At 39.2% G+C, this 115,343-nt stretch carries 108 protein-coding genes, 1 tRNA gene, 1 rRNA gene and 1 riboswitch (1 of these 111 running past the window's edge); of the genes, 55 read left to right on the top strand and 55 right to left on the bottom strand.

Going from position 1 to position 115,343, the window contains the following annotated elements:
• Nucleotides 1–100, top strand: a 5S ribosomal RNA gene (rrf, locus tag ACTJJH_RS08200); the annotation flags it as partial.
• Nucleotides 101–236: 136 nt separating this feature from the next.
• Nucleotides 237–767 carry an NMCC_0638 family (lipo)protein gene (locus ACTJJH_RS08205; RefSeq protein ID WP_017400291.1) on the top strand — a complete coding sequence of 177 codons (531 nt, stop codon included), beginning with the start codon at nucleotides 237–239 and terminating at the stop codon, nucleotides 765–767.
• Nucleotides 768–829: 62 nt separating this feature from the next.
• Here the strand turns inward: ACTJJH_RS08205 and ACTJJH_RS08210 are convergent, their stop codons facing one another.
• The gene (locus ACTJJH_RS08210) at nucleotides 830–2,203 is read right to left on the bottom strand and encodes a dihydrolipoyl dehydrogenase (protein WP_075383771.1); all 1,374 of its coding nucleotides are present in this window, start codon (nucleotides 2,201–2,203) and stop codon (nucleotides 830–832) included.
• A gap of 147 nt (nucleotides 2,204–2,350) precedes the next feature.
• Between ACTJJH_RS08210 and ACTJJH_RS08215 the strand changes: the two genes are divergently transcribed.
• Nucleotides 2,351–3,829, top strand: coding sequence for an Ig-like domain-containing protein (locus ACTJJH_RS08215; protein ID WP_075383770.1), 1,479 nt, complete (start codon nucleotides 2,351–2,353; stop codon nucleotides 3,827–3,829).
• A 290-nt stretch (nucleotides 3,830–4,119) separates the two neighbouring features.
• On the opposite strand, the gene ACTJJH_RS08220 is transcribed toward ACTJJH_RS08215, so the two are convergent.
• Nucleotides 4,120–4,455: a TIGR01244 family sulfur transferase gene (locus ACTJJH_RS08220; RefSeq protein ID WP_002116083.1), complete on the bottom strand. Its 336-nt coding sequence runs from the start codon at nucleotides 4,453–4,455 to the stop codon at nucleotides 4,120–4,122.
• A 192-nt stretch (nucleotides 4,456–4,647) separates the two neighbouring features.
• On the opposite strand from ACTJJH_RS08220, the gene ACTJJH_RS08225 reads away from it, so the two are divergent.
• Genes ACTJJH_RS08225 through ACTJJH_RS08235 form a run of 3 tightly spaced genes read left to right on the top strand, consistent with a single transcriptional unit; the run spans nucleotide 4,648 to nucleotide 6,400 of the window.
• Nucleotides 4,648–5,544, top strand: coding sequence for an alpha/beta hydrolase (locus tag ACTJJH_RS08225; protein WP_130120015.1), 897 nt, complete (start codon nucleotides 4,648–4,650; stop codon nucleotides 5,542–5,544).
• Nucleotides 5,545–5,982: a thioredoxin TrxC gene (trxC, locus tag ACTJJH_RS08230; RefSeq protein WP_005050212.1), complete on the top strand. Its 438-nt coding sequence runs from the start codon at nucleotides 5,545–5,547 to the stop codon at nucleotides 5,980–5,982.
• Between the two features lies 1 nt (nucleotide 5,983).
• On the top strand, nucleotides 5,984–6,400 hold the full coding sequence (locus ACTJJH_RS08235) for an acyl-CoA thioesterase (RefSeq protein WP_002116010.1): 417 nt from the start codon (nucleotides 5,984–5,986) through the stop codon (nucleotides 6,398–6,400).
• Nucleotides 6,401–6,470: 70 nt separating this feature from the next.
• Here ACTJJH_RS08235 and ACTJJH_RS08240 read toward each other — a convergent pair whose 3' ends face one another.
• From ACTJJH_RS08240 to ACTJJH_RS08250, 3 genes are all read right to left on the bottom strand, one after another.
• The gene (locus ACTJJH_RS08240) at nucleotides 6,471–6,977 is read right to left on the bottom strand and encodes a nuclear transport factor 2 family protein (protein ID WP_032056729.1); all 507 of its coding nucleotides are present in this window, start codon (nucleotides 6,975–6,977) and stop codon (nucleotides 6,471–6,473) included.
• Between the two features lie 76 nt (nucleotides 6,978–7,053).
• Entirely contained in the window at nucleotides 7,054–7,548 is a 495-nt protein-coding gene (locus tag ACTJJH_RS08245) for a DUF4442 domain-containing protein (protein ID WP_005804736.1), read from the bottom strand.
• A 34-nt stretch (nucleotides 7,549–7,582) separates the two neighbouring features.
• Nucleotides 7,583–8,071, bottom strand: coding sequence for a YajQ family cyclic di-GMP-binding protein (locus ACTJJH_RS08250; RefSeq protein WP_002051423.1), 489 nt, complete (start codon nucleotides 8,069–8,071; stop codon nucleotides 7,583–7,585).
• A gap of 91 nt (nucleotides 8,072–8,162) precedes the next feature.
• Here ACTJJH_RS08250 and ACTJJH_RS08255 point away from each other — a divergent pair, with 91 nt between their 5' ends.
• The gene (locus ACTJJH_RS08255) at nucleotides 8,163–8,477 is read left to right on the top strand and encodes a rhodanese-like domain-containing protein (RefSeq protein WP_002116171.1); all 315 of its coding nucleotides are present in this window, start codon (nucleotides 8,163–8,165) and stop codon (nucleotides 8,475–8,477) included.
• Between the two features lie 36 nt (nucleotides 8,478–8,513).
• Here the strand turns inward: ACTJJH_RS08255 and mnmC are convergent, their stop codons facing one another.
• Genes mnmC through ACTJJH_RS08275 form a run of 4 tightly spaced genes read right to left on the bottom strand, consistent with a single transcriptional unit; the run spans nucleotide 8,514 to nucleotide 11,850 of the window.
• Nucleotides 8,514–10,388: an FAD-dependent 5-carboxymethylaminomethyl-2-thiouridine(34) oxidoreductase MnmC gene (mnmC, locus tag ACTJJH_RS08260; protein ID WP_440600982.1), complete on the bottom strand. Its 1,875-nt coding sequence runs from the start codon at nucleotides 10,386–10,388 to the stop codon at nucleotides 8,514–8,516.
• 23 nt (nucleotides 10,389–10,411) lie between these two features.
• Complete coding sequence (locus tag ACTJJH_RS08265) at nucleotides 10,412–10,894, bottom strand: hypothetical protein (protein ID WP_002116073.1); 483 nt, start codon at nucleotides 10,892–10,894, stop codon at nucleotides 10,412–10,414.
• Nucleotides 10,895–10,898: 4 nt separating this feature from the next.
• A complete protein-coding gene (locus tag ACTJJH_RS08270; RefSeq protein ID WP_002116400.1) occupies nucleotides 10,899–11,201 on the bottom strand; it encodes a YciI family protein in 303 nt (100 codons plus the stop codon).
• Between the two features lie 34 nt (nucleotides 11,202–11,235).
• Entirely contained in the window at nucleotides 11,236–11,850 is a 615-nt protein-coding gene (locus tag ACTJJH_RS08275) for a septation protein IspZ (RefSeq protein ID WP_005064166.1), read from the bottom strand.
• Between the two features lie 44 nt (nucleotides 11,851–11,894).
• On the opposite strand from ACTJJH_RS08275, the gene ACTJJH_RS08280 reads away from it, so the two are divergent.
• Nucleotides 11,895–12,746 carry a PHP domain-containing protein gene (locus tag ACTJJH_RS08280; protein ID WP_206217036.1) on the top strand — a complete coding sequence of 284 codons (852 nt, stop codon included), beginning with the start codon at nucleotides 11,895–11,897 and terminating at the stop codon, nucleotides 12,744–12,746.
• 6 nt (nucleotides 12,747–12,752) lie between these two features.
• On the opposite strand, the gene ACTJJH_RS08285 is transcribed toward ACTJJH_RS08280, so the two are convergent.
• Both ACTJJH_RS08285 and radC read right to left on the bottom strand, forming a co-directional pair.
• Nucleotides 12,753–13,664, bottom strand: coding sequence for a bestrophin family protein (locus ACTJJH_RS08285; protein WP_005072669.1), 912 nt, complete (start codon nucleotides 13,662–13,664; stop codon nucleotides 12,753–12,755).
• 61 nt (nucleotides 13,665–13,725) lie between these two features.
• Nucleotides 13,726–14,445 (bottom strand): RadC family protein, encoded by a 720-nt coding sequence (radC, locus tag ACTJJH_RS08290; RefSeq protein ID WP_002116331.1) that lies wholly within the window; start codon nucleotides 14,443–14,445, stop codon nucleotides 13,726–13,728.
• Between the two features lie 99 nt (nucleotides 14,446–14,544).
• Between radC and coaBC the strand changes: the two genes are divergently transcribed.
• The gene (coaBC, locus tag ACTJJH_RS08295) at nucleotides 14,545–15,798 is read left to right on the top strand and encodes a bifunctional phosphopantothenoylcysteine decarboxylase/phosphopantothenate--cysteine ligase CoaBC (RefSeq protein ID WP_002116235.1); all 1,254 of its coding nucleotides are present in this window, start codon (nucleotides 14,545–14,547) and stop codon (nucleotides 15,796–15,798) included.
• Nucleotides 15,799–15,862: 64 nt separating this feature from the next.
• Here the strand turns inward: coaBC and secF are convergent, their stop codons facing one another.
• From secF to queA, 5 genes are all read right to left on the bottom strand, one after another.
• Entirely contained in the window at nucleotides 15,863–16,828 is a 966-nt protein-coding gene (gene secF, locus ACTJJH_RS08300) for a protein translocase subunit SecF (RefSeq protein WP_016802533.1), read from the bottom strand.
• 8 nt (nucleotides 16,829–16,836) lie between these two features.
• Nucleotides 16,837–18,738 carry a protein translocase subunit SecD gene (gene secD, locus ACTJJH_RS08305; protein ID WP_002116237.1) on the bottom strand — a complete coding sequence of 634 codons (1,902 nt, stop codon included), beginning with the start codon at nucleotides 18,736–18,738 and terminating at the stop codon, nucleotides 16,837–16,839.
• 51 nt (nucleotides 18,739–18,789) lie between these two features.
• Nucleotides 18,790–19,119 (bottom strand): preprotein translocase subunit YajC, encoded by a 330-nt coding sequence (gene yajC, locus ACTJJH_RS08310; protein ID WP_002116168.1) that lies wholly within the window; start codon nucleotides 19,117–19,119, stop codon nucleotides 18,790–18,792.
• A gap of 97 nt (nucleotides 19,120–19,216) precedes the next feature.
• Nucleotides 19,217–20,350, bottom strand: coding sequence for a tRNA guanosine(34) transglycosylase Tgt (tgt, locus tag ACTJJH_RS08315; RefSeq protein WP_002116306.1), 1,134 nt, complete (start codon nucleotides 20,348–20,350; stop codon nucleotides 19,217–19,219).
• A 294-nt stretch (nucleotides 20,351–20,644) separates the two neighbouring features.
• Nucleotides 20,645–21,682, bottom strand: a complete 1,038-nt coding sequence (queA, locus tag ACTJJH_RS08320; RefSeq protein WP_440600983.1) for a tRNA preQ1(34) S-adenosylmethionine ribosyltransferase-isomerase QueA — start codon at nucleotides 21,680–21,682, stop codon at nucleotides 20,645–20,647.
• A 182-nt stretch (nucleotides 21,683–21,864) separates the two neighbouring features.
• On the opposite strand from queA, the gene ACTJJH_RS08325 reads away from it, so the two are divergent.
• From ACTJJH_RS08325 to ACTJJH_RS08365, 9 genes are all read left to right on the top strand, one after another.
• Nucleotides 21,865–21,951: transfer RNA gene (locus tag ACTJJH_RS08325), tRNA-Leu, on the top strand.
• A 522-nt stretch (nucleotides 21,952–22,473) separates the two neighbouring features.
• A complete protein-coding gene (locus tag ACTJJH_RS08330) occupies nucleotides 22,474–23,745 on the top strand; it encodes a sensor histidine kinase (protein ID WP_440600984.1) in 1,272 nt (423 codons plus the stop codon).
• 67 nt (nucleotides 23,746–23,812) lie between these two features.
• Nucleotides 23,813–26,563 carry a bifunctional [glutamate--ammonia ligase]-adenylyl-L-tyrosine phosphorylase/[glutamate--ammonia-ligase] adenylyltransferase gene (glnE, locus tag ACTJJH_RS08335; RefSeq protein WP_440600985.1) on the top strand — a complete coding sequence of 917 codons (2,751 nt, stop codon included), beginning with the start codon at nucleotides 23,813–23,815 and terminating at the stop codon, nucleotides 26,561–26,563.
• 24 nt (nucleotides 26,564–26,587) lie between these two features.
• Nucleotides 26,588–27,514 carry a branched-chain amino acid transaminase gene (locus ACTJJH_RS08340; protein WP_004705670.1) on the top strand — a complete coding sequence of 309 codons (927 nt, stop codon included), beginning with the start codon at nucleotides 26,588–26,590 and terminating at the stop codon, nucleotides 27,512–27,514.
• Nucleotides 27,515–27,582: 68 nt separating this feature from the next.
• Nucleotides 27,583–28,473: a mitochondrial fission ELM1 family protein gene (locus tag ACTJJH_RS08345; protein WP_440600986.1), complete on the top strand. Its 891-nt coding sequence runs from the start codon at nucleotides 27,583–27,585 to the stop codon at nucleotides 28,471–28,473.
• A 21-nt stretch (nucleotides 28,474–28,494) separates the two neighbouring features.
• Entirely contained in the window at nucleotides 28,495–29,523 is a 1,029-nt protein-coding gene (locus ACTJJH_RS08350) for a glycosyltransferase family protein (protein ID WP_440600987.1), read from the top strand.
• Nucleotides 29,520–30,275: a polysaccharide deacetylase family protein gene (locus ACTJJH_RS08355; protein ID WP_199977989.1), complete on the top strand. Its 756-nt coding sequence runs from the start codon at nucleotides 29,520–29,522 to the stop codon at nucleotides 30,273–30,275. Before ACTJJH_RS08350 ends, ACTJJH_RS08355 begins: the two co-directional genes overlap by 4 nt.
• Nucleotides 30,272–31,036, top strand: a complete 765-nt coding sequence (locus ACTJJH_RS08360) for a glycosyltransferase family 2 protein (RefSeq protein WP_440600988.1) — start codon at nucleotides 30,272–30,274, stop codon at nucleotides 31,034–31,036. Before ACTJJH_RS08355 ends, ACTJJH_RS08360 begins: the two co-directional genes overlap by 4 nt.
• A gap of 11 nt (nucleotides 31,037–31,047) precedes the next feature.
• Nucleotides 31,048–32,082, top strand: a complete 1,035-nt coding sequence (locus tag ACTJJH_RS08365; protein WP_440600989.1) for a glycosyltransferase — start codon at nucleotides 31,048–31,050, stop codon at nucleotides 32,080–32,082.
• On the opposite strand, the gene ghy is transcribed toward ACTJJH_RS08365, so the two are convergent.
• Entirely contained in the window at nucleotides 32,079–32,972 is an 894-nt protein-coding gene (gene ghy, locus ACTJJH_RS08370; RefSeq protein WP_032037011.1) for a glycosyl hydrolase Ghy, read from the bottom strand. The two genes, ACTJJH_RS08365 and ghy, sit on opposite strands and share 4 nt — an antisense overlap.
• Nucleotides 32,973–32,983: 11 nt before the next feature.
• The gene (locus ACTJJH_RS08375) at nucleotides 32,984–33,808 is read right to left on the bottom strand and encodes a glycosyltransferase family 25 protein (RefSeq protein ID WP_320124233.1); all 825 of its coding nucleotides are present in this window, start codon (nucleotides 33,806–33,808) and stop codon (nucleotides 32,984–32,986) included.
• A gap of 218 nt (nucleotides 33,809–34,026) precedes the next feature.
• Here ACTJJH_RS08375 and ACTJJH_RS08380 point away from each other — a divergent pair, with 218 nt between their 5' ends.
• Complete coding sequence (locus ACTJJH_RS08380) at nucleotides 34,027–34,815, top strand: glycosyltransferase (protein ID WP_081405203.1); 789 nt, start codon at nucleotides 34,027–34,029, stop codon at nucleotides 34,813–34,815.
• A gap of 65 nt (nucleotides 34,816–34,880) precedes the next feature.
• Nucleotides 34,881–36,032: a glycosyltransferase family 4 protein gene (locus tag ACTJJH_RS08385; protein ID WP_410560380.1), complete on the top strand. Its 1,152-nt coding sequence runs from the start codon at nucleotides 34,881–34,883 to the stop codon at nucleotides 36,030–36,032.
• A 36-nt stretch (nucleotides 36,033–36,068) separates the two neighbouring features.
• Here ACTJJH_RS08385 and ACTJJH_RS08390 read toward each other — a convergent pair whose 3' ends face one another.
• The 3 genes from ACTJJH_RS08390 to ACTJJH_RS08400 form a co-directional block, all read right to left on the bottom strand.
• The gene (locus ACTJJH_RS08390) at nucleotides 36,069–36,287 is read right to left on the bottom strand and encodes a hypothetical protein (protein WP_032037003.1); all 219 of its coding nucleotides are present in this window, start codon (nucleotides 36,285–36,287) and stop codon (nucleotides 36,069–36,071) included.
• A 149-nt stretch (nucleotides 36,288–36,436) separates the two neighbouring features.
• Entirely contained in the window at nucleotides 36,437–38,221 is a 1,785-nt protein-coding gene (gene aspS, locus ACTJJH_RS08395; RefSeq protein WP_005064200.1) for an aspartate--tRNA ligase, read from the bottom strand.
• A 170-nt stretch (nucleotides 38,222–38,391) separates the two neighbouring features.
• Complete coding sequence (locus ACTJJH_RS08400) at nucleotides 38,392–39,156, bottom strand: DUF4184 family protein (RefSeq protein ID WP_075383752.1); 765 nt, start codon at nucleotides 39,154–39,156, stop codon at nucleotides 38,392–38,394.
• A gap of 136 nt (nucleotides 39,157–39,292) precedes the next feature.
• Here ACTJJH_RS08400 and znuD point away from each other — a divergent pair, with 136 nt between their 5' ends.
• Complete coding sequence (gene znuD / locus ACTJJH_RS08405) at nucleotides 39,293–41,344, top strand: zinc piracy TonB-dependent receptor ZnuD (RefSeq protein ID WP_440600990.1); 2,052 nt, start codon at nucleotides 39,293–39,295, stop codon at nucleotides 41,342–41,344.
• A 75-nt stretch (nucleotides 41,345–41,419) separates the two neighbouring features.
• Nucleotides 41,420–42,883 (top strand): phospholipase D family protein, encoded by a 1,464-nt coding sequence (locus ACTJJH_RS08410; protein ID WP_440600991.1) that lies wholly within the window; start codon nucleotides 41,420–41,422, stop codon nucleotides 42,881–42,883.
• A 194-nt stretch (nucleotides 42,884–43,077) separates the two neighbouring features.
• Here the strand turns inward: ACTJJH_RS08410 and ACTJJH_RS08415 are convergent, their stop codons facing one another.
• Nucleotides 43,078–43,524 (bottom strand): hypothetical protein, encoded by a 447-nt coding sequence (locus ACTJJH_RS08415; RefSeq protein WP_002116392.1) that lies wholly within the window; start codon nucleotides 43,522–43,524, stop codon nucleotides 43,078–43,080.
• 165 nt (nucleotides 43,525–43,689) lie between these two features.
• Between ACTJJH_RS08415 and ACTJJH_RS08420 the strand changes: the two genes are divergently transcribed.
• Nucleotides 43,690–44,073, top strand: a complete 384-nt coding sequence (locus tag ACTJJH_RS08420) for an RcnB family protein (RefSeq protein WP_440600992.1) — start codon at nucleotides 43,690–43,692, stop codon at nucleotides 44,071–44,073.
• A gap of 38 nt (nucleotides 44,074–44,111) precedes the next feature.
• Here the strand turns inward: ACTJJH_RS08420 and ACTJJH_RS08425 are convergent, their stop codons facing one another.
• Both ACTJJH_RS08425 and ACTJJH_RS08430 read right to left on the bottom strand, forming a co-directional pair.
• On the bottom strand, nucleotides 44,112–44,594 hold the full coding sequence (locus ACTJJH_RS08425) for a phosphate-starvation-inducible protein PsiE (RefSeq protein WP_002116490.1): 483 nt from the start codon (nucleotides 44,592–44,594) through the stop codon (nucleotides 44,112–44,114).
• Between the two features lie 161 nt (nucleotides 44,595–44,755).
• Entirely contained in the window at nucleotides 44,756–45,466 is a 711-nt protein-coding gene (locus ACTJJH_RS08430; RefSeq protein WP_440600993.1) for a glutathione S-transferase family protein, read from the bottom strand.
• Between the two features lie 123 nt (nucleotides 45,467–45,589).
• Between ACTJJH_RS08430 and ACTJJH_RS08435 the strand changes: the two genes are divergently transcribed.
• A complete protein-coding gene (locus ACTJJH_RS08435; RefSeq protein WP_078210307.1) occupies nucleotides 45,590–46,468 on the top strand; it encodes a LysR substrate-binding domain-containing protein in 879 nt (292 codons plus the stop codon).
• Nucleotides 46,469–46,540: 72 nt separating this feature from the next.
• Here the strand turns inward: ACTJJH_RS08435 and ACTJJH_RS08440 are convergent, their stop codons facing one another.
• The 3 genes from ACTJJH_RS08440 to ACTJJH_RS08450 all read right to left on the bottom strand — a co-directional run bounded on the left by ACTJJH_RS08440 (nucleotide 46,541) and on the right by ACTJJH_RS08450 (nucleotide 50,959).
• Nucleotides 46,541–48,322: an acyl-CoA dehydrogenase C-terminal domain-containing protein gene (locus ACTJJH_RS08440; protein WP_440600994.1), complete on the bottom strand. Its 1,782-nt coding sequence runs from the start codon at nucleotides 48,320–48,322 to the stop codon at nucleotides 46,541–46,543.
• 167 nt (nucleotides 48,323–48,489) lie between these two features.
• On the bottom strand, nucleotides 48,490–50,292 hold the full coding sequence (locus tag ACTJJH_RS08445; RefSeq protein WP_005804712.1) for an acyl-CoA dehydrogenase C-terminal domain-containing protein: 1,803 nt from the start codon (nucleotides 50,290–50,292) through the stop codon (nucleotides 48,490–48,492).
• 289 nt (nucleotides 50,293–50,581) lie between these two features.
• Nucleotides 50,582–50,959 (bottom strand): hypothetical protein, encoded by a 378-nt coding sequence (locus tag ACTJJH_RS08450; protein WP_032005543.1) that lies wholly within the window; start codon nucleotides 50,957–50,959, stop codon nucleotides 50,582–50,584.
• Between the two features lie 132 nt (nucleotides 50,960–51,091).
• On the opposite strand from ACTJJH_RS08450, the gene baeS reads away from it, so the two are divergent.
• Both baeS and ACTJJH_RS08460 read left to right on the top strand, forming a co-directional pair.
• Nucleotides 51,092–52,750, top strand: coding sequence for a sensor histidine kinase efflux regulator BaeS (gene baeS, locus ACTJJH_RS08455; protein WP_262448570.1), 1,659 nt, complete (start codon nucleotides 51,092–51,094; stop codon nucleotides 52,748–52,750).
• 21 nt (nucleotides 52,751–52,771) lie between these two features.
• Nucleotides 52,772–53,458, top strand: coding sequence for a response regulator (locus ACTJJH_RS08460; protein WP_002116101.1), 687 nt, complete (start codon nucleotides 52,772–52,774; stop codon nucleotides 53,456–53,458).
• 69 nt (nucleotides 53,459–53,527) lie between these two features.
• Here the strand turns inward: ACTJJH_RS08460 and ACTJJH_RS08465 are convergent, their stop codons facing one another.
• The 3 genes from ACTJJH_RS08465 to ACTJJH_RS08475 form a co-directional block, all read right to left on the bottom strand.
• Nucleotides 53,528–54,109: a L,D-transpeptidase family protein gene (locus tag ACTJJH_RS08465; RefSeq protein ID WP_276124953.1), complete on the bottom strand. Its 582-nt coding sequence runs from the start codon at nucleotides 54,107–54,109 to the stop codon at nucleotides 53,528–53,530.
• 73 nt (nucleotides 54,110–54,182) lie between these two features.
• On the bottom strand, nucleotides 54,183–55,625 hold the full coding sequence (locus ACTJJH_RS08470) for a protein adenylyltransferase SelO (protein ID WP_440600995.1): 1,443 nt from the start codon (nucleotides 55,623–55,625) through the stop codon (nucleotides 54,183–54,185).
• A 99-nt stretch (nucleotides 55,626–55,724) separates the two neighbouring features.
• Entirely contained in the window at nucleotides 55,725–56,897 is a 1,173-nt protein-coding gene (locus ACTJJH_RS08475; protein WP_002116208.1) for an acyl-CoA desaturase, read from the bottom strand.
• 208 nt (nucleotides 56,898–57,105) lie between these two features.
• On the opposite strand from ACTJJH_RS08475, the gene ACTJJH_RS08480 reads away from it, so the two are divergent.
• The gene (locus ACTJJH_RS08480) at nucleotides 57,106–57,639 is read left to right on the top strand and encodes an META domain-containing protein (protein WP_262728174.1); all 534 of its coding nucleotides are present in this window, start codon (nucleotides 57,106–57,108) and stop codon (nucleotides 57,637–57,639) included.
• A gap of 28 nt (nucleotides 57,640–57,667) precedes the next feature.
• On the opposite strand, the gene ACTJJH_RS08485 is transcribed toward ACTJJH_RS08480, so the two are convergent.
• From ACTJJH_RS08485 to ACTJJH_RS08495, 3 genes are all read right to left on the bottom strand, one after another.
• Entirely contained in the window at nucleotides 57,668–58,381 is a 714-nt protein-coding gene (locus ACTJJH_RS08485) for a glycerophosphodiester phosphodiesterase (RefSeq protein ID WP_440600996.1), read from the bottom strand.
• A 75-nt stretch (nucleotides 58,382–58,456) separates the two neighbouring features.
• Nucleotides 58,457–59,035, bottom strand: a complete 579-nt coding sequence (locus ACTJJH_RS08490; RefSeq protein WP_311081563.1) for a cob(I)yrinic acid a,c-diamide adenosyltransferase — start codon at nucleotides 59,033–59,035, stop codon at nucleotides 58,457–58,459.
• Nucleotides 59,036–59,130: 95 nt separating this feature from the next.
• Nucleotides 59,131–61,002, bottom strand: coding sequence for a TonB-dependent receptor plug domain-containing protein (locus ACTJJH_RS08495; RefSeq protein WP_086393585.1), 1,872 nt, complete (start codon nucleotides 61,000–61,002; stop codon nucleotides 59,131–59,133).
• 36 nt (nucleotides 61,003–61,038) lie between these two features.
• A riboswitch (cobalamin riboswitch) is annotated at nucleotides 61,039–61,245 on the bottom strand.
• Between the two features lie 126 nt (nucleotides 61,246–61,371).
• Between ACTJJH_RS08495 and ACTJJH_RS08500 the strand changes: the two genes are divergently transcribed.
• From ACTJJH_RS08500 to ACTJJH_RS08515, 4 genes are read left to right on the top strand one after another with little or no spacing between them, the layout of a single operon-like run.
• Nucleotides 61,372–62,040 carry a phosphoribosylanthranilate isomerase gene (locus tag ACTJJH_RS08500; protein WP_440600997.1) on the top strand — a complete coding sequence of 223 codons (669 nt, stop codon included), beginning with the start codon at nucleotides 61,372–61,374 and terminating at the stop codon, nucleotides 62,038–62,040.
• Nucleotides 62,015–63,244 carry a tryptophan synthase subunit beta gene (gene trpB, locus ACTJJH_RS08505; protein ID WP_017385619.1) on the top strand — a complete coding sequence of 410 codons (1,230 nt, stop codon included), beginning with the start codon at nucleotides 62,015–62,017 and terminating at the stop codon, nucleotides 63,242–63,244. Before ACTJJH_RS08500 ends, trpB begins: the two co-directional genes overlap by 26 nt.
• A 9-nt stretch (nucleotides 63,245–63,253) precedes the next feature.
• Nucleotides 63,254–63,766 (top strand): DUF1543 domain-containing protein, encoded by a 513-nt coding sequence (locus ACTJJH_RS08510; RefSeq protein WP_317808928.1) that lies wholly within the window; start codon nucleotides 63,254–63,256, stop codon nucleotides 63,764–63,766.
• Between the two features lie 37 nt (nucleotides 63,767–63,803).
• The gene (locus tag ACTJJH_RS08515; protein ID WP_005804702.1) at nucleotides 63,804–64,799 is read left to right on the top strand and encodes a DUF2804 domain-containing protein; all 996 of its coding nucleotides are present in this window, start codon (nucleotides 63,804–63,806) and stop codon (nucleotides 64,797–64,799) included.
• 8 nt (nucleotides 64,800–64,807) lie between these two features.
• Here the strand turns inward: ACTJJH_RS08515 and ACTJJH_RS08520 are convergent, their stop codons facing one another.
• Nucleotides 64,808–65,683, bottom strand: coding sequence for a metal-dependent hydrolase (locus tag ACTJJH_RS08520; RefSeq protein WP_440600998.1), 876 nt, complete (start codon nucleotides 65,681–65,683; stop codon nucleotides 64,808–64,810).
• 121 nt (nucleotides 65,684–65,804) lie between these two features.
• On the opposite strand from ACTJJH_RS08520, the gene ACTJJH_RS08525 reads away from it, so the two are divergent.
• From ACTJJH_RS08525 to ACTJJH_RS08545, 5 genes are all read left to right on the top strand, one after another.
• Nucleotides 65,805–66,854, top strand: coding sequence for an AraC family transcriptional regulator (locus tag ACTJJH_RS08525; protein ID WP_057085678.1), 1,050 nt, complete (start codon nucleotides 65,805–65,807; stop codon nucleotides 66,852–66,854).
• Nucleotides 66,855–67,100: 246 nt separating this feature from the next.
• Nucleotides 67,101–67,904 carry a tryptophan synthase subunit alpha gene (trpA, locus tag ACTJJH_RS08530; protein WP_002116163.1) on the top strand — a complete coding sequence of 268 codons (804 nt, stop codon included), beginning with the start codon at nucleotides 67,101–67,103 and terminating at the stop codon, nucleotides 67,902–67,904.
• The gene (accD, locus tag ACTJJH_RS08535; protein WP_086265215.1) at nucleotides 67,901–68,797 is read left to right on the top strand and encodes an acetyl-CoA carboxylase, carboxyltransferase subunit beta; all 897 of its coding nucleotides are present in this window, start codon (nucleotides 67,901–67,903) and stop codon (nucleotides 68,795–68,797) included. Before trpA ends, accD begins: the two co-directional genes overlap by 4 nt.
• Nucleotides 68,794–70,080 carry a bifunctional tetrahydrofolate synthase/dihydrofolate synthase gene (folC, locus tag ACTJJH_RS08540; protein ID WP_440600999.1) on the top strand — a complete coding sequence of 429 codons (1,287 nt, stop codon included), beginning with the start codon at nucleotides 68,794–68,796 and terminating at the stop codon, nucleotides 70,078–70,080. The genes accD and folC overlap by 4 nt, the downstream gene beginning before the upstream one ends.
• Nucleotides 70,071–71,129: an SPOR domain-containing protein gene (locus ACTJJH_RS08545; RefSeq protein ID WP_440601000.1), complete on the top strand. Its 1,059-nt coding sequence runs from the start codon at nucleotides 70,071–70,073 to the stop codon at nucleotides 71,127–71,129. The genes folC and ACTJJH_RS08545 overlap by 10 nt, the downstream gene beginning before the upstream one ends.
• A 29-nt stretch (nucleotides 71,130–71,158) precedes the next feature.
• On the opposite strand, the gene ACTJJH_RS08550 is transcribed toward ACTJJH_RS08545, so the two are convergent.
• The 3 genes from ACTJJH_RS08550 to ACTJJH_RS08560 all read right to left on the bottom strand — a co-directional run bounded on the left by ACTJJH_RS08550 (nucleotide 71,159) and on the right by ACTJJH_RS08560 (nucleotide 73,459).
• Nucleotides 71,159–71,737 (bottom strand): dual specificity protein phosphatase family protein, encoded by a 579-nt coding sequence (locus tag ACTJJH_RS08550; protein WP_063099579.1) that lies wholly within the window; start codon nucleotides 71,735–71,737, stop codon nucleotides 71,159–71,161.
• Entirely contained in the window at nucleotides 71,734–72,546 is an 813-nt protein-coding gene (locus ACTJJH_RS08555; RefSeq protein WP_440601048.1) for an MBL fold metallo-hydrolase, read from the bottom strand. Before ACTJJH_RS08555 ends, ACTJJH_RS08550 begins: the two co-directional genes overlap by 4 nt.
• Nucleotides 72,547–72,817: 271 nt before the next feature.
• A complete protein-coding gene (locus ACTJJH_RS08560) occupies nucleotides 72,818–73,459 on the bottom strand; it encodes a peroxiredoxin (RefSeq protein ID WP_002116558.1) in 642 nt (213 codons plus the stop codon).
• Between the two features lie 406 nt (nucleotides 73,460–73,865).
• On the opposite strand from ACTJJH_RS08560, the gene secA reads away from it, so the two are divergent.
• On the top strand, nucleotides 73,866–76,586 hold the full coding sequence (gene secA, locus ACTJJH_RS08565; RefSeq protein ID WP_440601001.1) for a preprotein translocase subunit SecA: 2,721 nt from the start codon (nucleotides 73,866–73,868) through the stop codon (nucleotides 76,584–76,586).
• Between the two features lie 131 nt (nucleotides 76,587–76,717).
• On the top strand, nucleotides 76,718–77,161 hold the full coding sequence (locus ACTJJH_RS08570) for a hypothetical protein (protein WP_002116535.1): 444 nt from the start codon (nucleotides 76,718–76,720) through the stop codon (nucleotides 77,159–77,161).
• A gap of 66 nt (nucleotides 77,162–77,227) precedes the next feature.
• On the opposite strand, the gene ACTJJH_RS08575 is transcribed toward ACTJJH_RS08570, so the two are convergent.
• Entirely contained in the window at nucleotides 77,228–78,538 is a 1,311-nt protein-coding gene (locus ACTJJH_RS08575) for an MFS transporter (RefSeq protein ID WP_016143091.1), read from the bottom strand.
• 132 nt (nucleotides 78,539–78,670) lie between these two features.
• On the bottom strand, nucleotides 78,671–79,312 hold the full coding sequence (gene trhA, locus ACTJJH_RS08580; protein WP_440601002.1) for a PAQR family membrane homeostasis protein TrhA: 642 nt from the start codon (nucleotides 79,310–79,312) through the stop codon (nucleotides 78,671–78,673).
• A gap of 128 nt (nucleotides 79,313–79,440) precedes the next feature.
• On the opposite strand from trhA, the gene ACTJJH_RS08585 reads away from it, so the two are divergent.
• Nucleotides 79,441–80,652 carry a class I SAM-dependent methyltransferase gene (locus tag ACTJJH_RS08585; protein ID WP_440601003.1) on the top strand — a complete coding sequence of 404 codons (1,212 nt, stop codon included), beginning with the start codon at nucleotides 79,441–79,443 and terminating at the stop codon, nucleotides 80,650–80,652.
• A 12-nt stretch (nucleotides 80,653–80,664) separates the two neighbouring features.
• Nucleotides 80,665–81,084, top strand: a complete 420-nt coding sequence (locus ACTJJH_RS08590; protein WP_440601004.1) for a GNAT family N-acetyltransferase — start codon at nucleotides 80,665–80,667, stop codon at nucleotides 81,082–81,084.
• Between the two features lie 29 nt (nucleotides 81,085–81,113).
• Here the strand turns inward: ACTJJH_RS08590 and ACTJJH_RS08595 are convergent, their stop codons facing one another.
• From ACTJJH_RS08595 to ACTJJH_RS08615, 5 genes are all read right to left on the bottom strand, one after another.
• The gene (locus tag ACTJJH_RS08595) at nucleotides 81,114–81,974 is read right to left on the bottom strand and encodes a patatin-like phospholipase family protein (protein ID WP_440601005.1); all 861 of its coding nucleotides are present in this window, start codon (nucleotides 81,972–81,974) and stop codon (nucleotides 81,114–81,116) included.
• A 15-nt stretch (nucleotides 81,975–81,989) separates the two neighbouring features.
• Nucleotides 81,990–82,247 (bottom strand): hypothetical protein, encoded by a 258-nt coding sequence (locus ACTJJH_RS08600; protein ID WP_001280981.1) that lies wholly within the window; start codon nucleotides 82,245–82,247, stop codon nucleotides 81,990–81,992.
• A 165-nt stretch (nucleotides 82,248–82,412) separates the two neighbouring features.
• Entirely contained in the window at nucleotides 82,413–84,548 is a 2,136-nt protein-coding gene (locus ACTJJH_RS08605; protein ID WP_440601006.1) for a 3-hydroxyacyl-CoA dehydrogenase NAD-binding domain-containing protein, read from the bottom strand.
• 18 nt (nucleotides 84,549–84,566) lie between these two features.
• Nucleotides 84,567–85,772 (bottom strand): acetyl-CoA C-acetyltransferase, encoded by a 1,206-nt coding sequence (locus ACTJJH_RS08610; RefSeq protein ID WP_440601007.1) that lies wholly within the window; start codon nucleotides 85,770–85,772, stop codon nucleotides 84,567–84,569.
• 169 nt (nucleotides 85,773–85,941) lie between these two features.
• Entirely contained in the window at nucleotides 85,942–86,952 is a 1,011-nt protein-coding gene (locus ACTJJH_RS08615) for an AraC family transcriptional regulator (protein WP_002116561.1), read from the bottom strand.
• A gap of 210 nt (nucleotides 86,953–87,162) precedes the next feature.
• Between ACTJJH_RS08615 and ACTJJH_RS08620 the strand changes: the two genes are divergently transcribed.
• The 6 genes from ACTJJH_RS08620 to ACTJJH_RS08645 all read left to right on the top strand — a co-directional run bounded on the left by ACTJJH_RS08620 (nucleotide 87,163) and on the right by ACTJJH_RS08645 (nucleotide 94,971).
• Nucleotides 87,163–88,281, top strand: a complete 1,119-nt coding sequence (locus tag ACTJJH_RS08620) for a CaiB/BaiF CoA transferase family protein (RefSeq protein WP_440601008.1) — start codon at nucleotides 87,163–87,165, stop codon at nucleotides 88,279–88,281.
• A 155-nt stretch (nucleotides 88,282–88,436) separates the two neighbouring features.
• A complete protein-coding gene (locus tag ACTJJH_RS08625) occupies nucleotides 88,437–89,669 on the top strand; it encodes a carbohydrate porin (RefSeq protein WP_080947650.1) in 1,233 nt (410 codons plus the stop codon).
• A 174-nt stretch (nucleotides 89,670–89,843) separates the two neighbouring features.
• Nucleotides 89,844–92,249 (top strand): glucose/quinate/shikimate family membrane-bound PQQ-dependent dehydrogenase, encoded by a 2,406-nt coding sequence (locus ACTJJH_RS08630; protein WP_167563068.1) that lies wholly within the window; start codon nucleotides 89,844–89,846, stop codon nucleotides 92,247–92,249.
• Between the two features lie 165 nt (nucleotides 92,250–92,414).
• Nucleotides 92,415–94,058 (top strand): nitrite/sulfite reductase, encoded by a 1,644-nt coding sequence (locus ACTJJH_RS08635; protein WP_004789205.1) that lies wholly within the window; start codon nucleotides 92,415–92,417, stop codon nucleotides 94,056–94,058.
• Nucleotides 94,051–94,536, top strand: a complete 486-nt coding sequence (locus tag ACTJJH_RS08640) for a DUF934 domain-containing protein (protein WP_068564985.1) — start codon at nucleotides 94,051–94,053, stop codon at nucleotides 94,534–94,536. The genes ACTJJH_RS08635 and ACTJJH_RS08640 overlap by 8 nt, the downstream gene beginning before the upstream one ends.
• An 81-nt stretch (nucleotides 94,537–94,617) precedes the next feature.
• Complete coding sequence (locus tag ACTJJH_RS08645; protein WP_005072757.1) at nucleotides 94,618–94,971, top strand: DMT family transporter; 354 nt, start codon at nucleotides 94,618–94,620, stop codon at nucleotides 94,969–94,971.
• A 51-nt stretch (nucleotides 94,972–95,022) separates the two neighbouring features.
• On the opposite strand, the gene ACTJJH_RS08650 is transcribed toward ACTJJH_RS08645, so the two are convergent.
• From ACTJJH_RS08650 to ACTJJH_RS08660, 3 genes are all read right to left on the bottom strand, one after another.
• Complete coding sequence (locus ACTJJH_RS08650; RefSeq protein WP_320124216.1) at nucleotides 95,023–95,466, bottom strand: VOC family protein; 444 nt, start codon at nucleotides 95,464–95,466, stop codon at nucleotides 95,023–95,025.
• A 129-nt stretch (nucleotides 95,467–95,595) separates the two neighbouring features.
• A complete protein-coding gene (locus ACTJJH_RS08655; RefSeq protein ID WP_320124215.1) occupies nucleotides 95,596–96,771 on the bottom strand; it encodes a thiolase family protein in 1,176 nt (391 codons plus the stop codon).
• A gap of 108 nt (nucleotides 96,772–96,879) precedes the next feature.
• Complete coding sequence (locus ACTJJH_RS08660; protein ID WP_320124214.1) at nucleotides 96,880–97,395, bottom strand: GspH/FimT family pseudopilin; 516 nt, start codon at nucleotides 97,393–97,395, stop codon at nucleotides 96,880–96,882.
• A 379-nt stretch (nucleotides 97,396–97,774) separates the two neighbouring features.
• On the opposite strand from ACTJJH_RS08660, the gene omp38 reads away from it, so the two are divergent.
• Nucleotides 97,775–98,833 (top strand): outer membrane protein Omp38, encoded by a 1,059-nt coding sequence (gene omp38, locus ACTJJH_RS08665; RefSeq protein ID WP_004789217.1) that lies wholly within the window; start codon nucleotides 97,775–97,777, stop codon nucleotides 98,831–98,833.
• Nucleotides 98,834–98,953: 120 nt separating this feature from the next.
• On the opposite strand, the gene ACTJJH_RS08670 is transcribed toward omp38, so the two are convergent.
• The 5 genes from ACTJJH_RS08670 to ACTJJH_RS08690 all read right to left on the bottom strand — a co-directional run bounded on the left by ACTJJH_RS08670 (nucleotide 98,954) and on the right by ACTJJH_RS08690 (nucleotide 104,506).
• Nucleotides 98,954–99,112 carry a hypothetical protein gene (locus ACTJJH_RS08670; protein WP_017402640.1) on the bottom strand — a complete coding sequence of 53 codons (159 nt, stop codon included), beginning with the start codon at nucleotides 99,110–99,112 and terminating at the stop codon, nucleotides 98,954–98,956.
• 3 nt (nucleotides 99,113–99,115) lie between these two features.
• Entirely contained in the window at nucleotides 99,116–100,321 is a 1,206-nt protein-coding gene (locus tag ACTJJH_RS08675; RefSeq protein WP_440601009.1) for an RtcB family protein, read from the bottom strand.
• 267 nt (nucleotides 100,322–100,588) lie between these two features.
• Nucleotides 100,589–102,049 (bottom strand): amino acid permease, encoded by a 1,461-nt coding sequence (locus ACTJJH_RS08680; RefSeq protein WP_014207587.1) that lies wholly within the window; start codon nucleotides 102,047–102,049, stop codon nucleotides 100,589–100,591.
• Nucleotides 102,050–102,070: 21 nt separating this feature from the next.
• The gene (locus ACTJJH_RS08685) at nucleotides 102,071–103,084 is read right to left on the bottom strand and encodes a methyltransferase (RefSeq protein WP_078224066.1); all 1,014 of its coding nucleotides are present in this window, start codon (nucleotides 103,082–103,084) and stop codon (nucleotides 102,071–102,073) included.
• 63 nt (nucleotides 103,085–103,147) lie between these two features.
• Nucleotides 103,148–104,506, bottom strand: a complete 1,359-nt coding sequence (locus ACTJJH_RS08690; protein WP_002116159.1) for a uracil-xanthine permease family protein — start codon at nucleotides 104,504–104,506, stop codon at nucleotides 103,148–103,150.
• A gap of 178 nt (nucleotides 104,507–104,684) precedes the next feature.
• Here ACTJJH_RS08690 and typA point away from each other — a divergent pair, with 178 nt between their 5' ends.
• The 4 genes from typA to ACTJJH_RS08710 all read left to right on the top strand — a co-directional run bounded on the left by typA (nucleotide 104,685) and on the right by ACTJJH_RS08710 (nucleotide 109,063).
• Nucleotides 104,685–106,520, top strand: coding sequence for a translational GTPase TypA (gene typA / locus ACTJJH_RS08695; RefSeq protein ID WP_002116501.1), 1,836 nt, complete (start codon nucleotides 104,685–104,687; stop codon nucleotides 106,518–106,520).
• A 256-nt stretch (nucleotides 106,521–106,776) separates the two neighbouring features.
• Nucleotides 106,777–107,208 (top strand): large conductance mechanosensitive channel protein MscL, encoded by a 432-nt coding sequence (gene mscL / locus ACTJJH_RS08700; protein ID WP_017385595.1) that lies wholly within the window; start codon nucleotides 106,777–106,779, stop codon nucleotides 107,206–107,208.
• 134 nt (nucleotides 107,209–107,342) lie between these two features.
• Nucleotides 107,343–107,684 carry a gamma-glutamylcyclotransferase family protein gene (locus ACTJJH_RS08705; protein ID WP_032036936.1) on the top strand — a complete coding sequence of 114 codons (342 nt, stop codon included), beginning with the start codon at nucleotides 107,343–107,345 and terminating at the stop codon, nucleotides 107,682–107,684.
• A gap of 197 nt (nucleotides 107,685–107,881) precedes the next feature.
• A complete protein-coding gene (locus tag ACTJJH_RS08710) occupies nucleotides 107,882–109,063 on the top strand; it encodes a maltoporin (RefSeq protein WP_130119498.1) in 1,182 nt (393 codons plus the stop codon).
• An 88-nt stretch (nucleotides 109,064–109,151) separates the two neighbouring features.
• Here ACTJJH_RS08710 and ACTJJH_RS08715 read toward each other — a convergent pair whose 3' ends face one another.
• Together ACTJJH_RS08715 and mutM are read right to left on the bottom strand one after the other, a co-directional pair.
• A complete protein-coding gene (locus ACTJJH_RS08715; protein ID WP_002051379.1) occupies nucleotides 109,152–109,442 on the bottom strand; it encodes a peptidylprolyl isomerase in 291 nt (96 codons plus the stop codon).
• Nucleotides 109,443–109,461: 19 nt separating this feature from the next.
• Nucleotides 109,462–110,286, bottom strand: a complete 825-nt coding sequence (gene mutM, locus ACTJJH_RS08720; protein WP_039762964.1) for a bifunctional DNA-formamidopyrimidine glycosylase/DNA-(apurinic or apyrimidinic site) lyase — start codon at nucleotides 110,284–110,286, stop codon at nucleotides 109,462–109,464.
• Nucleotides 110,287–110,361: 75 nt separating this feature from the next.
• Here mutM and ACTJJH_RS08725 point away from each other — a divergent pair, with 75 nt between their 5' ends.
• From ACTJJH_RS08725 to ACTJJH_RS08740, 4 genes are all read left to right on the top strand, one after another.
• Entirely contained in the window at nucleotides 110,362–110,928 is a 567-nt protein-coding gene (locus tag ACTJJH_RS08725) for a DNA-3-methyladenine glycosylase (RefSeq protein ID WP_320124211.1), read from the top strand.
• Nucleotides 110,929–111,062: 134 nt separating this feature from the next.
• Nucleotides 111,063–113,192, top strand: coding sequence for a TonB-dependent receptor family protein (locus ACTJJH_RS08730; RefSeq protein ID WP_440601010.1), 2,130 nt, complete (start codon nucleotides 111,063–111,065; stop codon nucleotides 113,190–113,192).
• A 9-nt stretch (nucleotides 113,193–113,201) separates the two neighbouring features.
• Nucleotides 113,202–114,311, top strand: coding sequence for an NADH:flavin oxidoreductase/NADH oxidase (locus ACTJJH_RS08735; RefSeq protein WP_238516747.1), 1,110 nt, complete (start codon nucleotides 113,202–113,204; stop codon nucleotides 114,309–114,311).
• A gap of 56 nt (nucleotides 114,312–114,367) precedes the next feature.
• Nucleotides 114,368–115,291, top strand: a complete 924-nt coding sequence (locus tag ACTJJH_RS08740) for an AEC family transporter (RefSeq protein ID WP_440601011.1) — start codon at nucleotides 114,368–114,370, stop codon at nucleotides 115,289–115,291.
• A 31-nt stretch (nucleotides 115,292–115,322) separates the two neighbouring features.
• Here the strand turns inward: ACTJJH_RS08740 and ACTJJH_RS08745 are convergent, their stop codons facing one another.
• Nucleotides 115,323–115,343: the 3' portion of a tetratricopeptide repeat protein gene (locus tag ACTJJH_RS08745; protein WP_440601012.1), read on the bottom strand. It continues 804 nt past the right edge of the window; the window shows 21 of its 825 coding nt (coding positions 805–825); its start codon lies off the right edge, out of view — the gene reads right to left on this strand; its stop codon occupies nucleotides 115,323–115,325.

Genomic DNA, 115,343 nt, shown 5'->3' on the forward strand with positions numbered 1-115,343 from the left:
AAGAGTGAACCACCTGATCCCTTCCCGAACTCAGAAGTGAAACCTCTTAGCGCTGATGGTAGTGTGGGGTTACCCATGTGAGAGTAAGTCATCGCCAGCTCATTATTCTAAACACCCCCGTTCGCAAGAGTGGGGGTGTTTCTTTATTGCGATAAAAAAATCTAAATCCCCGACTAACTTTAGAATGAATTATGATATAAATCACATTATTTAAAATGATAACAAGAGTATTAATAATGAAATTTTCAGAATTTAAAATATTTTCCTTTATATTGGCTATAACACTCAGTTGTAGTTCTATATATGCTAATGAAACTGTGAAAAGTTTGTATAGTACAAAAGCCTTTTTAAATATTTGTGTAAGTTCTAGAGGAAATCCTGAATTAATAAATAAACAAGCAAAAAATATGGGATTTATCCAAATGCCTAATGAATATGCTGCACATTTTTTAAAAGATTATAATGGTCATGCATGGATGATAAGTTCCTCTGAAGGAAAATTTGTTATTACTCAACTCGATAATGGCGTATGTTCATTATTTATAAATAAAGGAAATTCAACTGAAATTCAGAAGAATTTAGAAAGCTGGCTACCTCCAGAATCTACGGGCCTAACTTATAAAAAAGAAGTATATAAAGATAAGAATTTGACCACAACAAATTATATTATTTCTAAAAATGGGAAGGCTTTAGAAACATGGATATATACTAGTTCATCTGAAAAGAATGCTTCATTAGTTGCGGTTATTTCCCATCAAATGAATTAATTAAAGCAATGTGAAGTAGAGAAGAGCCAATTTTTATTAATAAAGAGCTCTTCTAAAATCGATTATTTCAGTTGTCTACGCGCATGCTTTAGAGCAGTGCGAAGACCTTCTTCTAAAGTCGGATGATAAAAGGGTTTCTCTAGAATATCATTTAGCGTTAATTCTTCACCGATTATCCAGCTTAATAAATGGGCCATATGTTCAGTTGCTTCTGTAAATAGCTCAGCACCTAGAAGCTTTTGGCTTTTTCGTTCTATATAAACTTCAATAGCACCTTTATTTTTTCCAAGAACTATAGCTCTTCCTTGTCGTTCATAAGAGGCTTCGCCTGTAATAAAATCTATACCTTCATCTTTTAATTGCTTATAACTTTGACCTACGATCGCCATTTCAGGATGACTAAAGACAATTCCTAATGGAGTAAGTGTCTTAACTGAGTTTACCTGCGGATAATTTAAGCAGTTATAAACAACTTTTTTACCTTCATGAGCTGCTTCATGTTGTAGTGGTGTTGAAGTGTAAGCGTCACCGACAACAAAAATTGGATATGTATCTAGCTGCTTAGTTTTAGCATTTACAGGTAATAACTTAATATCTTTGAATGAATTATCAATATTTTCTAGTTTTAAAGTATCAATTAAACTTGTACGGCCGGTTGCAGCTAAAACATATTCAACTTCGAGAGTTTTCTCTGTTTCATCAAATTGGTAAGTTAATACAGCGTTTTCCTGACTGCATTTAACTTCACTCGGTAAAGTCTCGAATAGAATTGTTAATTCTTTTCCTAGCTCTTTTTGAGCAAGCTGTTGAAGTCTAGAACTAGTTAGGATTCCAATTCGTTTACTGCGAGCGAAGATTGTTGTTTCTACACCTAGACGATGCATAGCTTGTGCGATCTCAAGAGCGATCACACCACTACCAATTACAGCAATAGATTTAGGAAGTGTTTTTAACTCAAATATTTGGTCTGTTGTTATAAGCCGGTTTCCTAATTCTTGCTTCCAAATTTGATCATAATTAGGAGTTGAACCAACAGCCAGAATAAAACTTTTTGATTTATACCGTTTTCCGTTAACTTCTACAGTTTGTGCATCAATAAAATATGCTTTGCCAGAAATTTTATGCTCAGTCGGCCATTGATCTACATCTTTTAAAGTTGCTTGTGTAAATCTGTTACGTAAAGTTTGTACATGCTGCATCACTTGATCAGTATTAATATTTGCAGATACATCTAAAGCAACCTCTTGAGCATTTTGAATGTCAAACATACGGTTTGCTGTAGAGATGAGAACTTTACTTGGCATACAGCCTACACGGGCACAAGTGGTATCCCATGGTCCATCATTTATAATTAAAATATTGTTGGTATGTTTAACGGCTTCTTGGTATGCGCTAATACCAGCAGTACCTGCGCCAATGATAATAATATCGAACATTATAAATTCCAATATCTATAAGTTTTTCACTTAATAAGTTACATAATAAAACACAATGTAATTTATGTTTACAGAGTATGGTGAATATGATTACACTAATAATATAAATAATTAAAAAATCTTATACCTTTAGGAAAGATTGGGGAAATGAAAAGTATGTATAAAAAACAACTTACCTTAAAGTTGTCGGCTATTGCTGTGTCAATTATGTTAGCAAGTTGTGGCGGGGGAGGCGGTGATGGCTATTACCAAAATGGTTCATCAAATAGTAACTCATCATCTGGAAGTAATAATAGCGGATCTCAGCAAGCGACTGCTACAGCTTTAAAGATAGAACTAGATAAATTATCAGTTGCTGCAACGAATGATACTTTAACTGTTACTGTTAGAGCTTTAGATAAGAATAAAGGCGGTGTTGCTGGTGCTAATGTCACTTTGGAATTAGATGATCCAACAAATAACGTATCTATAGACGGCGTATCTACTCAAACTACTGATGCGGCAGGTAATGCTATATACATTATAAAAACACCAAAAACATCAAGTTCGATAAATGAGTTGGTGAAAAATGGTTTTAAATTAAAAGTCTCTACGAATAATGGTACGCTTACTCAAGAACAGACAGTGACAGTAACAGGTAGCAACAGTACTGTCGAAGCTGATACTACGAGTATTGTATTGTTTGATGCTACAAAAACCTCTCTAAATGTTAGAGGTGATCAAACAACCGTCACATTAACAGCTGTAGATGCAAATGGTGCAACTTTAGCAAACCAAGCGATTACACTTAAAGTTAGAAATTCAGTTTTAAATGGTGTCAAATTTACTCCTAATGCGACACAAACTGATGCAAATGGTCAGATCACCTATACTTTATCTTTTAGTGAAAATCAAAGAACTTCATCATATAGTGCTGCTCAGTTCGTAACAGATGATCTTGTTTTAGAAGCAAACTTTGGCCAATCTACAAAAATTTATACTTATAAAATTGATGTGGTTAATTCTGATGTACCAGTAGCAGTAGGCGCTATTGCCGTAGCATATAATCCGACCACAATGGAAGATTCAAGTGATGGAGTCTACTACTATAAAAATATTTCAGTACAAGTGACTGATGTGGATGGTAAACCGATACCCAATCAAGATGTAGTCATGGGCGTTAATGCTCTTGCGTATTATAAGGGTCGATATGGGTTTGTTGATACTTCTAATCCAACTGATGGTAAACCAGATGAATATCTTCCTGTTATTAGAACAGCCTGTACATCACCAGTCCAAGCTGTAAATGTGAATGGGGACGTTATTAATCAATTAAAGCCGCTTAAAGAAAATTCTACAGTCCAAGTTGTATCGTATATCAACAGTGCAGGTACCGCTGCAACCAATAATAAATATACGACAGATGCAAATGGACGTTTTGATCTTAAAATTCAATATCCTAAAATTTATGCATCATGGTTAACTGTTCAGTTAACTGCTAAATCTACAGTTTCGGGAAGTTTAATTAAAGGATCTACATCTTTAACTTTAGGTTATTTATCGAAAGATGTTAATCTTACTGATCTTAATGGGCCAAATATAGAAAGCCCATATGGAATAGATCCAAATTGTTCAAATGGTAATTAATATAAAAAGAAGCAGCATTTAAGCTGCTTCTTTTTTAGAGTTGTGTTCCCATACTAACACCTACGGTAGGTCGGACCTGCATAGATGAACATGCATTAAGAATAAGACAACTGACCAATAAAAATATAAGTTTATTCATAAGAGAACTGAGAAATTTAATGTGATTTGAATACTTTAGCTGAAAATTATTTATATATCTGTTGAGTTGATACAGTTGTATATATTCTTTTTATTAATAAAAGCTCTACTTTTTAGGAAAAATAGAGCTTCTCGTTGGCTCATCCAATAATTTAATCGTCTAATAAATCCATTTGTTTTGCTAATTGATATAGATTATTTGAACGGTTTCCTGTACGGCAGAACATGAGTACAGGTTTTGGCAATTCATTATAATGATTAGCAAAAGTACGTACATCTAGCTCAGTAATCTGTCCAGCTACAACAGGTTGATAAACATAGTCTAAGCCTACTTGACGTGCTGCTTCTTCAATCTGAGCGCTTGTAGGTTGTTCTGGGCCGCCTTCCATATCTGGTCGGTTATTAATAATAGATTTAAATCCTTTTTCTACAACTTGGCCAACGTGTTCTGGACCAATTTGACCTGCGAAACCAACATTATCTGACATTTCGTCACTCCAAAATTTAACAAAACCTCTTATGCTGTATCATAGCATTAAGCTTAACCTGAGATACAAGACACTAAAACGTTGTTCCTACATAGATAAAACTTATGTCATAGAACAGCTCTAGATTTTTAAAAGGCGATCAGGATGTTTTTTGTAAATTTATTACTTCGACCATAATGCCACGGAGCACATATGCACGCTTATACGGTTGAGCCTTTATATGTTCCATGTGATCAGGAAATGATCGCAGCCGACTTTTATATTCCAAAAACAAATAATAAATCTGCGGTAATTATCATGGCGCATGGTTTTGCCGGATTGCGTCAATTTAAACTTATTCAGTATGCCCAGCGATTTGCTCAAGCAGGTTACGCTGTTATTTTATTTGATTACAGATGTTGGGGTGGCAGTACTGGCAAGCCTAGAGAAATGGTCTCCATCAATTCACAATTAGAAGATTGGAAGACGGTGATTCAGTACGCTTCGACTTGTAAATTTGTAGATAACCGAAGGATTGTGCTTTGGGGAACTTCTTTAAGTGGGGGATATGCACTAAGCTTAGCTTCTGAGTTAAAGAATATTCAAGCGGTTTTAGTACAAATTCCTTATGTAGATGGTGCTGAAACTGCCAAGCTCTATCCTTTGCAGCGCTATCCCCAAGCATTAAAGCTATCGAGTCAGGATTATATGGGATCAAAGATGGGGCTTAATCCAAAGAGATTACCTGTTGTTGATCAACATAACTTATGCTTTATGCCTACGGCTGATAGTTATTATGGCTATTTATCGATTGTAAATCCTGATTATTATTGGAGTGGGGAAGTTCCTGCTCGTGTCTTTTTTAATCTGATGCGATACCGTCCAATCCAAGTTGTGCGCCAGATTAATATTCCTGTTTTATTTATTGCTGCTCAAAAAGATTCGCTTATTCCTATTGAGTCAAGCCGTGAAGCTGCGACAAATATTGCGCCTTTTGTGAGTTATCATGAATGGGATATGAAACATTTTGATATCTATCACGGTTCATGGTTTGAAAAAGCAGTGACAACCCAATTAGAATTTTTACATCAGCATATAGGAGTGATGTAAATGATTATTGTATGTGCATCGTGTGGTGCTAAAAACCGAGTTCCTGAAGAAAAACTTCCAGAGCAACCAAGCTGTGGGCAATGTCATCAGCCATTACTACCGCTTGCACCAATTGAGCTAAATGAGCAAAATTTTAGTAACTACATCACCAATAGTGATCTACCTATTCTTATAGACTTATGGGCAGAATGGTGTGGACCTTGTAAAATGATGGCTCCACATTTTGCGCAGGTCGCAAAACAGAATCCAGGCGTTATCTTTGCCAAGATTAATACCGAAGAATCTCCTCGCTTGAGCCAAGCTTTTCATGTGAGAAGTATTCCGACACTTGTCTTAATGAATAAAACGACAGAGGTCGCGCGTATTAGCGGTGCATTACGTGCGCCTGAATTGCAACAGTGGCTCGATCAACAACTTCAAACGAATTTCGGGAGCTAAGGTGTCAGAAGCTTATACCAAACCAGAAGGAATTTTATCCTTACAAACGATTGCCATGCCAGCAGATACAAACTGGAGTGGTGATGTATTTGGTGGATGGATTGTGTCACAAATGGACTTGGCTGGAGCAATTCACGCAGAACGTTTCAGTCGTGGTCGCTGTGCTACGATTTCTATTAATCAAATGACCTTTTTGGTTCCGGTAAAAGTTGGCTTTGTCATTAGCTGCTATACCAAGATCTTAAAAGTTGGAAATACTTCTATTCAGATGCAAATTGAAGTTTGGGATAGTCATGATGACTCTCGTGAACCAATACGCATTACTGAAGGAGTCTTTACCTTTGTAGCAGTAGATGTAAAAGGTAATAAGCGTCAAATACCTGAAGAAGCGAAACAAAAGTTTTTGGAAACTCAATAAGAATCAGAAAGCCTGAATCTTAGTATTCAGGCTTTAATTTTTATTCAAAAGAAAAACTAGTTTTTAGAAATTAAAACATCGTATTTGTATTTTTGCTTTGCTCAGGAATATTTTGTATCACATCCCAATGCTCTACGATTTTTCCATTTTCAACACGGAATATATCAACAATTGCTCTTCCTCGATCTTTTTCATTTTCAGTCGAATGGACATGTAAAACGACAAGATTGCCTTCAGCAATCGCACGTTTAATCTCATTTTTAGCTTGCGGATTCTTTTGGAATTTTTCAGTGAAGAAATTAACGAAAGGTGCTTTCCCATCTGGAACATTAGGATTGTGCTGAATGTATTGTTGACCAATATAGCGGTCTGCATATTCTTTAACTTTATGTTTTAAAAAGACACCTTCATAAAAGTCGGTCACTATTCTTTTGTTTTGAGCACTTACTTTATCAATAGCTTCTGATTTAGCCGAAGTTACTTTACTGGTTTTAATGCTGGGTTCAGTCGCGTGAGCCGTTATTGTTGTAAATATTAAACTGGTAAATAAAGAGGAAAGAATTAATATTTTTTTCATTTTTAACCTCAAGATACAAAATATTAGTTTTATATCTTGAGGTAAATAACCGTCTAAAAATACTTTAGATTAGTTATTATTTCTTACGTTTAGGTAACCATGCCCAGAGCATTTGGCATTGAATTGGTTCATTGCCTGCATCATCAATCACAGTAACAGGAATCACAAGTTCACCTTTCTCATTATCTGCAATAAACTTTTGTTGTTCAGCAGACAATGTCGCTGTAGCAGTCAAACCGCCTTCAACCACTTTTAAATAATCGACATGTAATGATTTGATTAATAAAATACGATTATCAGGAATATGTAAACCAGTTAGAAAACCTGTTGCAGTTTCTGCTAAAAGAGCCATAGCCGCGGCATGCACTCCTTTAATATGATTTTGCATATTTTTTTGGTTATCTAAACGGACAGTAACGTGGTTTGAGTCTACTTCTAGATAGCGGATATTTGCTGTACCCACCATCGGCACGATACGACCAAACGCCTTGCTCCAAAGCGTGCTCCGAATGCCTTTAGGGAATTTTGAAGTTGCTTTTACCAGTTTTGATAGACGGTTGGATTGAGACATGGGATTACCTTAGCTTTAAATGGCCGACAAGATATTAATCTTTAAAGTTATTAAACTGTAATGGCACACCGAATTGTTGTTCACGTAAAAAAGTCATGACTTGTTGTAAGGTGTCACGCTTCTTATCTGTCACACGAATTTTGTCGCCTTGAATAGAAGATTGCACTTTAACGCCACTTTCTTTAATGGCTTTATTAATTTTTTTTGCAGTATCAGAGTCAAGACCATCTTTAAGTTTAATGACTTGTACAAAGTTTTTGCCAGAAGCCGCAGCTTTTTGTGGATCAAGTGCTTGAACATCAATTTTACGTTTATAAAAATGATTTTCTAACATGTTATAAACTTGTTCACACTGGAAATCACTTTCAGTACTGATTTTGATTTCTTTATTTTTTTCATTTAATTCGATAGAAACATCGTGACCACGGAAGTCAAAGCGTGTTGCAATCTCTTTTTGTGTGTTTTGTACAGCATGATTAACTTCAAATAACTCTAATTCAGAGACAATATCGAAAGAAGGCATAGTTTAGACCTTTACAAAGTGAAAGAATATTTGAGATGCTAAGAGGGTTTTCTTCATTTGCCAAGTGTTGTTTACATCAAAGGAGTGCACAATGATCCGTAAACAAGAAATTACAACATTTGAATTCCCAGAAAATGCTGTTATCTGGGATGTCCGTGATACTAATGCTTATGCAGAAGGGCATGTTAAAGGTGCGGTGAATCGCCCAATTAATGATTTGAATGCTGATATTTTGAACCAGGTCTCTGCGGGTCAGCCGATTTATATTTTATGTGGTGGTGGTAGCAAAGCTCCTCGTGCAGCTGAGAAACTAGAAGGATTGGATGCCTCGCGTGAATATGTCGTGCTGATGGGCGGGACACGTGCAGCTCGTGATGCTGGCTTGCCTCTAGAGCAGGGCGCATAAAAAAAGCACCTTCGGGTGCTTTTTTATTGAAATGAATTATTGCGGTTTAAAATAAGGCTTTTTAGGTTTCACTTTCTTTTGGAACCGTTGAGGATTCAATTTTTGTAATAAGCGGTCTGGTACTGGACAAGCTTCTCCTAATATTTGAGCAACTAAGATTTCACTGCACAGCGGGGCAAATAAGAAACCTTTAGAGCCAAGCCCAGCAAAAGTAGCAATTCGGCTATTCTCCTGCATTTTTCCAACCAGAGGAAAATAATCCAAGCTTTGTGCCCGTATAGATGCACGCCCTTGCCATGCCGAAAGTGATGGTAACTTTTCAGCATATTCAGGGAATACACTGTGGATTAATTCAAAGTTATGCACATGGTCTTCGGGAAGTACATCTTGATCTTCACGATTTGGGTAGAAAGACGCACCCAAAATCATCTGTGAGGCATCAAGTTGCATGCAATAGCCGCCATAGCTATACGCTTCATTTAAAGGTAAAGGGGCAAACGTATTATCAACCCAGCTCACTTGTCCACGTATTGGTTTTAACTGCGGATAGCTGTCAAATAAAGCAGCACTTTCTCGAGCACAGCACACAACGACATGATCTGCTTCTGCAATAACTTGATTATTGGTTTGCAATTGAACTTTATTTTCACAAGAAACAAGTGCTGTGACATGGGCAATTTTGAGATTGATACATGGATGCTGCAAAATTTCATCACGTAATTGATGTGGTGAAACGGAACCAGCCTCAGTTAGTAATATGCTTGAATAATCAGTTTCAAGTGAGTTCGCTGAGTGGGTAACAACTTGAGCTGGATACTGATTTACCAAATCGAGAAGTTCTTCTGCATTTTTCAATGCAATTTGTTGAATTTGAAGTGGACGGAATGCATTAAAATTTTTATAAAAATTTAAAGCATGTTGCCAACTTAAGGTCATGAGATGTTCATGACTTTGTTCAATTGGGCATAGTTTCGGATTAAGTAATGCCAAAGGGTTTCCAGAGGCACCCGATAATGCATTTGTTTGCTCGTATAAGGTCACTTGGTGGCCACGTGCTGCAAATGCCCACGCCGTGCTTAAACCTGCTACACCAGCCCCTATAATCGCAATATGCTGTTGCTCTGTAGCCAATGCATGAGTTTGCCCTAATTCTGTGGAACCTTCATCAGATTCAGGCAGATTCCAGACTGCTTTGAGCATTTCTCGTTTATGGCCAAAACCACGTGGACGAGAAATATCAATACCATGTGCTTTGAGTCCACGTTTTAGAATGCCAGCAACACTAAAAGAGGCAAAGGTAGTGCCATAACCTGAAAGACGGACAATATTATTTAAAACATTCTGTTCCCACATGTCTGGGTTGCAAGACGGTGCAAAGCCATCTAAAAACCAGGCATTCACAGCTTTAGTTTTAGCCATGCTTGGAAAAATTTCTTGCGCATCTCCAAGCCATAAATCGATGCTAAAACGTTCTTTAGGGAAAGTTAAACGATGACATCCGGCAATAGGCAGGGGATATTGTTCAATTAACTGCTCTGCAAGCGGTTTAAGTTCATCCCAGACATTTAAAGCGCGAATAAGATCAGCTTTACTTAATGGAAATTTTTCCACGCTAATTGCATGTAAATGGCTTTGATTATTAGGGCGAACTTGTTGCCAAAGTTGCCAGAGTGCAAGAATATTTAAACCTGTACCAAAACCGGTTTCTCCTACACTGAAATATTCAAAATCTTTTAGATTGGCTAATCGTTCTGATAAGTCGTTACCATTTAGAAAAACATGTCGTGTTTCAAATAGGCCATTATCTTTAGAAAAGTAGACATCACCAAATTGTTTAGAAATGGGAATCTCGATACCATCGACAAATTCCCAGTCCAGCTCTGCTGTTTGGATACGGTTTGATACGTTCATTGAATTTAATAGATCGCTTGGTATTACCACTGGCGTCGACGTTTTGTATGAATATAACTAGCAATAAAGAAACCTAGCAATACACCACCCGCTAAGGTAACAGCACCATATAAAAACATTTGCGCACTTCGTTCACTTTGTAAGACTTGAACCTGAACAGAGAGATTATCATTTTTTAGCTGTAACTCTTGGTTCTGAGCCAATGCTTCAAGGTTGGCATGTTCTAGCTGTTTTAAGCGAGATGCTTGATCTTGAACTAAGGCTTTGATTTTTGCATCTTGCTGTTGCTTGTTCTTTGCGAGCTGTTCTGCTGTAAGTGGTTGTGTTGCAGTTGGTGCTGTCGTCGCTGCTGTTTTGACTCCAGTTGCAGATGTTGGAGCTGGTTTAGCGGCTTGAGTTGAAGGCGCACTTGGGGAAGGAGTTGCTGGTGTCGCAGCAGGTTCAACTGCTCCAGCAGTTGAACATATCAAACACAAGCCAAGAAAGCTTTTGATTGCAAGCTGCATGCGATTACCCTTTTGGAAATGCTTTATTAAACGGTTTTACATCAACGTGAGCATAAATGCCTTCTTTAAGAAATGGTTCTTCTTTTAACCATTCATCTAATGCTTCGCGACTGTCGAATTCAACAATCATGGTGCTACCATAGAAGCCTGCTTGCGGATCATTAGGATCTTTTGGCATAGCACCCGCTGTAACAAGGCGGCCTTCATCATCGAGTTTTTGTAAGCGTTCGATATGCTGAGGGCGTACTGCCAAGCGTTTTTCTAAAGTTCCTTCGTTATCGGTACAGCTTAGAACAAAAAAAGGCATGTAATCGTATCTCTATAATCAATCTGGAAGCACTTTAAGCGTCTGGTGACTTAAAATGTTTGCGTAAAATAATGAACTGAATAATGATAAATGAAAACATCACGATCATGTCACCAAATGCAGTAAATTCGCCCCAATATTTTCCACCGTGAAATAAAAATGCGAAGAATACATGCAGACAAGACATCACAACAAACATCGCAGCCCAAGCAAAATTGAGGTTTTTCCAACCTTTTTCACTCAAATCTAAAATCGGGTCAAATAAGCGTTGAATGAGCGGTTTACGGTCTTTACCAAACCAAGGTGAAACCAAGAATGCGCCTGCGAAAACTAAATTTAAAATCGCAGCTTTGAGACGAATATAGAAATCGTCACTTAACATGAGGGTGATACCACCAAAAATGACAGTCATAAACAATACAAACCACTGTTGTTTATCAAGACGGAATTTTTGGAAAACGAATAAGGCACCATATACCACAAGCATTGAAATAATTAAGCCAGTCGTCGCTACAAGAATATTATTATTATCGGCACCACCAGCAGACCCGATCAGTTTCAGTAAAGGATGCTGGGTGTCAGTTGGATCAACTGTTTTATATAAATAGAAGAAAATAATTAATGGAACAAAGTCCAGAAGTGCTTTCATGTTAGAGTATCTGATCAGGTTTGGCGAATGGCATAGTATAAAAGATGCAAGGCATAGATTTACATACACATAGCAATATTTCTGATGGAACTTTGTCTCCAGAATTGCTGGTGCAAGCTGCTATAGATGTGAACTTGCATACGTTGGCTTTGACTGACCACGATACAATGGATGGGTTGCAGCGTGCAAAAAATGCTGCACAAGGTCATGATTTAAATATTATTTCTGGCGCAGAGATTTCTAGCCAGTGGTCGCGCCCAACCACTAAGAAGAGTTATGGTGTACATATTGTTGCTTTAAATATGCAAGATGAAGCACCAATTTTAGAAGCATTAGAACAACAAAAAAGAATTAGGGCGCAAAGAGCTAAAGTGATTTGTGAGCTATTAGAAAAATGTATTGGTTTTCAGATTTATGATGATGTTCTTGCCAAAGTAGAAAATCAGCCGGATAGGGTAACAAGAACTCACATTGCTAAAACATTGGTCGAGAAAAATGTCGTGACTCGTCCTCAACAAGCATTTGATCGTTTCTTAAAAGAAGGAAAACGTGCTTTTGTAAAGTTTGAAGGACTAGGCTTAAAAGAAACCATTGATGTGATTCATCAAAGTAAAGGTTTCGCAGTATTAGCACACCCGACCCGTTATGATTTATCTGCAACTAACGTTCGTTATTTAATTGAATTATTTGCGACATCAGGTGGAGACGCAATTGAGTTACCTCCACCAATGGAACCTCTATCTACTCGCCAGATGATTGATCGAATGATTGAACAATATCAGTTGGCAGTTTCAATTGGCAGTGATTTTCATGGTGAAAATATGCCATGGATTAAACTAGGAAATACGCCTAAACCCACTGATAATCAGCATGGGATTTGGGAACGTTTTCTTTAATCGAGCTCAGAGTAAGTTGTTATCTTGAGCCTGAATGGGCGGTGGGGTAGGTTTACCAAGAGTCCCTAATAGTTCAATCTCGATACTACGTACCATTGCATCTAGCGGTAAATCATTACTTTGAGTACCGAAAGGCTCTTCAATTTCAGAGCTTAGTGCATCTAGACCTAAAAATGTGTATGCCAAAATTCCGACGAGTAAAGGTGTTGCTAATCCAAGCAATGAACCCAGACTAAACGGCAACATAAAACAGAAAAAATAGACTGTACGGTTAAGCAAAACTGAATAGGCAAATGGAATGGGTGTATTGGCAATTCGGTCACAGCCAGTTTGTACGACGCTTAAATCTGAAACATTTTTATTCATTTGTGCATAAATGATGTCAGAAATTTCACCTTCTTTAAGAGCCTGCAACAATTCCCAGTGAATGAGACTGAGCGTGTACTGAGGGGCATTATTTTGTTGGTAGAGTTGAGTGAGTGCTTGCTGACTCATACCACTGGTTTGAATTAACTCAGTTGGGTTCGCCGTCTGACGACGTAAACGGTCACGCAATACATTAGCAAAAACAATCACATGTTGAATAACACGCTCACGGCGAGCTTGAGTTAAAATACGGCAGTCACGGTCAAAATGGCGTGAAGTTGCAATGAGAACGCCCCATAATTTTCGAGCTTCCCACCAACGGTCATAACACGCAGTATTTTTAAATCCTAGGAAGATTGAAAGTACGACACCAATGAGCGTAAAGCCAACCAAAGGAATCTCTGGAAAGCGATAAAGATTGATGTACTCCACTCCACCAATGATTGCCGAGATCAGCATCACAACGCCTAGGGATGGCAAAATTTTGGGTAAAATTGTGCCTCGCCAAGAGAATAATACTTTGAAAATACTAGGCTGTTCCCGAACAATCATTTTATTTTAAACGTCGCTATTTTTGTTTTGATCTTCTAGGCTTAGTAGTACTTTGTCAATATCATTGAACTGATATTGTTGCTAGGTTGAGCAGTTGTTGTTCAGCAAAGGAAAAGCTCCCTTCTGGTGAGATAATAAAGTGGTCAAGCAGACGAATTTCGACAAGCTGACAAGCCTGTTCAAGTTGCTGAGTTAAGGCAATATCTTCGGAAGACGGCTGCGCTGAACCAAAGGGATGATTGTGTGCAATCACGAGCTGGCAAGCATGTTGCTGTAAGGCGTAGCGTAGGGTTTGATTGACTGAGACTGCGCAATGCTGAACTGAACCAAAGAATAGCTTTTTAAAATGAAGCTTTCTTAATTCGGGATCTAGGCACAAAACAGCAAAGACTTCTTGTTTTTCACCTTTTAATTCATAGCGCAGATAATCCAAAACTAAATCTGATGAATGGAGGCTGAGATTATTTGTCTGGAAGTGATGATCGAGATAACGCCGTCCAAGTTCTTTGACTGCCAGTAATTGTGAATATTTCGTTGCCCCAATGCCATTAAATTGAGTTAACTCACTAAATGAGGCATCAAACACGGCATTAAGATTACCGAAGTGCTGAATGAGTAAACGAGATAACTCGACTGCTGAATATTGCCGTGAACCTGAGCGAAGAAAAATCGCGAGTAGCTCAGCATCTGATAAACTTTGTGGACCTTGTTGTAATAACCGTTCTCTTGGCCGTTCTTGTTCAGGCCAATTTTTAATAGAAGTATTCATATTCCCCAGCATTATTCGCTTAAAATTTTATTTTGTTTGCCCAATCAATCTTGGGTCTGCGCGTATTTAATGCTATTGTGAGCGCCACTGCAACAGAAAGGTATCCTGTTCGTGAGCTTTGATCTAAGCGTTATTCCTCATAAAAACATTGTTTTAGCTGTTACTGGCGGAATTGCTGCCTATAAAAGTGCCATCTTAGTCCGCCGCCTCAAAGATTATGGCTTTGACGTGCGAGTGGTGATGACACATGGTGCTCAGGCATTTATTACCCCACTAACTTTTCAGGCTCTTTCTGGTAATCCTGTTCATACTGAACTTCTAGACCCTGCGGCTGAAGCGGGTATGGGACATATTGAATTAGCACGTTGGGCTGATTTATTACTAGTCGCACCTGCAAGCTGTGACACATTGGCTAAATTTGCGAATGGTTTGGCAGATGATTTACTCAGTACAGTTTTTTTGGCAACAAAATCTCCTGTTTGGGTAGCTCCGGCGATGAATCAGCAAATGTGGGCGGCTAAAGCAACTCAACGTAATTTGCAAACCTTAGTCGAAGATGGCGTACATGTGATCATGCCGGATGCGGGTGAGCAGGCTTGTGGTGATGTTGGCTTAGGCCGTATGCCTGAGCCAGAAGAAATTGCTCGCCAAGTCGCTGGCTATTTCCATCAAGCTCAACGTGCCATCGCTGAGAAATTTGGACTGTTGGCAGGTAAGCGAGTAGTTATTACTGCTGGGCCGACACGTGAAGCGATTGACCCTGTTCGTTATATCTCAAACCATAGTACTGGCAAAATGGGCTTTGCTTTAGCCGCTGCTTGTTATGCTGCTGGTGCACAAGTGACTTTGATTGCTGGACCTGTAAGTTTAGATACGCCAAATGGTGTTCAACGTGTAAATGTTGCCTCAGCACGACAAATGCTTGACGTCAGTATGAGTTCACTAGAAACAGGCTGCGATATTTTTATTGCCACTGCCGCAGTTGCAGACTATCGCGTAGCAGAAGTTGCTGAGCATAAGATTAAGAAAGCAGGGGATGAGTTGAATGTTTCCCTTGTTAAAAATCCGGATATTGTGGCAACAATCGCAGGTCAGGAAAAACGTCCATTTATGGTGGGCTTTGCAGCCGAAACGCAAAATGTTGAAGAATATGCGGCAGGTAAACTTGTTGCTAAAAAATTAGACATGATTGCGTGTAACGATGTATCACGTGCTGATATTGGGTTTGCTTCTGATGAGAATGCGATGACAGTTTTCTTTGCTGAAAGCTATCACATGAAAAAGCGTGAGTTGGAGAAAGCATCTAAACAGGAAATTTCTCAACAATTGGTTGAAGCTATTTCGGATGCATTACGCCGTAAATAATTTTTGAATCAAATAAAAAACCGCGAATGAATCGCGGTTTTTTATTTGTCTTTTTTTAGACAGCTTAAGGAATTTCATCCTCAAATTCAGGTTTAACCTGAACGATGAAGTCTTGGCGGTTAAGACCACGCCACAATGCAAATGCAGTACCGATATAAATTGAAGAATAAGTACCAACAAATACACCAACAAACATTGCCACAGAGAACCAGTGTAGACCATCGCCACCTAAGAACATCATTGCTAGTACAACCAGCAATAACGTCATTGAGGTATGAATCGTACGACGTAAAGTCTCAGTTAACGCAATATCGACGATTTCACGAGGAGTCGCACCGCGAATCTTACGGAAATTTTCACGGATACGGTCTGACACTACAATGTTATCGTTAAGCGAGAAACCAATAACAGCAAGTACCGCAGCTAACACTGTAAGGTCAAATGGCCATTGGAATAATGCAAAAGCACCAATAATAATGATGATGTCATGGAATAAAGACATTACGGCACCCATCGCGAGTTTGAACTCAAAACGGATGGTTACGTAGATCAACATTAAGATAAGTGCAAGTGCAACGGCACCAGCAGAACGAATATATAACTCGTTACCAACTTGGCCACCTACAGAGTCCACTTTATGAACTTCGGCAGCATTATTTGGTAATTGTACAGCCTTAGTGATCGCGTTATTAAGATCTTCAACCTTAACTTCTTGTACTGGCATGCGCACAAGTAAGTCTTTATTACTGCCTAAGGTTTGTACTACAGCATCTTTAAAACCAGCTTTATCGAGTGCCTGAATAACTTCAGACTGATTGGCTGGTTGAGCATAGTTAAGCTCAGCTGAAACACCACCTGTAAAGTCCAAACCGAGGTTAAGACCTTTAGTCGCAATAAAGAAAATACTTGCCAAAGTAATAAGGATCGAGAAGATCGCTGCAGGTTTGGCAATCTTCATGAACGGGATGATTTTTGCATCATCCGGACGACCATATTGTTTTGAATCTTGTTGAGTCACTTTAGTCATCATCGATCTCCTTAAATGCTCAACTTTTTCAAATTACGACGTTTGCCATAAATGATTTGTACGATTGCACGAGTTACTGTAATTGCAGTAAACATCGAACAAATAATACCGATCATTAATGTCACGGCGAAACCTTTGATTGGGCCTGTACCAATTGCAAACAGAATGAATGCAACGAGGAACGTGGTTAAGTTCGAGTCAAAAATGGTGTTATAGGCTCGATCATAACCGGCCACAATGGCCTGTTTGGGTGAGGCCCCCCAGAGCATTTCTTCTCGGATACGCTCACATATTAATACGTTCGCATCGACCGCCATACCAATGGTAATAACGATACCGGCAATACCCGGTAAGGTGAGGGAAGCTCCAATCCATGACATCACGGTTAAAATCATTGCCAAGTTAAACACAAGAGCAAAGTTCGCAATTAAACCGAATACACGGAAGAAAACCACCATCCAGATTGCAACGAGCAAGAAGCCGATTTGAGTAGACAATACACCTTTATCAATGTTTTCTTGACCAAGGCTTGGACCTACTACACGTTCTTCAACAAAGTACATTGGCGCAGCCAAAGCACCAGCACGAAGCATTAATGCAAGTTCAGATGCTTCTTGAGGAGAACTTAAACCGGTAATACGGAAAGTCGAACCTAAAACAGCTTGAACTGTTGCAGCGTTAATGACTACAGACTCAGTGTATGGCGTACGAACTTCTGTTTGTGCCCCAGTTTTTGGATCTGTGACATAGTTAATTTTTTGCTTGTTCTCGATGAACAATACCGCCATGCGTTTACCAACAGCATTACGGGTTGCATCGGACATTAGCTTACCGCCAGCGCTGTCGAGCGTAATATTTACTTCGGCACCGCCAGAGTCCTGACTAAAGCCAGAGCTTGCATTTTGAACACGCTCACCAGTCAAGATTCGGTTACGTTGCAACAAGAGTTGACGACCGCTATCTAAAGACTCATAAGCAAAAACTTCTGTGCCCGGAGGTAAAGGTTGACCATTATATTTACCCGTATATGGATCGATATATTGATCATTTAAGTCAGAAACTAAACGGAATTCGAGGTTCGCAGTACGCCCTAAAACACGTTTAGCTTCAGCTGTATCTTGTACACCCGGTAATTCAACAACAATACGGTTGCTACCCTGACTTTGTACCAATGCTTCTGCAACACCAAGTTCGTTAATACGATTACGTAATGTTGTTAAGTTCTGATTTACCGCATATGACTGAATTTCTTGGCGACGTACATCGGTATAAGTAAGCTTTAAAGTAGAACCTGTAGAGCTTGCTAATGCCTGTTGGGTATATTCATTCCCATTACGACGTAAAAAATCCATTGCTGCATCACGGTCAGCATTGTCAGCAAATTGAACAGTGATCACATTATTTGTTAATGCAAGACTGTTAAATTTGATCTTGTTTTCACGGAACTGACGACGCAAATCGGTGGCAGAGGTTTCCATACGTTGGGCAACGGCTTTGTCCATATCTACTTCAAGCAAGAAGTGGACACCACCACGTAAGTCCAAACCAAGTTTCATTGGTTTTGCCCCAATCTTTTGCAGCCATTCCGGTGTGGTTGGTGCAAGGTTTAGGGCGACAACATATTCATCACCTAAGTCACGACGTAATACTTCTTTTGCCTTTAACTGTGCTTCAGATGAACTGACACGCAATAGGGCAGCATTATTTGTAAAAGTATTGTCATGGCTCGCAATATTTGCTGTTTTTAAAATTTGCTCTGCTTTTTTCACCACACTTTGATCAATTTGGGTACCAGCTTTGGCACCGGAAATTTGAACAGCGGGCTCATCCGGATATAGACTAGGCAGTGCGTATAATGTACTGATTACCAGAACAACCAGAATCAGTAAATATTTCCATGCAGGGTAACGCATTCGCTTTCTTCTTAAATGAAAAAGCCGTGCTAAAGCACGACTGTTTTATGATTAAAGGTTATTTAGAGTGCCTTCAGGTAATACTGAAATTACGCTGGCACGCTGAATTTTTACTTCTACACCACGGCTAAGTTCAACAACTGCATAGTCACCTTCAATTTTGGTTACTTTGCCCATTAAACCGCCAGCGAAAACAACTTCACTACCAACACCTAAGCTCTCGATCAAAGAACGGTGTTCTTTAGCACGTTTTGCTTGAGGGCGCCAAATTAAGAAATAAAAGATTGCAACGAATACGACAATCATCAAGATGTTTGGCAAAATACCATTAGTTGGGCCAGCTGCCGGTGCTGCATGAGCAGCAGAAATTAAAAAGCTCATTTTGATTTCCTAAAGTTAAAAATATGAGTCAGATAACTGACATAATCCTAATTCGTTTTGCAATTTACCTTGTCTTGAGGTTGAGCGCAAATCTGGCTTATTCATCAACCGGACATGGTGGAACTTCTAAACCACGACGGGCATAAAAGTCCTGAACAAATTCGTCAAATGTGCCATTGTCTAATGCATCACGCATACCTTCAGTCAAACGTTGGTAATAACGTAAGTTGTGAATAGTACCGAGCATAGACGCTAACATTTCTCCACATTTTTCAAGATGGAATAGATAAGCACGGGTAAAGTTCTTACAAGTGTAGCAATCGCAATGTGGATCGAGCGGACTTTGATCATGGCGATATTTACTATTACGAATACGTACCAGACCATCAGTGACAAAATAATGACCGTTTCGAGCATTACGAGTCGGCATTACACAGTCAAACATATCGACACCGCGGCGCACCGCTTCAACGATATCTTCTGGTTTACCAACGCCCATCAAATAACGGGGTTTGTCATGCGGCATTTTATTCGGTAGATAATCTAAAACTTTGATCATCTCTTCTTTAGGTTCACCTACAGATAAACCGCCAATTGCGTAACCGTCAAAGCCGATTTCTAAAAGGCCATTTAAAGACTCATCGCGTAAGTCTTCATACATGCCACCTTGAATAATGCCAAATAACGCATTGTGATTTTTGAGCTCATCATGATGATGGGTTTTACAACGTTTTGCCCAGCGTAAAGAAAGCTGCAATGATTTTTGAGCTTCTTCATGTGTCGCAGGGTAAGGCGTACACTCATCAAAAATCATAACGATGTCAGAGTTCAAGACCTGCTGAATTTCCATAGAAATTTCAGGTGATAAAAATACTTTTGAACCATCAATCGGTGAGCGGAAAGTAACACCTTCCTCTTTGATTTTGCGCATTGCGCCAAGACTAAAAACCTGGAAACCGCCAGAGTCAGTCAAAATTGGCTTATTCCATTTAATAAAGTCATGCAAACCGCCGTGTTCTTTAATCACTTCAAGACCCGGACGCAAATATAAATGGAATGTATTTCCTAAAATAATTTGTGCCTGAATGTCTTCGATGTCACGAGGTAACATGCCTTTGACTGTGCCGTAAGTCCCCACTGGCATAAAAACAGGTGTTTCAACAACACCATGTTCTAAAGTTAAACGACCACGACGGGCGCGCCCCGACTGACCTAATTTTTCAAACTTCATCTAAAAATCCTGAACACGAGCAGAGGCGAAGAAACAGTTCGCTGCTAAAAAGAGGGCTATTTTCCTTGATTCTGCGACGTAGTTCTACTACTAAATGTAGCTGTTATATAAAAAGATTGGAGAAACTAAGGATAGGTTTTATGGCATAGATATTTTAATGAAGGAAATATCTAAAATTCAGGCTTATAAAGATTATAATCGACTTGGTAAAGCTAATCGATATTGCTAAATATTTGCATCCTTATTATAGAAGATGTGTATAGATGATTAACAATATCGATCAGAATTTAATTTTTAAACTTCTAACTTATCAATCAACATTGCATCGCCATAGCTAAAGAAACGATAGCGGCTTTTAACTGCATGTTGATAAGCAGTCAAAATGTTGTCTCGATTTGAAAGTGCTGATACCAACATGAGCAGGGTAGACTCTGGTAAATGGAAGTTAGTAATTAAACGGTCTACGATGCAGAACTCATAACCCGGATAGATAAAGATTTGTGTGTCGCCAGTCCAAGCTGCAATTTTACCGCCATGAGCTTGAGCTGCACTTTCTAAAGCACGTGTCGCGGTTGTACCAATGGCAATCACTTTATTACCACTTGCTTTAGTCGCCAAAATTAAATCAATAGTTTCTTGAGGAACATCACACCATTCACTGTGCATGACATGATTGGTAATGTCATCAGTACGAACAGGCATAAATGTGCCAGCACCGACATGTAAAGTCACAAAAGATTTTTGAACATTTTTTTGCTCTAACTTTGCTAGTAACTCTTCGTCAAAGTGCAAGCTTGCAGTAGGAGCGGCAACACTGGCAATTTTTTCTGGATTATGGAAAACCGTTTGATAGCGTTCAGTATCAATTTCTTCTGCTTCACGGTTAAAGTAAGGCGGAATAGGTAACTGGCCATATTGCTCAAGAACAGGCAAGATCGGCTGTGAAAACTCAACCACAAATAAATTTTCGTGACGACCACGTACAATCACAGGAATATTATCTGCACCAACAAAAAGCTCTGCACCCGCTTTAGGCGAGTTGCTAGATTTGATATGACAATATGCTGTGGTGTGGTTTAGCATACGCTCAACCAAAATCTCAATAGCACCGCCTGTAGAGCGTTTTCCTTTAAGTCGAGCTTTCATGACCTTGGTGTCATTAAGCACCAACAAATCACCTTCTTCGAACAGATCGATAATGTCTGTGAACATGTGATCGTGATATTGACCCTTTGAATCTAGGTGCAACAACCGCGAAGCACTGCGTGATTCGAGAGGATAACGAGCAATAAGTTCATCAGGTAATTCAAAGGAAAAGTCAGACAGTTGCATATTTGAGAAAAAACACCACAAAAATTGGGCCTAGTATAAACTTTTTCACTTTTTTATGGCTGTGCTTCTGACCTAAATCATGAAAAATGTTTAAATGATCTAAAAGTGAACGATAATATTCACTTAGGGTTTGACAAGTTTTACAAACGCGCTAATATACGCAACACAAACATACTTCCTCTCCCGAGGTGGTGAAATTGGTAGACGCGGCGGACTCAAAATCCGCTGTCAGAGATGACGTGTCGGTTCGAGTCCGACCCTCGGGACCATATTCAGAATCTTATGATTCTACGAAAACCCCTAAGCTAACGGCTTAGGGGTTTTTTGTTAGGTATAAAAAGTGGATAGAGCTTAAGAAATTATGAAATGAGTATTTGATCTCGAGGGTCGGACTCGAATTTCTAGCTATAAATTTAGAGCTTATAAAAATCTTTCATTTTTAAGCTCAAGAAGTTCTTGTTTAAATACCAAACACGTTTGATAAAAGCGGAACTGAGTAAGAATCTAACCTCGTGCTCAAAATAATATTTTTTGACCATCTTTTACGAGTATTCTGAACTCGCATTTCTAACATCTTACAACTCTCTACCTTCAAACATTTGTTGTATTTTCCTCAAGCATACCCACTTTATGTATCTGAAAACCTTTAATTGAAACTTCACATTTCTATTTTGAAAAGATCGTTGCTCTTTTAATGTACTGTGTTAAAGTTTGTAGTAGATCATAATGATTATAAGTACATTTCTTGAGAGCGGTTCCGACCAAAAACGACAAAATCTGTGAGGCGGGCAATGACATTCCAACGTTTAGAACTAAATCAGGTTGAGCAGTTAAGTGCTTGTAGGATATCTCTGTTGCTGGGATTAAACGCCGAGCAGAACTACATCGAGCAATTTTTCCGGTTTAGTCTTCGTCTTTTGAATTGTAAAAAAGCCTTATTGACTTTTAATCAGGAACCCTACTTTTGGCACCGTTGCCCTGAAGGCATGACAGCCATATCATTTAAACCTTCAAAACATTTAAAGCAGTGCTTTGCTAAACAACAGGTGATTAATCATTCACATCCCTCATATCAAAATTTAATCAACTATTTAAAAGAATTTAATATTGAGTGCAGCAGGGCATTGGCTGTGCATCTTTTACACCCTGATAAAACCTCAATGGGGTTTGCTGTCTTTTTCGATGATGATGCGTCAACATTTGAAGATGATGATATTCAATTATTGCTCGATTATTGTTCTAGTTTTATGCAACAAGTCGAGTTGAAGTTTAACTACGAAGAGTTAAATGAATTATACGAGCAACAAGTGGCACTTAATTCGAGTAAAACAAAATTTTTCTCGATTATTTCGCATGACTTACGTGCGCCTTTTCATGGATTGCTCGGATTTTCTGAGGTACTCGCTAAAGAGCGTGAAACTTTAGATGAATCTAGTATTCAAAATATTGCAGACTATTTATATGACACCTCACAATCGACCTATAACTTGCTTGAAAGCTTACTAACATGGGCGATGGCCGAGGGAGGGCGTTTTGTTTATCACCCAATTAATTTTAAGCTTAGACAAGTCAGCAATATCGTTTGCGATGTACTGCACACATTAGCTTTAAAGAAAAATATTGAACTGGTGAATGGTGTTCCGGATGATTTAAACATCTACGCCGATATCAATATGATGACCTCTGTAATTCAAAACTTGGTGTCAAATGCGCTGAAATTTACCGATGTTGATGGATCAGGCAAAGTCTTTATTGAAGCTCAACAAGCGGATACAAATGTAGAAATTACTGTTCGAGACACAGGTCTGGGCATGACCGAACAACAAATGGCAAATTTATTCCATCCACGTATTACTGCTAGCTTTAAAGGCACTGCAGGGGAAAAAGGTGCTGGTTTGGGTTTGAGTCTTTGCAAGCGTTTTGTCGAGATTAATCAGGGGCAAATTACTGTTGATTCTAAAGAAGGGGTAGGAACGACATTTAAAGTTCTATTACCTTCAGCTCAAGAAAGTCATGAAGTACATACCGAACATCATTCTTCATCAGAAGCAAAATTAGTCTAATCCCTTTTCCTACCACTACTCGAACTGCTATAACTAAAAACAGAGTACGAGGAAAAGAGCTTTTTATATGAATGCGGAGCAGTTACAAAAAACATTGCGTGCCAGTCAGTACGCAGAACAAGTTTTAGGTTTGCATCAAGCTGTTTTAGAACAAGATTATCAAATAGATCAATTTACTGCACCGCTCTCGACCAAACAGATTTACCAGTTTGTACAGACCACGCTAGATGGGATTGCTGATGAAACGCTTTGGATGCGCGGAATGCGCATTTTACGTAGCCGTTTAATGTTCCGCTGGATCTGGCAGGATGCCAATCAGCTGACTGATGTTGTCACACTCACTCGTGAACTTTCTGATTTTGCCGATGCCAGTATTTGTGCAGCAAAGGATTTTGCGCGTGTCACACTTGTGGCGAAACACGGTGAACCTGTGAGTTACTCTGGCAAAGTTCAAGATTTGATTGTTGTTGCCATGGGTAAACTTGGTGCTCAAGAGCTTAACTTGTCGAGTGATATCGACTTAATTTTTGCCTTTGATGAGCAAGGTGAAACCAACGGTCGCAAATGTATTGATGTACAGCAGTTCTGTATTTTGTGGGGACAAAAACTCATTTATTTGCTTGAACACATTACTGCCGATGGTTTTGTATTTCGAGTTGATATGCGCTTGCGTCCTTGGGGAGACGGTTCGGCATTAGCGATTAGTCATGCAGCTTTAGAAAAATATTTAAGTCAACATGGCCGTGAGTGGGAACGTTATGCATGGATTAAAGCGCGCGTTGTCACTGGGGGAAAAGAAGGACAAGACTTATTGGAAATGACACGTCCTTTTGTATTTCGTCGTTATGTCGATTACACTGCTTTTGCTGCCATGCGTGATATGAAAGCGATGATTGAGCGCGAAGTCTTACGTCGTCATATTGAGGATGATATTAAGCTCGGAGCGGGTGGTATTCGTGAAATTGAGTTTATTGTTCAGGTCTTCCAGCTTATTTATGGCGGGTCTAAACGTGAGTTACAAGACCGTCAATGTTTAGTTAGTCTTGAGCACATTGGTGAAGCTGGCTTATTAGAAAAACAAGCTGTATTAGAACTTGAAGATGCTTACCTATTCTTACGCCGTGTTGAACATGCAATTCAAGCTCTCAACGATCAGCAAACCCAATTATTACCAGAAGAATTGGACTTAAGACAACGCATTATTGATACCTTAGATTTCGCTAGCTGGAATGAGTTTCTTGATGTTCTTAATGAGAAACGTCAAAAAGTAAAAGTTCAATTTAAGCAACTCATTGAAGATACCAGCTCTAATGCAGCAACTGAAAATTTTGGGCAGTTAGAGCAGCAATTAGATGAAGTGCTGGATGACAATGCGAAAAATCTAATTCATGAGTTTTGGCATGGTCATGCACTTAAAAAACTCCCTTCAAATGCTGTGCAGCGTTTAAAAATATTTTGGCCTCATTTGATTGAAGCGATCTTACAATCAGAACAACCACAAACTGCACTGTTGCGCTTAATGCCACTGATTGAATCAGTCATGCGTCGAACCGTGTATTTGGTGATGTTGATTGAAAGTAAGGGGGCACTGCAACGCTTAGTGAAAATGGCGACAGTGAGTCCGTGGATTTGTGAAGAGTTAACTCAATATCCAGTGCTACTAGATGAATTTTTATCGATGGACTTTGAGCTACCAAAACGTAAGGATTTAGAAGATTCATTACGTCAGCAATTGCTTCGTATTGAGATTGATCAGGTCGAAGACCAAATGCGAGCACTTCGCCTGTTTAAAAAGAGCAATGTACTCACTGTTGCTGCAAGTGATGTGTTAGCTGAAAGCCCATTAATGAAAGTATCTGATGCATTGACTGATATTGCTGAAGTGAGTGTTAATGCAACCCTACATTTAGCTTATCAGACCGTGGCGAAGCGTCATGGTTACCCAAAGGACGTTGATGGGAAACGCTGCTCACTCGACTACAAAGCTTTTGCTGTCATTGGTTATGGCAAAGTGGGTGGTATTGAGCTGGGCTATGGTTCTGACTTAGACCTTGTCTTTATTCATTACCTAGATGAACAAGCTGATACGGATGGAACCAAGTCAATTAGTGGCTTTGAATTTGCTATGCGTGTTGCTCAAAAGTTTATGTCTTTGATGACTACGCAAACGCTAGATGGTCGTGTCTATGAAATTGATACACGCTTAAGACCTTCAGGTGAGGCAGGTTTATTGGTAACGAGTCTGAAAGCCTATGAACACTATCAGTTGAAAAGTGCATGGCTTTGGGAGCATCAGGCATTAGTTCGAGCACGCTCTATTGCTGGCGATGAAGCGCTCTGCCAGAAATTTGAAATATTTCGCCGCGAGATATTGACTCAATCTAGAGATGAGGCTTATGTTCGTGAAGAAGTGTTGAAAATGCGTCAGAAAATGAAAGACCACCTAGGTTCGTCTTCTGAACAAAAAAAACATGGTATTTTTCATTTAAAACAGGACGCAGGTGGTATCGTCGATATCGAATTTATGGCACAGTATGCTGTACTTGCATGGAGCGGGACGAAACCCGATCTCGCCCATTATTCTGATAATGTAAGAATATTAGAAGATGCTGCTAAAGCAGACTGCTTATCCAGTGAAGATGCCACAGCATTAATTCGAGCCTATCTTAGTGAACGTGCCGAAAGCCACCGTTTAGCCCTTGCAAATCAATCCATGCAAGTCAGCGCAGCGGACTGGCGTAGTACCCGTGCGGTCGTTTGCAATTTATGGCAAAGATTAATAGACCCAACCGCTTCGGTTGAGTTGGATAGTGAATGATTTTATAACAATTTGGAGTGTTCCATGAATTTGGCTGATCGTGATGGTTTTATTTGGCAAGATGGAAAATTAATTGATTGGCGTGATGCAAAGATTCACGTTTTAACCCATACTTTACACTACAGTATGGGCGTATTTGAGGGTGTTCGTGCTTATGAAACCCCTAAAGGTACAGCGATTTTCCGTCTTCAAGACCACACAAAACGTTTGTTAAATTCAGCAAAAATTTATCAAATGAAAGTGCCGTATGATCAAGCAACGCTTGAACAAGCACAAATCGATGTTGTTCGTGAAAATAAATTAGCCTCTTGCTATTTACGTCCACTGATCTGGATCGGTTCAGAGAAACTAGGTATTGCAGCAACAAATAACACCATTCATGCCGCTGTTGCTGCATGGGCGTGGGGTGCATACCTTGGTGATGAAGCGATGGCTAAAGGTATTCGCGTTAAAACTTCATCATTTACTCACCATCATCCAAACGTGACCATGTGTAAAGCAAAAGCATCTGGTAACTACACGTTGTCAATTCTTGCTCACCAAGAAGTTGCACATTCTGGTTACGATGAAGCAATGTTAATGGACCCACAAGGTTATGTATGCCAAGGTTCAGGTGAAAACGTATTCTTAATTAAAGATGGCGTTTTACACACTCCAGATATCGCTGGTGGTGCGCTTGATGGTATTACACGTCAAACTGTGATGACAATCGCTAGAGATCTTGGTTACCAAGTTGTTGAGCGCCGTATTACACGTGACGAATTCTATATTGCAGACGAAGCATTCTTCACAGGTACTGCTGCTGAAGTAACACCAATTCGTGAATATGATGACCGTCCAATCGGTTCGGGTACCCGTGGTCCAATTACCACTGAAATCCAAAAAACTTACTTTGATGCCGTTCAAGGTAGAAATCCGAAATATGAACATTGGTTAACTTACGTAAAATAAGTTAATCCGTTAACATAAAAAGGCGAACATAAGTTTCGCCTTTTTATTTTTTGGCTTAGGGAGCTTCTATGCATATTGTCTATGTGTCTGATGGAAAGGCAGGACACCGCTCACAAGCATTAGGCTTGTTTCAGGCAATGCAAAGACAACAGCCAGAAACAACTTTTGAAGAGGTCTTAATTGCTGATTTACCTATTATTTCTTTAATTAAGACACTCTTCTCTTCAAAAAAATCCTTATTTAAACAAGTGCCCGATTTTATATTTGGAGTGGGAAGCCACACACATTTTCGTGTCTGGTTGCTCGGCAAAATTTTTAGAAAAGCAAAAACTATTATTTTGATGAAGCCTAACTTACCTGTAGCTTGCTTTGATTATGCTGTTATTCCGGAGCATGACGGTATTCACGCCGATAACCATGTGATTGTCACGCGTGGTGCATTAAATCCTATCCGTAATGAAAATCGCCATCAAACCGCGAGAGTTTTAATCGCTTTAGGTGGTTCATCTAAACGACATCAATGGAACCAAAATAAAGTATTAACCAGTGTTCAAAAAATTGTTGAGAATAATCCAGACGTTGAAATTATTCTGACCACTTCACGTCGAACCCCGGCAGAGTTTGTCGATATTTTAAGGCAACAAAATTTTGCCCAGCATTTACACATATTTCCGGTTGAGCAAACACCTCAAGGCTGGATTTTCGAAGAAATGCAAAAAGCAGAAGCTGTGTGGGTAACAGAAGACAGCGTCTCTATGATTTTTGAGGCCCTTACTGCGGGTTGTCGAGTAGGGGTGATGGCCATGGAGCGTTTGAAAGACGACCGGATTACGCACTCAGTTGATCAAATGTTAGAATCAAAATTAATCTCACAGCAGACCTCTGTTGTACAGTTACCACAACCTTATGCTTTTAAAGAAGCAGACCGTGTGGCAACATATCTTTTATCAAAAAATTAAATTTTTATTTTGAGTAAATAAATGAAAATATTGCATATTGCAAATTTTGGCTTTAATAAACAAGGCGCCCATTTTTACTGCACAGACCGTAAAATTTCTGCCGGATTAATTGAAAATGGCCATTTCGTTTATGATTTTAGTTTTCGTGACATGGCTCGAATGGGTACCATTTTTAAAACAAAAAAACTGGGTGCTAATTGGGCTAATAAAGAAGTCCTAAAAGTCGTTAATAATATTGAGCCTGATCTAGTTCTCATTGGACATAGTGACTTAATGAGTCCAGATGTTCTAAGACAAATTAAAGAATCTTATCCAAATACTAAAATTGCATTTTGGTATGTTGACCCGCTTTATCTTGAAAATAAACTCGACTTTGTCAAAGCATTCTCGCCATATTTAGATGCTATTTTCTGTACAACAGGCGGGGAATATCTACAAAAGTTAAAGCAACCCCATTTAAGTGTGGCTTATTTGCCAAATGTCGGCCACCGCAATGTAGAAACACTACAGCAATTTTCAAATTCTAAGACTGACAAGACCTTTATTTTCTGCGGCGTGGTCTATAAAGAACCTGAGCGTGAGAAGTTCTTAAAGGATTTGGCAGATGCTTTGCAACAAGGTCATGTGAACTATCAATATTATGGTTGTTTTGAACAACCGGGTGTTTATGGTAAAGCCTATTATAAAGTTCTGTCTGAAACAAAAATGGGACTTAATTACTCACGCCGTAATGATGTAACCTTGTATAGTTCTGACCGTATTGTACAGCTGACTGGTAATGGGTTACTCACTTTTAGCCCAAGAATTCCGGGCTTTGAGAAGCTCTATACTGAGCAGGAAGTAGTTTACTTTGATGATCAGTTTGACTTGGCCAAGAAGATCCAATTCTTTGATCAAAATCCAGAGCAGGCTGAAAAAATAGCGAAAGAGGGCTGGGAAAAAACACGTACATCTTTCAATGCTAAGCGCATCACCCAGTTTATGGTTGAGGTGACATTTAAGCAGCCCCTTTCAGAAGATTATGAATGGTCACATGAGGTTTATGCATGATGTGGTTCTTGTACGTTGCGGTGGGCCTATTAGTACTTGCTGCACTGTTATATGTGCTGGGTAATTATACATTCTGGCTTCCGTTTCGTTCGAATAAACTACCTCGTATTGTCATGTTGCATCAGGTTACCCCTAAAGATGCAGCCTCTGGCATGAACATGCCTCCTGAAAAGTTTGAACAACTCTTACAACTGTTAACTCGTAAAGGGGCTATCTTTTGCTTTGTTTCTGAGCTTGAGCAATACCGTAATCAAAAGAATGTGGTTGCTTTAAGTTTTGATGATGGATTTATGGATAATTATCTTTATGCCTATCCATTACTCAAAAAATATAATGCGAAAGCAACGATTTATTTGGCAACGCAAATTGAAGGCATCGAAAAGCTCACTCATGAGCAAATTCATGAAATGGCCAACTCTGGTTTGATTGAATTTGGTGCGCATACGCAACATCATGTGAACTTACTTAAGCTTGACGATCAAACGGCTTACGATGAGATGCTTCAGTCTAAGCGTGATGTTGAAGCATTAGTTGGAAAATGTCCGAGCTTTGCCTATCCATTTGGTCGATTTAACGAAAAACACCAAAAAATGGCTCAGGAGATTGGCTTTAAAAACGCAGTGTCGACTCGTAAAAAAATCGAAGCCTATGAAGCTGTTAATCAATTTAATATTCCACGTGTCAGCACGCATGGCGCCATGAATGCGTTACAGATGCGTATCGCCCTTGCTAAAGGACGTTATAAGTTATGAATAAAATTCCATGTAGTGTCTATATTGTCACTTTAAACTGTGGTGCTTGGTTAGAGCGAACATTGCAAAGTGTCAGTGAGTTTGATGAAGTTATTATTTTAGACTCGGGCAGTACTGATAATACTTATGAAATTGCCCAGCACTTTGAAAATACGAAAATTTCTCATCAAGACTGGCAAGGTTACGCTGGGCAAAAAAGTTTAGCTTTAGCAAAATGCCGAAATGACTGGGTGCTTAATTTAGATGGCGATGAAGTTTTATCTAATGAGTTAAAACAAGAAATTGTTGAGACCATTCAACAGAACAAGCTTGATGCATTAATCACCCCAATTAATGATGTATTTTTAGGTGTTCCGAACAGTAAACATATTAAAAAACATGCAAAAGTGCGTTTTTTCCGTAGGTCTAAAGGGCATTATGACCTTGCCAATAAAGTCCATGAAAATGTGATCGTAGATGGTGAATCTCAACGTGCTCAACACGATATTTACCATTATGGTGAGTCGAGCATTTTCGTTAAAGTCGAAAAAAATAACCAATATTCCAACTTAAAAGCATTAGAGAAATACCAAAAAGGAAAGTCTCCAAGCATTGCAAAATTGGTTTTGGTGATGCCAGTGACTTTTATGAAGTCTTATTTTATTCGCCGTAGCTTCTTAAATGGTTGGCGTGGTTTCGTAAATAGTATGATTAACGCATTTTATGCATTTCTAAAAGAAGCTAAGCTTTTTGAACAGACCATGAATAAAGATAAAAAATAAGTAGGCAAGCTATGAAAATTGTTCAGGTATTGGCAACTAGCGGTGGAGTTGGTGGATTAGAGCAGCACACTTTTAACCTTGTTAATGAGCTTGCTTTAAACCATGAAGTACATGTGATTGCACATCCTTGCTATGTAGACAAGTTTAGCCAACAAGTACATTTTCATGCTATCGATTTTGCCCGTAGTCGTTGGAATATTTTTTTACTTTGGCAACTTAAAAATCTTATTCAACAAATCCAACCCGCTATTGTTCATGCACAAGCAGGAAAAGCGGCTGAGTTGATTGCCCGCATTAAGCCATTTTTATCTGGTCCAAAGTTTGTAACGACTGTTCATGGTACTAAAAAGAATAAGTCTGCTTATTTAGCAGGTGATGCAGTTATTGCGGTGAGCCAAGCGCTCACGCAAGGCATTCCAGAGTCTAAAGCACACGTAGTTTATAACGGGGTATATCCTCAGCCCGTACTTACAACTGAAAATAAAGAAAAATTGCTTCAATCGATTCAAAAAGATTTTACTGAGCTAGACACAAGCAAAAAAGTTGTTATGTGTATTGGACGTCTAGAACCAGTAAAAAATATCAGTTTATTGATTGAGTCGATGCAACAGACTGATGCCAATTTATGGATTGTTGGTGACGGTTCACTTCGAGCAAGTTTGGAAAAGCAAGTCAGCGAATTGAACATGCAAAATCGGGTCGCTTTTCTTGGGTTTAGAACTGATGCGCGTGATCTGGTACAACTGGCTGATATCGTGGTTTTATCATCAGATCGTGAAGGTTTTCCACTTGTTATGGTCGAGGCTTTACAGGCCGATAAAGCAATGGCTTCAACCAAAGTGAACGGTGTGATCGAGTGGTTGCCAGAGCAATATCTAGCCGAAATTGGAGATACTCAAGGTTTAGCAAAAGCGATTGAATATGCCCTTCAACCTGAGGCTCAAAATGACTTCAGCCCACTATATGCAAAGGCCAAGGCTGAACTGACCGTACCAGCCATGGCTGAGCAGACGCTTAATATTTATAAAGACCTGCTGAAAACTTAATTATTTTTTGGTGTAAGGCGGATGGCATCAAGTACCACGAAATTATCTTCGACATTAATGGTATGGCAACCATCATCAGCCTGATTCCAGTCTGGTAAAACTACTTCTAGTAATTTTTCTTCATAAGCTGTTGGGCTAAGCTGAGTAATCGCTTTTAATTCGATATTGCCGCCATATCGCTTTAAAGAATCTTGGCTTGGTCGAACCAGTTGCCCTTTATAAATAAAAGGTTTGCCTGCCATACGGAACTGCTGACTGCCTCGGCACACTGGGTTCATTGGGTGCTCTTGCCAGTTCGGATTTAAAATATCTTCGGTAAAGAATAGATCTAAACGATAACCAAATTTCTTACAATCACGACGCGTTGAAGTGAAAAGATACCATAAGCCCTCATGGTAAAAAGGGGTGCTATCGACTGCTTCAATATTTTCAATAAGGTTGGAATGCTTTTCCCATTTCAGCGGAAACTCAGTACATTTCCAAAGTTCGATGGTCTTGTTGGCAGAAGTTTCTGGGACCATATACCAAGTGTTATCTATTTTAAATACGCAAGGATATGAGAGGTGGTAATCGAGTTTTAAAATGGTTTCAGGTGGTGTGTAAGTGCCATCCTTAAAGACTTCTAAAACCGAAAGAAAGCCTACCGGATGTTGGTCATCGACTTCTTCAAAAAAAATGAAATGACGGCCATTTTCATAAGCATAAAAGCTGTCTGCAAATGTAAACTTTCTAGGAGAGTGGATCTCAAAGAGTGAATCTAATTGCTCAAGTGTTGTAAATGGTTGTTCTAACCAGCCAAAACGCATATACCAATGGGAGTCAAAAGTTTTCGCTTTTTTTGCTTGTTGGTACTTGTACCATTTTTTTTGAAGACCGCGAGTGATTAACATCTAAGTACCTGTTAGCTGTCCGTTTTATGTGATTGTGTAGAGTTTAGGAAAAAGGCTAATCGAATAATTTTTTTGAAAATGAATAAAGATATAATTCGAGAAATTAAATCATTTTTCATTTTGTTAAAGTTCTTTTTAAAACGATTTGGTTTTTTCATGTATGCTTTTCTATCTGATGCAATATGACTTTGCATCTCATCATCATGTTCAAAGCAATAATAAAAGGGAGTTGAAACATCGCCTGCTAATAAGTACTTCCAGTCATCAATATAAGTCAATTTATGAATTTGCTTAGAAACAAAATTTTTGGCTGTCTCAGTGGTTAAAGAATACGCATATGTTGCTGTATAGAGATCTTTAGGTCCAGTCATATTGAAGTAAAGTTTATCATTACTTGTATAACCTCTTATTCGACGTCTAGAAGGTTCAGAATGCCCTCCTAAGAATGCGAATGAAGGATTGGTTTCTAATAGAGAGTGCAGCTTCCGTTGTATATGCTTAGTTTGAAAAATTACATCATCTTCAATGATGATGACACGATCATACGCTTGATAATCACCTTGAGCTAGACGTTGCCAAATAATCATATGGCTTAGCCAGCAGCCTAGTTCGCTTGGTCCTAATTCATGATCGCATAATCCTGCAAATTGACGACTTAAATTTAAAAAAGTTAAATATTCTTGAGGAAGTTTTTTCCCATAAATAGCATCGAAGAATTGAAAATCAATTTGTATATCATGAATGGTTGATTGCAAATTTTGATGTTGTTGTTTAATTTTTTCTTGACGTTCATTACTTCCTTGTAAAGATACACATAGGATAAGAATCTTTTTCATGTTTCAACTAACTTGATACAATACAGTTTAGATATTCTATACTTCTGTATTTGTTGTTGATAGTCCTTCTACCTATTCATCTAGCTTAGCTCTAAAAAATTTAGAAGTTAAAAAAGTAATATTGGTGGTTACTTGTACCTCTAGTGAGGGTAATCATATTATGTGAAGAGGCAACAATAATACTATGGGCAAAAAAGATTTATAAAGGCTATACCTAAATGATGTCAAATAATTTACCTATCATTCATGCTTTGTGGATTGGAGAAAAACTCGGAGCAATTTCTAGATGTTGTTTACATTCTTTTGTAATGAGGGGGCATGAGGTTCATTTACATACATACGCTGATATTGTAGATGTTCCAGAAGGCGTAAAATTGGTTGATGCAAATAAAATTATTTCTAAAGACCAAATTATAAAACATAAGGAAACAGGAAGTTATGCATTATTTTCAGATATTTTTCGTTATGAGTTAATGCGTAAAGTTGATGGAGTCTATGTTGACTGTGATGTGTATTGTTTAAAACCTATTTCAATACCAGAGCATGGATACTTATTAGGCTTTGAAGATGATGAATGGATTAATGGAGCTGTTTTGCGCATTCCTAAAGAAAGCGACTTACTTAAAGAATTATTAAAAGCCGCATATGACCCATTTTTTGTACCACCATGGTTTTCTGCGAGTAAAAAAATTAAATTAAAAACAAAAAAAATAATGGGAATAGGAAAAAGTTTAGCGGATATGCCGTGGGGAGTTATTGGCCCCAAAGCTATTACTTATTATGTTAAACAGTTGGAGTTAAAAAATAATATTCAACCAATTGATATTTTTTATCCTGTTCACTATCAGTGTATAAGTCAACTTTGTGATCCTGAGCTTACTATAGATGATATTACTACTTCTCGTACTACTTGTATTCATCTATATAATGAGATGTTAAAGGGTATAAAATTAGATGAATTGGATGAGTGTACTATTATGTCACGTCTTTTAAAATGTGATATTTAATTATTAATTAAGATAAGTAAAGAAATTTTTAATTATACTTTTTATTAATATATTGAGAGTGTTTAATGAGTGGATATAATAGACCAATTAGAGTTGGTTTAATTATTGATGAGTTCTTTGGTGGTGCTAATACTGCTTTTGGCGGTTACGGATTTTTAGCGCGAAATCATATAGCTAAATATATTCCAAATGCGGATATCCAAATAGATGTATTACTGGGTAAAGGAAGTAAAAAGCTTTTTGCGGAAGAATATTCGGTAGATAATGTTAAATTATATCGACTGCCACGTAGAAAATGGTTTGCTCGTCGCTGGCTTAAGAAAAAAAATTATGACATTTATTTAAGTGTCGAATTAACATTTAATTATGTATTGGAAAATGAATTAGATAAAACAAAAAAATTAGTTTTATGGATACAAGATCCAAGACCGACCTATGAATGGGACGAAATTAATACAGTTAAATTATTTCCTGAAACTAATTATTATAATCAAAAAATATATGATCTAGTACATAACTGGTATGTTAATGACCGTGTGAAATTTATTTCGCAAGGACATTTTCTTAATCAAAAAGCTATAGATTTATATCAATTAGAAAATAGTGTACCAATAGAATATGTGCCTAATCCTATTGATATTGATTTCAACTTTGATGTTAGTACTTATGTTAAAAAGAATATAATCATTTTTTTAGGTCGTTTAGAATCTGTAAAACGGGGGTGGTTATTTTGTGAAATCGCAAAAAGAATGCCGCAATATGAGTTTTATGTATTAGGGCAGACATTTAGAGAGGAAAGCAAAAACAATGAAATTATGAAAGGTTATCAAAATATTGCTAACTTACATTTTGCGGGCCATGTTGAAGGCAGTGAAAAAGAAAAATTTTTAAAAGATGCTAAGTTACTTATTAATACTTCTATTCATGAAGCATTACCTATTTCATTTTTAGAAGCCCTCTCTTTTGGAACTTTATTAGTAAGTAACAGAAATCCTGAAGAACTAACAAGTAAATTTGGAATTCACGTAGGAGATGTATTAGGAGATGGCTTTGAAAAAGTTCATTTATATGTTGAAGCTATTGAATCCTTAATGCAAAATGAAGAAGGTAGACATCTTTTAGCAATACAAGCTAGAAAATATATTGAGGAATATCATAATGTAATAGATTTTACTAAAAAATTAAGAAATATATTATTTCAAGAAGTAAAGTCTTAAGAATAAGATCCCGTATCTAGGAATACGGGTAATTTCTTACTCTTTATCCGCATTTCCTTTTAAAACCATATAAATCAGCGCAACAAAAATAAGTAACGCACCTGCTAAGCTACTTACACAGAAAAATAAAATACGTTGATTTGTAGTAAGGTTGAATAATTCATTTGCAAGGATATAGCGCATGAAAAACCATTGTGCGAGGGAGAATACAATCACGACTAAAGCATGTCGACGTACATCAGGGCGCATAGCCATAAAGTTGACCTCTAAATTAAAAGCTCCCTATTATGCCACTGACCTGCTTATTCGCAAAGCATAGCTTAGGTAAGTCGAATATATAGCTGAATTTTCCCATTAAAAAAACCCTGCATAAGCAGGGTTTTTTAATTTGAAAATCTAAAAAATTATTTAGATTCTTCAGCTTTTGGCTTTTCACGTAAGCGGATGCCCAGGTCACGAAGCTGATTTGCTTCAACAGGAGCAGGTGCTTGAGTAAGTGGACATTCAGCAGTCTTAGTTTTCGGGAACGCAATAACGTCACGAATTGAAGTCGCGCCAGTCATAAGCATAACTAAACGGTCAAGACCAAATGCCAAACCACCGTGAGGAGGAGCACCATAACGAAGCGCGTTAAGTAAGAAGCTGAATTTCTCTTCTGCTTCTTCATCAGAAATACCAAGCGCTTCAAAAATCGCTTTTTGCATTTCTAATGTGTAAATACGAAGTGAACCACCACCAACTTCAGTACCATTCAATACCATGTCGTAAGCAACAGAAAGTGCTTCACCTGGATTGCTCTTCACGTCTTCTACGCTAGATTTAGGTAACGTGAATGGGTGGTGAACAGAAGTCCATTTACCATCGTCAGTTTCTTCAAACATTGGGAAGTCAACAACCCAAAGTGGAGCCCACTCACAAGTTGAAAGGTTCAAGTCGTGACCAATCTTGACACGAAGCGCACCCATTGCGTCATTTACAACTTTAGCTTTATCAGCACCGAAGAATACAATATCGCCATCTTGTGCGCCAACACGTTCCAACAGCTCAAGTACAATCGGTTCAATGAATTTCACGATTGGAGATTGAAGACCTTCAATTCCTTTAGCGAGTTCATTAACTTTAATGTACGCTAAACCTTTAGCACCATAGATGCCAACGAATTTGGTGTATTCATCAATTGCACTACGTGGCAATGAAGCTGCACCAGGAACACGTAAAGCAACAATACGACCTTTAGGATCTTTTGCAGGACCAGCGAATACTTTGAACTCTACTTCTTGCATTAAGTCTGCAACGTCAACGAGTTTCAACGGAATACGCAAATCTGGTTTGTCAGATGCATAGTCACGCATTGCTTCGCTATATGGCATACGGCGGAATTTTTCAAATTTTACGCCAAGCAAGTCGTTAAATAATTTAACAGTCATGCCTTCCATCAAATCCATGATTTCATCGTCGTTTAAGAACGATGTTTCAATATCGATTTGAGTGAATTCTGGCTGACGGTCAGCACGTAAGTCTTCATCACGGAAACATTTCGCGATTTGGTAGTAACGATCAATACCACCCACCATCAATAATTGCTTAAACAATTGCGGTGATTGTGGAAGTGCGTAGAAGCTACCATTTTGTACACGACTTGGTACTAAATAGTCACGTGCACCTTCAGGAGTTGCACGAGTTAAAATCGGAGTTTCAACGTCTAAGAAACCGTGATCGTCTAAATAATTACGGATCAAGTTAGTTACTTTAGAACGGAAACGTAAGCGATCTAACATTTCTGGACGACGGATGTCCAAGAAACGATATTTTAAACGGTGTTCTTCTGACACGTTAATCGTGTCATCATTTAACGGGAATGGCGGAGTTTCAGAAGCAGCAAGAACTTCGATTTCTTTGCCTAAAACTTCGATTTGACCACTCACCATATTTTGGTTTTCAGTACCTTCATAACGGCGACGAACACGACCTGTAATTTTTAATACATATTCAGAACGTGCTTTATCTGCTGTTGCAAATGCTTCTGGAGTATCTGGGTCAATAACCACTTGAACGAGACCATCACGGTCACGCATATCAAGGAAAATAACACCGCCATGGTCACGGCGACGATGTACCCAACCGCATAGTGTAACGGTCTGGTCGATTTGGGCTTCAGTTAAAGAGCCACAGTAATGAGTTCGCATCATGATGAAGATTATCCAAACTATATTGGCTGAAAGGACGGATGCGTAAACCGCGCACCGTCAAAAAAGTAAGTTTTCGATTATGCCTTGTTGGATGGTTTGTCACAAGAACTAGATCAAAAAACCGCAGAAATTAACCTGAAAATGAGCAATTTGGCAGCAATCTTAGTTATTCATCCCATTCTTTGTTGGCGATCTAAAATCAAGAATAGTAAGCATCCTAAGCTAAAAGTACTTAACCAACCTTGCATAAATTCATTAATAGAACGACCAGTGAAATAATACGTATCGGCATGCCAAACTTCATGAGGAATGTAGCGGGCATAATCCCAAAAAGAAAATAGGCCTAACACTGTAGATAAAAACAACAGACACCATGCAAAAATTTTAATTTTTTTACTTACTTTCCAGTGTTGTTTATAGCGCTGATAATAGTGAACACACATCCAAACAATAAAAGGTAAGGCAAGAGCAGAGGAGCCTAACTGCAAAAGACGATGTAAGGGATAGGGGTGTCCTAAAAGGTGAATATTTGTTGCTAATACATCTTTAAATAAAAAAGTCCGAAAGTCTGAGTGTGTTAGACCATCCCATATTAAATGTGTTGCAATTCCTAAAGTAAGTGCGAGTAATGTTCCAACCAAAAATAAAAAAATACGTTTTAAAGAGTTGGGGCCAAGATCATGCTGAATGCCGAAAAAACGGTAAATTACAGGTCGATATAAAAAGTACCAAATAGCACAAAAAATGAGGCCTAAGGCAAGGTTGGGATAAATCAGGCCTTTCCATTGATGTGTCAACATACCTGATTGCATTGTAAATAAGCGGTAAAGATCGGGTGTCATACTTCCAATTGCTAGAGCTGCAACTGGTAAAGTGTTTCGGCTAAGCTTTGAAAGAGGAGGCGCTATAACGGCATGAGAGATTGTAAAAGGCATTATAAAACAGAGATTACTCACATCATTTAATTGCCCAGTCTAACGAATCAGCCGATTGGAAATGTTTTTTATTGCAAAAAGACTGAAATGTTATAATATAACAAAACAAAAGGCGTAGCGATCAGAGAATCACCTCATGTTGTTCTATAAAAATATTTTGACCTTATCCATTTTAGCTGTCATATCCGTACCTTCGTTTGCAGCAGAAAGTGAAAATGTTGAAAAGCTAGAAACTATCCGAATTAAGGCTCATCCACTTGAGCAAACTTCACAAGATTTTGCTGTGGCAGATACTGTTGTTGATCAAAAGCACCTGTCGCAAGGCGCTGCTACCATTGGGGATGCACTCAGTAGTGAAGTAGGAATTTATGCTAATCAGTTTGGGGCTGGTTCGAGTCGTCCAGTGATTCGTGGACAAGATGGACCACGCGTTAAAGTACTCCAAAATTCATCAGAAAATATTGATGTTTCGACGTTGTCTCCTGACCATGCAGTAACTGTAGATCCAGTGCTTGCGAAGCAAGTGGAAGTGATTCGAGGCCCTTCAACTTTACTATTTGGTGCTGGAACAGTTGGCGGTTTAGTCAACGTAATTGATAACAAGATCCCTACGCAAATGCCTGAAAACGGTTATGAAGGACAAGTTGGCTTACGTTATAACACTGGAAGTGATGAAAAACTGGCGAGCGCTGGAGTAACTGTTGGCTTGGGTAGCCAAGTTGCTTTACGTGTTGAGGGGTTAACACGTGATGCAAATAACTACATTGCGCCAAATTACATTCATGAAGGTGAAAAAGAGCGCCGTGTAGACAACACTTTTGCTCAGGGTGATTCAGTTAACGTCGGGTTATCTTGGATTTATGACCGTGGTTATGCGGGTATTTCTTATAGTAACCGTCGCGATCAATATGGCTTACCGGGGCATAGTCATGAATATGAAACCTGCCATGTAGATGATCTGAGCTTGCATTGTGGAGATCATGATCATGCAGGTCATAGTGATGAAGAAGCTCATGATCACGAACATGGCGGCCCGTGGATTGACTTAAAATCGGAGCGCTATGATTTTAAAACTGAGTTAAATGATCCGTTTGCGGGTTTCCAAAAGTTACGTGCACAAGCGAGCTATACTGACTATCAGCATGATGAAATTGAAGAGGGAGCAATTGCAACCCGATTCCAAAACAAAGGCTATGATGGGCGTGTTGAGTTAGTACATAACCCAATTGCAAGTTGGGAAGGGGTGATCGGTGCACAGTTAGGCCAGCAAAAACTGAATTTAACTGGCGAAGAAGCATTTATGGCACCGACCACTACCAAAAAGTGGAGCGTATTTGCTTTAGAACATAAGCAATGGAAAGACGTACACTTTGAGCTTTCTGCACGTGCAGATCAGCAAGAAGTTGATGTAGACGATAACTCTAAACAAGATTTTGATGGCTCGGCATTTTCCTATGCAGGTGCTGCAAACTGGGAATTTGCACCGAACTACAAACTTTCTTTTGTCGCTTCACATCAGGAACGTTTACCTTTAGCTCAAGAGTTATATGCAAATGGTGGGCACTTTGCGACAAATACTTATGAGTTAGGAAATGATCAACTCAGTAAGGAAAAATCGAATAATGTTGAGTTAGGTTTGCATTTTGATAATAACAAACTTGATTACCATCTTCATGTTTACCATAACTGGTTTGATGACTACATCTATGCGCAAACCCTTGACCGTTATAAAGACTTCCGTTTAGTTCAATATACTCAAGATAAAGCACGCTTCTATGGTGCAGAGGGTGAAATTGGTTATCAAATTACACCAATGTACAAGATCAGTGCTTTTGGTGACTATGTGCGCGGTAAAATTGATGCAGAAGGTAATGCCCCGCGTATTCCAGCAGGACGTTTAGGTACTAAAGTCGATGCAGATTTTGGTGATGGTTTTAGTGGTTCTGCTGAGTATTATCATGTCTTTAACCAAGACAAGATCGCAGCTTACGAGACCGAAACTGAAGGTTATAACATGCTCAATCTTGGGGTGGCATATTCTGGACAATATGGTGCAAAAACAGATTATCGTGTTTATATGAAAGCGAATAACTTGTTAGATGACACGGTTTATCAACATGCATCTTTCTTATCAAATATTCCACAAGTTGGACGCAATTTTACGGTAGGTGTTGATTTTAGTTTTTAAGGCTTTAACACGAAACTAAACTTGAAAAATCAATCCAAAAGACCTAATTTGAAACCATCAAGTTAGGTCTTTTTTATGCGTATTTTTCAACGAATTCATCAAAAAATAAATTGGTCAGGGCGTCGTTATATGGCGATATTACTTTGCGTTGTTGCTATTGCATATATTGCATCGGCAATTTATCACACGGTAAAACCATTGCCACAAGGAATTAACTTTAGTGGCAAGCTTAGACATGCCGATGTCAAATTTTTAGCAGATAAAACCTACCTTGATGCAAAAGGGCAACAACAGGTTGATCAGCATATCTTTAATGAAATCTTGAAAATGATTGATGAGGCCAAATCCACGATTGTGGTGGATATGTTTTTGTTTAATTCAGAAGTTGGCGATTCAAAAATAAAGCAAAGACCACTCATGCAAGAGTTAACCGATGCATTAGTCAGTAAAAAAAGACAAAATCGCCAAATCCAGATTATTATGATTACCGACCCGATTAACTCGGTATACGGTGGTATCAGCCCTGAACACTACCGTCAGTTACGTCAGGCAGGTGTTGATGTGATTGAAACGAATTTAGCCCCTTTACGAGCTTCTAACCCGTTTTGGTCAGGGTTCTGGTACATTTGCTGTCAAAATATTGGCAATAACCCTGAAAAGGGCTGGTTACCAAATCCATTCGGTGATGAAAAAATTACACTACGTAGCTATTTGAACTTATTTAATTTTAAGGCCAATCATCGTAAAACCGTTGTCGTTGATACCGATGCGGGTTGGAAATCATTGGTAACCTCAGCAAATCCACACGATGGCAGCTCTAGACACTCTAATGTCGCGTTGGTTGTAACAGGGGCAACAGCTGCTGATGTGCTCCAAACTGAAGCTGCTGTTGCGCAAATGTCAGGTAGTAGCTCTCCATCGCTCATTTTAGGTGACTTTGAAAAAGATGTAATGAAACCGCAAGTACAGGTTTTAACTGAAGGGGCGATCTATGAAGCTGTATTAAAATTAATTAATATGGCTAAACCTAAAGAACATCTTGATTTAAGTATGTTCTATTTGTCTGAACGTAAGATTATTAAAGCGCTAAAAAGTGCCCAAGAACGTGGTGTTATTGTTCGTGTTTTACTCGATCCAAATAAAGATGCGTTTGGTCGACAAAAGAATGGTATTCCAAACCGTCAGGTGGCTTCAGAGCTATACGCTGCGGGCATTCCAATCCGTTGGTGTGATACCCATGGCGAGCAGAACCATAGCAAAATGATCTTGAAATATAACGCCCAACACGCTGAGTTGATCGTAGGATCTGCCAACTTTACGGCCCGTAATTTAAAAAATTACAACCTTGAAACGGATATGTTGGTCATTGGTAAAGTTCAAGATCAAGTTTTTAAAGATGCACAAGATTACTTCAATACCTCGTGGTCAAACCTAAAAGATAGACAGATGAGCGTGGATTACGCGAAGTATGCAGATGAGTCTAAAGTGAAGTATTGGATTTATCGTTTTATGGAATGGTCAGGATTATCGACTTTTTAATCACTATCTTGAAGTTTTCCAAAAATTAGCAAGATGATTGGCGACATGGAGGTCGCCGTTTCACTGTGTGGCAAGGAAGCCACATCAGTGAAACAAAGGTTTTTGTCACTTTTGACCTCTCAAAAGTGAGGCATTAGCCTATACAAAAGACATTCGAACATCACTGTAAGTAAAGGCTGTGCTATAAGTCCGATTTAAGGCGCTGGCGGAATCAATTGATCCAACGCTTTATCATCTAACTTTTCTATTTCACTCAAATCCGTCTTAATTTTCCACTGCGACTCATCGTCAACAGGATTCGGCAAACGCGCTTCAAGCCAATCACAAACCACATCCGGAGAGAATTCAGGATGATTACATTGAATAATCCATGATAAAAAGTCTTTTGCTTCACCGTTCATATAAGGTGGTGGTGAAACAGGAAAGAATAATGTGGGTAGGCGTTCATTTGTCGATAGATAATTTAAAACATGACCTAATTCTTGAACTGTTTGCCATGCAAGTGCATGCTCTACGTCAATACTGAACTTAAACCACCAAGCATGTTCGCCATCTGCTCCATGAGCCATAATACGGGCTTCTTGTACACTTGGAACTTTGCAAAAAAATTGATGAAGACGCTCAAAACTGATTTCAGACACAGCAATTGACCTAGTTTGAAAAATGCTAATGGTAGCACAGATACAGATTCTTCATATTTTCTTTATAGTCATTACAAAGTTTAGCAATCAAAGCGGTTTTATTCATGGTTTCTCCTTGAGTCTCTTCTAATCTAGCTTCATATCAAGATTAAAAGGAAATAGGCCATGAAAAAGCCAATCGTTCTTGTACTTTCGACATTAATGTTAGGTATATCAGCTACCGCGATGGCCGATTCTGGACACCGTTGGAACAATGACCATGGTAAAAACTATGCTCGATATGAGCATCGTGATGACCGCCGTCATGATTATCGTAATGATCACCGAGCGCCAGTTTGGTCAAATTCTGATCGTGGTAAGCATTATGGTAACTATGTTGCTTTTAAACGTGGTGAACGTATTCCTGCCCAATATCGCCATAGCCGCTATTATGTTTCGGACTGGAGAGCACACCGTTTATATGCGCCACCACGTGGATACCACTGGGTTAAAACCCCTAACCAATACTTATTAGTAGACTCAAGACACAACATTTACCGAGTTCGTTAAATGTAAAAATAAAAAGGCCTCGATATTGAGGCCTTTTTTTATGCCAACTCGTCATCTTGCGGTTGAGGGGTTTTCAAATTATTTGAGGTTTTTGCATGTTTCTCTTTCATCACTGATGGGTAGTGCCATGAAGCAAATCGTACGACTAAAATAGATAAAGCTAAAATCAAAATTGAGCCCGTAATAATGACTTGATCGATATCCGCTTTATGATCATGTTGAATATCTGAAATGAGTAGACGGGTTAACGCCGTAATCGCGACATAAATAAGAAAACGTACAGGCATATGATTGGTTTTAAAGTAAATTCCAACCATTGCTCCAAGTTCTAAGTAAATAAATAATAATAAAATATCATCAATTGAAGCATACTTTTTGACGGTCAGAATTTCAAAAACTGTATTGGCTGCCGACCATGCCACCATACACCCGATAATAAACAAGGCTAAATAATGGAAGGCTTCTACGGCGTAATGTCCGAAACGGTCAAGTATTCGTTCGTATTTTTTAGGATCAGGCATAATAAGATCTTTTGTTTACTTCGTAATGTTTAGAAATTAAACAAATTTTGTGCCAATGGAAATAGTAAATACAAAATAAAAAACGCCTGATTATTCAGGCGTTTTTATGAAGATTTAATTCAACTCAGGTAGTAAGGTGATATCCACTATAATTACAAAGTCTATTTCAAGTTTTTATATTGTTGAATGACATCTTCAAATGCAATATGACCTAAAAAGTTGCTTATACTCTTTGTTGACTGTTCTTGTTCAATTGCATGTGCAAATTTAACTGCCGCCTCATTCTGTAATTGTTCATAAAGTCGTTTGCAGTTTGGAAATTGGTCAATATCAATAACATTATGATATTTCAACCATCTTGCGATACCTGCGTAGTATCCGTCCACAAAAGACAATTGATCGCCCATTAGCCAAGTTTGATTTATCAGACTATTTTCTAAAGCGGTAAATGCTTTTTTAACTTGGACTGCTCCATATTCACGTAATGCTTGTTTATTACTTTCTGATGAAGAGTGTTCAAGACTATACCAGAGTGGGCTAAATGCATTGAATAAAGTCGTATTCAAAAAAGCTAGTTTCTGATTAAAGAGATTAAATTGTTCTGTTCCTTGTTCATAATGAAAAGCCGCATTCAGGCTTTTTGCCATGATATGGTTCAAGATAGCCATGCTTTCCGTTAAAACTTTACCATTATCGTAGAGCAGTGCAGGTGTTTCACCGACTGGATTAATTTGGCGGTACTCCTCGGTATTACACTGAGCTGGCATCTCGATTCTACAGAGCTGATAAGGTAAACCTGACCATTCCAAGGCAACAATTGAACCAAATGAGCAGCCAGAAGGAACGCCATAAAATAAAGTGAAAGTTGACATGATGATTACTCTTTTTTGATGTGTAAAATCATCATAAGTCGACAGAAAAGTTTCTAGTAGTCAGGTATTATGAAACTTATTGTCTACATATATGGACATTGAATAATGCTACTTAGACAAAACTTGAATGATGTTTATCTCTTTGTTGTTGCTGTAGAGCATCAAGGATTTTCTGCCGCAGCTAAACAGCTCAATTTACCTAAATCAACTATTAGTAAGCGTGTTGCAATATTAGAAAATAAGCTGGGCTTAACGTTAATTCATCGTAGTTCACGTAGTTTTGTCTTAAGCGAATCAGGGAAACTGTTTTATCAACATGCCAAAAATGCAGTAGATGAGTTTCGTTATGCAGAAGAAAATCTATTAATACAACAACAAGAACCAAGTGGTGTAGTCAGGCTCAGTGCTTCTGTGCCCATTGCTCAGTATCTTCTATCTGATTGTTTGCCTGAACTTGCAGAACGTTATCCTAAGTTGTTATTACAAGTAGAGGTAACTGATCGTTACGTTGATGTTATGAGCGAAAACTTTGATATTGTGATCCGTAGTCATTTTCAACCACTGCCGGATTCTGGATTAATTCAACGTGTACTTAAAAATGACAAAATTATTGCTGTTGCAGCATCTACATATTTAAAGAAAACGGCTCCTATACATACACCAGAAGATTTGCTTAAACACGAAGGCTTATGGCCTGAATTGCAAATGAATCCATGGCATTTTCAAAATATAAATGGTCAGAAAGAGATAGTACGTCCAAACATCCGCTTTGTAGCAAATGAGTCGGAGATCTTAAAGGGGGCTGCAAAAAGGGGATTGGGTATTACGCTTTTACCTGAAACTTTTTGTATGAATGAACTATCTGAGGGTAGCTTAATTCATGTTTTGCCAGACTGGTCTGCTGGTAGCGTAACGACAAGTTTATTGATGTTGACAAGACGAGGGCTTTTACCCAGTGTCAATATTACTGCTGACTTCTTGGTCGAGAAATTAAAAACTTAAAAGTTATCTATCTTTTATGATTAGAAATAAAAAACGCCTGATTATTCAGGCGTTTTTTTATAAAGAACTTAATTAAGCTTGATTTGTAAAGTAATTTTCACTAAAGCCCATAATTAAGTCAGAACCAGCTTTGATTTTAGCAATACGTGCATCAATATCCGGCAAGATACGTTCAACAAAGTACTGAGCCAAAGCAAGTTTGTTTTGGTAGAAATCACCAGACTTATCTTTAGCAGCGGCAGCAATTTTTGCAAACATGTATGAGAAGCTGAGTAAACCAACCGCATGTAAATAATCAACCGCAGCTGAGTTCGGGAACTCTACATTTTCAGCAGCTTGCTCAATAATAAACTGAGTGATTGCTTCAATTTCAGTTGCAGCATCTAAAGTTGCATCTTTAATGAAGTTCAAGTCAGTGTCTAGGTCATTTGCAAAGTCACGGATTTCAGTGATGTATTCAGCAATGAATGCACCGCCACATTTAATGGTTTTACGACCAATTAAATCTTGAGATTGAACGCCGTTGGTTCCTTCGTAGATTTGAGCAATGCGAAGGTCACGAATACATTGTTCCATACCCCATTCACGGATATAGCCGTGACCACCAAATACCATTTGAGCATCTAAAGTTGCTTGGAATGCTGTATCTGTGAGGTAAGCTTTTGCAATTGGAGTTAAAAGCGCAACGCGGTCATTGGCTTTTTTCACTGCTGCTGCATCAGTTGAGAATTTAGTAATATCGAGTTGTTGACCTACATAGACAGCAAATGCACGAGATGCTTCATTATTGGCACGTACATTTAACAACATACGACGTACATCACCATGCACTAAAATGCTGTCAGCAGGTTTGTTTGGTGATTGAACACCAGCTGCACTACGACCTTGTAAACGGTCAGTCGCGTATTGAGCAGCATTTTGATAAGCAAATTCAGATGCACCTAAACCTTGAATACCCATTGATAAACGTTCGTAGTTCATCATCACGAACATTGCAGCAAGGCCTTCGTTTTCTTTACCAACGAGGTAACCTTTAGCTCCATCAAAGTTCATCACACAAGTTGCAGATGCCTTGATACCCATTTTATGTTCAATAGAACCTGGACCAACATGGTTACGGTCGCCTAAAGAACCATCTTCATTTACAAGGTATTTCGGTACGATAAATAACGAGATACCACGTGAACCAGCAGGGGCATCTGGAGTTTTAGCAAGTACCAAGTGAATGATGTTTTCTGCTAAATCGTTGTCACCACCTGTAATGAAGATTTTAGTACCGGTAATGTTATATGTACCGTCTTCATTACGTTCTGCTTTAGTTTTGATAATACCTAAGTCAGTACCTGCATGTGGCTCGGTTAAGCACATGGTACCTGACCATTCACCTGAATAAATCTTAGGTAAATAAGTTTCTTTTTGTTCTTGAGATGCGTAGCTGCTTAAAGCCATACCAGCACCTACTGAAAGTAGCGGGTAAAGCATGAAAGATGGGTTAGTCGCAAATAACATTTCATCAGAAAGAACGGTGAGCATTTTTGGCATGCCTTGACCGCCCCATTCTTCATCGGCACCTAAGCCAATCCAACCACCTTCTGCATATTGACGAAATGCATCTTTAAAACCAGCTGGTGTGAATACTTCGCCGTTTTCATAGCGAGCCCCTTCTTCATCACCGGTACGGTTTAATGGATGAGTCACGTTCTGAGCAAATTTAGCCATTTCTTCTAAAATTGCTTCAGCTGTTGCAGCATCTACATGAGCGAGTTTCTCATTAGACTGCCAAAATTGTTCTGCTTTAAATACATCATTTAAGATGAATTTCATATCAGCTAAAGGAGCATTGTAAATTGGCATAATCGTTCACCTTTTTTGTGCACATTGGCCTGTGCTAGATATCCTGTAAAACGAAATGGATATGGAATTTAAAGTGTAAATTTATCATTGATTTTATAAAAAAAGGACCGTCAAAACTGAGCAGTCCTTTTTTGTTTTTTAACATTGCATATCGCAACTAACTATGGTTAGAAAGCGAAATGTTCAGCGTCTAATGACATTAATGGATCTAGACCACCTGCGATCACATCTACGTGAGAACGTACACGTGGCAAGATTTTCTTGAAGTAGAAACGAGCAGTAGTTACTTTCGCATTGTAGAAGTCAACATCGGTTGTACCTTCTGCTAATTTCTCTTGTGCTACAAGCGCCATACGAGCCCATAGGTAAGCTAAAGTGATATAACCTGCGAAGTATAGGTAATCTACAGCAGCAGCACCGACTTCATCTGGGTTTTGCATAGCACGCATACCGATTTGCATAGTAAGATCGCCCCATTCTTTGTTAAGCGCCGCAAGCGGTTCAACAAATTCTTTCATAGCAGCGTTGTCTTTGTTTGCTTCTACGAATTTATGGATGATCTTAGTGAAGTCACGTAGCATTGCACCTTGAGTTTGCAATACTTTACGACCTAACAAATCAAGTGCTTGAATTTCAGTTGTACCTTCGTATAAGCAAGCAATACGTGTATCACGTACGATTTGTTCCATGCCATGCTCAGAAATAAAGCCATGACCACCGAAGACTTGTACACCGTGCTTAGCAGATTCAGAACCTGTTTCAGTTAAGAATGCTTTTGCAATTGGAGTCAATAAAGACAAGATGTTGTCAGCAAACTTACGCTCTTCTTCAGTTTCGCCTTTTTCAACGATATCTGCGTATTGAGCAAGTAAGTAAACAAGAGCACGACCACCTTCAGCAAACGCTTTTTGAGTTAAAAGCATGTTACGAACAGCAGGGTGAACGATAATAGGGTCTGCTTCTTTTTCTGGAGCTTTAGGACCAGAAAGTGAACGCATTGCTAAACGTTCTTTCGCGTAAGTCAACGCACCTTGGAAAGATGATTCAGACGCTGCTAAACCTTGAACAGCAGTACCAATACGTGCTGTGTTCATGAAGGTGAACATACAGTTCAAACCACGGTTTTCAGGTCCAATCAAGTAACCTTTAGCTTGGTCAAAGTTAATGACACAAGTTGCGTTACCATGAATACCCATTTTGTGTTCGATAGAACCACAACGTACCGCATTACGTTCGCCAATAGATCCATCTGCATTTACATTGAATTTAGGAACGATGAATAATGAGATACCTTTAGTACCTTTGGGTGCACCAGGTAGGCGAGCAAGAACGATATGGATGATGTTCTCAGCCATGTCATGTTCACCAGCAGAGATAAAAATTTTCTCGCCAGAGATTGCATAGCTACCATCAGCATTTGGTTCTGCTTTAGTACGGATAATACCCAAGTCTGAACCTGCATGAGACTCAGTTAAGCACATCGTACCTGTCCAAACACCTGAAACAAGGTTTGGTAAATAAGTATTTTTTTGTTCATCAGAACCGTGATGTTCTAACGTACGTACAGCTCCGTGAGACAAGCCTGGGTACATGCCCCATGCCCAGTTAGAGCTACCTACCATTTCAGAAATTGCGATACCTAAAGAGTTAGGTAAGGCCTGACCACCGTATTGTTCTTCTGCTGATAAAGACGGAAAGCCAAGTTCAATATATTTTTGATAAGCTTCTTTAAAACCTGTTGGAGTAGTGACTACGCCATCATTCCAAGTACAACCTTCACGGTCGCCCACTTGGTTTAGAGGAGAAAGTTCATTTTCACAGAAGTCCGCCGCAGCTTCTAAATATTGATCAACCAATTCACGGCTTACGTTACCTTGGAAATCAGGTAATTTTGCATAGTGTTCTTCAGCATTTAATAATTCATGCAAAACGAATTGCATATCACGTAAGGGCGCTTTGTATTGTGGCATATCGGGTTCCTCAATACTGGTGAAACCAGAGTTATAATCTTAATCTATGATAATGTGCCATGAGGCACCTTGGACTATTACATCGTGCAACAACTTGCATAACTGTACAAGCACCTCAGGACCTTTACTTTGTGACTGCAAAGTCAAGAAAAAAATGCTGAAACTATGTAAGTGCTTTGAGTGTAAATACTTTTGGTTATGTTTATATGATACAAATAGTCAAAATCGTAAACACTTATGTATAAACAAAAGGCGCCTATAGGCGCCTTTTGTTTTATGATTTTTAGAATTATTTTGCTTGAACTGGTGCAGGAGCAGGGGCATTAACAGGTGGTTGAGGGCGTTTAGGTTCAAAACGAAGGTTACAAGTCCCTTCAAGTGTCTTATCCCCAATTTGAACACTTACGGGTTGTCCATTGGCCTTACCATCACATGCTTTTTGGATTTGTTCAAAGCGAGCTTGACGTTCTGCGCGGTGCTGTTCCCATGCAGCTTTTTGTTCTGGAGTGAATTCACGGTGCTTCATACGGTGGTGACCCTCACGTGGGCCATCTTGCATCATTCCATGCTCTTGTTTAGGTGGTTGAGTTGTCGATTGACACGCAGCCAAACTTCCCATTGTTACAATTGCCGCACTGAATAATGCAATTTTTGCCGTCATTTTCATATTTAAAGACCTTTAATGTTGTGTTTTCTGATGGCTTAAAGATTAGATAATAAAGATGTAGAAACAATGGAGAGTTTTTCTTTTCGTTGTTGGTTACAATGCAAAATATAGCGTAAAAATGAGAGAGTGCTTTTGAACGTTCTACGTGTTCCCATTGCATTACGGTTATTTTTGACAGTCTTGCTCACCACATTGCTTATTGCGACTGCAAGCTTGAGCGTTTTGCACTGGACAATGCAAAAGAACTTTGCCAAATATGTGGCTGACGTTGAAATGCAGAAACTAGACCGCCTCATTACCAATCTGGGTGATGTTTATACGGTATACCATGATTGGGGAAATGCGATTCAGGCACAGATTTTACAAATCGAAGGCACCGCGGCTCCTGATGACTATGATCGTCTCTCACAGTGGTGGCTTCGTCGTCAATATGATATTGCCATACAGCAGCATTCTTTTGATGAACATGCCCTTATTAATATTTCACCGCAAGTTGCACCGACCAATAAAAATACTATTTTTAGTGATGAAGAGTTAAGAACGCTTGAGCAAAATTTACCTTCTCAATATCAACCCTTTGAAGGGCTAAGATTCCCCTTAAGTGCAAACCAGTTTCGTCCAAGTGATGATAAAAATAAGTCAAAGAAGGGAAGCCTAAAAGATATTGAAACCCAAAATGGGAAGAAACGTTTTATTGCTTTGCCAGACCGTTTAGGGTTGAGTTCACGTTTATCTTTATATGATGCACGACACCAGTTTGTGGTAGGTGAACCGCCTTCTTCAGATCAAATGTCATTTCGCCCGATTATTTTAAACAATCAAGTTGTTGGATATTTAGGTTTAAAGCCAGTTTTAGATAAAGAAGATGCTTTGAGTATTAATTTCTTTAGTAATCAAAAGCGTTATTTACTCTTAATTTATGCTTTAACTTTACTATCAAGTCTAGTTGCAGCGCTGTTAATGGCGACTTATTTTAAAAAGCCAATTCAGCGTTTATTAAATGCAACGAATGAATTAACCAAAGGAAATTATCAACACCAAGTGGTCATTAAGCGCAATGATGAGTTAGGTGATTTATCAACTCAATTGAACCATTTGGCAGAGATTTTACATCAGCATGAAGAGTCACGACGTCAATGGGTGGCTGATACTTCTCATGAGTTAAAAACGCCTTTGGCTGTATTGCAAGCACAAATTGAAGCGATGCAAGACGGGATTCGAAAAGCTACACCTGAACATTTAGATGCAATGATGCGTCAGGTTTCAAGCTTGAAAAAATTGACCCAAGACCTTGCAGATTTGGCGCAGGCAGATGCCCAGCAGCTTAAGTGTTATTTGAGCTCTGTTAATCCATGGGAAGTGGTACTACAAGAAGTTGAAAACTTTAAACCAAAACTTGAGCAGGCCGGTCTCGAAATTCAGGTTGAAGGAACAAGTTCTCCGCTATTATTAGACCGTGACCGGTTTAAACAGATTATTGTTAATTTAATTAGTAATAGTATTCGTTACACGGAAACAGGTGGCAAAATTCATATTCATACAAGTCAGACTCCTCAAGAGTGGACTTTGTATGTGGATGACAGTCCGTTTGGTTTAAGTGATGAGCAGTTATCCCGTTTAGGTGAACGTTTCTATCGCGTAGATGATTCGCGTACGCGTAGTACAGGTGGAACAGGGCTAGGCTTGGCTTTGTCTTGTAAAATTGCGCAGGCGCTTGGTGGTACACTCAGTTTTGAACATTCACCGCTAGGTGGTTTACGTTGTGTGCTCACTTTTAAAAAGCAGAGTTAAATATAAAAGGAAAAATATCTCATGAAACATGTGATGTTGGTTGAAGATGAAGTCGAATTAGCGCATTTAGTGCGTGATTATCTTGAAGCTGCCGGTTTTGAAGTAAGTATGTTTCATGATGGTCAAGATGCCTATGCGAGTTTCCAGCAACGTAAACCAAATTTGATGATTCTGGACCTAATGGTTCCACGAATGGATGGTTTAACGATCTGCCGTAAAGTTCGTGAACAATCAGATTTACCGATTATTATGGTCACTGCCCGTACCGAAGAAATTGACCGAGTATTAGGTCTTAACATGGGCGCTGATGATTACGTATGTAAACCATTTAGTCCAAAAGAGTTAGTTGCTCGTGTACAAGCTGTGCTACGCCGTTTAGAGCGTAAAGCAGAGCCTGAGCAAAATGATTCTTTCCGAATTGATAAAGCACAACAAAGAATTTGGTATCAACAAAAATCATTGAGTTTAACGCCAACCGAATTTCGCTTACTTGAGTTATTTTTAGAGCATGTGGGGCAAGTTTATTCACGTGCACAATTATTGGATCATATTAATCCAGATAGCTTTGATGTTGCCGATCGTGTGATTGATAGCCATATCAAAAACTTGCGCCGAAAAATTAGTGAAGCAGCAGAAACTGGTAACCGTCATGAGTGGATTCAAGCCGTTTATGGTGTAGGTTATCGCTTCGAATATCCTGAAGAGTAAGTCTTCATAAAAGTTATTCTGTGGATAACCACAATGTTATCCACAGAAAATGTGGATAGTTTAAAGATTTTATGGATAAATTATAATCTTGGTATGATTGGGTACTAATTGCCAAATCTCATCTATATCTACATTTCTAATAGCGATACATCCTAACGTCCAATCCTTATGGGGCATATAAGTCGAGCTAAAAGGCATCGAGAGTAATGATTTCGGAACAGATCCATGAATCATGATATCTCCTCCCGTTGGTTGATTATGTTGCTTGGCATAAGCAATATCTTTCGTATTGGGATAGGAAATATGCAAAGATTTATAGTAAGCACTTTGTGAGTTTCGCCAATCTATAGAATAAATTCCTTCAGGTGTTTTACCATCATTTTCAAAGTGTTTATGCCCTTTAGGATTAAAGCCGAGACGAATCGGATATTGCCGAATCACCTCCTGATTACTCTTGAGCAGAAGTAGACGTTGGTTTTTAAACACTTCAATTGAGGTAACTGGCTTGGTCTTTATGAGTTCTAATATTTCTTCTTTTGAGAGCGCTTGATGGCCTGACGTAAAAGTCGGTAAATATTTTTCATAATTATAAAAAGCGATTCCCAGTGGAACTATAAGAAATGTACAAATAATGAGGGGTTTAATTTTCATATATTATTTTTTATACTCAATGAACTCTCTTAAGTGTCTCAAATTAACTTAAGAGAGTTTTAGTTTTTTAATATTAAGATGAACAACTCACTGCTACATCTGGAACATCACTTGGTAATGGCCCTAAATCTTGTGGTTGCTCAAGCTCCGGTTGTCTTGTGTATGGATGATTAAGTAGCTTAAATAAACGATCTACTTCGCTAAAATCATCTCTTTCCGCTGCTTCAATAGCACGCTGCGCCATGTGGTTCCGTAAAACATAAACTGGATTTGCTTTTTGCATATTTGCATCCAGCTCATCAATATCTTGATGTTCACGAATGCTTTCATATTGCCTAAGAAACTCATCAAACTGTCGAATATCCAGACAATCATCTCGTAAAGCTTTGTATTCTTTATTTTGAAGACGAATAAAACTTTGAGTGTAATCGAGTTGTTCAGTTTGTAAGATCTTTAAAAAACTAAAACTACAATCAAGACTGTCTTTATGAAAATGGGGAAGTCCCATTTTTTGACATAAACCTTGTCCATAGTGTTCTAAAAAGATTGGTTCAAATTGTTCTAAGCAACGTGCTAACTCTTCTTTGAACTCATCTTTTTGTTCAGGCTCAGCGAGAGGAATTAAGTTATTTAACCACGTCCATAAGTTCCAATGACCTATACTCGGTTGATTTTGATAAGTATAACGGCCTTGGTAGTCCGAGTGATTGTTGATCCAGTTGGGGCGGAAACGCTCCATAAAACCATATGGCCCAAAATCGAGTGTTGAACCTGTAATATTTAAGTTATCGGTATTCATCACTCCATGAGCAAATCCAACCAATTGCCATTTTGCAATCATAATTGCAGTACGTTCAACTACCTTTTTGGCAAAGGATAAAATTGGATTTTCAGTTTCTAAGCATTCTGGATAATGCCATTCAATACATTTTTGAGTGAATTCTGACAGCAATTCAGGCGCATATTGATTAATCCATTCGAAGTGTCCTAAACGAATATGACATTCAGATGTTCTAAGTAGCATTGCGCCTAACTCTAGTTTTTCACGCTGTACACCTTGAGTCGAGGTTGTAAAACCGACTGCATGACTAGATGCGACGCCTAAAGCATTTAAAGCATGTCCTGCTAAATATTCACGGACCACAGAACGTAATACTGCTCGCCCATCTCCCATTCTTGAATAAGGCGTAGGACCTGCACCTTTGAGATGTAGGTCGATGGTTTGGCCCTTTGTATTCAGTATTTGTGCAATTAGTAAACCACGTCCATCGCCGAGTTGTCCTGCCCATTGTCCGAATTGGTGGCCAGCATAGACCATCGCAAGAGACGGAAATTCAGGGAATGTGCGCTGTCCACTACAGATCTCAACCCATGCATTTTTATCGTCTTCTGACCATTGCAGTTCATCAGCCAAAGCACTGTTAAAATGTCCTGCTTTTGCACCCCGTAAAGGTGATGGTTGCTGAACATGGAATAATTTAGACGGAAGTGAAGGGTAGAGTGGATTAAACTGCATAGGCTTAGCAAAATAGAGAGAGCGGATTTCACTATAACACAGTTAAAAAGCAGGCATAAAAATAGCTCCCGAAAGAGCTATTTTAGATCAGGATTTATTTTAGTCTGACACCACGTTGGTATTCTTTTTAACACTACGCATCAGTGTTTCTAAGCATTCGCGGTGATGACTTAAACGGTGTTCAAGCAATTGGAAATCAACTTTAAGCTTATGATCCATTCTATGAATCTTTTCAGCCATTGCTGCTTTTTTCGCTTGTAACTCTTGTTCTTTAAGTTTTGCCCAATCATTTAAGGTGTGTGTAAATGCTTCGTACTCTTGTGCAATACGTTGCTTCATTTGAGTAATGTCTGCATTTACATCATGACCATAAATAGCGAGGTCTTGTTCAGCGTATTTAAATTTCATCGCCAGTTCTGCTTTTTTAATATTAAAGCTTGGAATACGACGTAAATTTTTAGCTAAACCAATTTTAGAACATGACCAGATCAACCATTTAGTTGGGTCATATTGCCACCATTTCACACCATTACGGTAGTCGTATTGGAAGATATGGTGATAGTTGTGGTAACCCTCGCCCCAAGTGGCAATGGCTAACCAGAAATTATCACGTGCTGAGTTTTCGTCTGTATAAGGACGTTTACCAAACATATGGCAAAGCGAGTTAATAAAGAATGTAACTTGATGGCTAATGATTAAACGTAAGAGACCACCTAGGAGGACTACACCCCATAGATCACCTGTTGCCCAACCAATTAAACCTAAAATACCAACATGAACTGCGACTACAAGTAGTGCGTAATATTTATGCTGGAACATGACCAGTTTATCATTGAGTAGGTCTGGTGCATTTTTAAAGTCTGGCTCAGATGGTGAATGATCACGGATCATCCAACCCATATGGGCATACCAAAAACCACGTTCAATTGAATACGGATCTTCATCAACATCATCAACATGTCGATGGTGAGTACGGTGACCAGATGCCCAGAACAAAATACTATTTTGTACGGCAAATGTTCCACCGATCATTAAAAGAATTTTAAGCGGTAACGATGCTTCATAAGCTCGGTGAGCCCAAAGGCGATGGTAACCAGCAGTAATCCCCATACTACTTAGAGCTAAAAGAAAAAATAAGCTTACCCATGCGCTTACACTAAAATCATAATAATACGCATAAATCGGGATTATGATTGCGGCAAGAATTGGTAAACCAATTAAGGTAATGCTAGCGGTCCAGTTAATTGGGGCTTTGAGTGGGGCGGAAGTCATATCCGGCAGCGCTCCTAGAATCCTTGTGAAACAAGGTACAAAGACAAAACGACATAGCAAAACCAATCATCAAGATATATTGCTATTCTATCCTTCATATTAGCACGTGCTTAGTGAGAATCACTAGCATTATTGTACAGATGTATTGAAAGAACCGTAACAGAATTAAACTATGTCAAAGAGTTTTTCAAGCAGGAGAAGTTGTTTAATGAACGTACAACGATTGAAAAAAAAGAACAGCATTGATATTTCAAGAAAATTATCATTGAAGTGTGTCTTGGTCACAATCAGTCTTGTATTAGCCGCATGTCAAAGTGCACCCGAACAAACTACGAAAAAAGTTCAAACAAAAAGAACAGTTCATCAGACTCAAACCCCTATTGTAAAAAAGCGAGTGAGTCCAGATGGCATTCAAGATATTGATTGGCAGATCACTCAGATCAGTGGTCATAAGGCAAAATTTTTTAACCAATGGCCAACCCTTTCACTGAACTCAGCAGTCAAAACAGTATCGGGACATACTGGCTGTAATGCTGTTTTTGGCCGTTATACATTTAATTTTAGTCAGCAAAAACTTGATATGCAAGTAAATGCAGGCCATTCAAGCTGTGATGGTGCTTTGGCTCAAGAAGCAGAGCTGGTAGATGCTTTGCAACGTATTCAACGCTTTCAACTCGTAGGTAATACGCTATATCTACTTGACCAGAGTGGTCAGCGCCTCATTCAGGCAAAAAAGAAATAAAAGGTGGTTTTTACCACCTTTTTTATATTTATAGGGCTTCTAACATCGTGGTTGGAATATCTGTAATTAAGCCCTGAATCTCTAAATCACGCAGCCTTTTTGCTCTTTCTACATCATTGACTGTCCACACACTAATGTTCAAACCAGCTTGATGTGATAGTTGGATCATTTCATCTGTTGCCAGCTGATCGTGCCAACCAATATGACCGCACCCATATTGATGCGCGAGTTCAATTGCTGTTGCCCCAATAGGAAGTTCAACTAACAATCCACGTTTAAATTGAGAGTTGATATCGCGTAAGGCTGTTAGAATTTGAAGGTCAAAACTTGTGATGGTGACGACTTTTTCAAAGCCCTGTAATTCCGTCTCAAGCTTTTGAACGAGTTTTTCGGCCAACGCCATATCTCTTACAGCTTTAACTTCAACTTCAATATGATCGAAGTTATCAAGTAAGTTTAAAACGGCTGTGAGTGTAGGTGTTGGCTCTGAATTTGGCCAGTCAGGCCAGTTTTGACGATGGTCAAATGATAACGCTTGAGCCAAAGTCGATTGCTCTACAATTTGATCGACTCCGGCTGTACGCAAAAAATTGTCATCATGAATAACAACTAACTCTTGGTCTTGAAGCTGACGAATATCGAATTCGACACCACGAATACCTAAATTTTTTATGTGCTGAAACCCACCAAGTGTATTTTCAGGAGCTTCTCGGCGTGCACCACGATGACCAATAATGCGCATAATTTTCTTCTATGAAATCTTTTGATTATGGTCTCTTTAAAAAAGAGCAGAGACCATGTTTAATCTAATCTATTTTTAAATAATCTCATTAATATTTTTTTGCCAAAGCACTTCTTGCCCGCCTTCGGCACGCTGTAAAGCACGCGATGCGACAAATAACCAGTCAGATAGACGGTTTAAAAGTTGGAGTGCTGTAGCTTGAATATTTTGATCACGAGTTTGTACTGACATGAGCGATCGTTCTGCACGACGACAAACGGCACGAGCTTGATGAGCGTAACTGCACGATAAAGTGCCAGACGGTAGAATGAATTCTTTCAACATAGGCAAATCTTCATTCATACGGTCAATTTCTTTTTCAAGAAATTCAATACAAACGGGCTGGAGTAGATGGTAATTTGGAATACAAACTTCTCCACCTAAGTCGAATAGCCAATGTTGAATCAAACTTAAGCTTTTATCCCAAGTGGCCTTATCAGTTACTTGGCTATCTGTGATTTGAGCACGAAGTACCCCAATAATGGCATTGAGTTCATCAACATCACCAAGCGCGGCTACTCGTAAGTCATCCTTGGCAACACGAGAACCATCGCCTAAACCAGTGGTGCCTGAGTCGCCTGTACGTGTATAGATCTTGCTTAAACGGTGTCCCATGATGGATATCCTGAACATAAAAAAGGGATAATGTCGGTCAGAACATTACCCCGAAACTGGAGTTAAGAAAATATTTTTATAGTTGGAGTGAGAAATTAATAACGGAAAGTGACTCCAACAGAAGCTTGGCGGCCACCATTAATGTAATAGTAACCGCTACCATAAGCTGTAGTCTCATATTGAACATCACCAATATTTTGGATGTTTGTAAATAGTTTTATATTGGGATTCACATTCCAAAATGCATTCACATCGACAGTAGCATAGCCTGAGATTGCACTATTTTTAGGTCTAGATTTTGCAGAAAGTGACGTGCTTATGCCATAAACTTCGTTTTGTAAACCAGCAGTCAGCGTCAGACTTTGACGTGAACGACGACTTAAATCTTGATCTGTCTCTTTATCTTTAGGCTGAACGTATGCATAAGACAGGTGAGTAAATAATTCATCATTTACCCAATTTAGATTGAATTCACCACCTGTAAAGGTTGCTTTTTTGACATTGTATAATCTGCCTTCATATGTAATTGGATCTGTAACAAATGTAATTAAATCATCAACTTCATTACGATATGCAGATAATCCTAAACTTAACTGATCAGTAATTTTTTGATCTAAACCAATTTCATAAGAAACACTTTCTTCAGGCTTTAAATTAGGATTTCCCCCCCAATTAAGTGCATAAAGATCATTGTTGGTTGGTGCACGAAATGCTGTACCGATATTAGTATAAATACTTGTAGTAGGTAAAACTTGATAGCGAACAGCGGCTTGTCCAACAGTATGAGTGCCAAATGTTTCGTGATCCTCTACACGTAAACCTAATTGGGTGTGGAGTTTATTGGATTGATATTGATGCTGTACGAAATAGCCCGTACTGTCGACCTCTTTATTATAATCAACTTCATAGGGAGCAGTACCTGAAAGGACATCAGACTTTATATTTTTAGTTGCAACGCCTGCTAAAATATTCTGATTTGGTGTAAATTGCCACTTGCTATAAAGTTCAGCTTCTTTTGTTGTGTTATAGATAGCATCGTGTGAGTCATTTTGTTTTAAGTCATCTTTAAATTGTGATAAGCGCGCATTCACTGATACGTTATCATTAATGTTTACACGACCTTTAATATTAATGATCTCATTCTTAAAATCTTGAGATACATTCTTTAATCCTAGTAAAGTATAATTGGCGTCTTGAATGGATTGGACATATACAGAATTACCTTGGTTTTGTGAATAGTCTACAGAGGCAGCATACTGTTCTTTTTCAACACCAATTTTTGTACTAAATCCTTTTTGATCATAAGATCCAGTTTTTACATTAGCATTTTTAAAGTCTGTAACTTGAGTACCATCAGATTCTAAACGTTGTCCACGAATTTGTGCATAGAATCCATTTTCAGCGAGATCAGCACCGACCACAGATTTATAAGTATTTTGTTCACCTATTTCACCAGTGATGAAAGCACCAGTTTTCTCAGGGGTTTTTGAAATTAGTTGTACTACCCCTCCAATAGCATCTGTACCATATAAAACAGATGCTGGCCCTTTTAATACTTCAATTTGTTTAATATCTGTTGTGTCAATAAAAGCCAATGATGCAGAGCCAGCAGAACCTGTATTTAAACGAACACCATCACGAAGTACTAGTGTATGGGTTGAATTTGTACCACGTGTAAAGATAGATGCCGCTTGCCCGTAACCACCATATTGCATCATATCAATAGAGGCATCACTCATAAGTAAGTGTGGTAGCTCTGCGATTGGTGATTGTTCAAGTATCTGTGGCTCAATAATTGAGATACGAGCGGGTACATTTTTAATTTTTTCTTCTGAACGAGTGGCAGTCACTACAATTGGATCAAGCTGAGTTACATTCGTTGTATCTTCAGCAAAAATAACAGGTGAAAACCCCATCGCAATAGCGATAGCCCCTACCAGACGAGTAGGTTGAAAAGACTTAGACATAACATGCTCCATACATTCACCCCACGTGAATGATCGGGTAGATAGATGAAACAAGTAGGTCTCCGGACTTCAGCGCCATATGTATGTTATGGACATATTCACCTTCCCACATTACTGCAGTGGTGTAAGTCGAGAACGACTTAAAAAATATGCTTTACATTGTTACCGTTGCGGGGGCAGTGCCGGACTTTCACCAGCTTCCCTAAAGCATGAATTGCTTACACTTGCTTCCAATTTTACGCAGTATAAAGTGGCGATTTACTTCATACAATGTCATTTGGAGCAATTCCCAGAGAACTTTTACGCAAGGGACAAAAATTGCATTACAATGGCGCTTATTTTAAGAAATGGTTGTAGTTTAGGCAGATCATGAGCCAATCAAACCAAAAACGTACACGAGCAAAAATCTGTGGAATTACTCGCATTCAAGATGTTCAGGCAGTTGTTGCTGCTGGAGCAGATGCGATTGGTTTTGTTTTTTTTCCGCCAAGTCCAAGACATGTAACGGTTGAACAGGCCCAAGAATTAGCAAAAGTAATTCCACCTTATCTACAAATGGTAGGTTTGTTTGTAAATGCGAGTGCTGCTGAAATTCAGGATGTACTTGATTGTGTTCCCCTAGATGTATTACAACTACATGGCGATGAAACTCCAGAACAATGTCAGGAAATTGCTCGCCATTGTAAACGTCGCTGGTATAAAGCGATTCAGGTTAAACCTGATCTGGATGTAGTTGCTGAAATTCAAAAATATCAGGCAGCGGGTGCCAGTGCTGTATTGCTCGATGCATGGCATCCTGAGCTCAAAGGGGGCACAGGACATCAGTTTGACTGGTCTAAATTCCCAAAACTTGATATTCCATTAATCTTGGCAGGTGGTTTAACTCCTGACAATGTCATTGACGCTATTCATACTACCGGTGCTTTTGCAGTAGATGTGAGCGGAGGCGTAGAGTCCGCAAAAGGTATAAAAGACCAACAACTCATTGAACGATTTATGCAAGGAGTCCAACGTGGATCAGCAAAACAATGTGATTGACTATACACAGTACCCAGATGCTGCAGGGCATTTCGGTATCCATGGCGGACGTTTTGTGTCAGAAACTCTAATGGCGGCATTAGAAGATTTAGAAAATCTCTATTCCCGCATGAAAAATGATGAACAGTTTTTGGCAGAATTCGACCGTGACCTCGCCTACTATGTAGGTCGTCCTAGTCCACTTTATTATGCTGAGCGATGGTCAAAAGAGTTAGGTGGTGCACAAATTTACCTTAAACGTGAAGACTTGAACCATACAGGCTCACACAAAGTAAACAACACGATTGGTCAGGCGTTATTGGCAAAGCTTTCTGGTAAAAAACGTATTATTGCCGAAACTGGTGCTGGGCAGCATGGTGTAGCAACAGCAACAATTGCAGCACGTTTAGGTCTCGAATGTGTTGTTTATATGGGCGCTGAAGATGTTAAGCGTCAAGCCATGAACGTTTATCGTATGCGCTTGTTGGGTGCTACAGTTATTCCTGTACAAAGCGGCTCTAAAACGCTGAAAGACGCCATGAACGAAGCGATGCGTGATTGGGTAACTAATGTTGATACGACGTACTATGTGATTGGTACAGTTGCAGGCCCGCATCCATATCCTCAATTGGTTCGTGACTTCCAGTCGATTATTGGTCGCGAAGCACGCAAACAGATCTTGGAGCAAGCAGGTCGCTTACCAGATGCATTAGTTGCCTGTGTAGGTGGTGGTTCAAATGCAATGGGCTTGTTCTATCCATTCTTAAACGATGCCAACGTGAAAATGTATGGTGTTGAAGCAGCTGGTTTTGGTATTGAAACTGGTAAACACTCTGCGCCGTTAAATGCGGGTCATGTTGGTGTATTACATGGTAACCGTACTTACTTGATGAGTGATGAACAAGGCCAGATTATTGAGACACATAGTATCTCGGCGGGCCTTGATTATCCGGGTGTTGGCCCTGAACATAGCTTCTTGAAAGATATGAAGCGCGTAGAATACGTGCCGATTAATGATACTGAGGCTCTACAAGGTTTCCGTGATTTAACCAAAATCGAAGGGATTATTCCTGCGCTTGAAAGCTCGCACGCGATGGCCTATGTGTCTAAGCTTGCACCAACAATGTCTAAAGATCAGATTATTATTGCGACTGTTTCAGGTCGTGGTGATAAAGATTTAATGACAGTTGCACGTATTGATGGCGTAGAAATGGTCGAGATGTAAGAGGATACAATGCCAAGTTTGTTTATGGTGATGTTAGGCGGGCGTCATGCACGTGCTAATACAGAAGTCCATGATGTAGTCATGGCTGTAGGAGATACTTTGGAAGAAGTTTATCCTCAACTTAAACAGGCTTGGTTTGGTGAAGCTCAAGGATTACATATTGATGCTTGGGCCAAGCTCTCTGGTGTTAACTCTCAAGGGCAAAATTATCAAATTCATTTTACAGATGCAGCACCCAAACCAGATGATTTAAAATTATATTTAATTAATCTGGGTGGATATAATGCTTGTGAATTCGGTGAGCTTCACCGTTATGAGTTTGTAGTTGCACCAAATGCTGTCGTTGCAAAACAATTAGGTAAACAATTTATAGATCAACAGTGGCAAAAAGCACACACAGATCGAGTCATTGATATTGATGACTGCTTAGCGATAGATTGTGTAGCAGGGCGCTATATTCATTTAATAAAAGGCGATTTTGCTGAAACAATTTGGGAAAATACGTATTTGACCGTGGTATAGGTCATTTGAAATCTAATATTCATATGGAAGTGGGTAAATGGATTTAATTCAAGAAAATGGACAGCCTCGCTACGGGCGTTTTGAATCTGTACCGTCAACCATTCACGTACAACATTATATTTATAAAACCCCTTACGGTAAGGTCCTTAAAGGCTGGCGTAAGCAATTAAAATATAAAAAATTTAAATTCTGTGGTATTCAACATAAACACTATAGTATTGGTCTGGCAATTGCAGATATCGGCTGGGTCGGGCATGGCTTTTTCTATATTTATGACCATGAAACAGGGCAGGTTATTGAGTGGAATGCCATTCAGCCTTTGGGGCATAAAACCTATCTTGATGAACAACCCTTATTTAATCAAAGTTATTTTTCTAAATCTCCTTATCAGTTTGATATCCAGCATGCCAATGGTGTGCGATATATCCGAGTGACCAAATATGGTGAGATTCAACTCAGCGCTCGTATTTTTTGTGCTGGAACCGATATATTAAGTTTGTGTACACCAACTGGCATCAATGGTTGGACTTATACCCAAAAGCAGACCACATTGGCTGTAGAGGGAATGTTTATTAATAAGCAAAACCAAGTCGTACAATTTGATGAAAAGACATTTGCCTCTTTAGATGATACCTGCGGTTTTTTGCGACCTGAAACGGCTTGGTTCTGGCTTTCATGTAATTTCTGGGATGAGCAAGGGCGTCGTATAGGGCTAAATCTGGCTTCTGGTGTTAATGAAAGTTTTGGTAATGAAAACTGCTTATGGATTAACGGAGTCTTATTTCCACTAACTGATGTTTTATTTGAAAAAGTAAATGATGAACTTTGGCAAATTAGCTCTCTAGATCAAAAGCTTAATCTCCAAGTGCATATTGGTTGGTGCCGATATGAAAATATAAACTTAAGAATGATCGGCAGCCAGTTCAATCAGTGGCAAGCTAAAATTAGCGGCGCGATTGAGCATGAGGCAACCGATATCATCAATTGCAACGAACAATATGGTTTACTAGAACAACATTATGCGAAATGGTAACAAGCAGGTTATAAACCTGCTTGCCAGAATGCTTCACCAGCTGCAATAGGATCATTGGTCTTTTCGAGTGTTTCAATCCAAACAGGATATTGACGAATGACTGGATGCTGACTTGGATGAAAGTCTTTTTTAAACCAATCTAAATATTGGTTTTTCATAGCGGTTAATGTGCCATTTTTGCCAAAGAACCAAGGTAAACCTTTAAGGTTCATCAGGAGTCTTTCTCTAGAACTAAAGCCATCACATTTCAACATGATGTTGGTGCGATAGAGTGTAAAGCCAAACATCAGTACTGTTGTAAGAACCAATACAAAACGACGAGTCGACTCAGGAACTTCACCCACCTGTTTCATGACGTCAAAAGCAACATCACGGTGCTCCATCTCTTCAATGGCATGCCACGCGAATAGCGCTCGAACATAGGGGTGAGCATTTTCCAAAGTTTTTTTATTGCTATAAAAAGTTTCTGCCATTAATGCAGTTAAATGTTCAGCTGCCGCTGTCATCGCAATATTGTATTGCGGTGAACGTTTGGTGAGTTCAAAACGAAAAATTCTTTTAAGTGTGGTTGTGAACTGGTCAACAGGCATGCCTTGCTCTTTCATGAGCTGATTCATTTTGTCATGAGCAATACCGTGTTGAGCTTCTTGTTTAATAAAGTCTGCAACCCGTTTTTGTAGTTCGGGATCATCAATTTTGTCTCGGAACATACGGACACATTCAATAAAATAACGCTCTCCATCTGGAAAGGTTAAGCTCAATGCATCAAACATACGAGTCAAAAAAGGATCGTTATTAAACCAAAAGCGAGGCGCTTCGTTTAAATGAAAATCTAGATCTTTACGAACTACTGGCTCGACCTGATAAGAAACATGTGCGTTCATATTTTTATTTCTCGCATCTAACATGTTCATTAGTATGTCGCTAATAGTCGGCTTTGTTTTGACAGTTATTGCCAATTTTTATACAGTTTGCGACAAGATGGCATTAAAAAAAGGATGAGCCATGCAGGATTTTACGATTTCAAATGGCTACTTTTATCTGTGGAATACTTATCTAAAAGAAAAAGGAGTCGATTGGCAGGCATTAAACCTTACAGATGTTCAGGCCCGTCAAGTTCAAAATATCTTAGCTTCATCTATTGATGCTCAATCTTCTTTAAACTTTTTTCTTGAACTTTTAGAGCTGACAGAGTCTCGTCTACAAGTTTCTAATTTAGCCCTAGAAATGGCAACTTGTATTACACCTGCCAATTTTGGTGTACTGGGATATATGGCTTCTCGAAGTGGGAGCTTTGCAGAGGTTCTTGAATATGTCATGAAATTCCATCGTCTCGTGATTGACGGTGAGCAAGTCGTGCCTATGCAAGTTGAACAAGATGCTTCTAACATTCGTTTGTATTGGCCTTTGGTTGATGCCAGTAATATCATACTTTGTGAGCTGACTTTAGCTGCTATGGTTCAGCTTGCTAAACAAATTGCTCCTTTCCATGATTTTCTCTTGCAGCATGTTGAGTTTGTGCACCGCTCACGTGGTCCCTTAGTTCACTATCAGCGTTTCTTTCAATGTAAATTATCATTTGAGCAACCTTACTATGCATTAACTTTTGCAAGTGAAGGATTGAATGTTCGTCCTCGACATGCAGACCCCAGCTTAATGCAACTTTTAGTGAAACAAGCAGAAGAGGCATTAGCTCAGCGGAAAATACATACAGATTTGGCTCAGCAAATACATTGGATTGTTCATGAATATTTCAAACACAAGCAACAAGCCCCGAAAATAGAGGATATTGCTATTGAGTTGAATATTTCAGTACGAAGCTTGCAGCGTCAATTACAGTCATTAAATACTTCATTTAAATTAATTTTAGATACTGAACGCATGAAACGCTGTGAAATATTACTTCACCAAAATGAGAGCCTCACCACAATTGCTGAACAGTTGGGATATTCGGATCAGTCGGCACTTGCACGGGCTCATAAAAATTTGACAGGACAAACTTTACTCATGCGGAAAAGGGAATTACAACTCGCCAATAAAAATATTGAGAAATAAGTTTTGCGTGATTGTTTTTTGATCTGATGGCGATCTAATAATGGCTCGAAAATAGGAAGCTTTGATCATTGAGAAAAGTTTCAAAATATTGATAAATGTACACCATGGGTTGTATGAATCATACAATCGAATATCGCCATAACGTTAGACCTGTTCAATGGACAAAAAATAGCGTTAAAATGCGATGTTCTTGTATTTCTACAAACAACTCCTCAATTTTAAATAATTCAAGGAAAGCACAACCCTATGTCACGTCTTGCCACCCGTTTTGAAAAGCTTAAGTCCCAACAACGTAAAGCGCTTGTATCTTATGTTATGGCGGGTGATCCACAGCCACAAGTAACGGTTCCGTTACTGCATAAAATGGTTGCAGCAGGAGTAGATGTCATTGAGCTTGGTTTACCATTTTCAGATCCAATGGCTGATGGTCCGGTAATTGCGCTTGCAGCTGAACGTGCGCTTGCGGCAGGGACTAACACGTTGGATGCACTCAACATGGTAAAAGAGTTCCGTGAGCAGGATCAGGAAACACCTGTTGTTTTAATGGGTTATCTCAATCCGGTTGAAGTGATTGGTTACGAGAAGTTTGTTTCTCATGCGAAACAATGTGGTGTAGATGGCTTATTACTTGTGGATTTACCACCAGAAGAGTCAAAAGAATTTGGTGCTGTGTTGAAACAACATGATATGGACCAAATTTTCTTACTTGCACCAACTTCTACAGATCAACGCATTCAACATGTGACAAATCAGGCAAGTGGTTTTATTTACTACGTTTCACTTAAGGGTGTAACTGGAGCAGCCACACTTGATACGGCAGAAGCTGCTGCACGTATTCAAAAAATCAAAAATGCCACTAATATTCCAGTGGGTGTTGGTTTTGGTATTAGTGATGCCGCTTCAGCAAAAGCAATGGGTAATGTTGCTGATGCCGTGATTGTGGGTAGTGCTTTCGTTAAAAATTTTGCAACGTTGGCAGCGGATGACGCTGTTGAACAGACGGTGAGTAAAGTCAAGGAGCTTCGAGCAGCGCTCGATGAGTTAGTATGAATCAAGAAGTGAAACCAGGGAAAGTTCTTAGCCCTTCGACACCATGGACAAAACGTCCGGTTCCAGGTATTGAAGTCGCAGATGAGCAACAAATTCTCAAAGCAACATTTACTGAGCCAACGATTGAATGTCCTGAATGTCATGCACTAGTGACACGTACAGCAATTTCTTTCAATGCATATGTTTGTCCGCAATGCGACGAACACTTACGAATGAAAGCTCGTGACCGCTTGAACTGGTTCTTCGATAATGTTGTAACTGAATTGGGTCAAGAATTTACTGCTAAAGATCCATTAAAGTTTGTTGACTCTAAACCGTATCCAGATCGTATGCGTGAAGCGCAAAGCAAAACTGGTGAAACGGAAGCGTTAATTGCCATGCAAGGTAACTTAAATGGCGTAGATATGATTGCATGTGCTTTTGAGTTCGACTTTATGGGCGGCTCAATGGGTACAGTTGTAGGTGACCGTTTTGTACAGGCTGCCGAGCTTGCAATTGAAAAACGTCAGCCATTAATCTGTTTCGCAGCTTCTGGCGGCGCGCGTATGCAAGAAGGTATGTTATCGCTTATGCAAATGGCGCGTACTTCTGCTGCGATTCAAAAATTAAAAGATGCTGGCTTACCATATATCGTTGTGTTAACACATCCTGTGTATGGTGGTGTAACTGCTTCTTTAGCAATGTTGGGCGATATTCATATTGCTGAACCTAAAGCGATGATTGGCTTTGCTGGTAAACGTGTAATTGAGCAGACTGTACGTGAAACTCTTGAAGAACCGTTCCAACGTGCTGAATATTTGCTTGATCATGGTGTAATCGATCAGATTGTTCATCGTCATGCTTTACGTGATACTGTATCTCGACTTGTATCGAAATTGATGAACTTACCTTGAACCAACAAGCTCCACTTTCAATAGACTCTTTAGATACATGGCTCAATTATTGGAGCCATGTTCACGTTACAGGGATAGATCTTGGTCTGGAACGTGTAATTCCTGTTGCAGAAAAGCTGGGTGTAACTCAGCCTAATGCTAAAGTTTTTACAATAGCCGGAACGAATGGTAAAGGCTCAACCACAACCACACTGGCTGCGATATTAAACGCACAGGGTTATAAAGTTGGGTTATATCAGTCACCGCATATCTATCGCTTTAATGAGCGAGTTAAACTAGGTGGGGTAGAAGTCGATGATCAAAGTCTGATTGATGCTTTTGTTCAAGTCGATCAGGCTCGTCGCGATTGTGATTTAAGCTTATCTTTTTTTGAAGCAACCACTTTGGCTGCTTTTGTTATTTTTAAACAACAACAATGTGATGTATGGGTGCTCGAAGTCGGTTTGGGCGGGCGTTTAGATGTCGTCAATGTGATTGATCCCGACATTGCAGTGATTACTAATATTGGCCTAGATCACACAGATTGGCTAGGCGATACCATTGAAAAAATTGCTTTTGAAAAAGCAGGTATTATTCGTTCACATATTCCAGTTATCTTCGCGGGTGAGCAACAATTACCGCAAGCAATTCAGGATAAAGCACAAAGTTCACAAGCAGACTTATATACCGTTAATCGTGATTATTTTTATAAGCTCGCAGAAGATGGACAAAACTGGTACTTTGCTTCGGAAGGAACCACTTTAAAACTTCCTTTAGGTACATTAGCGATTGAAAATATTGCAGGAGCAGTTGCGGCCATTTTAAATAGCGGACTTGAGATTTCTCAGTCAGCATTAGAAAAAGGTATCCAATCTGCTCGCTTAGCTGGACGTTTTGAACAGCGTCAAGTGGATGGGAAGACGGTCATTTTTGATGCTGGGCACAATCCACATGGTGTTGAATTTTTGTTAAAGCAATTGCGAAATTTCTTAGAATACAATAAACAGTACACAGAAGTTGTCGCAGTATTTTCAATGCTGGCAGATAAAGATATAAAATCAGTAGTCGATTTATTGAAACCTACTGTTTTACATTGGAAAATTGCTGAATTGAATGTGCCGCGTGCTGCACCGATTCAGCAACTCAATGATGCCTTGCAAGGCCAGACAGTACAACAATATGGCAATATCAAAGAGGCTTTTAAATCAGCGCTTGAGCAAACAAATAACAATCAGCTGATTTTGGCCTGTGGTTCGTTTCATACTTTAGAAGCGATTTGGGAGTATTTGGAAGAATGTCAATGAATAACAAACAACGCTGGATGGGTGGCGTTGTTTTACTAGGAGGTGGTGTTTTATTGGCAGCATTACTTCTAAAAGGAAATGAGGAAATAAAACAGGTTGAAGCTCAACCATCCGCATCCACATCGCCAAAAACTCAAACTAAACCAAAACAGACAACTGAAGGGCAAATGGTACAACTACAACCGCTTGCGGTTGATGTTGAAACTGAAAAACGTTTGCTAGAAGAGCAGCGTCGTGCGCGTGAAAAGGCCGTTGCTGAACAAGAAGCACGTGCAGCTGAGTTCTTAGCAATGCAGCAGCAAGCTGAAGCTGATGCTGCTCGTAAAGCTGCAGCAGAGTACGCTGCGATTAATGCGCGCCGTACAGCGGCTCAAGAAAGTTCAGATAATATTCCACCGGAGTTAGTGGGTGAAGCGAAAGCTAAAAACCAGCAAACCAATACGGTGAATAAAACAACTGATACTTCAAAAATAGAGTCAGACAAAAAAGCTGCTGAAGCAAAACACCAAGCAGAAGCAGACAAGAAAGCGGCTGATGCTAAGCGTCAAGCAGAAGCAGACAAAAAAGCAACTGAAGCAAAACGCCAAGCAGAAGCAGAAAAGAAAGCAGCTGAAGCTAAACGACAGGCAGAAGCAGATAAAAAGGCTGCAGAAGCAAAACGCCAAGCAGAAGCAGACAAGAAAGCTGCTGAAGCCAAACGACAAGCAGAAGCTGATAAAAAAGCCTCTGATGCTAAACGAAAAGCTGAAGCTGAGAAAAAAGCTGAAGCTGAAAAAGCACGTGAACTGCTTGAAAATGGCGATAAAAAGTGGATGGTTCAAGTCGCTTTGGCTGCTAACCAAGCAAATGCAGATGCAGTGGTTTCTAAATTACGAGCTAAAGGCTATAAGGTCACTACAAGCCCAACCAGTAAGGGAATTCGTATTATGGTTGGTCCTGCAAAAGACCGTGATACAGCGGATGCAGCTCGTAAGAAAATTACTTCTGATTCAAGCTTAAATATGAAATCAGCTTGGGTAATTGACTGGGTACCGTTAGACCAACGTTAACCAAATTAAAAATTCCACTCAAGATGTCACTAAGATGGATTCGACAGTTGCTGTTGAATCCATCTTACATTTTCAGGTGTAAATAATCGGTCAATGTTCTTCCAAATAATATGATAACCGTAACCCCCTTGTTTCATTTCCTTAACCGCATCATTAATTGCCCAATTTTCAAAAATAATGCGATACATGGCAACGCTGGCCCCTGTACGATCAGAACCATGGTAGCAGTGCAATAAAACGCGTTGATCATTCTGCTTAGCAATTTTGATTTGTTGCATGACTTCTAGGAGGTCTTGTCGGTCAATTGCCCACGTGTTGATAGGAATATGTACAAGATTAAAATTTTCATTTTTAAAAACTAAACTATCTGCGTCTTTGGCTCTTAAATTAATGATCGTTCCAATTTGATGATTCTTTAATTCAGAAATCATTGCAGTATCAGGTTGTTCACTGCGATAAACATCATTACTAATTTGATAAAAGTTATGAGTCTGAGAAACTAAGCTTCCCCAATCTTGTGGTCGATGCTCATGGGCGATACTTTCGTGCTGCATACATCCTTGTAAACTTATACAGATGACAAGTGTAAGGAGCGATAATTTCTTCATGTTTGATACCGTTTAAGCTCATCAGGGTCGTGAGCACAAATTATTTCAATCGTGGGTTCATGTTGAGCTAAATGCTGTAAACGCTTGAGATTAAAAAGACGCTTTTGATTGTCTTCTGCAAATGTTTTTTCCAGCAGATCAAGTGATCTTAATTTATTTTTAGGGTTTAACTCTAGGTGTGAGTAGTAGGCATCTCCACAAAATAATAACCATTGATTTTGTTGCTTTATGGCAATACCGCAATGTCCAGCTGTATGTCCTAAGAGCGGTATCATTAAAATTTCATCTTGAAACAGCGGAAAACCTGTGACTTTTTCGAGGTTGAACCATGCTTCACCTTTTTGATATTCAACGAAGTTCCAATACCGGTGATCTTTATATTGATTAGTTCTATAGCGAAGTTTGCCTTTAAAATTTGGAAGTTGGGCAGCGTTGTATTCTGCTGCTAAAACATGAACTGTGGCATGAGGAAAATCTGAGATACCACCAGCATGGTCAAAATCAAGATGAGTGACAAAAATATGCTGTATATCTTTGGGACTAAACCCGAGCTTTTGGATTTGTTGGATCGCACTAAATTCAAGATTATGCTCAATATTGCCTAAGCGTTTAACTAATGAGCCTAGGCGCTGTTTCATATGTAAGTAATCTTGCAAGCCAAAGCCCGTATCGATAAGCACTAAGCCTCGATCAGTTTCAACTAAAAGACAATGACAGATTACCTCAGCTCGGAAGCCTTTTTGTCCAAATAAGGGGGCACAAACTGGGCACATGCTGCCACATTTTAAATGATGAATTTTATAGATCATGATTTTTATTTTTTTACCGAATCGATTCGAGTTATAACTGATCTGAGCAATAAAAACCATGAGTATTCAATACATAAATAAAAAAGCCACCGCTGTAGGTGACTTTTTAGGGTGTGATATTTAATCTAAGTGTGCCTACACGCTTCGCTTGTCTTGTAAGGAATTTTTCAGGTGCTTGCCTACGCACTGCGTTTGTCTTGCAGGGAATCTTTGAGATGCTTGCCTACGCGCTTTGCTTGTCTTGCGCTTTGATTAAAGCCTTTTAAAGGCTTTAATCTTGCTCAGGCTGTGGCGTGAGGCGTAAATAAGGTTTAACAGCCGTATAACCTTTAGGAAAACGTTGTTTAATTTCTTCTTCATCTTTAAGTGACGGTACAATAACGACATCTTCACCTTGCTGCCAGTTCGCAGGTGTAGCGACTTTATGCTTGTCTGTTAATTGTAATGAATCCACAACACGTAAGACTTCATTAAAATTTCGGCCTGTCGAAGCAGGGTAGGTAATGATTAAGCGAACTTTTTTGTTAGGATCAATAATCACTAATGAGCGCACTGTTAGAGTTTCACTGGCATTAGGATGAATGAAGCCATAGAGCTCAGATACTTTACGATCTTTATCTGCAATGATAGGAAAGTTTACAGTTGTGTTTTGTGTTTCATTAATATCGTTGATCCAGCCCTTGTGCGACTCTACATCGTCTACAGATAAAGCAATCGCTTTAACATTACGTTTCGTAAATTCATCTTTTAATTTTGCTGTATAACCTAATTCAGTTGTACATACGGGAGTATAGTCGGCTGGATGTGAAAATAAGATTCCCCAACTATCCCCTAAAAAATCATAAAAATTAATTGTGCCTTCACTCGATTCTTGTTGAAAATCGGGAGCAGTATCTCCTAATCGTAGTGTCATGATCTTTCCTCAATTGCGCATAATTTGTTATTCGATTGAATGAATATGCAGCATTTACTTTATGATTAAAATTATTGTTTTTGTATTTTATTATGAATTTTTTATATAAGTGTAAATATATATGACTAAAACTCATTATTTTAAGTGCTTAATCAATGTAACTTTAAGGTAAATTTGCTAAATTAGATTTCTCGGAAGTTATGCTTAATCGATGAGCGTTAATGGTGTGTTTTTGGTGCTCGGCACATTAAGGGGAGATTAGATGAGTGAAAAACCATTCGTCTAACTATCAGATTTTTTTTAGGGGTTTTGTGCAAACCCCTTGTACTTCAAATTTCTGGCACCATAATAAACGACTGAGAAAAAGTTTATTCATTTGACCAAGCAAGATTTAGAGAGTTTATCCATGTTGGCAAGTCTGATCGGAGGTATCTTCGGTACAAAAAATGAGCGTGAACTCAAACGCATGCGCAAAATTGTTGAGCAAATCAATGCGCTCGAGCCGACGATATCAGCTTTAAGCGATGCAGACTTATCTGCAAAAACTCCAGAATTCAAACAACGTTATAATAATGGCGAAAGTTTAGATAAATTACTTCCAGAAGCGTTTGCAGTTTGTCGTGAAGCTGCTAAGCGTGTGATGGGTATGCGTCATTATGACGTTCAGTTAATCGGTGGTATTACCTTACATGAAGGTAAGATTGCCGAGATGCGTACTGGTGAAGGTAAAACCCTTATGGGTACTCTGGCGTGTTATTTAAACGCTTTGAGTGGCCAAGGTGTACATGTCATTACTGTGAACGATTATTTGGCACAGCGTGATGCCGAGTTGAACCGCCCATTATTTGAGTTTTTGGGTCTATCAATTGGTACAATTTATTCAATGCAAGGTCCGTCAGAAAAAGCGGAAGCTTATCTTGCTGATATCACTTACGGTACCAATAACGAATTCGGTTTTGACTATTTACGTGACAACATGGTGTTTTCTTTAGCAGAAAAGAAACAACGTGGTTTGCACTATGCCATTATCGATGAAGTTGACTCCATCTTAATTGATGAGGCTCGTACACCATTAATTATTTCTGGTCAAAGTGAAGACTCTTCACACCTCTACAGTGCAATCAATACAATTCCACCTAAATTACATCCGCAAAAAGAAGAAAAAGTAGCAGATGGTGGTCATTTCTGGATTGATGAAAAGCAGCGTTCAGTTGAAATGACTGAAGTTGGTTATGAAACTGTTGAACAAGAACTTATTCAGATGGGCTTGTTGGCTGAAGGCGAAAGCTTATATTCAGCAACAAACCTAAACCTTGTTCACCATGTATCTGCTGCTATTCGTGCGCATTTCCTATTCCAACGTGATGTTCACTATATTATTCATGATGGTGAAGTGGTTATTGTCGATGAACATACGGGCCGTACGATGCCAGGTCGTCGTTGGTCAGAAGGTTTGCATCAAGCTGTTGAAGCAAAAGAAGGCTTAGAAATTCAGCCTGAAAACCAAACTTTAGCGACAACAACATTCCAGAACTACTTCCGTCTCTATAAAAAGCTTTCAGGTATGACAGGTACTGCTGATACTGAAGCTGCGGAAATGAAAGAAATTTACGGTCTTGATGTTGTGATTATTCCAACTCACCGTCCAATGATTCGTAACGACCAAAACGATTTAATTTATTTAAACCGTAACGGCAAATATAATGCGATTATTCAAGAAATTATGAATATTCGTCAGCAGGGTGTTGCTCCAATTTTGATTGGTACAGCAACCATTGAAGCCAGCGAAATTTTATCTTCTAAGTTAATGCAAGCTGGTATTCATCATGAAGTGTTGAATGCAAAGCAGCATGAGCGTGAAGCTGACATTATTGCTCAAGCGGGTAGCCCGAATGCAGTAACGATTGCAACTAACATGGCTGGTCGTGGTACGGATATTATCTTGGGTGGTAACTGGAAAGCTAAGCTTGCCAAACTAGAGAACCCAACTGCAGAAGATGAAGCACGTCTGAAAGCACAATGGGAACAAGACCACGAAGATGTCTTGCAAGCGGGTGGTTTGCACATCATTGGTTCTGAACGCCATGAATCACGTCGTATTGACAACCAGTTACGTGGTCGTGCCGGTCGTCAAGGTGACCCTGGTGTTTCTCGTTTCTATTTGTCTCTTGAAGATGATCTGATGCGTATTTTCGCTGGCGACCGTGTTGTTGGCATGATGCGTGCGATGGGTTTGAAAGAAGACGAAGCGATTGAACATAAAATGGTGAGCCGTTCGATTGAGAATGCTCAGCGTAAAGTTGAAGCGCGTAACTTCGATATTCGTAAGAACTTATTAAAATACGATGACGTGAATAATGAACAGCGTAAGATTATTTATTCACAACGTGATGAAGTATTAGCTGAAAACACCTTAAAAGACTACGTTGAAGAAATGCATCGTGAAGTGATGCAAGGCATGATTGCCAACTTTATTCCACCAGAGTCAATTCATGACCAGTGGGATGTGGAAGGTTTAGAAAATGCTTTACATATTGATTTAGGTATTGAGCTACCAATCCAAGAATGGTTAGACCAAGATCGTCGTTTAGATGAAGAAGGTTTGGTTGAGCGTATTAGTGATGAAGTGATTGAGCGTTATCGTCAGCGCCGTGCTCAAATGGGTGATGAATCAGCAGCAATGCTTGAGCGCCATTTCGTTTTAAACTCTCTTGATCGCCATTGGAAAGATCACTTGGCTGCAATGGATTATTTGCGTCAAGGTATTCACTTACGTGGCTATGCGCAAAAGAACCCTGAGCAGGAATATAAGAAAGAAGCTTTCAACCTGTTCGTAAACATGTTGGGTATTATTAAAACTGATGTTGTGACTGATTTGTCTCGTGTACATATCCCAACACCAGAAGAACTTGCAGAAATGGAAGCTCAACAACAGCAGCAAGCTGAATCAATGAAGCTTTCTTTTGAACATGATGATGTAGATGGTTTAACTGGTGAAGTTACACTTTCTCAAGAAACCATGAACGAGTCTGTCGATCAGCAAGCTTTCCCTGTTCCAGAAAGCCGTAATGCCCCATGCCCATGTGGTTCAGGATTAAAATATAAGCAATGTCACGGTAAGATCTAATCTGCCTTCACAAAAAAAGCAGAACAATTGTTCTGCTTTTTTTATGTTTGTAGTAAGCCTGTGAATAATGTTTGCAGTTTTAAGCATTAAATGCTATTTACTTCTCATCCAGAGTGTATGTTGGAAAGACAATGAAAAAAGTATTACAACCTTTATTTTTAACTGTTCTTGCTGTACCAAGTTTTGTTTTTGCAGCAGAAGCAGCTTCAGCCCCTCAAACGACAACGGTTGACAAAGTACTTGCAGCAAAAGGCCCAACTTCGGCTCAAGCTGTAGTGAAGCAAGAAAATACTACAGTGATTAGCCCGCGTACAGGTATTCGCTATACGTTGGGTAACACAGGTAATCGCCCAATTATTTTACAAACTACAGCGATTGCTCCGGCAAACTCAGCAAACATTAATCGTATTGTGGCAAGTAACCCAGCTCTCTCTGCAAAAAGCCAAGAAAAAGCAAAAGTTGCTTTAATCGGTGAAGCAGCTGTAGCAGGACCAGCAGCAGTTGCAGCAAGCAATGTAACAGCGCCAGCTGCAACAAATAGTGTTGCTCCAGCAAATCCTGCATCAATGAATTAATTCATATACCTATAAAAAAGCCAGTTCAATTTGAACTGGCTTTTTTATAGGGGTGTCTTTAAAACTTTAAATCTGATTATTTACATCATCATTTTTTGTTTCACGAATGAGTAAGAAAGCGATGAGTGATAAAAGTGATGCTGCAGTAAGATAATAACCAACTGCATATAAACCATAAGTTTCAGCAAGCTTAGTTGCAATAAGTGGCGCAAAAGATGCACCAAAAATACCAGCCAAGTTAAAGGTTAATGCTGAACCTGTATAACGAACTGAAGTTGGGAAAAGTTCAGAAAGAACTGTACCAATCGGACCGTAGGTTAAGCCCATAATTGCCAAGCCAGTACATAAGAAAAGGAAAACGATTAAAGTATTTCCAGACTCTAACATACTAGAGAAGAACAAGCCGAAAATCGCAGCAGCGATACAGACACCAATAGAAGTTGTTTTTCGACCAAATTTTTCTGCAAAAATAGCCGATAAAGGAATGAATGCGGCGAAGCAAAGTGTGGCAAAGAGTTGAAGTTCTAAGAATTCACCACGCGCATATCCAAGCTTTGTGGTTCCCCAGTTTAAAGCAAATACGGTAGTAAGATAGAACACAACAAAGGTACAAATGGCTGCAACTGTACCAAGAATAAGCTTACCTGTATGTTTGGTTAAGACTTCTTTAAATGGAATATTGACTTCTTTTTGCTTATCTAAAACCTTTTGGAAAGCTGGAGTTTCATGAAGTTTTAAACGGATATATAAGCCAACAATAACCAATACAGCACTGGCAATAAATGGAATACGCCAGCCCCATTGCATGAATGCTTGCTCAGGAATAACTGCACTTAATAATAAGAAAGAACCTGTTGCTAAAATAAAGCCGATTGGAGCACCTAGCTGCGGAAACATGCCGTACCATGCTCTTTTTCCTTCTGGGGCATTTTCAGTCGCTAATAATACTGCGCCGCTCCATTCACCGCCTAAACCTAAGCCTTGTCCTAAACGACAAACAGCTAATAGTAATGGTGCGACAATCCCGATTTGGGCATAGGTTGGAAGTAAACCAATACATACGGTTGAAATACCCATGGTCAGTAAAGCTGCAACTAAAGTTGCTTTACGACCAATACGGTCTCCTAGATGGCCAAATAATGCGGCACCGATAGGACGGGCAATAAAGGCAATTGCAAAGGTTGCCAGAGATTGTAAGACTGCGGCACTGCCACTACTAGCAGGGAAAAATAGGTGAGGAAAGATAATCACGGCAGCTGTTGCATAGATATAAAAGTCGAAGAACTCAATGGTTGTACCGACTAAGCTTGCAAACAAAACTCGTGTTTTTGAATTAGTGGCTACTACAGGAGCAGCAGTCGCAGAGGTTGACTCCATATAAAACCTTATATCCGTTAAAATTTATTTTTAATGACTACTCTTTTTAAAGACGTATTTTTCTCAAAGAATAGCGTGAAAGAACATCATCCATGACTCTTTCAGGATCACTGAATATGAGTGAAAAATGGACTAAACTACGTACCAATAGATTGCAAGAAAATGTGCCCCTGCACCTAAAAGCACAAAAATATGCCAGATCGCATGGGTATATCTTACCTTTTTTAACGCGTAAAACAATGCTCCAACCGTATAAGCTAATCCGCCAATAATTAACAAAATCAACGCGTCTTTACTTAGATAGGTGCGCATATCATCCATAACAAATACAGCAAGCCAACCCATAAGAACATAAGCAAGTAGCGAAATTTTCTGAAAACGATGAATAAAAACTAACTTGAAAAGTGTACCAATTGCAGCAATGCTCCAGAGAGCAATAAGTAAAATATGAGCTTTTTGCGTAGGTATAGCAATGCTTAAGAACGGGGTATATGTTCCCGCAATTAAATAATAAATAGCAGTGTGGTCGAGTTTTTTATACCAGTAGCGTAGATTTTGTGTTTGAGCAAAATGATAAAGTGTAGAACTGGTAAAAACTAGAATGAGACTAAATGAGTATACCCATAAGCCCACCCACTGAGCAGTTGAAAGATAAGATCCCTCTATAATTAAAAAGATAGAAGCTACAACTGCCATAACAACACCAGCACCATGACTATAGGCATTAAATAGTTCTTCTTTTGGATCGTAAGTTTCCAACACAGATTTACTCATAACTTTAATTTTTTTGATTAAAAATACAAATGTATAGAAATACAAAACAGTCGTAAAGTTATTTTATTTTTAATCCTAGACCCTTTAAACTTCTATTTTATATGAGTCTTCATTTTTTAGGTATATCCGTGTCGGTTTTCTCCTTTGAGCAAGAACAGCAATTCTTTTATGAAATCAAGCAAATGCTTGACCAACAAGCTTTTGAGCGTTTGATCTTGAGCCAATATAAGGGAGAGTTGGCGCAGCTGGAAAAAATCACTTTCCGTGTTGTAGAGCTACATGGACAAAAACAGCTTTCAGCTCTATACCATCATACGACCCAAGATGTGACTAAAAACTATTCATTTCAAGAAGGTTTGCAACAGATTGAGCAATTAATCACACAGTGTAAGCAAGCAAACTTATTTTCAACCACTCAAGAAATTCAACTAAAAAAAAATAAGAAAAAAGCCATATTAAATATGGGTAAAAAGCAGGCCGTAAATACGACACAAACGGTTCAGGCACATGACCGTGAAAAGCAGCGCTATGTACAGCAAGGCAATGCATTTTTAAAAGAGCTGGGTATTACTGATGAAAAAGCTCAGGTCATTCCAAGCATGGCTCGTAAATGGAAACAGATTAATAAATTTATCGAAATTTTTGCGAGTGCCTATGAACAAATTGATGCGTCTCAACAAGAGTTACGCATTGTCGATTTTGGCTCGGGGAAAGGTTATTTAACTTTTGCATTGTATGATTATCTGCAACAACAGCAGAAAACACCATTGATTACTGGTGTAGAGCTGCGCCGTAATTTGGTGGAATTTTGCCAGAACGTTGCAGACAAAGTGCATTTTAACCACTTAGACTTTTTTGAAGGTGACGTTCGTAGTTATCAACCGGAAAAGCTGGATGTAATGATTGCCTTACACGCATGTGATATTGCGACAGATTTTGCTATTCATACTGGAATCCGTTTAAACGCTTCGATGATTATGTGTGCGCCATGTTGCCACAAAGAGTTACGCCCTCAATTACATAGCCCAGAAGTTTTACAACCAATGCTACAGTTTGGTATTCATGCTGGACAACAAGCTGAGATGCTGACTGACACTTTACGTGCGTTACTTTTAAAAGCGTATGGTTATGAAACCAAAGTTTTTGAGTTTGTATCGCTTGAACATACCAGCAAAAATAAAATGATTTTGGCGACAAAACGCAAAAACGTTTCACAGCCTGACACCGAGATTATGGCTCAAATCCAAGCATTGAAAGAAATGTACGGAATTAAAAAACAAACGTTGGAATTGTTATTGCAAGATCAGTTGCCGATCGAAAATATCGGCTGTAAGTGCTAGGAAGGTGAATGGATGTATAAAATTGTAGAGGGTGGTTGGGAACAGCTTGAGAAAGATGCCAAATACATCCGTGAACAAGTCTTTATCCGAGAACAGGGAATTGCACCTGAAGATGAATGGGACGACTTGGATGCCACAGTTCTACATTTTATTGTCTATGACAAAGAGCAGCCTATCGCTACAGCACGTTTGTTGCCGCAGCATAGCGTAGGGCGTGTTGCTGTTTTAATGCCTTATCGAAAGCAGGGTATTGGTAAAATTTTAATGCAGCATATTATTGACTATGCACGTCGTCATAAACTGCCTTACTTAAAGCTTTCAGCGCAAACCTATGTGACCGCTTTTTACGAAGCTTTAGGCTTTAAAGTACAAGGTGAAGTTTACGAGGACTGTGGCATTCCACATATTGATATGGTTTTGAAGTTAAATTGAGACTTCTTTTTAGAAATCTCAATTTTAATTTATTTCATTGCATTCCAACTTTCGATGGCCTGTAAGCCAGTTTCTAAACCGACTTCATAACTGTAGCAAAGCTTTTTTGGATTGGTAGTTAAACGACCAGCCATATTTTTAAGAGGCGGTGGACACACTTCTAAAATTTGCTGGTCTGGATTTTCACCACGAACAAAATCGACCGAAGCGTTATAACGAGCACAGCGGCTACGCAAGCTACTAGCGAAACCATAATGATGTTTAAACGCATATTTTGCGAGGAATTGATCAGCTCGACTACTTGCTTTGAAATAGTTTTTCGGACGAGTACGTAAAACTAACAGTTTTTTGACGCCACTTTGCTGAGCCGTCCAGCGAACGGGTAGGGCATCTGCAACACCACCATCAAAATAAGGTTCACCCATAATATCGACGGGATGACGCGTTAAAACTGGAATTGAGCTAGAAGCACGAAGCGCATTGAGTAAATTGTCTTTACCCGCACGAAGATATTCTGCATGACCGGTTTTGGCATGCGTCAACACCATATAAAAATCAGGATTTTTGGCAAAAAGACTCTGTTGATCAAGAGGATGCTCTTGCTCACCAATTTCCCACATCCATTTTAAATCAAGTAAATCGCCGCCCTTAAAAAAGCGCTTGTAATCGATAAATTCAGGACGCAGTGAATGATCAATATAAAATGTTAAAGTGCGGCCTTGCTGGCCTGCTAGGTAGTTGGCGACATTAGTTGAACCAGACGATACACCAACATATAAATCGAATGGGTTGAACTGTTGTTGTAAAAACGCGTCAAGTACACCACTGGTAAAGGCACCACGCATGCCTCCACCTTCTACAACCAGTGCGTTGCGGGAAAAATCTGTCATTTGAAAAATATCTGATTACTGAGTTGATTGCTTATGTTCTTGCATATCCATTTCAGGCATGTTGTCACTATGTTGAGCGTGTTGCTCTGTAGAGTGCTCAGCCTTTTGCTGCATTTGCTCTTGTTGTGCTTTGCGCTGTGCACCTGGCATATAGTCAGGTTCATTACTCATTGCTAAATAGAAAAAGCCAAGGAAAATTGCACTTAAAACACCAACGATCAGAACAAATTTCCAGCCTAAAATTGCTGACTCGGAAGAATTTTTATCGGACATAAGAATTTCTCGAATGTGCTGTAGAAGCACAAAAATGAAGTCTATTTATAGCATATTTAGGTAGGGGGCAGGAATCTTAAAGGTTATAAAGAAAAACCCATATAAATAAAATATATTTATATGGGTAAGGTTTATGCAGTTTTTTAAATATTCAACAGGACTAAGTTACTGAATATCTTGTTTCTGCTCAGCTTTGGTTTTTAGTAAAGCTGGTGGTGTAAAACGTTCACCATATTTGGCAGCCAATTCTTCGGCGCGTTTTTGGGCTTTATCAGTACCATATTGATTTAGGAATTGAATTGCTCCTCCAGTCCAAGGTGCATAACCAATCCCAAAGATAGAACCGACATTGGCATCAATTACAGACTCCAATACGCCTTCTTCATAACAACGTAAAGTATCTAAGGCCTGTACAAACAGAATGCGATCAATCATATCTTGTTCAGAAATATCATGATCTTTTTTCCAGCGGTTTAAGCCTTCCCATAGATGCTTTTTACCATTTTCAGGGTATTCATAAAAACCAGCTCCAGCAGCTTTACCTTTACGGTTTAACTCATGAATCATGGTGTGAACCACTTCATCTACAGAAGTTTTAGGTAAATCTTTTCCTTCGGCCTGAAGAGCTTTGCGTGCTTCACTGGCAACATGTTCGGTTAATGTTAAAGATACTTCATCTTGAATAGCGAGGGGGCCAACTGGCATACCAGCTTTCAGTGCTGCCATTTCAATACGCGCTGGGTGGACACCTTCGGCAAGCAAGCGCATACCTTCTTGAATGAACGTACCAAACACACGACTGGTAAAGAAACCACGGCTATCATTAACAACAATCGGTGTTTTTCCAATTTGTTGTACAAAGTCGTAAGCTTTGGCAAGTGTCTCTGCGGAGGTGTTTTTACCTTTAATAATCTCAACCAACTGCATTTTGTCGACAGGGCTAAAGAAATGCAGACCGATAAAAGCTTTATCATCCTTACTTGCTTGCGCTAAACCTGTAATTGGCAGGGTTGAGGTGTTTGATGCCATCACACCGTTAGGTGCTAGATATTGCTCGGCTTCTTGAGTGACTTTAGCTTTAAGTTCTTGATTTTCAAATACGGCTTCAATAATTAAATCACAACCTTGTAAGTCTTCGGCAGAAGCTGTAGCCGTAATGAGCGATAAAACCTGATCACGTTTTTCTGCGATCATGCGGCCTTGTGAAACGCGTTTATCTAAGAGCTTTTGTGAATACGCTTTGCCTTTCTCTGCATTTTCAACAGATACATCTTTAAGTACAACTGGAATGCCTTTAATGGCTGTTGAATAGGCAATGCCCGCACCCATCATGCCTGCACCCAACACACCTACTTTAGTGGCTTGCCATTTTGCAACGTCAGCAGGGCGGCTCGCACCAGACTTAATTGCATTTAGACCATGCCAGAAAGTGCCGATCATATTTTTAGAAATTTGGCCTGTGGTAAGCTGAGTAAAGTAGCGTGACTCAATACGCAGTGCAGTATCGACATCAACTTGAGCACCTTCAACTGCGGCAGCCATAATTGCTTCAGGGGCAGGGTAACAACCTTTGGTTTTGTCTCTTAACATGGCTGGCGCAATTGCAAGAACTTGTGCAACTGCTGGAGTTTTTGGATCACCACCCGGGATTTTGTAGCCCTTTACATCAAAAGGCTGTTGAGATTTTGGATTGGCTTTTATCCAAGCTATTGCTTTATCTAAAAGCTCTTGATCATTTTCGGCAGTGTCATGAATTAAACCTAAAGATTTTGCTTTATCAACACCGAACTGTTTGCCTTCCATTAAGAAAGGAAATGCATTTTGAAGCCCAAGCAAACGTACCATACGTACAATACCACCGCCGCCTGGTAACAAACCTAAAGTGACTTCTGGTAGGCCAAATTTGCTTTTTGGGTCATTAATTGCAATACGGTGATGGCAACTTAATGCGATTTCCCAACCGCCGCCTAGTGCAGTGCCATTTAATGCTGCAACCACTGGAATCCCTAGTGTTTCAATTGTACGTAAATGACCTTTTAGCCTTTCAACCATGTTGAAAAAGTCAGTTGCATGTTCAGGCTGAACTTGAATCAGTTCATCTAAATCGCCGCCTGCAAAGAAAGTTTTTTTAGCCGAGCGGAAAATAACCCCTGAAAGTTCTGTTTCTGCTTTAAGTTTCTGAGTCGCTTCATCGAGCGAGTCACGAAACTCGGCATTCATGGTGTTCGCAGATTGACCAGTTGAATCAAGCGTTAAAATGACAATATTGTCGGCATTCTTTTCGTATTGAATTGCACTCATCTTCTATATCCCTAATTTTTATACGCGTTCAATAATGGTGGCAATACCCATCCCACCGCCAACACAGAGGGTCGCTAAACCGCGCTTTTTATCTTGTCGTTCAAGCTCATCAAGTAAAGTGCCTAAAATCATGGCACCTGTTGCTCCTAATGGATGACCTAAAGCAATCGCACCGCCATTTACGTTGACTTTCTCAGCTGGGACGTTGAGCTCATTAATAAAACGCATTACAACTGCCGCGAATGCTTCATTGACTTCAAATAGGTCAATATCATCAATCGTTAGCCCAGCTTTTTCTAAAGCTTTACGTGCAGCAGGAGCAGGGCCGGTCAGCATGATGGTTGGGTCGGTACCAACCAGTGCAGTCGCCAAAACTTTAGCGCGTGGTTTTAAATTTTGTTCTTTGACAGCTTTTTCAGAAGCTAATAAAACTACAGCTGCTCCATCGACAATACCTGATGAGTTACCTGCGTGATGAACATGATTTATTTTTTGTGCTTCTGGATATTTTTGTAAAGCAACTGCATCAAACCCCATTTGTCCCATCATTTCAAAACTTGGGTTGAGCTTCGTTAGACCTTCGAGTGTGGTATTGCCTTTAATAAATTCATCTTTCTCTAAAATCACCACACCTGCATGATCTTTTACTGGCACAACTGATTGGTCGAAATAACCATTTGATTGAGCCGCCGCCGCTTTTTGCTGTGACTTTACAGCAAAATTATCAACATCTTCACGGCTATAGCCATCTAAGGTTGCAATGAGGTCGGCCCCAATACCTTGTGGAACAAATGATGACTTAAGATTTGTTTCTGGATCTAATGCCCACGGCCCACCATCCGAGCCCATTAGAATGCGTGACATTGATTCAACGCCACCAGCAACCACTAAATCTTCCCAACCAGAGCGGACTTTCATTGCTGCCATATTGACTGCTTCTAAGCCTGATGCACAAAAGCGATTGATTTGCACCCCAGCAACATCATCATTCCAACCTGCTGCAATCGCTGCAGTTTTGGCAATATCACCACCTTGATCGCCAATTGGTGTTACGCAGCCCAAAACAATGTCATCGACTTTAGACGTATCGAGTTGATGGCGCTGCTGTAATTCATTTAATAAGGTCGTCAGTAATGTAATTGGTTTTACTTCATAAAGAGAGCCATCTTTTTTTCCTTTTCCGCGTGGGGTGCGAATGGCATCAATAATATAAGCCTCGCTCATAACAGTTCCTTTTTTATTACTTAAACTTTGTTGTGTTTTGAGTGTACTGGTTTTAAAAGGCAACGCAATGACGATAAGCGCACCAGTCAGGTGATGATTTTTGCCAATAGAAATACAAAAAAGCCCAAGTTGAACTTGGGCTAAATGTGAAGCTAAATAGATTTAAGAATTAGTGATAACCATGTAGCTGGCGATATAGGCCAGGGGTTACACCCGTCCACTTTTTAAATGCACGGTGGAAAGTACTGGTTTCACTAAAGCCAACTTGTTGGGCAACATCTTCAAGTGTTAACTCAGGGTTGAGTAACAAGTGAATCGCAGCATCTCGGCGTAGGGCATCTTTTACGCCTTGGTAGCTTTTACCTTCGGCAGCCAAGCGGCGACGTAAGGTTTGAGGAGATAAATATAACATTGATGCCACGTCATTAAGCGTTGGCATTTCTTCACCAATCTGGCTTTTGAGCACTTCACGAATACGAGAAGTTAGCGAGTTAGTATTTTTGAATTTTACTAAAAGCTGAGCAGGAGCTGCTTTTAAGAATTCTTCTAGCGTTTTTTCATCTTGGCGGATTGGCAAATCAAGATAATCAGCTGCAAAGGTAATTTCAGTACGCGGTGCATCGAACTGCATGACTGGTGCAAAAAATAATGCATCATATTCATCGGCATGTGCAGGACGTGGATAGCTAAAATGAACACGTTCTAATGGCAAACGACGTTCAATCAACCATGAAGCTAGACCGTGCCAAATCATGAGCATACTTTCAGTAATGAAATGGTCTGGATCTAAAGTTTTTGGAATGAGGGGAACTAGGCGTGCTTCATGTTTGTCACGCTCTAGAGTTACAGACCATTCATCGCCAAATAATTTGTAGAATTGAGATGACAGTTCAAGGGCTTGGCCCAATGTTTTTGCGTGAATAATCAACTGACACATAATGGCAAAAGTGCCCAGACGACGCGGTTGTACGTCAAATCCAACGTGTTCATCCTGTGTGACCATCCACAACATTTTTATAAATCGAGTGTATTGTTCTGGTGAGATTCGAGCTTTAGGTTGACGTAATAATTCCGCTTCAATACCCACATGTGAAAGGAGCATTTCAACATCCATGCCAAGGCGTTTTACGCCTGTCAAAGCCGCATTCACGAAGTGGATGCTAATCGTATCGCGACTCATATTGAATCCTTCAGTCTCTTTGATGTTCACTTTAAATTGACCTAAATGACCGTCTAAAAAAATAAATTGGCGATTTACAACAGAGTAAAAGCACTTTTTACATGTTAAATTGCCGAAATGATCAAGGTAAATGGCTGAACATGACATTGTTTTAGAATATTTGCTTAACTAATATAAAAGAAAATTCGAATAATAGTGGTTAAAAATACGATGACGACAGCATTAAATGGACTTAAAGTTCTCGATTTCTCGACGCTCTTACCTGGGCCTTTTGCCACAATGTATTTAGCCGATATGGGGGCAGAAGTCATCCATATTGAATCTCCATCACGTCCTGATTTAATTCGAATCATGCCGCCATACGCAAATGGTCAAGCAACAGCACATAGTTATTTAAACCGAAATAAACAGTCGATTGTTCTGGATTTAAAAGATAAAGCGAGTATTGATCTGATTAAAGCCAAAATTTCTGAGTTTGATGTTGTCATAGAGCAGTTCCGACCTGATGTTATGCGCCGTCTCGGTTTAGACTACGCGACACTTGCCGAAATTAACCCACGTCTCATTTATTGTTCAATTACAGGTTATGGACAAACAGGGAGCTATAAAGACAGAGCTGGGCATGACATTAACTATTTAGCTTTAGCAGGTATTGCTGGATATAGCGGCCGACAAGACAGTGGTCCACCACCACTCGGTATTCAAGTCGCAGACATTGCAGGTGGTTCACTTCATGCTGTCATTGCAATTTTAGCGGCGGTTGTCGAACGTGGACGTAGTGGAATGGGACAATATATTGATATTTCCATGACCGATTGTGTTGCTAGCCTCAATAGTATGGCCGCATCAGCGACACTTGCTGCACAGGTTGAGCAGGCTCCAGAGCATGGCATGCTCAATGGCGGTATTTTTTATGACTATTATATGACTCAAGATGGTCGTTATCTTTCAATAGGTAGTCTTGAGCCACAATTTATGTCTGGTTTATCAGTGGCGCTTGATTTGCCTTTATTATTACAAAAAGGTGCTTCCTTAGATGTCGAAGACCGACAGGAAGTTAAACAAGCTATTCAAGAGAAAATTAAAATGAAATCATTTAAAGAATGGCATGAAATTTTTGCAAATCTTGATGTGTGTGTAGAACCTGTTTTAAGCCTAACAGAGTCCTTAAACTCGCCTTTAGCACAAGAACGTGGATGGATTGTGGATGTACCTTTGCAAAATAATACAGCGGATACAGAACCACAATTGGCTTGTCCAATTAAGTTTTCAAGATCGAAAATGAGATATTCCTTTATAGGTCAAAAACTTGGTGAAGGGCAGTGGTAAAGAGCTGGGGCCATTTTTCATACAATGTGTATTAAGATTATTATTAGATTAATCAATCGATTAACATTTTGAATAATTTCTTTACATAAAATTAGCGTACCCTTTATAAACAAAGACATAAAAGGTATGTAAACATGAAAACACATAAATCCTTGATGGCTTCCTGTTTATCCGTTTTATCAATTACTCTTTTTATACAGCATGCACAAGCTGCTGCTGCATTCGACCCAAATAGTCCTTGGATGTTGGGTGATTGGAACGGTCAACGCACAGCGTTACAAGCACAAGGTTATGATTTTTCTTTTGGATATACCGGCGAATATGCCGGTATTTTAGATTCAAAAAATACGTCTACGCATGGTAGTGCTTATACGGGGCAACTTGCACTAGGAACTCATTTTGACCTAAATAAAATTTTAGGTTGGCAAGATACTGAAGCTCAAATCACATTAACATATCGTGATGGGCAGTCGCTTTCTGAACATTCACCAGCTTTAGCAGGGCACTTAAGCTCAGTACAAGAAGTGTGGGGGCGTGAACAAACTTGGCGTTTAACAGATTTGTGGATCAAGAAGAAATTCCTTGACCAGAAGTTAGATGTGAAAGTTGGTCGTTTTGGTGAAGGTGAAGACTTTAACAGTTTTGATTGCGATTTCCAGAACTTGGCGCTTTGTGGTTCACAAGTCGGTAACTGGGTGGGCGATCAGTGGTATAACTGGCCAGTAAGCCAATGGGCAATGCGTGTTAAATATAACTTGCAACCTGACTTATATACACAAGTTGGTGTATATGAATACAACCCAGAAAATCTGGACCGAGGCAAAGGTTTTAACTTAAGTACTGATGGTTCTCACGGTGCAATTATTCCTGCCGAAGTGGTTTGGTCACCTAAATTAGGTGTTCAAAGTATGGCTGGTGAATACCGTTTAGGTTATTACTACAGTACTGCTGACGCTGAAGAAATTACGAATAAGGCTCAAACATCTCATAAACAAGGGGTGTGGGTAACTGCAAAACAAAAATTATTCCAGCCTGCTGATCAAACAGATCGCGGTTTGACAGGTTTTGTGAACCTGACTTTCCACGACTCTGATACCAACAAAATTGATAACATGCAAAATGTAGGCTTGGTCTATAAAGGTTTGCTCAATCAACGTCCTCAAGATGAGTTGGCACTCGGTGTGGCTCGTATCCATATCAATGATGATTGGAACGATGTTCAAACTAAAGAATATGACACTGAATACAATACCGAGCTTTACTACGGTATTCATGCCACTAACTGGTTAACTATTCGTCCAAATGTGCAATATGTTCGTCATGTTGGTGCATTAAAAAATGGTGATAACACTTGGGTTGGCGGTATTAAATTCTCAACTGCATTCTAAGCGTAATTACTCCGAAAAACGGATTGTCGAGGGCTAAATCATTGATTGAATTATCCTGACCTTCCGTTTTTTCTTGATGCCTGAATTTGTTTTAGATGTATTGGTGATGCCATTTTTCTATAAGGTTCTTGGCACATCTTTCCTATAAAAATGATGATTGATAAGAGGTGGTTTATGAATCAACCTACTTCAAGATCAGGTTTAACGACTTTTACCGTAATTATTATTGGGTTACTGGCGTTATTCCTGTTAATTGGAGGTATTTGGCTCGCTACACTAGGCGGTTCAATTTACTACATTATAGCTGGAGTATTACTCCTCATTGTTGCATGGCAACTCTATAAGCGTGCTTCTACTGCTTTGTGGGTTTATGCTGCATTAATGCTAGGAACTATTATCTGGAGTGTCTGGGAAGTTGGAACAGACTTTTGGGCGCTTGCACCACGTTTAGATATTTTAGGTATTCTTGGTTTATGGTTATTGGTTCCGGCTGTAACTCGTGGAATCAACAACCTTGGATCAAGTAAAGTTGCCTTATCTTCAACTTTAGCAATTGCAATCGTGTTGATGGTTTATTCTATTTTCAATGATCCGCAAGAAATTAATGGTGAAATCAAAACACCTCAACCAGAAACAGCTCAAGCCGTGCCTGGTGTTGCTGAAAGCGATTGGCCAGCTTATGGTCGTACTCAAGCAGGCGTGCGTTATTCTCCATTGAAACAGATCAATGATCAAAACGTAAAAGACTTGAAAGTTGCCTGGACTTTACGTACTGGCGATCTTAAGACAGATAACGACTCTGGCGAAACGACCAATCAGGTTACACCGATTAAAATCGGTAACAACATGTTTATCTGTACAGCTCACCAGCAGTTAATTGCGATTGATCCTGCTACAGGTAAAGAAAAATGGCGTTTTGATCCGAAACTTAAAACGGATAAATCGTTCCAGCATTTAACTTGTCGTGGTGTGATGTACTACGATGCAAACAATACAACTGAGTTTGCAACGAGTCTTCAAAGCAAGAAATCTAGCTCTACACAATGTCCACGTAAGGTATTTGTACCAGTCAACGATGGCCGTTTAGTGGCTGTAAATGCTGACACTGGTAAAGCATGTACTGACTTTGGTCAAAATGGTCAAGTGAACTTACAAGAGTTTATGCCATATGCTTATCCAGGCGGTTACAACCCAACATCTCCTGGTATCGTGACTGGTTCAACTGTTGTGATTGCTGGTTCTGTAACAGATAACTACTCCAATAAAGAGCCATCTGGTGTGATTCGTGGATACGACGTTAACACTGGTAAACTTCTTTGGGTATTTGATACTGGCGCAGCAGATCCAAATGCAATGCCAGGCGAAGGTACTACTTTTGTTCACAACTCACCAAATGCGTGGGCACCTTTAGCATACGATGCCAAACTTGATATCGTTTATGTACCAACAGGTGTAGGTACACCAGATATCTGGGGTGGTGACCGTACCGAGCTGAAAGAGCGTTATGCAAACTCAATGTTAGCGATTAATGCTTCTACTGGTAAATTAGTGTGGAACTTCCAGACAACCCATCACGATTTATGGGATATGGACGTACCATCACAACCATCTTTAGCTGATATCAAAAACAAAGCCGGCCAAACTGTTCCTGCAATCTATGTATTGACGAAAACAGGTAATGCCTTTGTGCTTGATCGCCGTAATGGTAAACCAATTGTTCCTGTAACTGAGAAACCAGTTCCACAAACAGTTAAACGTGGACCACAAACTAAAGGTGAGTTCTATTCAAAAACTCAGCCATTCTCTGACTTGAACTTGGCACCACAAGATAAATTGACTGATAAAGACATGTGGGGTGCCACTATGCTTGATCAGCTCATGTGTCGTGTATCTTTCAAACGTCTAAATTACGATGGTATTTATACTCCACCATCTGAAAACGGTACTTTAGTTTTCCCTGGTAACTTGGGTGTATTTGAATGGGGCGGTATGTCAGTTAACCCAGATCGTCAGGTTGCTGTAATGAACCCGATTGGTCTGCCATTCGTCAGTCGTTTAATTCCTGCTGATCCAAACCGTGCACAAACTGCAAAAGGTGCAGGAACTGAGCAGGGCGTACAACCAATGTACGGCGTACCGTATGGTGTTGAAATTAGCGCATTCTTATCTCCGCTTGGTTTACCTTGTAAACAACCGGCTTGGGGCTATGTAGCTGGCGTTGATTTGAAAACTCATGAAGTGGTATGGAAAAAACGTATTGGTACAATTCGTGACAGCTTGCCGAACTTGTTCCAGTTACCAGCTGTGAAAATTGGTGTGCCTGGTTTAGGTGGTTCAATTTCTACTGCCGGTAATGTCATGTTTGTTGGTGCAACTCAAGATAACTACTTACGTGCGTTTAACGTTACTAACGGTAAGAAACTTTGGGAAGCGCGTTTACCAGCAGGTGGACAAGCAACACCAATGACTTATGAAATCAATGGTAAGCAATATGTTGTGATCATGGCTGGTGGTCATGGTTCATTTGGTACGAAAATGGGCGATTATTTAGTGGCTTATGCCTTACCAGATAACAAATAAAAAGCTTTTATAGAAAGGGCCTGGATTTATCCGGGCTTTTTTATGTCGATTTATATTAAAGCTTATCAATAAAACCGTTATTAAATATGCAAAAAAAGCATTTTATTGATGAATAAAAGCTCGCTATGCTATCCGCCTTAATAATGAATCTACTAGCCATACGCCATGTATTTATATACCGATTTCGACCAGCAGCTGGTTAATGAACGAGTTGCTCAGTTCCGTGATCAAACAGAACGCTATTTAGCTGGCAAACTTTCTGAAGACGAATATCGTCCATTACGTTTGCAAAATGGTTTATATGTGCAACGTTATGCGCCTATGCTGCGTATTGCTGTGCCGTATGGCTTAATGAATTCTAAACAATTACGTAAAGTTGCTGAAGTTTCAACTGCTTATGACCGTGGTTATGCACATGTATCTACACGTCAAAACATTCAGTTAAACTGGCCTGCACTTGAAGATGTGCCAGACATTTTGGCTGAACTTGCAACTGTACAAATGCATGCCATTCAAACCAGTGGTAACTGTATTCGTAACACCACAACTGACCAATATGCAGGTGTGGTTGCTGGTGAAATTGCAGATCCACGTCCAACATGTGAATTGATTCGTCAGTGGAGTACATTCCACCCAGAATTTGCATTCTTGCCACGTAAGTTCAAAATTGCTGTTTCTGCACTTGAAGAAAAAGATCGTGCGGCAACTGCATTCCACGATATTGGTGTTTATATCGTGCGTAATGAAGCTGGTGAAATCGGCTACAAAATTATGGCTGGAGGTGGTTTAGGCCGTACCCCAATCATCGGTAGCGTTATCCGTGAGTTTTTACCACGTGAAGATTTAATTGCTTACTTAGAAGCGGTTTTACGTGTTTATAACTTGCATGGTCGTCGTGATAACAAATATAAAGCGCGTATCAAAATTCTAGTTAAGGCATTAACTCCTGAAGTGTTTGCACAAAAAGTTGAAGCTGAATTTGAACATACACGTGAAGCATTAAAGATTCAGCCAGAAATCTTGAAAAAACTGGATGAAGAATTCACCCCGTTTGATTATCAAGATTTGGCAGATGAAGACTTCACAGCTTTATTTGCTGAGCATCCAAAATTCAAACAGTGGTTCAACATCAACACGCATGCGCATAAAGTGAAGGGCTATCGTATTGTTACGATTTCTCTAAAACGCGCAGGTATTGCGCCAGGTGATATGACCACCGAAGAAATGAATTTTATTGCAGATCTTGCTGATAAATACACTTTCGGTGAGCTTCGTACGACTCACGAACAAAACATTGCTTTGGCAGATGTACCTCAAAAAGATTTGTTTGATGTATGGCAAGCGCTTGAACAACAAAATATGGCACGCGCACATATCGGCTTTATTACCGATATCATTAGTTGCCCAGGCGGTGATTTCTGTTCACTTGCAAATGCGAAATCAATTCCAATTGCTGAAGCGATTACACGTCGTTTTGATGACTTAGACAAAGTTTATGATCTTGGTCATTTGGATCTAAATATTTCTGGTTGTATGAATGCTTGTGGTCACCACCACGTAGGTAACATCGGTATTTTAGGCGTAGATAAGAAAGGCGCTGAGTTCTATCAAATTACATTAGGTGGTAATTCAGACCATGATGCATCAATCGGTGACATCTTAGGGCCGTCTTTTGCAGCAGATGCGGTGCCAGATGTTATTGAAGAAGTATTGAATACTTATCTTGATTTGCGTACGGAAGGTGAGCGTTTTGTTGATACATATCGCCGTGTAGGAATTCAACCATTTAAGGAGCGTGCATATGCTTAATACAGCTCTACCAGTGCTTTATAAAGATGGCACGATTGCAGATAATACTTATCAAATCATTGCTGAAGATGGTGTTATTCCCCAAGGTGATGTTGTTGTAACAACAGCTCAACTCGATCAATTAGCTAACGTTCAAGGCAAAAAAGCTTTGTATGTGACTGTAAATGATTCACCTGAAGAGCACACATTTCCATTAAATGAACTTGATGCAATCTTCATTGAATTTGCAGGTTTTGGTGATGGTCGTGGTTATTCATTCGCTGCACTATTGCGTCGTCAAGGTTTCCAAGGTGAATTGCGTGCAACTGGTGATGTGTTTAAGGATGTCTTAAACTACTTAAAACGTTCAGGTTTTGATAGTTTTGTGATTAAAGAGGGTAAAGATGTGCAAGAAGCGGCAGCTGGTTTGCAAGACTTTACCAACTCATACCAAGCTTCAACAGCCGTACCGCAAGCAAGTTATCAAACTGGTGCTTAAATAGTTTTTAAATATAAAGGCTGAACTCAGGTTCAGCTTTTTTTATGAATAATTTTTAAATGACTCAACTGAAGAACAACAATGTTAGGTTTAATTTCAAAAATAAATCCTGGTGCTTTGTGGCTACTTTTTGCTATTGCGACAGATGTACTCTCAACATTTTATTCTGCTAAGGGGAATGGCTTAGTCAATAAAACAGCTCAGGGTATTGCTCTGGTTTTGTATATTATTTCTTTTGCATGCGCTGCTATTGCTTTGAAATATATGCAAGCTGGAATCTTATATGTGCTTTGGTCTGGGATAGGTGTATTAGCAACAGCTTTTTTGGCAAAGATTTTTCTTGGTCAGAATATTGATGTGGCAGGATGGGTGGGAATTGGTTTTATTACTGTAGGTTTAATGATTATTGCACAATATTCCAATATCGATGTTTAAGGCCCTTATAGAAATAGTGGGTATCTCTATAAGGGCTAAATATTGAAAATATTAGGTATCAAGCTGGCAGTTAACCATCCACTTTATACCGAACTGATCGGTAAAAGCACCGTACAATGCGCCCCAGAACGTTTTTTCTAAAGGCATTTCAATTTGACCATTAACAGATAAAGCATCAAAAAGTTGTTTTGCTTTTTCTTGCTCATCTTTTTCAAGGTTGATCGAGATGTAGTGATTATTTCCTTGGGTAAAAACGCTGTTAGGGGCACAAAACTGATCATTTGTATCTGAGGCCATAAGCACAGTGTACTCATTAATCGGTAAAGAAACATGTAGAACCAGATTTTTGTCGGCTTCCGATAACGTCACATCTTCAGGCGCTGGCATATCACCATAACGGCTTAACATACCGAATTCACCACCAAATACTGATTTATAAAAGTTAAAGGCTTGTTCTGCTTGACCTTGGAAATTGAGATAGTGATTGAGTTGCATTGTTATTGTCCATTGTTGTTTTCGTTTAAAGGAATAAGTTAAAACTTAAAAGTGATTTTGTGGGTCATTTTTTGTAGTTTTTTCATAAAAAATCCCACCGAAGTGGGATTTTAAAATAATGAATTTGGATTAAATGAGTTCAATTGCAACCGCTGTTGCTTCACCACCACCAATACAGAGTGCAGCAATACCTTTTTTACCGCCAGTACGTTTCAGTGCATGAATAAGTGTAAGAATAATACGAGAGCCCGTAGAACCTACAGGGTGACCTAGTGCACAAGCACCACCATTGATATTTACTTTCTCTGCATCAAGTTTGAAATCATCAATTGGACACATAGTAACCATAGCAAAAGCTTCGTTAATTTCCCAAAGATCGACGTCTTGAGCATTCCATCCCGCTTTTTTAAGAACTTTTTCAATAGCACCAACTGGAGCGATCGTAAATTCTGAAGGATGCTGAGAGTTTGACGCTGTCGCGATAATTTTTGCGAGCGGTTGTAAACCGCGATGTGCTGCAACTTCACTTGAAGTTAATACTAATGCAGACGCACCATCCGAAATAGAACTTGCATTTGCGGCGGTAATCGTACCGCCTTTTGCAAAAGCTGGTTTGAGTGAAGGAATCTTGTCAATCTTGGCATTTAAAGGTTGTTCATCCTGATCAACAACGACATCACCTTTACGACTAGGTACGCTAACTGGAACGATTTCGTCTTTGAAATAACCTTCAGTAATTGCTGTTTGAGCACGTTTCAAAGAGCGAATCGCAAAGTCATCCATTTGCTCACGTGTATAGCCACGAGTATTGGCCATATCTTGAGCAAATGAACCCATTAAACGCCCAGTTTCAGCATCTTCAAGCCCGTCAAAGAACATATGATCTTTAATTTCGCCATGGCCCATGCGATAGCCAGCTCGTGCTTTTGGTAAAACATAAGGTGCATTTGTCATAGACTCCATGCCGCCGGCAACAACAACTTCAGCACTACCTGCTTTAATCATATCAGCGGCTTGCATAACAGCTTTCATGCCAGAACCACAAAGCTTATTAATCGTTACAGCACCTGTAGAGTCTGGTAAGCCAGCTTTACGCATCGCTTGACGTGCTGGACCTTGCTTTAAGCCTGCAGGCAGTACACAACCCATAATGACTTCTTCGACATCAGTAGGTTGTAAACCTGCACGTGCGATTGCTTCTTTAATCGTTACCGCACCCAATTCAGGCGCTGTAAGTCCTGATAGTGATCCTTGAAAACCACCCATGGCAGTACGAGCACCATTCACAATTACGATGTCAGTCATTGTTGTAATCTCCGATTGTTCTTAATCTCAAAATAAGAAATGTTTAAAACCTAGGCAGTATATTGCAAAAAGCAAAGAGAGATATCTTCTGCATTAGACTGTAGAGTTCTAACAATTTTTAAGATCTTCTAAACGGGTGTGCCCCATTTTGCTGAGAATTAATTTAAAGTTTTTAAGTTGGTTATAAGAACAGTAAGTAAAAGCGCCGTTAGATTCGCGTGGGAGTCCTGTGTCGCCCTGAAATACAATACTATTTAGTTTTTTTCCAAACTTTTGAAATTTTAAAGAACCGTAGCGATGAGCAAATTCAACATTGGTTAATACTTCTTCATTATTTTCTCTTTGTAGATTCTGATTCGTGTCTACAAAGCTTATAAGACTTGTATCCCAGTTACTATTACATGTAGACAAATCAACACTTGGGCAAAGTACGACACTCTTATGTCGTAGAATTGCGTCGTATTTGGCTTTTTGTATATGAATTGTGAGTAGTCGAGACGAATTTTTTAATTCTACAGAAGCCATAAATTGATGATATAAAGGAAGCGCTATAGTGGCCATAATCATAAGAATTGCGAGCGTTATAGTGAGTTCCAACAACGTGAAACCAGGAGATTTAAACATTAAAATTCCTTAATATATAAAGAAATATTTTGATTTTATGGTTTCTATCAATGACTTATAATGATTTTTATAGTGAGGAAACACAAAATTAAATAAAGGTTATCAGGATGCTAGAATACTGGTAAAATCACCGTAAGCGAAAGAAAGAAGTTGTTCATATTTGCTAGTTGAGTGAAAAATTACCGAATTACAACGGAAATTGTAAGTAATTTTGTCAATAATTTACTTGATTAAAATTATCAAGCACTTGGAAAGTCTATCAAGTGTTTGTATGATTCAAATGTGAATAGCTTAAAAATAATACTGGGGTGAAAATATCTCAGGGGCCAATAAATTTAGGCTGAGCTTGAACAACAATTGTTATCTCTGGAGGATATCCATGAAATTGAGTCGTATTGCACTTGCTACTATGCTTGTTGCTGCTCCATTAGCTGCTGCTAATGCTGGCGTAACAGTTACTCCATTATTGCTTGGTTACACTTTCCAAGACAGCCAACACAACAATGGCGGTAAAGATGGTAACTTAACTAACGGACCTGAGTTACAAGACGATTTATTCGTTGGTGCAGCTCTTGGTATCGAGTTAACACCATGGTTAGGTTTCGAAGCTGAATATAACCAAGTTAAAGGCGACGTAGACGGCGCTGCTGCTGGTGCTGAATATAAACAAAAACAAATCAACGGTAACTTCTATGTTACTTCTGATTTAATCACTAAAAACTACGACAGCAAAATCAAGCCATACGTATTGTTAGGTGCTGGTCACTACAAGTATGACTTTGATGGCGTAAACCGTGGTACACGTGGTAACTCAGAAGAAGGTACTTTAGGTAATGCGGGTGTTGGTGCTTTCTGGCGCTTAAACGATGCTTTATCTCTTCGTACAGAAGCTCGTGCTACTTATAACGCTGATGAAGAGTTCTGGAACTATACAGCTCTTGCTGGTTTAAACGTAGTTCTTGGTGGTCACTTGAAGCCTGCTGCTCCTGTAGTAGAAGTTGCTCCAGTTGAACCAACTCCAGTTGCTCCACAACCACAAGAGTTAACTGAAGACCTTAACATGGAACTTCGTGTGTTCTTTGATACTAACAAATCAAACATCAAAGACCAATACAAGCCAGAAATCGCTAAAGTTGCTGAGAAGTTAACTGAATACCCTAACGCTACTGCACGTATCGAAGGTCACACAGATAACACTGGTCCACGTAAGTTGAACGAACGTTTATCTTTAGCTCGTGCTAACTCTGTTAAATCAGCTCTTGTAAACGAATACAATGTTGATGCATCTCGTTTGTCTACTCAAGGTTTCGCTTGGGATCAACCGATTGCTGACAACAAAACTAAAGAAGGTCGTGCTATGAACCGTCGTGTATTCGCGACAATCACTGGTAGCCGTACTGTAGTTGTTCAACCTGGCCAAGAAGCAGCAGCTCAATAATCTGATTTCTTGAACAGTAAAAAAGCGACTCGTTAGAGTCGCTTTTTTATGGCGATTTTTAAAATATTTAGTCATTTCTGTGTCTCCTTAATAATTACTTTCGATCTTGGTTTAAATTAGTTACCAATTACCTTTTCTCAATTGCTGTTTAGTGTCTTGTCTATCTCTACGATGTTGAGCACGAGGTTTTTCCGTTTCGTGCATACCACCTTTGTGAAGTAAAGGGGATAGAGCTACTTGATTACGGACTTTGATCTTTGGCATTTCTTTAATTTTCATGCTTTAACCTTTAATACATAAAACTTGTTTTAGAGTATGAACGACTTCAATGAGATCTGACTGATTCGCCATGACTTCATCAATGTCTTTATAGGCGCTTGGAATTTCATCGACAACGCCATTGTCTTTACGGCATTCAATACCTTGGGTTTGTTCAATAAGATCTTGCTGATTAAAAAGAACTTTTGCTTTACTTCTACTCATCTTGCGACCCGCGCCATGAGAACAAGAACAAAATGATTCAGGATTTGCTTTGCCTTTAACAATATAAGATCGTGCTCCCATTGAACCTGGAATAATACCTAGCTCATCTAAGCCTGCTCTAATTGCACCTTTTCGGGTAATCAATAGATTTTCGCCAAAATGTGTTTCACGGCTTACATAATTATGATGACAATTAATCGCTTCTTTTGTCATTTGAAAAGAAGGTAGGAGAGGGCGGATCGCTTCTAAAATTAATCGCATCATCTCTTTGCGATTTTCAAAAGCATATTCTTGTGCCCACTCTACAGCTTCTACATAATCATCAAAACTTTTTGAGCCTTCAGCAAAATAACTTAAGTCTTTATCTGGAACATGGCCAAAGCGATGTTGAGCTTCTTTTTTGGCTAACTCAATAAAATAAGTGCCAATAACATTGCCAAGCCCTCTGCTACCTGAATGTAGCATCACCCATACGTCTTGATTTTCATCAATACATAATTCTATAAAGTGGTTACCACCACCTAAAGTCCCAAGTTGCTTTTGCCATGTTGCATCAAATTGTCGAAGCATACGCACAAGGCCAGGATGCTTTTTGATAATTGGCTCTAAGCGTTTTTCAAGTGGAATAATGCTGGAAACCTTTGCCTTAACCTGTTTATGTAAAGCAAAGCCAACCGGGACTTTACGTTCGATCGCATCACGCAAACGGCTTAAGTTATCAGGTAATTGTGAAGCCTTTAAACTCAAGTGAATTGCATTCATACCACAACCAATATCTACCCCTACAGCAGCAGGGATAATGGCGTGTTTAGTTGGAATAACACTACCTACAGTTGCGCCTTTTCCTAGGTGAACATCGGGCATAACAGCAATATGAGAATAGATGAATTGCAGTTGTGCCATTTTCTTGAGTTGTTCGATACTTTCACTATCTATGTCTTGAGTGAAAATTTTAATAGGGACACCATAGAGTGCCTCCTTGTTTAATATTTTTTGTATGCCCATAATTTTTTCTCTTATTTTTGTCCGAGCAGGCATAAAAAAACCTAGCGAATGCTAGGTTTTAAATTTAAGCATTCGGACAAGTGGTGTGAATTTGTACACTTGTCCGTGAGCTGACATCGTGCCAAATTATTTAATCTGTTTTACCTTGTACTAATGGCATGATGTCCTCCTTATTTAAAAGTGCCGTTGAAAATCTGAACGGCATTTTACGCTTTTTTAATCAAAGATCAAGTTTTTGATCTTTAATTAACTTTTAATTACCGATTCTTAGTCTTGCTCAGGTTTGACGTTCATTTGATCGTAAGAGATCAATTTGGTTTTATTTTTCCACTTATAGCCTAACCAAATGATCAAGAACAAAGGCAAGCTAATATAAGTTGAAAGTAAGCCTAACCAATCAATTTTTCCACCTAAAATGGCTTGATAGTTCTGCCCTAAAATGATGATTGAACAGAGAATAAAAGCAAACCAAGGGGCAAATGGGAAAAATTTGGCACGATATGCTAAATCTTCTAATTTATAGCCTTGAGCAATATATCCTTTACGGAAACGATAATGTGAAATCGCAATTCCTAACCAAACAATAAAACCGCACATACCCGACATATTGAGTAGCCAGTTAAATACTTGTTTTTCACCAATAAATGTCGTTAAAAAACAGAATGCAGCAATAAATGTCGTTGCGTATAGCGCGTTCATTGGAACGCCACGACCATCGAGTTTTGCAAACCACTTTGGTGCACGGCCTTCTTGAGCCATTTTAAACAACATACGAGTTGAGGAATACATGCCTGAATTACCTGCTGATAAAATAGCAGTAAGAATGACAGCATTCATTAAACTCGCAGCGAAAGCAAAACCTACTCTTTCATAAAGCAATGTAAATGGAGATAGTGCGATATCTTCAGTGGCTGCTGCTTGCAGTAAATTCGGGTCATCATAGGCAATCAAAGTGCCGATAATGAAAATACATAGGATATAAAATAATAAGATTCGCCAGAAAATCTGTTTGATTGCAAGTGGAATTGTCTTCTTTGGATCTTTTGATTCGCCAGCAGCAACTCCAACCATTTCAGTTCCTTGGAAAGAGAATCCAGCAATCATTGCTACTCCAATCATGGCTTGTAAACCGCCTACAAAAGGTGCCTCTTTGTAGGTCCAGTTTCCGAAAGTTGCAACACCTGGAGTTAGCATAATCTTGATGATCATGGCTAAGCCAATAATAATAAATGCAACAATTGCAATTACTTTAACCATCGAAAACCAGAATTCGCTTTCCCCAAATCCCTTTACTGTCATGGCATTGATCAGAAAGATAACAATAAGGAACAGGGCACTCCAATAGAACCCTGGAATATCAGGGAACCAGAACTTCATAATAAACTGAACCGCAACAAGTTCGAATGCAACCGTAATTGCCCAGTTATACCAATAGTTCCAGCCTAGAGCGAAACCAAAGCCTTCTTCGACATAACGACTGCCGTAAGTAAAAAAGGCGCCGGATGTTGGTGTATGAGTTGCAAGCTCACCTAAGCTGGTCATTAAGAAGTAAATCATAATGCCAATGAGTGAGTAGGCGAGTAGCGCTCCACCAGGGCCAGCGTTTGCAATGGTTGATCCAGAAGCAAGGAAGAGGCCTGTACCAATGGAACCACCAATGGCGATCATATTCAGATGACGAGCCCCAAGCTTACGCTGGAGTTTTTCAGGAGCATGTGTTTCGCTCATGGAGATTCCTTACATAGTTTGTTATGCACAGGCATATAACACCTTAAAGCCTTGATGATCAGTTTTAATCTGGCACTGACCAAAGTGCTTCTCAATTAAGATCGGATAGTTTAAAAAACGGTTTGCTACAATCCATAGCTCACCTGATGCCTTTAAATGTTTTTTAGCGTTCTGGCAGAGTCCTTCACTTGCATCATAGTTGGTATGAATACCTTGATGGAAAGGGGGATTACTGACAATGGCATCAAGTTCTGTTGGAGCGTCTGCAATTCCTGTAACAGGCTGCAATCTCAACTGGTCTGAACCTATTCCATTTCGACTAAAAGTCATTTCCGTTGACCGTAAAGCGAAAGCATCAATATCTAGGGCATGAATAATATTACTTGAATTTATTTTTGCCAAATAGCAACTGATAATTCCAGCACCACACCCGAAGTCGGCAATTCTACCTGATTTCACCTGATTAAGATAAGGGAGTAAAACAGCAGTTCCGACATCTAGATGATTTTGGCTAAACACACCGGGAAGGGCACAAATCGTAAGTTCTTGTTCATTAACATGAACAGTGTAAGTTTTAAGCCAACTTTCGAGAGGTTTAAGCTGTTCTGTTTTTTCAATCTTTAAGTGCCATAGCTGACAGTGACGTGCACTATCAAGTTTAAGTACTTTGCCGAAGCTTTGTAATTGTTTGGCAGCGCGTTCAACACCACCTTTTTTTTCACCTACTAAAAAAACAGACTGAGCAGTTTTAAGATTGCTCATTACGACATGCAATATGTAATTTAACAGTTCTTTAGATTTGGGAACAAAAATGACAGCTTGATCGAATTCTTGTAATGGAAACTCAACTGAGAAATGCGCATTTGTTCCACTATTTATAAAGCTCTGGTAGTCAGCATGGTTCCATGTCCAGACTGAAGCATCAATATCAGCTGGTAATTGACTGACTAGGGCATCACTCGGTGCATTAATTAACAAGACTCTACCTTTTAAATAGTCTTGTTGTCTTAATATCACTTCACTTCTAGGATCCATGTACATCTCTCATGAAGAAGAATGCCCAGTGGAAACTGGGCAGTAATCAAAATTAAAAAATAGTTATTTGTGTGTTTCAGGAAGTACAACATTTAAAATTAATGCTGCAATACCGCCTGTCGCTACGCCAGAGCTAAAAATATTTTTAAATAATTCTGGTAGGTGTTCCAAAATTTGAGGAACTTGAGCAACCCCCAAACCTAATGCAAGTGAAATTGCGATAATTAAAAGTGCTCGGCGATCTAAATGAATAGATGAGAGAATGTTAATACCTGATGCAGCTACGGCACCGAACATGACCATCACAGCGCCACCTAATACCGCCTGTGGTACGGCTTGTATTACACCAGCTACTGCTGGAAATAAACCTAATAAAATAAGTAAAGCAGCAATCCAGATACCCACATAACGACTTGCAACCCCAGTGAGTTGGATGACACCATTATTTTGAGCAAAAACAGAGCTAGGGAAGGTGTTAAATAAACCTGCGAGTAAAGAGTTCGCACCATTCACTAAAACACCACCTTTAATACGTTTCATCCATTCTGGACCATTAACGGGTTGGTTTGAAAGTTTACTGGTTGCAGTCACGTCACCAATCGCTTCTAAAGATGTGACTAAATAAATAAAAGCCATTGGAATGAATAAGCCCCAAGAAAAGCTTAAACCAAAATGCATCGGCGTTGGAATCTGTACAAGAGGCGCATCTTTAATACCTGAGAAATCTAGGTAACCCATAAATCCTGCAAGAATGTAACCAATCACTAAAGCAATTAAAATTGCTGAGCTTTTAATCCAAACCACCCGAATGCGGTTTAGCACAATAATAATAGCAAGTACGGTACATGACATAATAAGGTTGTCTGCACTTGCAAAAGTATGGTCTTGCATGGCTTGGTAGCCACCACCCATACTAATCAAGCCTTCCTTAATAAGCGTTAAGCCAATTAATAGAACAACAATACCAGTCACCAAGGGAGTAATTAATCTTTTTACCCATGGAAGAATTTGCGAAACACCCATTTCAATAAAGGAACCAGCAATGACTACACCAAAAATTGCAGCCATAACTTGGTTTACAGGAGTTCCTGCGGCAACCATTGCACTACCAATACCAATAATTGGTCCAATAAAGTTAAAGCTTGTGCCTTGTACAATCAGAAGACCTGCACCAAACGGGCCGACTTTTTTACATTGAAGAAATGTAGCAATACCCGAAATCACCAAAGACATAGATAAAATCATGTTAGTTTCGGTGCGTGATACGCCTAAAGCTAAACAAATTAAAAGCCCTGGTGTAACAATTGGTACAATAATCGCAAGCAAATGCTGGAAAGCTGCTAAAAAAGCGATCAAAGGTTTTGGTCGATCATCTAAGCCATAAACAAGGTCAAGATGGTCTTGAGAGTGTTGATTGGACATGGGTGTAGGTACGCCGCAATTTCGCAAATTGGCGCTATTCTAATCGAGATACCTATCTTTACAAAACGAAATACAGGCTATTGGAAAATTTTTTTGTCAATGTCAATAAACTGTCACTACTCAAGAGTAGTGTTTTTCTGTATAATTTGCCCTCAAATTTCAGGCGTTTCGAATTTTCATGTCAGATATCAAAAATCTCCGTAATATCGCAATTATTGCGCACGTCGACCACGGGAAAACCACACTTGTCGATAAACTACTTCAGCAATCTGGTGCTCTCGGTGAACGAGCAGGCGAGATTGAGCGTGTCATGGACTCAAATGCGCTTGAAAGTGAACGTGGTATTACCATTCTTGCAAAGAACACTTCTATTACTTGGTTAGATAAACGTACTGATACAACTTACCGTATCAACATCGTGGATACCCCGGGACACGCCGACTTCGGTGGTGAAGTAGAACGTGTTATGTCGATGGTTGACTGCGTATTACTTTTAGTTGACTCTCAAGAAGGCCCAATGCCACAAACTCGCTTTGTGACACAAAAAGCCTTTGCTCGTGGTTTAAAGCCAATTGTTATTATCAACAAAGTTGACAAACCAAGTGCGCGTCCAGATTGGGTTATTGATCAAGTATTTGATTTATTCGATAACCTTGGTGCAACTGATGAGCAATTAGATTTCCCAATCGTTTATGCATCAGGTTTACGTGGTGTAGCAGGTCCTGCTCCAGAAGAACTTGCAGAAGACATGACACCGTTGTTCGAAACGATTGTAGACATCGTTGAACCACCAGCAGTTGATGTTGATGGTCCATTCCAAATGCAGATTTCTTCACTTGACTATAACAGCTTCGTAGGTGTTATCGGTGTTGGTCGTATTCAGCGTGGTTCAGTAAAATTAAATACTCCTGTTACTGTAATTGACAAAGAAGGCAATACACGTAACGGCCGTATCTTAAAAATCATGGGTTACCATGGTTTAGAGCGTATCGATGTTGAATCAGCATCTGCTGGTGATATCGTATGTATTACTGGTATCGACGCACTTAACATTTCTGACACCATTTGTGATCCGAAAAATGTTGAAGCATTACCAGCTTTATCTGTAGATGAACCTACAGTATCTATGACTTTCCAAGTAAACAACTCTCCGTTTGCTGGTAAAGAAGGTAAGTTCGTAACTTCACGTAATATCCGTGAACGTCTTGATCGCGAATTAATTCATAACGTAGCTTTACGTGTTGAAGACACTGACAGTCCAGACCGTTTCAAAGTATCTGGCCGTGGTGAACTTCATCTTTCAGTTTTAATTGAAAACATGCGTCGTGAAGGCTTCGAAATGGGCGTATCTCGTCCACAAGTAATCATCAAAGAAATTGATGGTGAAAGACAAGAGCCTTACGAAAACGTAACTTTTGACGTTGAAGAACAGCATCAAGGTGCTGTAATGGAACAAATGGGTCACCGTAAAGGCGAGATGACCAATATGGAAGTTGACGGTAAAGGCCGTATCCGTATTGAAGCAACTGTACCTTCACGTGGTTTGATTGGTTTCCGTTCTGAATTCTTGACTATGACTTCTGGTACAGGGATCATGACTTCAAGCTTCTCGCATTATGGTCCTGTTAAACAAGGTACTGTTGCGAAACGTCAAAACGGTGTATTGATCTCTATGGTTCAAGGTACTTGCTTGGGCTATGCATTGTTCAGTTTACAAGACCGTGGTCGTTTGTTCGCTAAACCACAGTTAGAAGTTTACGAAGGTATGATCGTGGGTATTAACTCTCGTTCAGACGATATGGTTGTAAACCCTACTAAAGCGAAACAATTAACTAACGTTCGTGCGTCTGGTACAGATGATGCTTTAACTTTAGTACCTGCAATTGAATATACGCTTGAACAAGCGCTTGAATTCATTGAAGATGACGAGTTAGTAGAAGTAACACCTAAATCAATCCGTATCCGTAAGCGTTACTTGACTGAAAATGAACGTAAACGTAACCGTGATAAATAATTTTTCTTAAATGAAAAAGAAAAAACCGCTAAATTAATTTAGCGGTTTTTTTAATCGTTATATTTGAAATTAAAGTGGGCTTAAAATCATATTTTTGTTGTAAGAGAATATGTTGTTAAAGTGTGAAATAACTTTCTTTTTTTGATAAAAATATTAAATTATCAATATCATGGCGAGTACTATCTAATTCGATAAGATGCCAATGAAAAAGAAAAATATGACGTGTTTCGGCCCCCCGACATCTGGAGATGTTTAGATGAGTATTATTCAAGAATTTAAAGAATTTGCCATTAAAGGCAATATGATGGATTTAGCCATCGGTGTGATTATTGGTGGTGCTTTTGGCAAAATCGTAGACTCTTTAGTAAAAGATATTATCATGCCACTTATCAGTGTGATTACTGGTGGTGGTGTTGATTTTTCACAAAAATTCATTGTATTAGGTGCAAACCCTAACAATTTACAATCTTTAGATGCTTTGCAAAAAGCAGGTGTTAATGTCTTAACTTATGGTAATTTCCTCACCATTTTAATTAACTTCATTATTTTGGCTTGGGTTGTGTTCTTAATGGTGAAATTATTAAATAGACTTCGCCGTGATAAAAATGAACCAGAAGCTCCAGCTGCAACTCCTGAAGATATTCAATTATTACGTGAAATTCGTGATGAGTTGAAAAAGCAAGCCTAATAAGATTTGAAATAAAAACGGTACCTTGAGTGCCGTTTTTTATTACTTCATATTTTATATTGGAATCAAGATATTGATAAAATTGCAAGATCGCAGATCAGACCAACTATGAATATTGAAAAAGGGATAGATGAATGAATCAGCTTTTTGTGTATGGAACATTATGTCCAAATAAAGCAAATGCACATATTCTCGAACAGATTGGGGGAACGTGGACCAAAGCTTCAGTAAGAGGAATCATACATATTTTAGATTGGGGACCAGATCAAGGCTTAAAAGCAATTGTGTTAGATCCTCAGGCGGAGTGGGTAGAAGGCTATCTATTTAGCACAGAAAAACTTGCTGAAAACTGGCAGATGCTTGATGATTTTGAAGGCTTTCAATATGAACGAGTTATAGTAGATGTAATGCTTGAATCAGGGGAAACTGTTAAAGCTTGGACATATCAAATGAATGCTCATGCTAAAAATATTTAAATACAAAAGCTGGCTTCACGAACTCAATTTTTCTCTTTTAGATCTAATTTAAAAAATAATATATAGAGGCTCTTGTTTGAGCCTTTTCAAATCACACATAGTCTTCGTTTTCTTTCTAATAATCATTAGTCCTTTTATCCAACCTGGCTTGGAATATAAGTGAGTGTGGAAAACTCACACTTAAAAAGGAATTTTAAATGAAGAAGTCTCCTTGGATTATTGGAACTACGTTTTATGCCATATCGCAAATTACTTTCGCTACTGAAATTGGAGGATATGTACGTACAGGTATAGGAGTTACAGAGAGCGGGGAATTACAAGAATGTTTTCAGCTCACTGGCGCACCTTCAAAATACCGTCTTGGAAATGAATGTGAACAATATGCGGAGCTATTTGCCAAACAGAATCTTCTAAAATTGAATGATAATTCTGAGATTAGTATCAATGGAATGCTTCAATTTTATAACCAGTATGGTCAAAGTTTAAGTTTTAGTGGTGACGATGGCTATACGCGCTTAAATCAGATCTATCTAGATTGGAAAAATATTTCTTATTTAAATGGAGCAAATCTTTGGTTAGGCAGAAGGTTTTATAATCGAAATGATATTCATATGTCTGATTTATTCTATTGGAACCAAAGCGGAACAGGGTTCGGGATCGATAATTATAAAATTAAGGATCTGTCATTAAGCTATGTTTTTTCTAGAAAAGATAATCTATTTCAGAAAAAATATATTAATAGACATGACTTTACCATAAAAGACATTCAGCTAAATGGTACAAATAAACTGAATACAGGCTTATCTATTATTGATGCAGATCATACAGGTTGGGCCTTAACATTGCAGAATATAACTTCCGATGTCTTAAATGGTAAGAATACAGTTGCTTTGCAATATGGCGAAGGAGCAGGTATGGGGCTAAGTTATACTGGCAACCCTGAGTTGGACCGAGATAATTCTTCTTTAAGATTCATTGAAGTTTTAGATTGGGAATCTGAAAATAAAGTTTTCAATGGACAGGCTCAATTTATATATCAAAAAGATAAATTTAAGAATCAGAATGATAATGAATGGTTTTCGATAGGCTCCCGAATAGCTTATGTTGTACAAGACCATTTTAAAATATCGACCGAAATTGGCTATGACCAGATAGATAACAATGATCAAAATCGAAGCCTAACAAAATTGACTATTGCACCAACTTGGTCACTAAAAGGAACAGGATATTACGATAGGCCTGAACTTCGGTTGTATTACACCTATGCTTTTTGGAACAAGAATGAACAGAATTTGAGAGGCAATTTATATCCTGATAGTGATTTTTATAACACAGGACATGGGTCAAATTTTGGCATGCAACTAGAATATTGGTGGTAAATTTAAAAAATAAAAGAGGTCGGTAATGACCTCTTTTATTGAGTAACTGGGCTATTGTTTATGAATTTAAATTAACTTGTGAGGGGGCTTATCTTAAGCTCCCCATTCTGAATTTAACTTCTAAAAGATGATAGCCAAACTGACTTTTGATCGGACCTTGTAACACACGTTCAGCAGCTGTAAAAACAACTTTGTCGATGACGGGCACCAATTGCCCTTTTTTGACTTCACCAAGTTCACCACCACGTTTTGCCGAATTACAGGTAGAGTATTGCTTGGCAAGTTTGGCAAAGTCAGCGCCACTTTGAAGCTTCTTTTTTAGCTGCTCAGCTAAGTCTTTATCTTTGACTAAAATATGTCGGACAATTGCTGTTTGCATGTTGTCTTCCTCCAAAAAATTAAGGCTTTCTCAGCTTTTTAAGCGGTTGGCACTGTGGGCAAAATACGCTGGCACGCTGACCAAGTTTTAAGTTTTCTAATGTGGTTTCACAGTTAACACACATTTCTCCAGCACGACCATACGCGAGCAATGTTTGCTGAAAATAACCATTTTCTCCCATGGCATTGCTGTAGTCTCGTAATGTCGAGCCACCTAAATCAATTGCCGACTTTAAAATGCGCTTAATCTCGACAACAAGTTTCTCAATTTGTTGCATGCTTAAGTCACCAGCAGGCTGTGCTGGGTGAATACCAACATTAAACAAACTTTCAGTTGCATAAATATTGCCTACACCGACGACTACATGATTATCCATGAGTGCAATTTTTATGCCGACAGATTTATTTTTGAGTTTTGAAGCTAAATATTCCGCATCAAAGTCAGTACTTAAAGGTTCAGGCCCTAAAGTATCTATGAGTTTGCCTTGAGTCTCGGGATTAAGCCAAAGAATACAACCAAAACGGCGAGGGTCATGGTAACGTAATTGCTGATCTTCAAATTGAATAATCAGATGGTCATGCTTTCTCAGTTCGTCATTTGGTTCGGTTAGACGAAAGCTTCCTGACATGCCTAAATGCCAAAGCATTTGATCTTGTTCAAACTCTGCCAAAATATATTTTGAACGTCGATTTAACCCAATGAGACGTTGCCCAACAAGTTTCTGAACATCATCTGGTATAGGCCAGCGTAAGCTAGGATTGCGTACTTCAACACTTAGAACTTTTTGATTCAATAATGGAAATAAACTGGTTTTGGTGGTTTCGACTTCGGGTAACTCAGGCATGCCAACTCGCAGAATTAACAGATATACTGGATTAATCAAGTATAACGTGTGGTATGTAATATTTCAGAGATTACTATGTCAGATATTTTACCATTAAGCTGGTTTCAACGTGAAACCTCAGAAGTAGCTTATGATTTAATCGGCTGCGTATTGTGTAAGCGACAACCTGATAGCCAAGTGATCCGCTGTACAATTAGTGAAACTGAAGCTTATTTGGGCGTTCGTGATAAAGCTTGCCATAGTTACAATGACAAACGCACCGCTCGAACAGAGGTAATGTATTGCCCTGGTGGCACAATTTACGTCTATTTAATTTATGGCATGTATGAAATGCTCAATCTCATTACTCAGACAGAAGGTGTGCCTGAAGGGGTAATGATTCGTTCTGCATTTTTAAATAGTGCTTCAACTAAAAAAGACTATAAGCTTTTAGCTGGACCCGGCAAATTGACACGCTATTTAGGGATTGATCGGACTTTAAAAGGACAAACCTTGGGAGAGGAATCTGGACTATGGGTTGAAGCGGCATCAACGCAACCAGAAGTAGTTCTAACGCCACGGATTGGAATTGATTATGCCGAAGAAGCAAAACATTGGCCTGAACGATATTGCTGGAAAGATCATCCATCTTTGAGTCGATAATTTTAATCTGGAAATCAATTTTTAGATATTGATGAAGAGTGTTCCAGATTTACAACAATGCAGATCGAATTCAATATCCAGACAAGACACCGCTTTTTGTTATCATAACTACAATATAAATAAAGGAAATAAGCATGTCCTTATTACGCTTAGACCGACTGCATTACTGTATTTTGATGAGTATGGGCTGTATTTCTAGCCCACTTGTTTGGGCAGAAGATTTAACACAAGACGTAACTGTATTGCCAACATTACATGTGGAAGCAACCCGTACCGATACAACCTATTTGCAGACACCAGCTTCGGTTTTTCGGATAGATGCACCTCAAGTTGATACTTCTTCACAAGTAAATTTAACCGAAGTTGTGAAAGGTGTACCGAGTTTACAGATTCGTAATCGTGAAAATTATGCCCAAGATTTACAGCTCTCTATGCGTGGTTTTGGAGCACGTTCTACTTTTGGTGTCCGTGGTATTCGCCTTTATGTAGACGGTATTCCTGCAACAATGCCGGATGGACAAGGCCAAACGTCTAATATCGATTTAAGTAGTCTGGACCATGTTGAAGTTCTAACAGGACCTTTTTCTTCACTTTATGGAAACTCATCGGGTGGGACAATTTTAACTTCTACTAAAGAAGGGCAAGGCAAAGATTCAATTGAGCTGAGCTATTCGGGAGGCAGTCACGATAAAAGCCGAGCAGGGCTCGTGCTACAAGGTGGAGCAAAGGGTGCGAATGAACCAAGCTATGTTATTAGTTCATCGTATTTCGATACTGATGGTTACCGAGAACATAGCGGTGCAGAAAAAGTACTAAATAATGCAAAGCTCAGTTGGGATCTTGATGATGGTAGCAAAATCAACTGGATAACCAACTATGTCAAAATTCATGCAGACGACCCGCAGGGTTTAACGCATGACCAGTGGAATGCTAATCCAAAGCAACAAGTTCCATTTTTAAAGCAATTTAATGTCCGTAAAGATATTGAACAGACCCAAACAGGGGTGACATGGTCTAAGCCTATTAATGATAAAAATGAACTCTATGCCATGGCATATTTAGGTAATCGCCAAGTCACTCAATATCAATCTATACCTAAATCAACACAAGATGCCAGCATCAATCATGCAGGCGGGGTAATTGATTTTGAACGTGATTATTATGGTGCTGACTTCCGTTGGACGGGCAAAGAATTACTTCCAAATACTACTCTAAGTGTTGGTGTTGCATTAGATGCGATGGATGAAGATCGTAAAGGTTTTGAAAACTTTAATTTGGTAAATGGTCAACCTTCTTATGGTGTCAAAGGTAATTTGCGCCGTGATGAAGATAATACTTTATGGAATATCGATCCCTATTTACAAGCGTCATGGCAGTTCTTACCAACGTGGCGTTTAGATACAGGCGTACGCTATAGCAATGTCCATTACAAATCTAAAGATAACTATTTAAGTAATGGCGACGATAGTGGTAAGACTGATTACAGTAAAGTTTTGCCTTCGGCTGCTTTAAGCTGGCAAATTTTACCTGAACTGATGGCCTATGTGAGTTATGCCAAAGGATTTGAAACGCCAACTTTTACTGAAATGGCATATCGTCCAGATGGAGAAAGTGGTTTTAATTTTGATTTAACCGCATCCACAAGCGATACCTATGAAACAGGCTTAAAATCACAAAACCAATTAGGTGATTTTACTTTGGCAGTATTCCAGACTAAAACCAAAGATGACATCGTTTCTGCAGGTAACTCAAATGGCCGATCAACCTTCCGCAATGCAGATAAAACCTTACGTGAAGGCTTAGAGTTTGCATGGAATAAAAAGTTGTGGCGAGATTTAACAGCGACTGCTAGCTATACATATTTAGATGCAACTTTTGATGCTGATATTCCAGCTTTAGGAAGTATTGCTCAAATTCCATCGGGCAATGCCATTCCGGGAATTGCCAAAAACCAAGCTTACGCCTCTTTGGCTTGGCAGCCATCGCACGGGCTATATGGCGGGGTAGATGTACAGTATATGGATAAAGTATACGTGAATGATACCAACAGTGACGCAGCGCCAAGCTACAGTGTAACCTCAGCTAATGTGGGTTATGCATGGGTAATGGGCGACTGGGAAGTGAATAGCTTTGCTCGTGTTGATAACCTATTTGATAAAAACTATGCAGGTTCAGTGATCGTAAATGATGGTAATGGACGCTACTTTGAACCAGCGGATGGACGTAACTGGAGTGCAGGTTTACGTGTAATTAAGCAATTCTAGGAATTAAAAATGGCAAAATTATTTGAAACGGTTAACTTTGGTTCACTACAACTGGTTAATAGAATTGTAATTGCTCCGATGTGCCAATATTCGGCAACAGATGCCGGTGAAATTACCTATTGGCATGAACAGCAATGGGCAAATTATGCATTGTCTGGTGCGGGCCTTTGTATTGTAGAGGCGACTGCTGTACAACCTGAAGGTCGGATTAGCTATGCTGACCTTGGACTGTGGAATGATCAGCAACGTGACCAAATCAAAGCGTTGTTAGCTAAGGTTCATACACTTTCACCGATGCCATTTGGAATTCAGTTAGCACATGCAGGGCGTAAAGCATCTACTGAAAAGCCGTGGTTAGGCAAAGGCCAGATTGCAAAAGATCAGCCTCATGGTTGGCAAACGGTTGCTCCAAGTGAAAGTACCTTTTCGGTTCATGATGCAGCACCTCATGCTTTGACTATTGCTGAGATTAAACAAGTTCAGCAAGACTTTGCAGCAGCGGCAAAACGTGCTGTAGAAGCTGGATTTGAGTTGATTGAAGTTCATGCTGCGCATGGTTATTTACTACATCAATTCTTATCGCCAATTGCCAATCAGCGTACTGATGAATATGGTGGTTCTTTAGAAAACCGTATGCGTATGACTCTTGAGGTTCTTCAGGCAATTAAACTCGCTGTACCAGAAGGTTATCCTGTAGGTGTTAGGTTGTCTGCAACCGATTGGTTGGAGAGTATCGAGCATTGGGACGTTGAATCTACAGTGGGCTTATCAAAAGCTTTAGAGCAATTGGGCGCAGCCTATGTGCATGTGTCTAGTGGCGGTTTGCATGAGCATCAATCTATTACGATTGGGGCTGGTTACCAAGTTCCATTTGCTGAACAAGTTAAAAAGCATGTGTCTATTCCAGTCATTGCTGTAGGGCTAATTACTGAGCCAGAACATGCTGAACAAATTCTGGAAAACCAGCAAGCTGATGCTATTGGTCTTGCTCGTGCAATGTTATATGACCCAAGATGGCCTTGGCATGCAGCAGCGGCTTTAGGGGCAGAAGTTAAAATTGCGCCTCAGTATTTACGTTGCCAACCACATGGATTAAAGCAGCTTTTTAACTCTTTTTAATTGTATTGGGCAAAGTCATCTTTGCCCATTTTTCTTTCGCTAAGTGAGGACGGTCAGTGGTTTTTCAGGTTATTTTACCTATCTTGATATTGCTATTGATGGGCTATATATGTGTCCTCATCAAATTGGTAACACCTGAACAGATCAGGTCTCTTAGCGCATTTGTAATTAAAATTTCCTTACCGGCTTTTTTAATTCATTCTTTGGCAAATAAAAACTTACAAGACATTTGGCACCCCGCTTATTTTCTTGCTTATGGCGGAGGGTCCTTAATTTTATTTTTCTTGGCTTTTATTCTCTATCGAAAATATTTTAAAAATAGCTTAACTCATAGCGCCGTCATATCGATGGGGGCATCTATGTCGAATACTGGATTTATGGGAACAGCTATTTTAACTATGCTGATAGGTAATCATGCTGCGATCTATATTTCTTTAACACTCATCATTGAGAATTTATTGATTGTGGCGCTGATGCTGATTTTGGCTGAAGCTGGTTTACATCAACAGCAAAATCTTTTACCGCTTTTAAAACAGACATTTTTAAACTTACTTAAGAATCCTGTCATTATCGCTATTTTGGTTGGGATGGGGTGCATTCTTTTAGATGTTAATCTTCCTGCAACGCTTGACCAGTCTTTAGAGTTACTTGGGCGTACAGCTTCGCCTTTAGCCTTGTTTGCCATTGGCGGAAGTTTAGTAGGTATTGGAATAACAACGGTAAATATAGAAAGCGTTTTGTTGGCGACCTTTAAAGTTGTGCTAATGCCATCTGTTATTTTTGCACTTTTTTTAATAACTCCAAATGTAAGTCGTGAGATGCTTTACGCAGGAACATTAATTGCTGCCTTACCAATGCCGATTGCTTTTGGAATTTTTGGACAAGCCTATGGCTTAAATGAAAAAGCGTTAACACCGCTTATGATTAGTACAATTGTTGGTTTTATTGGGGTGAGCTGGCTTATTGCTCTGTGGTGGTAAAAGAAAAGCCCCATAAGGGGCTCATCATTTATTATTTTTTCGGTGCTGGCTG

Source organism: Acinetobacter sp. 22301, from assembly GCF_052045285.1.
Lineage (GTDB): Bacteria > Pseudomonadota > Gammaproteobacteria > Pseudomonadales > Moraxellaceae > Acinetobacter > Acinetobacter pittii.

What these genes read in the sequence shown, in the direction of transcription:
- ACTJJH_RS08205 (WP_017400291.1), top strand. Translation starts at nt 237, where the DNA reads ATGAAATTTTCAGAATTTAAAATATTTTCCTTTATATTGGCTATAACA.
- ACTJJH_RS08210 (WP_075383771.1), bottom strand. Translation starts at nt 2,203, where the DNA reads ATGTTCGATATTATTATCATTGGCGCAGGTACTGCTGGTATTAGCGCA.
- ACTJJH_RS08215 (WP_075383770.1), top strand. Translation starts at nt 2,351, where the DNA reads ATGAAAAGTATGTATAAAAAACAACTTACCTTAAAGTTGTCGGCTATT.
- ACTJJH_RS08220 (WP_002116083.1), bottom strand. Translation starts at nt 4,455, where the DNA reads ATGTCAGATAATGTTGGTTTCGCAGGTCAAATTGGTCCAGAACACGTT.
- ACTJJH_RS08225 (WP_130120015.1), top strand. Translation starts at nt 4,648, where the DNA reads ATGCACGCTTATACGGTTGAGCCTTTATATGTTCCATGTGATCAGGAA.
- trxC (WP_005050212.1), top strand. Translation starts at nt 5,545, where the DNA reads ATGATTATTGTATGTGCATCGTGTGGTGCTAAAAACCGAGTTCCTGAA.
- ACTJJH_RS08240 (WP_032056729.1), bottom strand. Translation starts at nt 6,977, where the DNA reads ATGAAAAAAATATTAATTCTTTCCTCTTTATTTACCAGTTTAATATTT.
- ACTJJH_RS08245 (WP_005804736.1), bottom strand. Translation starts at nt 7,548, where the DNA reads ATGTCTCAATCCAACCGTCTATCAAAACTGGTAAAAGCAACTTCAAAA.
- ACTJJH_RS08250 (WP_002051423.1), bottom strand. Translation starts at nt 8,071, where the DNA reads ATGCCTTCTTTCGATATTGTCTCTGAATTAGAGTTATTTGAAGTTAAT.
- ACTJJH_RS08255 (WP_002116171.1), top strand. Translation starts at nt 8,163, where the DNA reads ATGATCCGTAAACAAGAAATTACAACATTTGAATTCCCAGAAAATGCT.
- mnmC (WP_440600982.1), bottom strand. Translation starts at nt 10,388, where the DNA reads ATGAACGTATCAAACCGTATCCAAACAGCAGAGCTGGACTGGGAATTT.
- ACTJJH_RS08265 (WP_002116073.1), bottom strand. Translation starts at nt 10,894, where the DNA reads ATGCAGCTTGCAATCAAAAGCTTTCTTGGCTTGTGTTTGATATGTTCA.
- ACTJJH_RS08270 (WP_002116400.1), bottom strand. Translation starts at nt 11,201, where the DNA reads ATGCCTTTTTTTGTTCTAAGCTGTACCGATAACGAAGGAACTTTAGAA.
- ACTJJH_RS08275 (WP_005064166.1), bottom strand. Translation starts at nt 11,850, where the DNA reads ATGAAAGCACTTCTGGACTTTGTTCCATTAATTATTTTCTTCTATTTA.
- ACTJJH_RS08280 (WP_206217036.1), top strand. Translation starts at nt 11,895, where the DNA reads ATGCAAGGCATAGATTTACATACACATAGCAATATTTCTGATGGAACT.
- ACTJJH_RS08285 (WP_005072669.1), bottom strand. Translation starts at nt 13,664, where the DNA reads ATGATTGTTCGGGAACAGCCTAGTATTTTCAAAGTATTATTCTCTTGG.
- radC (WP_002116331.1), bottom strand. Translation starts at nt 14,445, where the DNA reads ATGCTGGGGAATATGAATACTTCTATTAAAAATTGGCCTGAACAAGAA.
- secF (WP_016802533.1), bottom strand. Translation starts at nt 16,828, where the DNA reads ATGATGACTAAAGTGACTCAACAAGATTCAAAACAATATGGTCGTCCG.
- secD (WP_002116237.1), bottom strand. Translation starts at nt 18,738, where the DNA reads ATGCGTTACCCTGCATGGAAATATTTACTGATTCTGGTTGTTCTGGTA.
- yajC (WP_002116168.1), bottom strand. Translation starts at nt 19,119, where the DNA reads ATGAGCTTTTTAATTTCTGCTGCTCATGCAGCACCGGCAGCTGGCCCA.
- tgt (WP_002116306.1), bottom strand. Translation starts at nt 20,350, where the DNA reads ATGAAGTTTGAAAAATTAGGTCAGTCGGGGCGCGCCCGTCGTGGTCGT.
- queA (WP_440600983.1), bottom strand. Translation starts at nt 21,682, where the DNA reads ATGCAACTGTCTGACTTTTCCTTTGAATTACCTGATGAACTTATTGCT.
- ACTJJH_RS08330 (WP_440600984.1), top strand. Translation starts at nt 22,474, where the DNA reads ATGACATTCCAACGTTTAGAACTAAATCAGGTTGAGCAGTTAAGTGCT.
- glnE (WP_440600985.1), top strand. Translation starts at nt 23,813, where the DNA reads ATGAATGCGGAGCAGTTACAAAAAACATTGCGTGCCAGTCAGTACGCA.
- ACTJJH_RS08340 (WP_004705670.1), top strand. Translation starts at nt 26,588, where the DNA reads ATGAATTTGGCTGATCGTGATGGTTTTATTTGGCAAGATGGAAAATTA.
- ACTJJH_RS08345 (WP_440600986.1), top strand. Translation starts at nt 27,583, where the DNA reads ATGCATATTGTCTATGTGTCTGATGGAAAGGCAGGACACCGCTCACAA.
- ACTJJH_RS08350 (WP_440600987.1), top strand. Translation starts at nt 28,495, where the DNA reads ATGAAAATATTGCATATTGCAAATTTTGGCTTTAATAAACAAGGCGCC.
- ACTJJH_RS08355 (WP_199977989.1), top strand. Translation starts at nt 29,520, where the DNA reads ATGATGTGGTTCTTGTACGTTGCGGTGGGCCTATTAGTACTTGCTGCA.
- ACTJJH_RS08360 (WP_440600988.1), top strand. Translation starts at nt 30,272, where the DNA reads ATGAATAAAATTCCATGTAGTGTCTATATTGTCACTTTAAACTGTGGT.
- ACTJJH_RS08365 (WP_440600989.1), top strand. Translation starts at nt 31,048, where the DNA reads ATGAAAATTGTTCAGGTATTGGCAACTAGCGGTGGAGTTGGTGGATTA.
- ghy (WP_032037011.1), bottom strand. Translation starts at nt 32,972, where the DNA reads ATGTTAATCACTCGCGGTCTTCAAAAAAAATGGTACAAGTACCAACAA.
- ACTJJH_RS08375 (WP_320124233.1), bottom strand. Translation starts at nt 33,808, where the DNA reads ATGAAAAAGATTCTTATCCTATGTGTATCTTTACAAGGAAGTAATGAA.
- ACTJJH_RS08380 (WP_081405203.1), top strand. Translation starts at nt 34,027, where the DNA reads ATGATGTCAAATAATTTACCTATCATTCATGCTTTGTGGATTGGAGAA.
- ACTJJH_RS08385 (WP_410560380.1), top strand. Translation starts at nt 34,881, where the DNA reads ATGAGTGGATATAATAGACCAATTAGAGTTGGTTTAATTATTGATGAG.
- ACTJJH_RS08390 (WP_032037003.1), bottom strand. Translation starts at nt 36,287, where the DNA reads ATGGCTATGCGCCCTGATGTACGTCGACATGCTTTAGTCGTGATTGTA.
- aspS (WP_005064200.1), bottom strand. Translation starts at nt 38,221, where the DNA reads ATGATGCGAACTCATTACTGTGGCTCTTTAACTGAAGCCCAAATCGAC.
- ACTJJH_RS08400 (WP_075383752.1), bottom strand. Translation starts at nt 39,156, where the DNA reads ATGCCTTTTACAATCTCTCATGCCGTTATAGCGCCTCCTCTTTCAAAG.
- znuD (WP_440600990.1), top strand. Translation starts at nt 39,293, where the DNA reads ATGTTGTTCTATAAAAATATTTTGACCTTATCCATTTTAGCTGTCATA.
- ACTJJH_RS08410 (WP_440600991.1), top strand. Translation starts at nt 41,420, where the DNA reads ATGCGTATTTTTCAACGAATTCATCAAAAAATAAATTGGTCAGGGCGT.
- ACTJJH_RS08420 (WP_440600992.1), top strand. Translation starts at nt 43,690, where the DNA reads ATGAAAAAGCCAATCGTTCTTGTACTTTCGACATTAATGTTAGGTATA.
- ACTJJH_RS08425 (WP_002116490.1), bottom strand. Translation starts at nt 44,594, where the DNA reads ATGCCTGATCCTAAAAAATACGAACGAATACTTGACCGTTTCGGACAT.
- ACTJJH_RS08430 (WP_440600993.1), bottom strand. Translation starts at nt 45,466, where the DNA reads ATGTCAACTTTCACTTTATTTTATGGCGTTCCTTCTGGCTGCTCATTT.
- ACTJJH_RS08440 (WP_440600994.1), bottom strand. Translation starts at nt 48,322, where the DNA reads ATGCCAATTTACAATGCTCCTTTAGCTGATATGAAATTCATCTTAAAT.
- ACTJJH_RS08445 (WP_005804712.1), bottom strand. Translation starts at nt 50,292, where the DNA reads ATGCCACAATACAAAGCGCCCTTACGTGATATGCAATTCGTTTTGCAT.
- ACTJJH_RS08450 (WP_032005543.1), bottom strand. Translation starts at nt 50,959, where the DNA reads ATGAAAATGACGGCAAAAATTGCATTATTCAGTGCGGCAATTGTAACA.
- ACTJJH_RS08460 (WP_002116101.1), top strand. Translation starts at nt 52,772, where the DNA reads ATGAAACATGTGATGTTGGTTGAAGATGAAGTCGAATTAGCGCATTTA.
- ACTJJH_RS08465 (WP_276124953.1), bottom strand. Translation starts at nt 54,109, where the DNA reads ATGAAAATTAAACCCCTCATTATTTGTACATTTCTTATAGTTCCACTG.
- ACTJJH_RS08470 (WP_440600995.1), bottom strand. Translation starts at nt 55,625, where the DNA reads ATGCAGTTTAATCCACTCTACCCTTCACTTCCGTCTAAATTATTCCAT.
- ACTJJH_RS08475 (WP_002116208.1), bottom strand. Translation starts at nt 56,897, where the DNA reads ATGACTTCCGCCCCACTCAAAGCCCCAATTAACTGGACCGCTAGCATT.
- ACTJJH_RS08480 (WP_262728174.1), top strand. Translation starts at nt 57,106, where the DNA reads ATGAACGTACAACGATTGAAAAAAAAGAACAGCATTGATATTTCAAGA.
- ACTJJH_RS08485 (WP_440600996.1), bottom strand. Translation starts at nt 58,381, where the DNA reads ATGCGCATTATTGGTCATCGTGGTGCACGCCGAGAAGCTCCTGAAAAT.
- ACTJJH_RS08490 (WP_311081563.1), bottom strand. Translation starts at nt 59,035, where the DNA reads ATGGGACACCGTTTAAGCAAGATCTATACACGTACAGGCGACTCAGGC.
- ACTJJH_RS08495 (WP_086393585.1), bottom strand. Translation starts at nt 61,002, where the DNA reads ATGTCTAAGTCTTTTCAACCTACTCGTCTGGTAGGGGCTATCGCTATT.
- ACTJJH_RS08500 (WP_440600997.1), top strand. Translation starts at nt 61,372, where the DNA reads ATGAGCCAATCAAACCAAAAACGTACACGAGCAAAAATCTGTGGAATT.
- ACTJJH_RS08510 (WP_317808928.1), top strand. Translation starts at nt 63,254, where the DNA reads ATGCCAAGTTTGTTTATGGTGATGTTAGGCGGGCGTCATGCACGTGCT.
- ACTJJH_RS08515 (WP_005804702.1), top strand. Translation starts at nt 63,804, where the DNA reads ATGGATTTAATTCAAGAAAATGGACAGCCTCGCTACGGGCGTTTTGAA.
- ACTJJH_RS08520 (WP_440600998.1), bottom strand. Translation starts at nt 65,683, where the DNA reads ATGAACGCACATGTTTCTTATCAGGTCGAGCCAGTAGTTCGTAAAGAT.
- ACTJJH_RS08525 (WP_057085678.1), top strand. Translation starts at nt 65,805, where the DNA reads ATGCAGGATTTTACGATTTCAAATGGCTACTTTTATCTGTGGAATACT.
- trpA (WP_002116163.1), top strand. Translation starts at nt 67,101, where the DNA reads ATGTCACGTCTTGCCACCCGTTTTGAAAAGCTTAAGTCCCAACAACGT.
- accD (WP_086265215.1), top strand. Translation starts at nt 67,901, where the DNA reads ATGAATCAAGAAGTGAAACCAGGGAAAGTTCTTAGCCCTTCGACACCA.
- ACTJJH_RS08545 (WP_440601000.1), top strand. Translation starts at nt 70,071, where the DNA reads ATGTCAATGAATAACAAACAACGCTGGATGGGTGGCGTTGTTTTACTA.
- ACTJJH_RS08550 (WP_063099579.1), bottom strand. Translation starts at nt 71,737, where the DNA reads ATGAAGAAATTATCGCTCCTTACACTTGTCATCTGTATAAGTTTACAA.
- ACTJJH_RS08555 (WP_440601048.1), bottom strand. Translation starts at nt 72,546, where the DNA reads ATGATCTATAAAATTCATCATTTAAAATGTGGCAGCATGTGCCCAGTT.
- ACTJJH_RS08560 (WP_002116558.1), bottom strand. Translation starts at nt 73,459, where the DNA reads ATGACACTACGATTAGGAGATACTGCTCCCGATTTTCAACAAGAATCG.
- secA (WP_440601001.1), top strand. Translation starts at nt 73,866, where the DNA reads ATGTTGGCAAGTCTGATCGGAGGTATCTTCGGTACAAAAAATGAGCGT.
- ACTJJH_RS08570 (WP_002116535.1), top strand. Translation starts at nt 76,718, where the DNA reads ATGAAAAAAGTATTACAACCTTTATTTTTAACTGTTCTTGCTGTACCA.
- ACTJJH_RS08575 (WP_016143091.1), bottom strand. Translation starts at nt 78,538, where the DNA reads ATGGAGTCAACCTCTGCGACTGCTGCTCCTGTAGTAGCCACTAATTCA.
- trhA (WP_440601002.1), bottom strand. Translation starts at nt 79,312, where the DNA reads ATGAGTAAATCTGTGTTGGAAACTTACGATCCAAAAGAAGAACTATTT.
- ACTJJH_RS08590 (WP_440601004.1), top strand. Translation starts at nt 80,665, where the DNA reads ATGTATAAAATTGTAGAGGGTGGTTGGGAACAGCTTGAGAAAGATGCC.
- ACTJJH_RS08595 (WP_440601005.1), bottom strand. Translation starts at nt 81,974, where the DNA reads ATGACAGATTTTTCCCGCAACGCACTGGTTGTAGAAGGTGGAGGCATG.
- ACTJJH_RS08600 (WP_001280981.1), bottom strand. Translation starts at nt 82,247, where the DNA reads ATGTCCGATAAAAATTCTTCCGAGTCAGCAATTTTAGGCTGGAAATTT.
- ACTJJH_RS08605 (WP_440601006.1), bottom strand. Translation starts at nt 84,548, where the DNA reads ATGAGTGCAATTCAATACGAAAAGAATGCCGACAATATTGTCATTTTA.
- ACTJJH_RS08610 (WP_440601007.1), bottom strand. Translation starts at nt 85,772, where the DNA reads ATGAGCGAGGCTTATATTATTGATGCCATTCGCACCCCACGCGGAAAA.
- ACTJJH_RS08615 (WP_002116561.1), bottom strand. Translation starts at nt 86,952, where the DNA reads ATGAGTCGCGATACGATTAGCATCCACTTCGTGAATGCGGCTTTGACA.
- ACTJJH_RS08620 (WP_440601008.1), top strand. Translation starts at nt 87,163, where the DNA reads ATGACGACAGCATTAAATGGACTTAAAGTTCTCGATTTCTCGACGCTC.
- ACTJJH_RS08625 (WP_080947650.1), top strand. Translation starts at nt 88,437, where the DNA reads ATGGCTTCCTGTTTATCCGTTTTATCAATTACTCTTTTTATACAGCAT.
- ACTJJH_RS08630 (WP_167563068.1), top strand. Translation starts at nt 89,844, where the DNA reads ATGAATCAACCTACTTCAAGATCAGGTTTAACGACTTTTACCGTAATT.
- ACTJJH_RS08635 (WP_004789205.1), top strand. Translation starts at nt 92,415, where the DNA reads ATGTATTTATATACCGATTTCGACCAGCAGCTGGTTAATGAACGAGTT.
- ACTJJH_RS08640 (WP_068564985.1), top strand. Translation starts at nt 94,051, where the DNA reads ATGCTTAATACAGCTCTACCAGTGCTTTATAAAGATGGCACGATTGCA.
- ACTJJH_RS08645 (WP_005072757.1), top strand. Translation starts at nt 94,618, where the DNA reads ATGTTAGGTTTAATTTCAAAAATAAATCCTGGTGCTTTGTGGCTACTT.
- ACTJJH_RS08650 (WP_320124216.1), bottom strand. Translation starts at nt 95,466, where the DNA reads ATGCAACTCAATCACTATCTCAATTTCCAAGGTCAAGCAGAACAAGCC.
- ACTJJH_RS08655 (WP_320124215.1), bottom strand. Translation starts at nt 96,771, where the DNA reads ATGACTGACATCGTAATTGTGAATGGTGCTCGTACTGCCATGGGTGGT.
- ACTJJH_RS08660 (WP_320124214.1), bottom strand. Translation starts at nt 97,395, where the DNA reads ATGTTTAAATCTCCTGGTTTCACGTTGTTGGAACTCACTATAACGCTC.
- omp38 (WP_004789217.1), top strand. Translation starts at nt 97,775, where the DNA reads ATGAAATTGAGTCGTATTGCACTTGCTACTATGCTTGTTGCTGCTCCA.
- ACTJJH_RS08670 (WP_017402640.1), bottom strand. Translation starts at nt 99,112, where the DNA reads ATGAAAATTAAAGAAATGCCAAAGATCAAAGTCCGTAATCAAGTAGCT.
- ACTJJH_RS08675 (WP_440601009.1), bottom strand. Translation starts at nt 100,321, where the DNA reads ATGGGCATACAAAAAATATTAAACAAGGAGGCACTCTATGGTGTCCCT.
- ACTJJH_RS08680 (WP_014207587.1), bottom strand. Translation starts at nt 102,049, where the DNA reads ATGAGCGAAACACATGCTCCTGAAAAACTCCAGCGTAAGCTTGGGGCT.
- ACTJJH_RS08685 (WP_078224066.1), bottom strand. Translation starts at nt 103,084, where the DNA reads ATGGATCCTAGAAGTGAAGTGATATTAAGACAACAAGACTATTTAAAA.
- ACTJJH_RS08690 (WP_002116159.1), bottom strand. Translation starts at nt 104,506, where the DNA reads ATGTCCAATCAACACTCTCAAGACCATCTTGACCTTGTTTATGGCTTA.
- typA (WP_002116501.1), top strand. Translation starts at nt 104,685, where the DNA reads ATGTCAGATATCAAAAATCTCCGTAATATCGCAATTATTGCGCACGTC.
- mscL (WP_017385595.1), top strand. Translation starts at nt 106,777, where the DNA reads ATGAGTATTATTCAAGAATTTAAAGAATTTGCCATTAAAGGCAATATG.
- ACTJJH_RS08705 (WP_032036936.1), top strand. Translation starts at nt 107,343, where the DNA reads ATGAATCAGCTTTTTGTGTATGGAACATTATGTCCAAATAAAGCAAAT.
- ACTJJH_RS08710 (WP_130119498.1), top strand. Translation starts at nt 107,882, where the DNA reads ATGAAGAAGTCTCCTTGGATTATTGGAACTACGTTTTATGCCATATCG.
- ACTJJH_RS08715 (WP_002051379.1), bottom strand. Translation starts at nt 109,442, where the DNA reads ATGCAAACAGCAATTGTCCGACATATTTTAGTCAAAGATAAAGACTTA.
- mutM (WP_039762964.1), bottom strand. Translation starts at nt 110,286, where the DNA reads ATGCCTGAGTTACCCGAAGTCGAAACCACCAAAACCAGTTTATTTCCA.
- ACTJJH_RS08725 (WP_320124211.1), top strand. Translation starts at nt 110,362, where the DNA reads ATGTCAGATATTTTACCATTAAGCTGGTTTCAACGTGAAACCTCAGAA.
- ACTJJH_RS08730 (WP_440601010.1), top strand. Translation starts at nt 111,063, where the DNA reads ATGTCCTTATTACGCTTAGACCGACTGCATTACTGTATTTTGATGAGT.
- ACTJJH_RS08735 (WP_238516747.1), top strand. Translation starts at nt 113,202, where the DNA reads ATGGCAAAATTATTTGAAACGGTTAACTTTGGTTCACTACAACTGGTT.